Origin of the sequence: Pseudomonas sp. MWU12-2037, assembly GCF_023242345.1 — a bacterium.
Taxonomy (GTDB): domain Bacteria; phylum Pseudomonadota; class Gammaproteobacteria; order Pseudomonadales; family Pseudomonadaceae; genus Aquipseudomonas; species Aquipseudomonas gingeri_D.
In genome coordinates, this window is sequence record NZ_JALLIZ010000022.1 from 1 (window position 1) to 113,489 (window position 113,489).

General features: G+C 63.2%; 110 protein-coding genes (1 of these 110 running past the window's edge). 69 read left to right on the plus strand and 41 right to left on the minus strand.

Going from position 1 to position 113,489, the window contains the following annotated elements:
- Nucleotides 1-316: 316 nt before the first annotated feature.
- Together M5B42_RS27595 and M5B42_RS27600 are read right to left on the minus strand one after the other, a co-directional pair.
- Entirely contained in the window at nt 317-1,810 is a 1,494-nt protein-coding gene (locus M5B42_RS27595) for a CoA-acylating methylmalonate-semialdehyde dehydrogenase (RefSeq protein ID WP_248747585.1), read from the minus strand.
- 95 nt (nt 1,811-1,905) lie between these two features.
- Entirely contained in the window at nt 1,906-3,255 is a 1,350-nt protein-coding gene (locus M5B42_RS27600; protein ID WP_100944339.1) for an aspartate aminotransferase family protein, read from the minus strand.
- 137 nt (nt 3,256-3,392) lie between these two features.
- Here M5B42_RS27600 and M5B42_RS27605 point away from each other — a divergent pair, with 137 nt between their 5' ends.
- The 3 genes from M5B42_RS27605 (at nt 3,393) to M5B42_RS27615 (ending at nt 5,802) form a co-directional block, all read left to right on the plus strand.
- Nucleotides 3,393-4,313, plus strand: a complete 921-nt coding sequence (locus tag M5B42_RS27605; protein WP_248747586.1) for a LysR family transcriptional regulator — start codon at nt 3,393-3,395, stop codon at nt 4,311-4,313.
- 223 nt (nt 4,314-4,536) lie between these two features.
- Entirely contained in the window at nt 4,537-5,187 is a 651-nt protein-coding gene (locus tag M5B42_RS27610; protein WP_103499822.1) for a TetR/AcrR family transcriptional regulator, read from the plus strand.
- 27 nt (nt 5,188-5,214) lie between these two features.
- Nucleotides 5,215-5,802, plus strand: coding sequence for a YigZ family protein (locus tag M5B42_RS27615; RefSeq protein WP_103499823.1), 588 nt, complete (start codon nt 5,215-5,217; stop codon nt 5,800-5,802).
- A gap of 326 nt (nt 5,803-6,128) precedes the next feature.
- On the opposite strand, the gene M5B42_RS27620 is transcribed toward M5B42_RS27615, so the two are convergent.
- Nucleotides 6,129-6,557 (minus strand): hypothetical protein, encoded by a 429-nt coding sequence (locus M5B42_RS27620; protein WP_248747587.1) that lies wholly within the window; start codon nt 6,555-6,557, stop codon nt 6,129-6,131.
- 86 nt (nt 6,558-6,643) lie between these two features.
- Between M5B42_RS27620 and M5B42_RS27625 the strand changes: the two genes are divergently transcribed.
- The 3 genes from M5B42_RS27625 (at nt 6,644) to M5B42_RS27635 (ending at nt 8,768) form a co-directional block, all read left to right on the plus strand.
- Complete coding sequence (locus tag M5B42_RS27625; protein ID WP_152741623.1) at nt 6,644-7,030, plus strand: MerR family transcriptional regulator; 387 nt, start codon at nt 6,644-6,646, stop codon at nt 7,028-7,030.
- Entirely contained in the window at nt 7,020-7,703 is a 684-nt protein-coding gene (locus M5B42_RS27630; RefSeq protein WP_248747588.1) for an SDR family oxidoreductase, read from the plus strand. Before M5B42_RS27625 ends, M5B42_RS27630 begins: the two co-directional genes overlap by 11 nt.
- A 111-nt stretch (nt 7,704-7,814) precedes the next feature.
- A complete protein-coding gene (locus M5B42_RS27635) occupies nt 7,815-8,768 on the plus strand; it encodes an adenosine deaminase (protein ID WP_103499827.1) in 954 nt (317 codons plus the stop codon).
- Between the two features lie 156 nt (nt 8,769-8,924).
- Here M5B42_RS27635 and M5B42_RS27640 read toward each other — a convergent pair whose 3' ends face one another.
- The 3 genes from M5B42_RS27640 to M5B42_RS27650 all read right to left on the minus strand — a co-directional run bounded on the left by M5B42_RS27640 (nt 8,925) and on the right by M5B42_RS27650 (nt 12,324).
- Complete coding sequence (locus M5B42_RS27640; protein WP_248747589.1) at nt 8,925-10,304, minus strand: MFS transporter; 1,380 nt, start codon at nt 10,302-10,304, stop codon at nt 8,925-8,927.
- Between the two features lie 125 nt (nt 10,305-10,429).
- The gene (locus M5B42_RS27645; protein WP_248747590.1) at nt 10,430-11,143 is read right to left on the minus strand and encodes a helix-turn-helix transcriptional regulator; all 714 of its coding nucleotides are present in this window, start codon (nt 11,141-11,143) and stop codon (nt 10,430-10,432) included.
- 260 nt (nt 11,144-11,403) lie between these two features.
- A complete protein-coding gene (locus M5B42_RS27650) occupies nt 11,404-12,324 on the minus strand; it encodes a LysR family transcriptional regulator (protein WP_248747591.1) in 921 nt (306 codons plus the stop codon).
- Between the two features lie 118 nt (nt 12,325-12,442).
- On the opposite strand from M5B42_RS27650, the gene M5B42_RS27655 reads away from it, so the two are divergent.
- Both M5B42_RS27655 and M5B42_RS27660 read left to right on the plus strand, forming a co-directional pair.
- Nucleotides 12,443-13,456, plus strand: a complete 1,014-nt coding sequence (locus M5B42_RS27655; protein WP_248747592.1) for a zinc-binding alcohol dehydrogenase family protein — start codon at nt 12,443-12,445, stop codon at nt 13,454-13,456.
- A gap of 144 nt (nt 13,457-13,600) precedes the next feature.
- Nucleotides 13,601-13,780 (plus strand): hypothetical protein, encoded by a 180-nt coding sequence (locus M5B42_RS27660; protein WP_248747593.1) that lies wholly within the window; start codon nt 13,601-13,603, stop codon nt 13,778-13,780.
- Between the two features lie 15 nt (nt 13,781-13,795).
- Here the strand turns inward: M5B42_RS27660 and M5B42_RS27665 are convergent, their stop codons facing one another.
- A complete protein-coding gene (locus tag M5B42_RS27665; protein ID WP_152741617.1) occupies nt 13,796-14,983 on the minus strand; it encodes a multidrug effflux MFS transporter in 1,188 nt (395 codons plus the stop codon).
- 101 nt (nt 14,984-15,084) lie between these two features.
- Nucleotides 15,085-15,285, minus strand: coding sequence for a cation transporter (locus tag M5B42_RS27670; RefSeq protein WP_103496996.1), 201 nt, complete (start codon nt 15,283-15,285; stop codon nt 15,085-15,087).
- Nucleotides 15,286-15,433: 148 nt separating this feature from the next.
- Between M5B42_RS27670 and M5B42_RS27675 the strand changes: the two genes are divergently transcribed.
- The 3 genes from M5B42_RS27675 (at nt 15,434) to cueR (ending at nt 18,683) form a co-directional block, all read left to right on the plus strand.
- On the plus strand, nt 15,434-15,820 hold the full coding sequence (locus tag M5B42_RS27675; protein ID WP_152741616.1) for a hypothetical protein: 387 nt from the start codon (nt 15,434-15,436) through the stop codon (nt 15,818-15,820).
- 63 nt (nt 15,821-15,883) lie between these two features.
- Complete coding sequence (locus M5B42_RS27680) at nt 15,884-18,271, plus strand: heavy metal translocating P-type ATPase (protein WP_248747594.1); 2,388 nt, start codon at nt 15,884-15,886, stop codon at nt 18,269-18,271.
- Between the two features lie 10 nt (nt 18,272-18,281).
- Complete coding sequence (gene cueR / locus M5B42_RS27685) at nt 18,282-18,683, plus strand: Cu(I)-responsive transcriptional regulator (RefSeq protein WP_177101360.1); 402 nt, start codon at nt 18,282-18,284, stop codon at nt 18,681-18,683.
- 36 nt (nt 18,684-18,719) lie between these two features.
- On the opposite strand, the gene M5B42_RS27690 is transcribed toward cueR, so the two are convergent.
- Nucleotides 18,720-19,616, minus strand: coding sequence for a PA4780 family RIO1-like protein kinase (locus M5B42_RS27690; RefSeq protein ID WP_248747595.1), 897 nt, complete (start codon nt 19,614-19,616; stop codon nt 18,720-18,722).
- 443 nt (nt 19,617-20,059) lie between these two features.
- Here M5B42_RS27690 and M5B42_RS27695 point away from each other — a divergent pair, with 443 nt between their 5' ends.
- Nucleotides 20,060-22,006: a methyl-accepting chemotaxis protein gene (locus M5B42_RS27695; protein WP_248747596.1), complete on the plus strand. Its 1,947-nt coding sequence runs from the start codon at nt 20,060-20,062 to the stop codon at nt 22,004-22,006.
- Between the two features lie 132 nt (nt 22,007-22,138).
- Here M5B42_RS27695 and M5B42_RS27700 read toward each other — a convergent pair whose 3' ends face one another.
- The gene (locus tag M5B42_RS27700) at nt 22,139-22,930 is read right to left on the minus strand and encodes a helix-turn-helix transcriptional regulator (RefSeq protein WP_248747597.1); all 792 of its coding nucleotides are present in this window, start codon (nt 22,928-22,930) and stop codon (nt 22,139-22,141) included.
- A gap of 202 nt (nt 22,931-23,132) precedes the next feature.
- Between M5B42_RS27700 and M5B42_RS27705 the strand changes: the two genes are divergently transcribed.
- The 6 genes from M5B42_RS27705 to M5B42_RS27730 all read left to right on the plus strand — a co-directional run bounded on the left by M5B42_RS27705 (nt 23,133) and on the right by M5B42_RS27730 (nt 28,299).
- Nucleotides 23,133-23,987 carry a MaoC/PaaZ C-terminal domain-containing protein gene (locus M5B42_RS27705; RefSeq protein ID WP_248747598.1) on the plus strand — a complete coding sequence of 285 codons (855 nt, stop codon included), beginning with the start codon at nt 23,133-23,135 and terminating at the stop codon, nt 23,985-23,987.
- A gap of 119 nt (nt 23,988-24,106) precedes the next feature.
- The gene (locus M5B42_RS27710) at nt 24,107-24,412 is read left to right on the plus strand and encodes a MazG-like family protein (protein WP_100944316.1); all 306 of its coding nucleotides are present in this window, start codon (nt 24,107-24,109) and stop codon (nt 24,410-24,412) included.
- Nucleotides 24,409-25,158 (plus strand): methyltransferase, encoded by a 750-nt coding sequence (locus tag M5B42_RS27715; RefSeq protein ID WP_248747599.1) that lies wholly within the window; start codon nt 24,409-24,411, stop codon nt 25,156-25,158. The genes M5B42_RS27710 and M5B42_RS27715 overlap by 4 nt, the downstream gene beginning before the upstream one ends.
- A gap of 14 nt (nt 25,159-25,172) precedes the next feature.
- Nucleotides 25,173-25,769, plus strand: coding sequence for a DUF4136 domain-containing protein (locus M5B42_RS27720; protein WP_248747600.1), 597 nt, complete (start codon nt 25,173-25,175; stop codon nt 25,767-25,769).
- A 20-nt stretch (nt 25,770-25,789) separates the two neighbouring features.
- Nucleotides 25,790-26,350, plus strand: coding sequence for a DUF4136 domain-containing protein (locus M5B42_RS27725; RefSeq protein ID WP_248747601.1), 561 nt, complete (start codon nt 25,790-25,792; stop codon nt 26,348-26,350).
- A gap of 143 nt (nt 26,351-26,493) precedes the next feature.
- Nucleotides 26,494-28,299, plus strand: coding sequence for a pilus assembly protein TadG-related protein (locus M5B42_RS27730; protein WP_248747602.1), 1,806 nt, complete (start codon nt 26,494-26,496; stop codon nt 28,297-28,299).
- Here M5B42_RS27730 and M5B42_RS27735 read toward each other — a convergent pair.
- Nucleotides 28,207-31,035: a PAS domain-containing sensor histidine kinase gene (locus tag M5B42_RS27735; RefSeq protein WP_248747603.1), complete on the minus strand. Its 2,829-nt coding sequence runs from the start codon at nt 31,033-31,035 to the stop codon at nt 28,207-28,209. The genes M5B42_RS27730 and M5B42_RS27735 overlap by 93 nt on opposite strands.
- Complete coding sequence (locus tag M5B42_RS27740; protein WP_248747604.1) at nt 31,032-31,478, minus strand: TadE/TadG family type IV pilus assembly protein; 447 nt, start codon at nt 31,476-31,478, stop codon at nt 31,032-31,034. Before M5B42_RS27740 ends, M5B42_RS27735 begins: the two co-directional genes overlap by 4 nt.
- 75 nt (nt 31,479-31,553) lie before the next feature.
- On the opposite strand from M5B42_RS27740, the gene M5B42_RS27745 reads away from it, so the two are divergent.
- Both M5B42_RS27745 and M5B42_RS27750 read left to right on the plus strand, forming a co-directional pair.
- On the plus strand, nt 31,554-32,024 hold the full coding sequence (locus tag M5B42_RS27745; RefSeq protein ID WP_248747605.1) for a prepilin peptidase: 471 nt from the start codon (nt 31,554-31,556) through the stop codon (nt 32,022-32,024).
- A 117-nt stretch (nt 32,025-32,141) separates the two neighbouring features.
- Nucleotides 32,142-32,915: a response regulator transcription factor gene (locus M5B42_RS27750; protein WP_248747606.1), complete on the plus strand. Its 774-nt coding sequence runs from the start codon at nt 32,142-32,144 to the stop codon at nt 32,913-32,915.
- Between the two features lie 84 nt (nt 32,916-32,999).
- On the opposite strand, the gene M5B42_RS27755 is transcribed toward M5B42_RS27750, so the two are convergent.
- Genes M5B42_RS27755 through cpaB form a run of 8 tightly spaced genes read right to left on the minus strand, consistent with a single transcriptional unit; the run spans nt 33,000 to nt 40,477 of the window.
- Nucleotides 33,000-33,266 (minus strand): DUF3613 domain-containing protein, encoded by a 267-nt coding sequence (locus M5B42_RS27755; protein WP_248747607.1) that lies wholly within the window; start codon nt 33,264-33,266, stop codon nt 33,000-33,002.
- Between the two features lie 21 nt (nt 33,267-33,287).
- The gene (locus tag M5B42_RS27760; protein ID WP_248747608.1) at nt 33,288-34,022 is read right to left on the minus strand and encodes a tetratricopeptide repeat protein; all 735 of its coding nucleotides are present in this window, start codon (nt 34,020-34,022) and stop codon (nt 33,288-33,290) included.
- An 11-nt stretch (nt 34,023-34,033) separates the two neighbouring features.
- On the minus strand, nt 34,034-34,921 hold the full coding sequence (locus tag M5B42_RS27765; protein ID WP_248747609.1) for a type II secretion system F family protein: 888 nt from the start codon (nt 34,919-34,921) through the stop codon (nt 34,034-34,036).
- Between the two features lies 1 nt (nt 34,922).
- Nucleotides 34,923-35,810, minus strand: a complete 888-nt coding sequence (locus M5B42_RS27770; protein WP_177101336.1) for a type II secretion system F family protein — start codon at nt 35,808-35,810, stop codon at nt 34,923-34,925.
- A 12-nt stretch (nt 35,811-35,822) separates the two neighbouring features.
- Complete coding sequence (locus M5B42_RS27775) at nt 35,823-37,094, minus strand: CpaF family protein (RefSeq protein WP_177101334.1); 1,272 nt, start codon at nt 37,092-37,094, stop codon at nt 35,823-35,825.
- A complete protein-coding gene (locus M5B42_RS27780) occupies nt 37,094-38,281 on the minus strand; it encodes a pilus assembly protein (RefSeq protein WP_248747610.1) in 1,188 nt (395 codons plus the stop codon). The genes M5B42_RS27775 and M5B42_RS27780 overlap by 1 nt, the downstream gene beginning before the upstream one ends.
- Nucleotides 38,278-39,474 carry a type II and III secretion system protein family protein gene (locus M5B42_RS27785; RefSeq protein ID WP_248747648.1) on the minus strand — a complete coding sequence of 399 codons (1,197 nt, stop codon included), beginning with the start codon at nt 39,472-39,474 and terminating at the stop codon, nt 38,278-38,280. The genes M5B42_RS27780 and M5B42_RS27785 overlap by 4 nt, the downstream gene beginning before the upstream one ends.
- A gap of 52 nt (nt 39,475-39,526) precedes the next feature.
- Complete coding sequence (gene cpaB, locus M5B42_RS27790) at nt 39,527-40,477, minus strand: Flp pilus assembly protein CpaB (RefSeq protein WP_248747611.1); 951 nt, start codon at nt 40,475-40,477, stop codon at nt 39,527-39,529.
- A 305-nt stretch (nt 40,478-40,782) separates the two neighbouring features.
- Here cpaB and M5B42_RS27795 point away from each other — a divergent pair, with 305 nt between their 5' ends.
- The 4 genes from M5B42_RS27795 (at nt 40,783) to M5B42_RS27810 (ending at nt 43,228) form a co-directional block, all read left to right on the plus strand.
- A complete protein-coding gene (locus tag M5B42_RS27795) occupies nt 40,783-40,974 on the plus strand; it encodes a Flp family type IVb pilin (protein WP_103497771.1) in 192 nt (63 codons plus the stop codon).
- Nucleotides 40,975-41,045: 71 nt separating this feature from the next.
- Nucleotides 41,046-41,462, plus strand: coding sequence for a response regulator (locus tag M5B42_RS27800; protein WP_100944299.1), 417 nt, complete (start codon nt 41,046-41,048; stop codon nt 41,460-41,462).
- An 89-nt stretch (nt 41,463-41,551) separates the two neighbouring features.
- Nucleotides 41,552-41,845 carry a hypothetical protein gene (locus M5B42_RS27805; protein WP_248747612.1) on the plus strand — a complete coding sequence of 98 codons (294 nt, stop codon included), beginning with the start codon at nt 41,552-41,554 and terminating at the stop codon, nt 41,843-41,845.
- Between the two features lie 33 nt (nt 41,846-41,878).
- Nucleotides 41,879-43,228: an MATE family efflux transporter gene (locus M5B42_RS27810; RefSeq protein ID WP_152741604.1), complete on the plus strand. Its 1,350-nt coding sequence runs from the start codon at nt 41,879-41,881 to the stop codon at nt 43,226-43,228.
- A 14-nt stretch (nt 43,229-43,242) separates the two neighbouring features.
- On the opposite strand, the gene M5B42_RS27815 is transcribed toward M5B42_RS27810, so the two are convergent.
- The 6 genes from M5B42_RS27815 to M5B42_RS27840 all read right to left on the minus strand — a co-directional run bounded on the left by M5B42_RS27815 (nt 43,243) and on the right by M5B42_RS27840 (nt 49,934).
- Nucleotides 43,243-44,031 carry a DUF4123 domain-containing protein gene (locus M5B42_RS27815; protein WP_248747613.1) on the minus strand — a complete coding sequence of 263 codons (789 nt, stop codon included), beginning with the start codon at nt 44,029-44,031 and terminating at the stop codon, nt 43,243-43,245.
- Nucleotides 44,028-45,371 (minus strand): contractile injection system protein, VgrG/Pvc8 family, encoded by a 1,344-nt coding sequence (locus M5B42_RS27820; RefSeq protein WP_248747614.1) that lies wholly within the window; start codon nt 45,369-45,371, stop codon nt 44,028-44,030. The genes M5B42_RS27815 and M5B42_RS27820 overlap by 4 nt, the downstream gene beginning before the upstream one ends.
- 246 nt (nt 45,372-45,617) lie before the next feature.
- Nucleotides 45,618-47,531: an arginine decarboxylase gene (gene speA, locus M5B42_RS27825; protein ID WP_248747615.1), complete on the minus strand. Its 1,914-nt coding sequence runs from the start codon at nt 47,529-47,531 to the stop codon at nt 45,618-45,620.
- 227 nt (nt 47,532-47,758) lie between these two features.
- A complete protein-coding gene (locus tag M5B42_RS27830) occupies nt 47,759-48,130 on the minus strand; it encodes a translation initiation factor Sui1 (RefSeq protein ID WP_248747616.1) in 372 nt (123 codons plus the stop codon).
- A gap of 205 nt (nt 48,131-48,335) precedes the next feature.
- Nucleotides 48,336-48,863, minus strand: coding sequence for an NUDIX hydrolase (locus M5B42_RS27835; RefSeq protein ID WP_103497778.1), 528 nt, complete (start codon nt 48,861-48,863; stop codon nt 48,336-48,338).
- A gap of 3 nt (nt 48,864-48,866) precedes the next feature.
- Nucleotides 48,867-49,934 (minus strand): DUF2333 family protein, encoded by a 1,068-nt coding sequence (locus M5B42_RS27840; protein ID WP_103497779.1) that lies wholly within the window; start codon nt 49,932-49,934, stop codon nt 48,867-48,869.
- Between the two features lie 306 nt (nt 49,935-50,240).
- Here M5B42_RS27840 and M5B42_RS27845 point away from each other — a divergent pair, with 306 nt between their 5' ends.
- The 13 genes from M5B42_RS27845 (at nt 50,241) to M5B42_RS27905 (ending at nt 67,113) form a co-directional block, all read left to right on the plus strand.
- Complete coding sequence (locus M5B42_RS27845; RefSeq protein ID WP_248747617.1) at nt 50,241-51,902, plus strand: PleD family two-component system response regulator; 1,662 nt, start codon at nt 50,241-50,243, stop codon at nt 51,900-51,902.
- Nucleotides 51,903-51,957: 55 nt separating this feature from the next.
- Complete coding sequence (locus M5B42_RS27850) at nt 51,958-53,919, plus strand: methyl-accepting chemotaxis protein (RefSeq protein ID WP_248747618.1); 1,962 nt, start codon at nt 51,958-51,960, stop codon at nt 53,917-53,919.
- Between the two features lie 267 nt (nt 53,920-54,186).
- Nucleotides 54,187-54,642, plus strand: coding sequence for a type II 3-dehydroquinate dehydratase (aroQ, locus tag M5B42_RS27855; protein ID WP_103497785.1), 456 nt, complete (start codon nt 54,187-54,189; stop codon nt 54,640-54,642).
- Nucleotides 54,643-54,666: 24 nt separating this feature from the next.
- Nucleotides 54,667-55,125 (plus strand): acetyl-CoA carboxylase biotin carboxyl carrier protein, encoded by a 459-nt coding sequence (gene accB, locus M5B42_RS27860; RefSeq protein WP_100944285.1) that lies wholly within the window; start codon nt 54,667-54,669, stop codon nt 55,123-55,125.
- A 17-nt stretch (nt 55,126-55,142) separates the two neighbouring features.
- On the plus strand, nt 55,143-56,501 hold the full coding sequence (accC, locus tag M5B42_RS27865) for an acetyl-CoA carboxylase biotin carboxylase subunit (protein WP_177101318.1): 1,359 nt from the start codon (nt 55,143-55,145) through the stop codon (nt 56,499-56,501).
- A gap of 140 nt (nt 56,502-56,641) precedes the next feature.
- Nucleotides 56,642-57,520: a 50S ribosomal protein L11 methyltransferase gene (gene prmA, locus M5B42_RS27870; RefSeq protein ID WP_152741593.1), complete on the plus strand. Its 879-nt coding sequence runs from the start codon at nt 56,642-56,644 to the stop codon at nt 57,518-57,520.
- 30 nt (nt 57,521-57,550) lie between these two features.
- Nucleotides 57,551-58,864 carry a DUF3426 domain-containing protein gene (locus M5B42_RS27875; protein WP_248747619.1) on the plus strand — a complete coding sequence of 438 codons (1,314 nt, stop codon included), beginning with the start codon at nt 57,551-57,553 and terminating at the stop codon, nt 58,862-58,864.
- A 176-nt stretch (nt 58,865-59,040) separates the two neighbouring features.
- Nucleotides 59,041-60,054 (plus strand): tRNA dihydrouridine synthase DusB, encoded by a 1,014-nt coding sequence (gene dusB / locus M5B42_RS27880; protein WP_103497791.1) that lies wholly within the window; start codon nt 59,041-59,043, stop codon nt 60,052-60,054.
- A complete protein-coding gene (fis, locus tag M5B42_RS27885) occupies nt 60,051-60,371 on the plus strand; it encodes a DNA-binding transcriptional regulator Fis (RefSeq protein WP_003186237.1) in 321 nt (106 codons plus the stop codon). Before dusB ends, fis begins: the two co-directional genes overlap by 4 nt.
- A gap of 81 nt (nt 60,372-60,452) precedes the next feature.
- Nucleotides 60,453-62,060 (plus strand): bifunctional phosphoribosylaminoimidazolecarboxamide formyltransferase/IMP cyclohydrolase, encoded by a 1,608-nt coding sequence (gene purH / locus M5B42_RS27890; RefSeq protein WP_248747620.1) that lies wholly within the window; start codon nt 60,453-60,455, stop codon nt 62,058-62,060.
- A 149-nt stretch (nt 62,061-62,209) separates the two neighbouring features.
- A complete protein-coding gene (gene purD / locus M5B42_RS27895) occupies nt 62,210-63,505 on the plus strand; it encodes a phosphoribosylamine--glycine ligase (RefSeq protein WP_103497794.1) in 1,296 nt (431 codons plus the stop codon).
- 99 nt (nt 63,506-63,604) lie between these two features.
- Nucleotides 63,605-66,397: a hybrid sensor histidine kinase/response regulator gene (locus M5B42_RS27900; RefSeq protein WP_248747621.1), complete on the plus strand. Its 2,793-nt coding sequence runs from the start codon at nt 63,605-63,607 to the stop codon at nt 66,395-66,397.
- A gap of 116 nt (nt 66,398-66,513) precedes the next feature.
- A complete protein-coding gene (locus tag M5B42_RS27905) occupies nt 66,514-67,113 on the plus strand; it encodes a MarC family protein (protein ID WP_103497796.1) in 600 nt (199 codons plus the stop codon).
- A 59-nt stretch (nt 67,114-67,172) separates the two neighbouring features.
- Here M5B42_RS27905 and cobJ read toward each other — a convergent pair whose 3' ends face one another.
- From cobJ to cobG, 4 genes are read right to left on the minus strand one after another with little or no spacing between them, the layout of a single operon-like run.
- Nucleotides 67,173-68,879 (minus strand): precorrin-3B C(17)-methyltransferase, encoded by a 1,707-nt coding sequence (cobJ, locus tag M5B42_RS27910; RefSeq protein ID WP_248747622.1) that lies wholly within the window; start codon nt 68,877-68,879, stop codon nt 67,173-67,175.
- Entirely contained in the window at nt 68,876-69,607 is a 732-nt protein-coding gene (locus tag M5B42_RS27915) for a precorrin-2 C(20)-methyltransferase (RefSeq protein ID WP_177101377.1), read from the minus strand. The genes cobJ and M5B42_RS27915 overlap by 4 nt, the downstream gene beginning before the upstream one ends.
- Nucleotides 69,607-70,233: a precorrin-8X methylmutase gene (locus M5B42_RS27920; protein WP_100944274.1), complete on the minus strand. Its 627-nt coding sequence runs from the start codon at nt 70,231-70,233 to the stop codon at nt 69,607-69,609. The genes M5B42_RS27915 and M5B42_RS27920 overlap by 1 nt, the downstream gene beginning before the upstream one ends.
- A complete protein-coding gene (gene cobG / locus M5B42_RS27925; RefSeq protein ID WP_248747623.1) occupies nt 70,226-71,551 on the minus strand; it encodes a precorrin-3B synthase in 1,326 nt (441 codons plus the stop codon). The genes M5B42_RS27920 and cobG overlap by 8 nt, the downstream gene beginning before the upstream one ends.
- A gap of 137 nt (nt 71,552-71,688) precedes the next feature.
- Between cobG and cbiE the strand changes: the two genes are divergently transcribed.
- From cbiE to ureC, 25 genes are all read left to right on the plus strand, one after another.
- Nucleotides 71,689-72,891: a precorrin-6y C5,15-methyltransferase (decarboxylating) subunit CbiE gene (cbiE, locus tag M5B42_RS27930; protein WP_248747624.1), complete on the plus strand. Its 1,203-nt coding sequence runs from the start codon at nt 71,689-71,691 to the stop codon at nt 72,889-72,891.
- 126 nt (nt 72,892-73,017) lie between these two features.
- On the plus strand, nt 73,018-74,115 hold the full coding sequence (locus M5B42_RS27935) for a cobalt-precorrin-5B (C(1))-methyltransferase (protein ID WP_103495213.1): 1,098 nt from the start codon (nt 73,018-73,020) through the stop codon (nt 74,113-74,115).
- Nucleotides 74,112-74,837, plus strand: coding sequence for a cobalt-precorrin-6A reductase (locus M5B42_RS27940; protein WP_248747625.1), 726 nt, complete (start codon nt 74,112-74,114; stop codon nt 74,835-74,837). Before M5B42_RS27935 ends, M5B42_RS27940 begins: the two co-directional genes overlap by 4 nt.
- 54 nt (nt 74,838-74,891) lie before the next feature.
- Complete coding sequence (locus M5B42_RS27945; protein ID WP_177101298.1) at nt 74,892-75,227, plus strand: type II toxin-antitoxin system RelE/ParE family toxin; 336 nt, start codon at nt 74,892-74,894, stop codon at nt 75,225-75,227.
- Between the two features lie 6 nt (nt 75,228-75,233).
- Complete coding sequence (locus tag M5B42_RS27950; RefSeq protein WP_100944269.1) at nt 75,234-75,557, plus strand: transcriptional regulator; 324 nt, start codon at nt 75,234-75,236, stop codon at nt 75,555-75,557.
- 146 nt (nt 75,558-75,703) lie between these two features.
- Nucleotides 75,704-76,105 carry a DUF2946 domain-containing protein gene (locus tag M5B42_RS27955; protein WP_248747626.1) on the plus strand — a complete coding sequence of 134 codons (402 nt, stop codon included), beginning with the start codon at nt 75,704-75,706 and terminating at the stop codon, nt 76,103-76,105.
- 48 nt (nt 76,106-76,153) lie between these two features.
- Nucleotides 76,154-76,648 carry a copper chaperone PCu(A)C gene (locus M5B42_RS27960; protein ID WP_177101294.1) on the plus strand — a complete coding sequence of 165 codons (495 nt, stop codon included), beginning with the start codon at nt 76,154-76,156 and terminating at the stop codon, nt 76,646-76,648.
- A 21-nt stretch (nt 76,649-76,669) separates the two neighbouring features.
- Nucleotides 76,670-77,095, plus strand: a complete 426-nt coding sequence (locus tag M5B42_RS27965) for a DUF2946 domain-containing protein (protein ID WP_248747627.1) — start codon at nt 76,670-76,672, stop codon at nt 77,093-77,095.
- Between the two features lie 97 nt (nt 77,096-77,192).
- On the plus strand, nt 77,193-79,313 hold the full coding sequence (locus M5B42_RS27970) for a TonB-dependent copper receptor (protein WP_248747628.1): 2,121 nt from the start codon (nt 77,193-77,195) through the stop codon (nt 79,311-79,313).
- A gap of 89 nt (nt 79,314-79,402) precedes the next feature.
- Complete coding sequence (locus M5B42_RS27975; protein ID WP_248747629.1) at nt 79,403-80,785, plus strand: PepSY domain-containing protein; 1,383 nt, start codon at nt 79,403-79,405, stop codon at nt 80,783-80,785.
- Between the two features lie 153 nt (nt 80,786-80,938).
- Nucleotides 80,939-83,059: a TonB-dependent receptor gene (locus M5B42_RS27980; RefSeq protein ID WP_103495220.1), complete on the plus strand. Its 2,121-nt coding sequence runs from the start codon at nt 80,939-80,941 to the stop codon at nt 83,057-83,059.
- Between the two features lie 34 nt (nt 83,060-83,093).
- On the plus strand, nt 83,094-83,882 hold the full coding sequence (locus M5B42_RS27985) for an ABC transporter ATP-binding protein (protein ID WP_248747630.1): 789 nt from the start codon (nt 83,094-83,096) through the stop codon (nt 83,880-83,882).
- On the plus strand, nt 83,879-84,829 hold the full coding sequence (locus tag M5B42_RS27990) for an ABC transporter substrate-binding protein (RefSeq protein WP_177101282.1): 951 nt from the start codon (nt 83,879-83,881) through the stop codon (nt 84,827-84,829). The genes M5B42_RS27985 and M5B42_RS27990 overlap by 4 nt, the downstream gene beginning before the upstream one ends.
- On the plus strand, nt 84,826-85,836 hold the full coding sequence (locus tag M5B42_RS27995; RefSeq protein ID WP_248747631.1) for an iron ABC transporter permease: 1,011 nt from the start codon (nt 84,826-84,828) through the stop codon (nt 85,834-85,836). Before M5B42_RS27990 ends, M5B42_RS27995 begins: the two co-directional genes overlap by 4 nt.
- A gap of 312 nt (nt 85,837-86,148) precedes the next feature.
- Nucleotides 86,149-87,414, plus strand: coding sequence for an urea ABC transporter substrate-binding protein (gene urtA, locus M5B42_RS28000; protein ID WP_152741566.1), 1,266 nt, complete (start codon nt 86,149-86,151; stop codon nt 87,412-87,414).
- Nucleotides 87,415-87,573: 159 nt separating this feature from the next.
- Nucleotides 87,574-89,076 (plus strand): urea ABC transporter permease subunit UrtB, encoded by a 1,503-nt coding sequence (urtB, locus tag M5B42_RS28005; RefSeq protein WP_248747632.1) that lies wholly within the window; start codon nt 87,574-87,576, stop codon nt 89,074-89,076.
- Nucleotides 89,076-90,155 (plus strand): urea ABC transporter permease subunit UrtC, encoded by a 1,080-nt coding sequence (gene urtC / locus M5B42_RS28010; protein ID WP_103495226.1) that lies wholly within the window; start codon nt 89,076-89,078, stop codon nt 90,153-90,155. The genes urtB and urtC overlap by 1 nt, the downstream gene beginning before the upstream one ends.
- Nucleotides 90,152-91,012: an urea ABC transporter ATP-binding protein UrtD gene (gene urtD / locus M5B42_RS28015; RefSeq protein ID WP_218227684.1), complete on the plus strand. Its 861-nt coding sequence runs from the start codon at nt 90,152-90,154 to the stop codon at nt 91,010-91,012. The genes urtC and urtD overlap by 4 nt, the downstream gene beginning before the upstream one ends.
- Nucleotides 91,013-91,107: 95 nt before the next feature.
- On the plus strand, nt 91,108-91,806 hold the full coding sequence (urtE, locus tag M5B42_RS28020) for an urea ABC transporter ATP-binding subunit UrtE (RefSeq protein WP_248747633.1): 699 nt from the start codon (nt 91,108-91,110) through the stop codon (nt 91,804-91,806).
- A gap of 30 nt (nt 91,807-91,836) precedes the next feature.
- Nucleotides 91,837-92,676, plus strand: coding sequence for an urease accessory protein UreD (locus M5B42_RS28025; protein WP_248747634.1), 840 nt, complete (start codon nt 91,837-91,839; stop codon nt 92,674-92,676).
- A gap of 43 nt (nt 92,677-92,719) precedes the next feature.
- Entirely contained in the window at nt 92,720-93,022 is a 303-nt protein-coding gene (gene ureA / locus M5B42_RS28030) for an urease subunit gamma (RefSeq protein ID WP_103495230.1), read from the plus strand.
- An 8-nt stretch (nt 93,023-93,030) separates the two neighbouring features.
- On the plus strand, nt 93,031-93,564 hold the full coding sequence (locus M5B42_RS28035) for a GNAT family N-acetyltransferase (protein ID WP_248747635.1): 534 nt from the start codon (nt 93,031-93,033) through the stop codon (nt 93,562-93,564).
- 5 nt (nt 93,565-93,569) lie between these two features.
- Nucleotides 93,570-94,103: a GNAT family N-acetyltransferase gene (locus M5B42_RS28040; RefSeq protein ID WP_248747636.1), complete on the plus strand. Its 534-nt coding sequence runs from the start codon at nt 93,570-93,572 to the stop codon at nt 94,101-94,103.
- Complete coding sequence (locus tag M5B42_RS28045; protein WP_100944249.1) at nt 94,100-94,408, plus strand: urease subunit beta; 309 nt, start codon at nt 94,100-94,102, stop codon at nt 94,406-94,408. Before M5B42_RS28040 ends, M5B42_RS28045 begins: the two co-directional genes overlap by 4 nt.
- 181 nt (nt 94,409-94,589) lie before the next feature.
- Nucleotides 94,590-96,290 carry an urease subunit alpha gene (gene ureC / locus M5B42_RS28050; protein WP_248747637.1) on the plus strand — a complete coding sequence of 567 codons (1,701 nt, stop codon included), beginning with the start codon at nt 94,590-94,592 and terminating at the stop codon, nt 96,288-96,290.
- Nucleotides 96,291-96,319: 29 nt separating this feature from the next.
- Here ureC and M5B42_RS28055 read toward each other — a convergent pair whose 3' ends face one another.
- A complete protein-coding gene (locus tag M5B42_RS28055) occupies nt 96,320-96,574 on the minus strand; it encodes a hypothetical protein (protein ID WP_103495234.1) in 255 nt (84 codons plus the stop codon).
- A 198-nt stretch (nt 96,575-96,772) separates the two neighbouring features.
- On the opposite strand from M5B42_RS28055, the gene M5B42_RS28060 reads away from it, so the two are divergent.
- A complete protein-coding gene (locus tag M5B42_RS28060) occupies nt 96,773-97,912 on the plus strand; it encodes a HAMP domain-containing sensor histidine kinase (RefSeq protein WP_103495235.1) in 1,140 nt (379 codons plus the stop codon).
- Nucleotides 97,913-97,927: 15 nt separating this feature from the next.
- Here M5B42_RS28060 and M5B42_RS28065 read toward each other — a convergent pair whose 3' ends face one another.
- Nucleotides 97,928-98,233 carry a chaperone modulator CbpM gene (locus M5B42_RS28065; RefSeq protein ID WP_103495236.1) on the minus strand — a complete coding sequence of 102 codons (306 nt, stop codon included), beginning with the start codon at nt 98,231-98,233 and terminating at the stop codon, nt 97,928-97,930.
- 2 nt (nt 98,234-98,235) lie between these two features.
- Nucleotides 98,236-99,186, minus strand: a complete 951-nt coding sequence (locus M5B42_RS28070; RefSeq protein ID WP_103495237.1) for a DnaJ C-terminal domain-containing protein — start codon at nt 99,184-99,186, stop codon at nt 98,236-98,238.
- A 309-nt stretch (nt 99,187-99,495) separates the two neighbouring features.
- Here M5B42_RS28070 and M5B42_RS28075 point away from each other — a divergent pair, with 309 nt between their 5' ends.
- Complete coding sequence (locus tag M5B42_RS28075) at nt 99,496-100,761, plus strand: Hsp70 family protein (protein ID WP_248747638.1); 1,266 nt, start codon at nt 99,496-99,498, stop codon at nt 100,759-100,761.
- 88 nt (nt 100,762-100,849) lie between these two features.
- Here M5B42_RS28075 and M5B42_RS28080 read toward each other — a convergent pair whose 3' ends face one another.
- From M5B42_RS28080 to M5B42_RS28090, 3 genes are all read right to left on the minus strand, one after another.
- Entirely contained in the window at nt 100,850-101,860 is a 1,011-nt protein-coding gene (locus M5B42_RS28080; RefSeq protein ID WP_177101270.1) for a hypothetical protein, read from the minus strand.
- 201 nt (nt 101,861-102,061) lie between these two features.
- A complete protein-coding gene (locus tag M5B42_RS28085) occupies nt 102,062-102,427 on the minus strand; it encodes a PsiF family protein (RefSeq protein WP_248747639.1) in 366 nt (121 codons plus the stop codon).
- An 84-nt stretch (nt 102,428-102,511) separates the two neighbouring features.
- A complete protein-coding gene (locus M5B42_RS28090) occupies nt 102,512-103,297 on the minus strand; it encodes a helix-turn-helix transcriptional regulator (protein ID WP_248747640.1) in 786 nt (261 codons plus the stop codon).
- 100 nt (nt 103,298-103,397) lie between these two features.
- Between M5B42_RS28090 and M5B42_RS28095 the strand changes: the two genes are divergently transcribed.
- On the plus strand, nt 103,398-104,273 hold the full coding sequence (locus M5B42_RS28095; RefSeq protein ID WP_177101264.1) for a DMT family transporter: 876 nt from the start codon (nt 103,398-103,400) through the stop codon (nt 104,271-104,273).
- Nucleotides 104,274-104,296: 23 nt separating this feature from the next.
- On the opposite strand, the gene M5B42_RS28100 is transcribed toward M5B42_RS28095, so the two are convergent.
- The 4 genes from M5B42_RS28100 to M5B42_RS28115 form a co-directional block, all read right to left on the minus strand.
- A complete protein-coding gene (locus M5B42_RS28100; RefSeq protein ID WP_177101262.1) occupies nt 104,297-105,418 on the minus strand; it encodes a GNAT family N-acetyltransferase in 1,122 nt (373 codons plus the stop codon).
- Between the two features lie 162 nt (nt 105,419-105,580).
- Entirely contained in the window at nt 105,581-106,084 is a 504-nt protein-coding gene (locus M5B42_RS28105) for an OmpA family protein (protein WP_177101260.1), read from the minus strand.
- A gap of 4 nt (nt 106,085-106,088) precedes the next feature.
- Nucleotides 106,089-107,357, minus strand: a complete 1,269-nt coding sequence (locus M5B42_RS28110; protein ID WP_349292794.1) for a diguanylate cyclase — start codon at nt 107,355-107,357, stop codon at nt 106,089-106,091.
- A complete protein-coding gene (locus tag M5B42_RS28115; protein ID WP_177101258.1) occupies nt 107,357-107,932 on the minus strand; it encodes a YfiR family protein in 576 nt (191 codons plus the stop codon). Before M5B42_RS28115 ends, M5B42_RS28110 begins: the two co-directional genes overlap by 1 nt.
- Before the next feature lie 333 nt (nt 107,933-108,265).
- Between M5B42_RS28115 and M5B42_RS28120 the strand changes: the two genes are divergently transcribed.
- The 4 genes from M5B42_RS28120 to M5B42_RS28135 all read left to right on the plus strand — a co-directional run bounded on the left by M5B42_RS28120 (nt 108,266) and on the right by M5B42_RS28135 (nt 112,740).
- Nucleotides 108,266-109,117 (plus strand): sugar phosphate isomerase/epimerase, encoded by an 852-nt coding sequence (locus M5B42_RS28120; protein WP_248747642.1) that lies wholly within the window; start codon nt 108,266-108,268, stop codon nt 109,115-109,117.
- Nucleotides 109,118-109,129: 12 nt separating this feature from the next.
- The gene (locus M5B42_RS28125; RefSeq protein WP_248747643.1) at nt 109,130-110,188 is read left to right on the plus strand and encodes a 2-oxoglutarate and iron-dependent oxygenase domain-containing protein; all 1,059 of its coding nucleotides are present in this window, start codon (nt 109,130-109,132) and stop codon (nt 110,186-110,188) included.
- A 42-nt stretch (nt 110,189-110,230) separates the two neighbouring features.
- Nucleotides 110,231-111,019, plus strand: a complete 789-nt coding sequence (locus tag M5B42_RS28130) for an ABC transporter substrate-binding protein (protein ID WP_152741548.1) — start codon at nt 110,231-110,233, stop codon at nt 111,017-111,019.
- Between the two features lie 179 nt (nt 111,020-111,198).
- Complete coding sequence (locus M5B42_RS28135; RefSeq protein ID WP_248747644.1) at nt 111,199-112,740, plus strand: amino acid ABC transporter permease/ATP-binding protein; 1,542 nt, start codon at nt 111,199-111,201, stop codon at nt 112,738-112,740.
- A gap of 114 nt (nt 112,741-112,854) precedes the next feature.
- Here the strand turns inward: M5B42_RS28135 and recD are convergent, their stop codons facing one another.
- Nucleotides 112,855-113,489 carry the 3' portion of an exodeoxyribonuclease V subunit alpha gene (recD, locus tag M5B42_RS28140; RefSeq protein ID WP_248747645.1) on the minus strand. Its footprint extends 1,468 nt past the window's final position, so 635 of the gene's 2,103 nt are visible here — the last part of the coding sequence; its start codon lies beyond the right edge, outside the window; its stop codon occupies nt 112,855-112,857.

Below are 113,489 nucleotides of genomic sequence, written 5' to 3' on the forward strand. Positions count from 1 at the left end.
AAAAACTCTCAAAACCTTTGTAACTCGTTGAATCTCAAAGGCTTTTCCGTTTCGACTGCGCCGGAAGTGGGGCGAATTATAGAGCTGTGGAATTTCCCGTCAACGCTTATTTTCATTTTTCTGTCATAAGAGCCGGAAACGGTGCAAACAATGAGGGTTGCAGCGTTAGTACTGACGTCTTCGCGGGCAAGCCCTGCTCCTACAGGTTTGCGTCGTACACAAAATTGGGGAACGACAGAGGACTGTAGGAGCAGGGCTTGCCCGCGAAGAGGCCCGCATAGGCAACACCTATACGGACCTGGTAACCCACCGACGCTTAAAGGCTCGGGAACGCGAACTGCGACGCCTCATGGCTGGCACGTTGCGGCCAGCGCTGGGTGATCGCCTTGCGCCGGGTGTAGAAACGCACGCCATCCGGACCATAGGCATGCAGGTCGCCGAACAACGAACGCTTCCAACCACCAAAGCTGTGATAAGCCACCGGCACCGGTAACGGCACATTGACCCCGACCATGCCCACTTCGATCTCGTCGCAGAACAAACGCGCCGCTTCACCGTCACGGGTAAAGATGCAGGTGCCGTTACCGTATTCGTGATCGTTGATCAGTTGCATGGCCGCTTCCAGGCTGTTGACCCGGACGATGCACAGCACCGGCCCGAAGATCTCCTCCTTATAGATGCGCATCTCAGGCGTCACGCGATCGAACAGACAACCACCGAGGAAGAAGCCCTCCTCATGATCCTTGACGCTCAAGCCACGACCGTCGACCACCAACTGCGCGCCCGACGCCACGCCATCGGCAATATAGCCACTGACCTTGTCGCGGTGCTGACCGGTGACCAATGGCCCCATATCCAGACCACACGAAGTACCCGCACCGATCTTCAGCGCCTTGATCTGTGGCACCAGCTTGGCCACCAGCGCGTCCGCCACCTGGTCGCCCACGCAAACAGCCACGGAGATCGCCATGCAACGCTCACCGCAGGAACCATAGGCCGCGCCCATCAAGGCACTGACCGCGTTGTCCAGATCGGCATCCGGCATCAATACCGCATGATTCTTCGCTCCGCCCAGGGCCTGGACACGTTTGCCGCGCTTGGTGCCTTCGGCATAGATGTACTCGGCAATCGGAGTCGAGCCGACAAAGCTCAGGGCCTTGACCTCAGGCGCCTCGATCAACGCGTCCACCGCGGTCTTGTCACCATGCACCACGTTCAGCACACCCTTGGGCAAACCGGCTTCCTGCAACAGCTGGGCGATCAGCAAGGTCGAGCTCGGATCACGCTCGGACGGTTTGAGGATAAAGCAGTTACCGCAAACGATCGCCAACGGATACATCCACAGGGGCACCATCGCCGGGAAGTTGAATGGCGTGATCCCCGCCACCACGCCCAGCGGCTGGAAATCGGACCAGGCGTCGATATTCGGACCGACGTTACGGCTGTATTCACCCTTCAGTACTTCCGGCGCGGCGCAGGCGTACTCGACGTTCTCGATACCACGCTTCAATTCACCGGCGGCGTCTTCCAGGGTCTTGCCGTGTTCTTCGCTGATCAGTTGGGCGATACGCGCCTCATTCTGTTCCAGCAGTTGCTTGAAGCGGAACATCACCTGGGCACGCTTGGCCGGTGGTGTATTGCGCCAGGCCGGAAAAGCCGCCTTGGCCGAGTCGATGGCCTGCTGAATGGTCTCGCGATCCGCCAACGGCACCTGATGGATAACCTGGCCGATGGACGGGTTGTATACGGCGGCCGTGCGACCGGAATCGCTGACCAGTTGGCCGTCGATCAAATGTTGAATTGCACTCATTGCGGGGCTCCAGAACATGGACGTACAGAAGCGAGTCGCCTCGCTCCTGTCAGGAAATAGTGTTGGTCTTCTATTTGGTCTTCTATATAGAAGGATCAGTCCAGCTTGTTCAGCACTTCGCCGACCGCATCGAACAGACGATCCAGGTCCTGCGGCTTGCTGTTGAACGTTGGGCCGAACTGCAGGGTGTCGCCACCGAAGCGCACGTAGAAACCGGCCTTCCACAAGGCCATGCCGGCTTCGAACGGACGCACGATGGCGTCGCCGTCACGGCCAGCGATCTGGATCGCCCCGGCCAGACCGTAGTTACGAATGTCGATCACGTTCTTGCTGCCTTTCAAACCGTGCAAGGCATTTTCAAAGTGCGGCGCGACTTCGGCCACGCTCTGTACCAGGTTCTCCTTTTGCAGCAGGTCGAGTGCCGCCAGGCCTGCGGCGCACGCCACCGGGTGTGCCGAGTAGGTGTAGCCGTGGGGGAATTCCACGGCGTACTCGGGGGTCGGCTGATTCATGAAGGTCTGGTAGATCTCGCTGCTGGCAATCACCGCCCCCATAGGAATGGCGCCGTTGGTGACTTGCTTGGCGATGCACATCAGGTCCGGGGTGACGCCAAAGCTGTCGGCGCCAAACATCGCGCCGGTACGCCCGAAGCCGGTGATCACTTCATCGAACACCAGCAGGATATTGTGCTGGTCGCAGATTTCCCGCAGGCGCTTGAGGTAGCCTTGTGGCGGTACCAGCACACCGGCGGAACCGGCCATGGGCTCGACGAACACCGCCGCGATATTGGACGCATCATGCAGTTCGATCAGCTTGAGCAGCTCATCGGCCAGGGCGATACCGCCCTGCTCCGGCATGCCACGGGAGAAGGCATTGCTCGCCAGCAGGGTGTGGGGCAGATGGTCGACATCCATCATCGCCTGGCCAAACAGTTTACGGTTGCCGTTGACACCGCCCAGGCTGGTACCGGCGATGTTCACCCCGTGGTAACCACGGGCCCGACCGATCATCTTGGTCTTGGTCGCCTGGCCTTTCAGACGCCAGTAGGCCCGCACCATCTTCACCGCGGTATCGGCGCACTCGGAGCCGGAGTCGGTGAAGAACACATGGTTCAGGTTGCCCGGCGTCAGCGCGGTGATTTTCTCCGCCAGCTGGAACGACAGCGGGTGACCGTATTGAAAGCCCGGCGAGTAGTCGAGGGTCCCCAGTTGCTTGGCCACCGCTTCCTGGATTTCCTTGCGGGTGTGCCCGGCGCCGCAGGTCCACAGGCCGGACAGCGAGTCGTAGACCCGGCGCCCCTTGTCATCGATCAGCCAGCTGCCTTCGGCGGCAACGATCAGGCGCGGATCACGCTGGAAGTTGCGATTGGCCGTGTAGGGCATCCAGTGGGCATCGAGTTTGAGCTGGCTGGCCAGGGAGCCGGGGGCGTGTTCAGGCATGTTCATGGGCGAAACCTCACAGGGCAATAAGCGGCGCAGGAGTTGAAAGCGTTCTTGCAGCTAAATTGCCATGGCGATAAAGTCGGTGAAATGCAACTTTTCTAATGTTCAGTCAGCAGGCCACTAAACAATATGACCCAACCATGAGCAGCCGCCGCCCCGATCCCCTGGCGCAAGTCAGCGACTTTGATATCCGCTTGCTGCGTATCTTTCGCAGCGTGGTGGAGTGCGGCGGTTTTTCCGCCGCGGAAAGCGTGCTCGGTATCGGCCGCTCGGCCATCAGCCAGCAGATGAGCGATCTGGAGCAACGTCTCGGGCTACGCCTGTGCCAACGTGGACGGGCCGGTTTCTCACTGACCGAGGAAGGTCGCGAGGTCTATCACTCGGCGTTGCAGCTATTGGGCGCACTGGAAAGTTTTCGCACCGAGGTCAACGGCCTGCACCAGCACCTGCGTGGAGAGCTGACCATCGGCCTGACCGACAACCTGGTCACCCTGCCCCATATGCGCATCACCCATGCACTGGCCCAATTGAAGGAACGCGGGCCGGATGTGCAGATCCAGATTCGCATGATCGCCCCCAACGAAGTGGAACAAGGCGTGCTCGACGGCCGCCTGCATGTCGGGGTGGTGCCCCAAGCCAGCGCCTTGTCGGGGCTGGAGTATCAACCGCTGTACAGCGAACGTTCGCTGCTCTACTGCGCGGTGGGGCATCCGCTGTTCTATGTGGACGACAAGCAACTGGACGATGAACGGCTCGATGCCCAGGACGCCATCGCCCCAACCTTCCGCCTGCCGGCCGAGATCCAGGCGCATTACCAGGCGCTCAATTGCACCGCGAGCGCTTCGGACCGCGAAGGCATGGCGTTCCTGATCCTCACCGGGCGCTATATCGGCTACCTGCCTGATCACTATGCCAATCTCTGGGTCCAGCAGGGTCGGTTGCGCGCCCTCAAGGCCGGCAGCCGTTTCTATGACCTGAGCCTGGCTTCAGTGACACGTAAAGGGCGGCGCCCACACCTGGTGCTGGAAAGTTTCCTGGAAAGCCTGGCGGCAACCCGCTGAAGATATCCACAGGCTTGCGCAATCTTGAACTGGCTTGCGGGCCTCTTCGCCAACAAGCCGGCGCCAGCAAAATATCGTGCCCAAGCCACTGCCGCGAATAGTTGCCCCGAAAGCGACAGAATCGGCCCGGATCCAGGCTTTATATGATGACAGGACTTGTCTCAACCCCCTGGGTACGCTATCTGTGCACGGGTTGCACCCACAGACCCGTTCGGAACTGCCTATGACCGTTGAAGCCCCTGCCCACGCCGGAAAGCCCGCCAGCCGAATTCGCCAGAAAAACCAGGAAGCGATAATCAAGGCCGCCGAAGACGAGTTCGCCCGCCATGGCTTCAAAGGCACCAGCATGAACACCATCGCCCAGAACGCCGGACTGCCCAAGGCCAACCTGCATTATTACTTCACCCACAAGCTGGGCCTGTATATCGCGGTATTGAGCAATATCCTCGAACAGTGGGACGACACCTTCAACCACCTCAGTGTCGATGACGATCCGGCGCAGGCGCTGGCCCGCTACATCCGCGCCAAGATGGAGTTTTCCCGGCGCCAGCCACAGGCCTCGCGGATCTTCGCCATGGAGATCATCAGCGGCGGCGAATGCCTGACCGAGCACTTCAACCAGGACTACCGCGCCTGGTTCCAGGGCCGGGCGAATGTGTTCCAGGCCTGGATCGATGCGGGCAAGATGGACCCGGTCGATCCGGTGCACCTGATCTTCCTGCTCTGGGGCAGCACCCAGCATTACGCCGACTTCGCCACCCAGATCTGTCGCGTCACCGGCCGCCCGCGGCTGACCAAGCAGGATATGGAAGACGCCGGCAACAATCTGATCCGTATTATCCTCAAGGGCTGCGGCCTGACGCCGCCGCTCTGACTCTTTTGAACTGAAGCCGAATCCCGTATGCCCTTTACCCTTGCCGGCCTTTGCGAATACCGCGAGGAAATTCGCAAAAGCCGCTTTATCACCCTCGCCGCCCCGATCACCAGCGTCGCCGAAGCCCAGGCCTTTATCGAGCAACACAGCGACCTGGACGCCACCCACAACTGCTGGGCCTGGAAACTCGCCGACCAGTACCGCAGCAGTGACGACGGCGAACCCGGCGGGACCGCGGGCCGGCCAATCCTGGCGGCCATCGAGGCCCAGGACTGCGACCAGGTCGCGGTACTGGTCATTCGCTGGTACGGCGGCATCCAACTGGGCACCGGCGGCCTGGCCCGTGCCTATGGCGGCGGCGCCAACAAGTGCCTGCAAAATGCCGAACGACTGCCGCTGATCAGCCGGGTCGCGCTGAGCTGCGCCTGCGGCTTCAGCGAACTGGCGCTGGTCAAGCTACGGGTGGCCGAGCTGGGTGGCCTGATCCTGGAAGAGCAGTTCACCGCCAATGGCGTGGAGCTGCAACTGGCAGTGGGCGCAGCGCAGATCGATACGCTGCAACGGCAATTGGCCGATCTCAGCCGCGGACGCATCCTCCTGCAGCGAGAGGCGTAACCGGCCTCTGTTCACCGCCCCGCCGGTTGCCCACAGTCGCTGTGCACCCGACTGTGGATAACCTGAGCACATCCGGCTGTAACCCTTCTGCAACGTGGCTTTACGGCCGCTGATCAGTTTTTGTCCAATCACCCGCCAACGGCGCAAAATCGTCCAGTAAACAGCGAGTTACCCGGGTTTATCGCGTTTTGAAAATAGCCCAATGGCCTTTATACCCATGCTGCAAGCTTGCGCACAGATACTGTGGAGCAACCTGTGGATAAGCCGTGCAAGGGTGGCCGGGTAGCCGATCCAGCCACGCCTGCGCGAAATTGATCATTTTTTGATCAGATCGCATTGACCAATATGGCTTCATCGGACGCTCCGCGCACTGGCAACAACTGCGCGATCCCCCAGGCCAGTTCAAAGAACAGGAACACGGCAATGATCATGCTCGCCCCCTGGCTCAGGGCGTAGGCTTGCCAGGTCGCGAACAGCATCCGGCCCGCCGCGTCATAGCGGCCGAATGTCTGTTGCGGATCGCGGATACGCAATACCGCCCAGACGCAGACGATCGAGCCCAACAAGTTCGCCATCAGCAGGTGCACAGGCGCAAACGGCGGAAAGCTTCCCGGCAGGTTCAGCGCGGCGGCCAGCGCCAGCAGGGCAGCATGCAAGGCAAGAAAACTCCAGGGGGTGACAAAGGCCGCCGTCACGATCAAGTCATACCAACCGCTGGCCCGGACCAGTCGACGGTACTGCGCTGTGCTCCACATAAGGCATCTCCATAGCGATTCAAGGAACACAGAGGCTAAAGCCTGGAGTATGCTCCAAGGTCAAGCCTTTCCAGAGAACAGACAGCATGCGTATCGGTGAACTGGCCCGGGCCTGTACCGTCAGTTGCGACACCCTGCGTTTCTACGAGCAGCGCGGCTTGATCGTGGCCCAACGTAGCGCCAACGGTTATCGCGACTATCCTCCCGAGATGGTGCAACTGGTGCAGTACATCAAGACCGCCCAGCGCCTGGGTTTCAGCCTGGGGGAAATCGGCAGCAGCGTCGCCGGCGTGTGGCATGCACCGGATGCCGACAGCGCCGTCACGCAACTGCTGCAAGACAAGCTCACGTTGATCGAAGCACGCATCGCCGACCTGGGTGAGTTGCGTTTGGAATTGCAGCATCGCCTGCAGCAAAGTTGTCCTCTGAGAACCGGACTTTCATCTGACAAGGAGTTTGCTCATGAGCAGTAAGAATGCATTGATCATCGGTGCTTCCCGAGGCCTTGGACTCGGGCTGGCCAGACAACTGCTGGCCGACGGCTGGGACGTGACCGCCACCGTGCGCGACGTCCACAAGGCCGATGCCCTGAAGGCCGTCGGACCGGTCCGTATCGAAGCCTTGGACATGGACGATCACGCGGCGGTGGCCGCGCTGGCGCAACGCCTGGAAGGCCAGGTCTTTGACCTGCTGTTCGTCAATGCCGGCGTCAAGGGGCCTGACGACCAGCGCCCGGGCAATGCCTCGCTGAGCGAGATCGGCCAGTTGTTCATGACCAATGCCGTCGCCCCCGTGGCCCTGGCCCAGCGCTTCGTCGGGCAGATCCGCCCGGGCAATGGCGTGGTCGCCTTCATGAGTTCGGGCCTGGGCAGCGTGACCACCCCCGACGCACCGAACCTGGCCTTCTACAAGGCGAGCAAGGCCGCGCTGAATTCCATGGCCAGCACTTTCCTCAGCGAAATCGAAGCGCCGACCTTTACCGTCCTGTCGATGCACCCGGGCTGGGTGAAAACCGACATGGGCGGCGAAGACGCGGATATCGACGTGGCCACCAGCGTTCGCGGCCTGATCGATCAGGTCAATGCCTATTCCGGCCGGGGCGGGCATCACTTCATCAACTACAAGGGCGAGACCATTCCCTGGTAAGCAACAACCCCTGCAGGAGCGCCGACGGGCTGCTCCCGCAGCGGATTTAGCCAGTGTTTCGACAGACATCTGTAGAATGTCCACCCACTGCACCTGATGAGAAAAAAGACCATGTACGACTGGCTCAATGCCCTGCCCAAGGCGGAACTGCACCTGCACCTGGAAGGCTCGCTGGAGCCGGAGCTGCTGTTTGCCCTGGCCGAACGCAACAAGATCGCCCTGCCGTGGAACGATGTGGACACCTTGCGCAAGGCCTATGCCTTCAACAACCTGCAGGAGTTCCTCGACCTCTACTACCAGGGCGCCGATGTGCTGCGCACCTCCCAGGATTTCTACGACCTGACCTGGGCCTACCTGCTGCGCTGCAAGGCGCAGAACGTGATCCACACCGAACCCTTCTTCGATCCACAGACCCACACCGACCGGGGAATCCCCTTCGAAGTGGTGCTCAACGGGATTGCCGCGGCCCTCAAGGACGGCGAACAGCAACTGGGCATCAGCAGCGGCCTGATCCTCAGCTTCCTGCGTCACCTCAGCGAAGACGAAGCGCAGAAGACCCTGGACCAGGCGCTGCCATTTCGCGATGCGTTTGTCGCGGTCGGCCTCGACAGTTCGGAAATGGGCCACCCGCCGAGCAAGTTCCAGCGGGTCTTCGATCGCGCCCGTGGCGAAGGTTTCCTGACCGTCGCCCACGCCGGCGAAGAAGGTCCGCCGGAGTACATCTGGGAAGCCCTCGACCTGCTCAAGATCCAGCGTATCGACCATGGTGTGCGGGCCATCGAAGACGAGCGGCTGATGCAGCGGATCATCGATGAGCAGATCCCGCTGACCGTCTGCCCGTTGTCGAACACCAAGCTCTGCGTGTTCGACCACATGTCGCAGCACAACATCCTCGATATGCTCGAACGCGGCGTGAAGGTCACGGTGAACTCCGATGACCCGGCCTACTTCGGCGGTTATGTGACCGAGAACTTCCACGCCCTGTACACCGACCTGGGCATGACCAAGGAACAGGCTCAACGCCTGGCGCAAAACAGCCTGGATGCGCGGTTGGTCAAGCCTTGATAAACCCGGCCTGAGCAACAGCATCAAACTGTAGGAGCCGGCTTGCTGGCGATGGCGGCCGACTAATCGATGCAAGTCTTGCGGGCCTCATCGCCAGCAAGCCGGTTCCTACAGGGGTTGTGTTGAGCGCAATTGCGAGTCAACGCGAGACGGTGTCTATACCTGCGCCGCCTCGCTCAACTCCTCCAGCGCCTTGCCCTTGGTTTCCATGCCGAAGCGCCAGACCAGCGCCGCCGCAATCACGAAGCACAGCGCCCCCAGGGCAAACACCCCACCCTGCCCCGTCACCGGGAACACCAACCCGGTCACCAGCGGCCCGAGCAATGAGCCAATCCGCCCCACCGCCGAAGCAAAACCGGAACCCGTGGCCCGCGCCGACGTCGGGTACAACTCCGGCGTGTAGGTGTACAACACCGCCCACATGCCGAACAGGAAGAACTGCATCAACAACCCCGAGCCCACCAGCAAGCCGACATTGCCGCCGAACACCGCGCTCTGCCCGTAGAAAAACGCCATGACCCCGCCACCGAGCAAGGTCACGATACACACCGGCTTGCGCCCCCAGCGCTCCACCAGCCAGGCCGCCATCAGAAACCCCGGAATCCCGCCCAGGGAAATCAGCACCGTGTAATACACCGACTGCGTCACCGCGAAACCCGACTGCTGCAGCAAGGCGCTGAGCCAGGAGGTCAGGCCGTAGAAACCGAGCAAGGCGAAGAACCAGACGCTCCAGATCATCATCGTGCGCTGGCGGTACAGCGGCGACCACAATTGTTGAAAGGCCGAAAAGAAACTCGGTGCGCGGTCCACGCCACGGGGCAGACGCACAGGAATCGGCAGCGAGGTGCGCTTGAGCGAGGCCCGCACCCGCGCCTCGATATCCCCCAGCACCTTGTCCGCCGCCCCATGATGCCCGGCCTGTTCCAGCCAACGTGGCGACTCGGGGATAAAAAAGCGGATCGCCAGGACAAACACCGCCGGTATCGCCAACACCAGAAAGATGTCCCGCCAGCCCACCAGCGGCAGGAGGAAATACGACAACACCCCCGCCGCGACAAAACCGAGGGGCCAGAAGCCGTCCATCAGCGCGATATAACGCCCGCGGCGCTTGGCCGGAATCAGTTCCGAAAGCATCGACTGGGCAATCGGAAACTCCATGCCCATGCCGAACCCCAGCAGGATGCGAAACAGCGTCAGGGTCTCGACGGTCTGCGCGGTGGAGCACAGGTAACTGGCCACGCCCCAGAGCACGATGCTCCACTGGAAGACCGGTTTGCGCCCGAAACGATCGGCGAGCATCCCCGACAACGAAGCCCCGACCACCATGCCGAAGAAACTCGAACTGGCCAGCAGACCGGCCTGGGCGCTACTGAGGGCGAATTCGGCTTTGATCGAGCCGAGCAGGAAAGTCATCATCGCCAGGTCCATGGAGTCGAAGAAAAACGCCAGGGCGATGATGATGAAAATCAGCCGGTGATAACCGCTGATGGGCAAGCGTTCCAGTCGTTCCGCCGCGCTGTAGCCTTGAGCTTCCATGGGATATCCCTCGATTCGAATCTTCGATCGAGTGTGCGGTATCGTCAGGAGGGCTTGTTTCTGGATACGACCTGTTTGCAGTCTTGAGCGACGCCCGCCGCATCCGTGCGGCAGGCTACCGGGGCTCAGCCGGCCAATTCGAGCTCGATTTCACCGGCCAGCTTGTCGATCTGCCGCTGCCCGAGCGCGGACACCTGCAAGGCCCGGGAGTCTTCCCGCAAGGCCAGCCAACCGGATTGCAGGAACAGTTGCAGCAGCCCGGCGCCCAGCGCGCCACCCAGATGCGGGCGACGTTGCAGGTCGTGGCAGACACAGGCGATCTCGCGCTGCCCATGGGCCAACGCCTGGATGTACAGGCCGCGCTCGGCCAGGCGCGCCGCGCCCTTGCTGGTGACCCGCAGCCGCAGTTCCTGCTGTTCGACCCAGCCCGCCCCCAGCAGGCGCTGGTAAAGCTCGCAGGCCAGTTCACCGCCCAGGTGATCGTGGCACACCCGGGCATGCAGCAAGGCGTCGGCATCGGGGGCCAGCGCCTTGACCGCATGGGCCATCGCCAGCGGTGCACTGGCCAATGAAGCACTGGCCAAGGCTTGCACCGCCGTGCCGACTTCCGGGGCGGCGAGGCGGAAGAAGCGCTTGCGCCCGCGCTCCTCGATACGGACCAGGCCGCCTGAACTCAGGCGCGCCAGATGAGCGCTGGCCGAGGACAGCGACAGGCCCGTGCACAGGGCCAACTCATCGGCAGCCCGGGCGCTGCCATCCAACAACGCCCACATCATTGCACTGCGCTTGGGGTCTGCAAGCAACGTGGCAATCTGACTGACGCAAGGTGCATATTCCATGTCTTCACTCCCTGTTGAAACATTGATCGAACGCACACGGGGCATACTGAGGAGTAATCCCGCCCAAGCCAAGACGCGAAAATGCCAAAAAAGGGGCGATTTTTTCGTCGTTCGGCAATCAACGGTGGCGAATGAAACAAAATTCTTCATTCGCCGAAAGGATATTGGATCCAATGTCTTCAGCCTAAACCACAATGTGCGCGGAGCCGACCTTTATTCCTGAACGGGTTGTAACAGAACCTCTTCGGGATCCGCGTGTCTCATGACCGGGAAACCGGCGCCAGTCGCCCCAGCTGCGCGCACCGCCGGCTCAACATCTCGCGCAGCAGATTCACCGGCTTACTCAATTGAGCGCGATGGGCGCACAACAAATTCAGCGGAGCACGCTCACAGCGCAACTCCGGCAACAGCACCTGCAAGCGTCCCGCGAGGACATCGGCCGACACATCCAGCCAGGATTTGTAGGCGATACCGACCCCGGCCACGGCCCAGCGCCGCACCACATCGGCATCGTCGCTGAAGCGATCGCCACTGACGGTCAGGCCGACGTCGCGCTTGCCGTCGTGAAAACTCCAATGGTCATGCACCCGACTGCTCAACATGTAGAGCAGGCAGTTGTGCTGCGCCAGTTGCGCCAAGGTGCGGGGTTCACCGTGCCGCGCCAGATAGCCGGGTGCCGCGCACAGCACCCGGCGGTTGTCCGGCGCCACGGGCAGCGCCACCAGGCTGGAGTCCTCCGGCTCGCCATAACGCAAGGCAATGTCCACCGGCTGGCGGAACAGATCGGCGATACGGTCGCCCAGCAGCAGGCGCACGGTCAATTGCGGGTGCTCGCGCTGGAACTCGTCCAGCCAGGGCAGCAGCAGGTTGCGCCCGAAGTCCGAGGGCGCCGACAACTGCAAGACGCCGCTGACCTGGTCCTGGCCGCGAGCCAGCAGACGGCGGCCTTCATCGAGTTGGCTCAACGCCCCCCGGGCATATTCAAGGAAGCCCTCGCCTTCGGCGGTCAGCCTCAGGCTGCGGGTCGAGCGCGCCAGCAGGCGCGCGCCCAGTTGCTGCTCGATCCGCTTCAAGGCCGCGCTGGCCACCGCCGCCGACATGTCCATGACCCGCGCCGCCGCCGACAGGCTGCCCAGGTCGGCAGCACGGACAAACAACTGCAAGTCATCGAAACGCAACATGGTGGCCTCGGCATTATCAAAAAAATATTGAAAGAGCCTGCTGTTTTAGCCGGTTTTATCTTCAAGTGAAATAGCCAATCATGACCCCATCGAAATCACTGCCCTCTGGAGTTTTCCCATGAAAGCCATTGCCTTCTACGCGTCCCTGCCCGTCAACGACCCGTTGTCCTTGCAAGACATCGAACTGCCCGCCCCGGTCGCCGGTCCCCGTGACCTGCTGGTGGAGGTCAGGGCGATCTCCGTCAATCCGGTGGACACCAAGGTCCGTCAGTTCATGCCACCGGAAAACGGCGAGGCCAAGGTGCTCGGTTGGGATGTGGCCGGCGTGGTCAAGGCGGTGGGCAACGACGTCAGCCTGTTCAAGGTCGGCGACCCGGTCTTCTATGCCGGCTCCCTGACCCGTCCCGGCGGCAACAGCGAGCTGCACGTAGTGGACGAGCGCATTGTCGGGCACAAGCCGAAAAGCCTGGGTTTTGCCGAAGCCGCCGCCTTGCCGCTGACCGCCATCACCGCCTGGGAGCTGCTGTTCGAGCGTCTGCAAATCGCCGAGAACAAAACCGATCAGGGCCAGAGCCTGCTGATCGTCGGCGCGGCCGGGGGTGTCGGTTCGATCCTGACCCAGCTCGCCAGCCAGTTGACCGGCCTGAAAGTCATCGGCACCGCTTCACGAGCCGAAACCAAGGATTGGGTCACGGCGTTGGGTGCCGACCTGGTAATCGATCACAGCCGGCCGCTGAGCGAAGAACTCAAGGCCCATGGCCAGGCGCACGTGACCCACGTCGCCAGCCTGACCCAGACCGACAGCCACCTCGACCAGCTGGTCGAAGCCCTCAAGCCCCAGGGCAAGCTGGCGCTGATCGACGACCCGAAAAGCCTCGATATCAGCAAGCTCAAGCGCAAGAGCCTGTCGTTGCACTGGGAGTTCATGTACACCCGTTCGATGTTCGAGACCGACGACATGATCGAACAGCACAACCTGCTCAACCGCGTCGCCGAACTGATCGATGCCGGTGTGTTGAAAACCACGGTGGGCGAGCACTTCGGCCAGATCAATGCCGCCAACCTGCGCCGTGCCCATGGGTTTCTGGAAAGCGGCAAGGCCAAGGGCAAGATCGTGCTGGAAGGATTCTGAGCAACCACCAGTCAGATGATTGAGCCTGGTCATCTAAAAGCAGGAAATCAGCGCTACACTCGTACCCTCACTGCTGTTTTGGTTTTATCGCAGTCATTTTCAAGCAACAGAGAATGAGCCGTTACCAACAGGAGGAAGTGCGCAATGAATATACTGCTTAAAGAACTGACCAGGTCCCACGGCAATCAATGGCAGGTCCGCCTGGACCAGCACGTGGTGACCTTCCGTAGCGAAGCTGAAGCCCGTGCCTTTGTCGCCACTCTGCAAAGCAGGCTGCTGGCCCCCCACGCTTTCCCCGAACACAGGCAACGCGCCGTCGGTTAATCCCGCGTCGGGAACCTAGCCCTGGATGACTCGTGCGTTGTGTACGCGGCGAGTCGACATGGCCAGCGTGACCACCAGCACACCGCACAAGCTGATGACCAGGGCCATCGGCACGGCGCTGCCATCGTGCAACACGCCGACCAATGAGGCCGCCGCCGCCGCCACGCCGAACTGCAGGCAACCCAGGGTTGCCGATGCGCTGCCGGCGCGCGCGCCCTGGCCGTTCATGGCACAGGCCGAAGCATTGGGCAAAATACAGCCCAGGCTGGAAATACAGATGAACAGCGGCACCAGCAACGGCCACAGCTGTTGCGGGTGCAGGCTGCTGATCGCCAGCAGTGTCAGGCCGGCCACCAGGTAGACCCACACCGCGCGGACCAGCAGAAAGGCCGGACCACGCTTGGCCAGCAGGCGCGCATTGACCTGCGCGGTCAGGATGAAGCCCGCGGCGTTGGTGCCGAACAACCAGCCGTAGTGCTCGGCCGGTACGCCATAAAGCTTGATGAACACGAACGGCGAACCGGCGATATAGGCAAACATCCCGGCAATCGCGATGCCGCCGGTCAGGGCGTGGCCGAGGAACAGGCGGTCGCCCAGCAAGCGGCCGTATTGGCGCAGCGCCCCCGACAACGGCGGACGTGGCTGATTGGCCGGCAGGCTCTCGGGCAGGCCGAGAATCACAGCGATGGCCGCCAGGGCACTGAAGATCGTCAGGGCGACAAAAATCGAATGCCAGCCATAGAGGTTGACCAGCACGCCGCCGAGCATCGGCGCCAGGATCGGTGCCAGTCCCACCACCAGCATCAGCTGTGAGAAGACCTTGGCCGACCCCACCGCGTCGCATTTGTCGCTGACCACCGCCCGGGAAATCACCATCCCGGCGCAGCCGCCCAGGGCCTGGACGAAACGCGCGGCAATCAACCAGTCCAGGCTCGGGGCAAAGGAACAGGCCAGGGACGCGACGGTGAACAGCGCCACCCCCACCAGCAATGGCACCCGCCGACCGAAACGATCGGCTACTGGCCCGTAGGCCAACTGGCCGATGGAAAGGCCGAGGAAATACACCGCCAGGGTCAGCTGGATATGTTTTTCATCGGTCCCGAAGGCAGTAGCCATGGCCGGAAAGCCCGGCAGGTAGAAGTCGATGGCCAGGGGCGCGAAGGCGCTCAGGGCGCCAAGAATCAGGATGGTTCGCAGGTTCATCAGGTGTCCAGAGAGGATCGACGCGGGCGCCTAGTCTAGCGGCGCGAGGAGGCCTTGAACAATCTGATAGGTCGCTAACTATTAAAAAAACCGAATCCGCGTCAACCGGCCAGCTTCGCCTCATAACCTTCTTCGCTGATGGCGCTGAGCACTTCCTCCGCCGACAGCCGGCTGCTGACACCGACTTCCTTCGTCGCCAGGTCGACCCGCACCTCGGCCGCCGGATCGCGGGCCTGGACCGCCTGGGTAATGGCCCGTACACAGTGACCGCAGGACATACCCTGGACATTGAAGACTTGCATGACACAGCTCCTTTCATGGGGGAATATGGGCAGTCTCAAGCTTGCCACCGTGGCAAGGTCAAGTTCCTGATGACACTGCCGGGCTGGCATTTAACGCAAGCCTGCGCCAAGCTTCGGCATCGACGATCAAACCGTAGGAGATTCAGCCATGCGCTGGTCAGCATTCAGCCTGTTCGGCCTTCTCAGCATTTTCGGTGCGAGCCCTTTCGCCACTGCGGCCGGAGAGAACTATGCCGTCCTGATCATTTCGCGCGAGCGCCTGGAAGTCTCCACTTCCTGCGAGATCGGCATCTATCTGCAGGATCAACTGTCCGGCCGTCTCTTCCAGGAACAGTCCAGTTCCTTCAACCTGCCACCGGGCAATGTCTCGATCCGCTTGAAATTCCTGCCCGGACAGACCCCAGGCTGCGAAGCCGGCATGCTGACCACCCCCGAGCAGGTGATCAAGCTCAACGGCGGCGATGTGCGCAAGTTCTCCATCGTCGGCGGCCCGGAAGGCCTGCGCCTGAAACAGGCACCGCTGGGTTATCAATAAGGGCTTGACCTTGCCAAGGGGGCAAGGTTGATCCTTGGGGCAACTTCTCCAGGAGTATTGCCCATGCTCGCCTCCACCTTCTTCGACCTGCCGATCGCCGGCATGACCTGCGCCAGTTGCGCCGGCCGTGTCGAACGCGCCCTGAGCAAGGTCGCCGGCGCCAGTGCCGTCAGCGTCAACCTCGCCACCGAACAGGCCCGCGTCCAGGCCCCCGCCGATAGCCTGCCGGCGCTGCTGCGCGCCGTCGAGCAGGCCGGTTACAGCGTGCCCACCCGCAGCCTGGAACTGGAGATCGGCGGCATGACCTGCGCTTCCTGCGCCGGCCGGGTCGAGCGGGCCTTGAGCAAGGTGCCCGGCGTGCAGAACGTGAGTGTCAACCTGGCCAGCGAACGGGCTCATCTGGATCTGCTGGGCCAAGTCGACTCCAGCGTGCTGATCGCCGCGGTCACCGGCGCCGGCTACCGCGCCAGCCTGCGGCAAAGCGAGGCCACCGTCGCCCAGGAGCAGCAACGGCGCCTGCACCGCGAACGCCTGTCCCTGTTGCTGGCGATCGCCCTGGCCCTGCCGCTGGTGGTGCCGATGCTGGCCCAGCCGCTGGGTTACCACTGGATGCTCCCGGCCTGGCTGCAATGGGCCCTGGCCACGCCGGTACAGTTCATCTTCGGCGCGCGCTTTTATGTCGCCGCCTGGAAAGCCGTCAAGGCCGGGGCCGGCAATATGGACCTGCTGGTCGCCCTCGGCACCAGCGCCGGTTATGGCCTGAGCCTGTATCAGTGGGCCAACGCCGCGCCCGGCAGCATGCCCCATCTGTACTTCGAAGCCTCGGCGGTGGTGATCGCCCTGGTGCTGCTCGGCAAATACCTGGAAAGCCGCGCCAAGCGCCAGACCGCCAGCGCCATCCGCGCCCTGGAAGCCTTGCGTCCGGAGCGGGCGATCCAGGTGATCGACGGCCGCGAGCAGGACGTGGCCATCAGTGCCCTGCGTCTCGATGACCTGGTACTGGTCAAACCCGGCGAACGCTTTCCGGTGGACGGCGAAGTGGTCGAGGGCCGCAGCCATGCCGATGAAGCCCTGATCAGCGGCGAAAGCCTGCCGGTGCCCAAGCAGCCCGGCGACCCGGTCACTGGCGGGGCCATCAACGGCGAAGGGCGGTTGCTGGTGAAAACCCGGGCGCTGGGTGCCGAGACCGTACTGGCGCGGATCATCCGCCTGGTGGAAGACGCCCAGGCCGGCAAGGCGCCGATCCAGAAACTGGTGGACAAGGTCAGCCAGGTGTTTGTCCCGACCGTTCTGTTGCTGGCCCTGGCGACGCTGATCGGCTGGTGGCTGCACGGCGCGCCGCTGGAGACCGCGCTGATCAATGCGGTGGCGGTGCTGGTGATTGCCTGCCCCTGCGCCCTGGGCCTGGCGACTCCGACGGCGATCATGGCCGGCACCGGCGTGGCCGCGCGCCATGGCATTCTGATCAAGGACGCCGAGGCCCTGGAGCGCGCCCATGAAGTCAGCGCCGTGGTCTTCGACAAGACCGGCACCCTGACTTCCGGCGCACCGCGCATCGCCCACCTGATCACCACGGCCGGTGACGACGACAACGCGTTGCAACTGGCCGGCGCCCTCCAGCGCGGCAGCGAACATCCCCTGGCCAAGGCGGTGCTGGACGCTTGCGCGGAACGCGGCCTGCTCCTGGCGGATGTCAGTGACAGCCGGGCGCTGAGTGGACGCGGTATCGCCGGGCGCCTCGGCGAACGCGCCCTGGCCCTGGGCAATCAGCGCCTGCTCGACGAAAGTGGCCTGAGCGCAGGCGCATTGGCCGAGTCCGCGAGCGCCTGGGAAGCCGAAGGTCGGACCTTGTCCTGGTTGATCGAACAAAGCCCGCAACCACGGGTACTTGGCCTGTTCGCCTTCGGTGACACCCTCAAGCACGGCGCCCTGCAAGCCATCGCACAGCTCAAGGCCCGGCAGATCAGCTGCCACCTGCTGACCGGCGACAACCGTGGCAGCGCCAGGGTGGTCGCCGAGGCCCTGGGTATCGACGATGTTCACGCCCAGGTGCTGCCGGCGGACAAAGCCGCCATCGTCGCCGAGTTGAAACGCAACGGTGTGGTGGCGATGGTCGGCGACGGCATCAACGACGCCCCGGCACTGGCCGCCGCCGATATCGGCATTGCCATGGGTGGCGGCACCGATGTCGCCATGCACGCGGCGGGCATCACCCTGATGCGCGGCGATCCGCGGCTGGTGCCGGCGGCTCTGGAAATCAGCCGCAAGACCTATGGGAAGATCCGCCAGAATCTGTTCTGGGCCTTCGTCTATAACCTGATCGGCATTCCCCTGGCCGCCTTCGGCCTGCTCAATCCGGTACTGGCCGGTGCGGCCATGGCCTTGTCCAGTGTCAGCGTGGTAAGCAATGCCTTGCTGCTCAAGACCTGGAAACCCAAAGACCTCGACTGAAGGAGTTGTCATGAATATCGGCCAAGCAGCCCGCCAGAGCGGCCTGAGCGCGAAGATGATCCGTTATTACGAGTCCATCGGCCTGCTCAAGGCCGCCAGCCGCACGGACAGCGGCTACCGTGTGTACAGTGCGCAGGACTTGCACACCCTGGCCTTTATCAAACGTTCCCGGGACCTGGGTTTCTCCCTGGAGGAGGTCGGCAAGCTGCTGACCCTCTGGCAGGACCGCCAGCGCGCCAGTGCCGACGTCAAGGCCCTGGCCCGCCAGCATATCGAGGAATTGAGCCGCAAGATCGAAGAACTGGCCAGTCTGCGTGACACCTTGCAGGACCTGGTGGAGCACTGCCACGGCGACCAGCGGCCCGATTGCCCGATCCTCAAGGACCTGGCATCGGGCGGTTGCTGCCATTAAAAAATCCGGCCGAGGCCGGATTCTTCATTCAAGCGATCACTGCTGCATCCACGGCGGAGGCGGCTCTTCAGCCTTGCTCGGCGGTTTGTCATCCGCCGCGCGGATCGCCTGTCGGCGCTCCTCCTCGAAACGTGCCGCTTCGATCTCGCGCATCACGCTGCCGACATCCGCCAGTTCTTCCGGATCGTCGAACTCACCCGTCAGAATGCTGCCCGGATGCAAGGTACCGGCTTCGAACAACGCCCACATTTCCTTGGCATAACGGGTCTGCCGCAGCTCCGGAGCGAAACGCCCGAAGTACGAGGCCATGTTGCCGACGTCCCGCTCCAGCATGCTGAAGGCGTGGTTGTTGCCCGCCGCATCCACCGCCTGGGGCAGGTCGATAATCACCGGGCCCTGTGGCGTCAACAGCACGTTGAACTCCGACAGGTCACCGTGCACCAGACCGGTACACAACATCAGCACGATCTGGGAAATCAGGAACGCGTGATACTCGCGCGCCTGATCCGGCTCCAGCACCACATCGTTGAGGCGCGGTGCGGCATCGCCGTACTCGTCCGCCACCAACTCCATCAGCAGCACGCCTTCCAGGAAGTCGAACGGCTTGGGCACCCGTACGCCAGCGCTGGCCAGACGGAACAACGCCGCCACTTCCGCGTTCTGCCAAGCGTCCTCGGTCTCCTTGCGACCGAACTTGGAGCCCTTGGCCATGGCGCGGGCCTGCCGGCTGTTACGCACCTTGCGGCCTTCCTGATACTCGGCCGCCTGACGAAAACTTCGTTTATTCGCCTCCTTGTAGACTTTGGCGCAACGTAGCTCGTTGCCACAGCGCACCACATAAACCGCTGCCTCTTTACCACTCATGAGTGGGCGCAGCACCTCGTCGACCAGACCGTCCTCGATCAGGGGTTCAATGCGTTTTGGAGTCTTCATCAGCTTTTATTGTGGGTCCTTTATTGCCAAACACGCGAATGTCACTCGTTATACGGCAATCCTCTCACAGCGGGGAGAGGATGCCGACCTCGAATACTCTCCAATGCACTCAATGTGCCAGATTATTCCGACGAACCGGCCAGATGAAAGCCGCGACTCCAAAGAATAGCTGACGATTATCAAGCTATTGTTCACGCAGCACCTTGCCTTTTCTGACCGAGGCCGACAGCCTGATGCTCAGAAAAAATCAGAATATTCGCCCTGTACCTCAACTTTTTTCCGCGCCAGCCGAAGCGCTCTAGGACAAAGGCGTTTTTGTCGGACAATCAGGTACGCCATCAGCGAAACGGATTTTCAGTACAGACACCATTTTCACAGCTGCCCTATTACAGATCGCAGGCGATCAATCCGCCTGGGGTCTACAAGAAAAATCTGGAGCGCGGATGAACATCAAGCAAAAATTGACCTGGGCGTTTGCAATCGTCGCCTGTTTGCCGGTGGTGCTGGTTGCCACCCTGGTGGTACTGAACCTGCGCAGTGAAGCCCGCAGCAACTTTGTCGATGGCAGTGGCCGGGAGATCCGCCAGGTCAGCAATGCCATGCAGCTGTTTTTTGACGGTATCAGCCAGAACGTCGAATACCTGGCCAGCCAGCAGTTGATCAAGAATACCGATGGCAGCCTCAAGACCTACATGAGCGCCGATGCGGCCAAAGTGCCCCAGGGTGACATGGACAAACAGGTCTTCGGCTTCCTCGAAAGCTTGGGCACCAGCCATCCGGCCTATGCCTACGCGATCATCGGCACCGAGGCCGGCGGCTACGTGTCCTGGCCCGATGACCCGAAACTGAGCAACTACGACCCGCGCCAGCGCCCCTGGTACAAGACGGCCATGGCCAACCCGGGCAAGCCGATCCGTACCGCGGCCTATTACTGGGCTCAGGACGACGCCACCTACGTCAGTACCGTGCGCACCGTCACCAACAAACTCGGGACCCCGGGCGGCGTGGTCAGTATCGACGTGACCCTCAAGCAGCTCACCGAGATCGTCAAGCAGATCAAGCTCGGTGAAAGCGGCTACCTGATGCTGATGGAGAACAGTGGCAACCTGCTGGTGGACCCCAAGCAGCCTGAGCACAACTTCAAGGCCCTGGGCAGTCTCGGCAGCGGTTATGCGGACCTGGCCAAGGCCGGCAAGGGCCTGGTGGAAGTCGATATCAACGGCGAACACTACATGGCCAATGTCTGGCCATCGGAGCAGTTGGGCTGGACCTTTATCGGCCTGATCAAGCAGAGCGAAGTGATGGCCTCGGCCAACCAGTTGACCTGGCTGGTGGCGATCATCGCCGCCGTGCTCGCGGTGATCTTCGCCATTGTCGGCGCCAGCTTCGCCAGCCTTATCGTGCGGCCGATCCGCAGCGTGGCCAGCGGCCTGGAAGGCATCGCCCAGGGCGAAGGCGACCTGACCCAGAATCTGCAGATCCGTGGCAGCGACGAAACCGCGCAACTGGCGAACTGGTTCAACCAGTTCCTTGGCGCGATCCGCAGCCTGATCCAGCACATCGGTCAGTCGGCGAACAAGATTCTCGATTCGTCGCGTAATTCCACCCGGGTCTCCGGGGACATGGCCGACGCCGCCGGGCGCCAGCGCGAAGCGGTGGACATGGTGTCGACCGCCTTCCACGAAATGGTCGCCACCGCCAACGAAGTCGCCCGCTCCTGCAGCCAGGCCGCCGAATCGGCCGACAGCGGCCAGCGCCAGGCCCGCGAAGGCCAGCAACAGATCGATGCGGCAGTGAGCAGCGTCGACCAGTTGAGCCATGAAATTTCCCAGTCGGCCCAGTCGATGCAGCAATTGGAGACCGACAGCAACAATATCCAGTCGATTCTCGGCACCATCCGCTCGATCGCCGAGCAGACCAACCTGCTGGCACTCAACGCCGCCATCGAAGCGGCCCGGGCCGGTGAGCAAGGCCGTGGTTTTGCGGTGGTCGCCGACGAAGTGCGGGCCCTGGCCAAGCGCACCGCCGACTCCACGGCGGAGATCGACGGCCTGCTGGGCAATCTGGCCAAGCGCACCAGTCAGGTCGCCCAACAGATGCACGCCAGCCTTGAGGTATCGCAGGAATCGGTGAACCGTATCGGCCTGGCACGCACCAGTTTCGGGCAGATCCGCGAGTCGGTGGACGTGATCCGCGACATGAACACCCAGATCGCCACGGCGGCGGAAGAACAGCACCACGTGGCCGAAGACATCAACCGGCATATCAGCCAGATCCATGGCGATGCGCAGTTGGTGGCGGAACTGGCGAACTCGGCGCGGCTCGATTCCCAGGGTCTGGCGGGGCTGTCCAGTGAGCTGGATGCGTTGGTCAAGCGCTTCCGGACCTGATCAGATCTTGAGCACGCCGCATAACCTGTAGGAGCCTGGCTTGCCAGCGAAGAGGCCCTTGAGGCCGCCAAAAGCTTCGCGGGCAAGCCCTGCTCCTACAGGTGGGTGGTGTTCTTGAGTCTGTTGCGGTACTCAGTGGCGGAACAGTTCTCCCGGCGTATAACCGAACAAGCCCTTGAACGCGGCGATAAACGCCGACGTCGAGTCATAACCACAGGACAGCGCGGCCCGGGTCACGCTGTCCCCCGCCTCCAACGTCCCCAGCGACGAGAGCAATCGCGCACGCTGGCGCCAGCCCCGAAAACTCAAGCCGGTCTCACGCTGAAACAACCGCATCAAGGTTTTTTCCGACATGCCCAGGCGCTCGGCCCACTGCCCCAGGGTCACCCCCAGCTCCGGGTTTTCAATCAACTCGTTGCACAAGTCGAGCAAGCGCGAATGGCGCGGCAGCGGTAGCGAGAACCCCACCTCCGGCAGCCCCGCCAACTGATCCAGCAACACCTGCACCAAACGCCCCTCGCTGCCGCCCTCCTCGGGATAATCGGCCGGCAACAGGCAAAAACTCTTGATCAACTCCCGGGCCAGCGGCGTCACCTCCAGCACCCGGCAACGCGACGGTGCCCACTGGCAATCCTCGCGACGCACATACAGGCTGCGCATTTCCGCGCGCATCGAGGTCACCACCTCATGCTCCAGCCCCGCCGGAATCCAGACACCCCATTGCGGCGGCGCAAAGAAGCTGCCCTCGGCGGTATGCACCCCCAGCACCCCGCTGATGGCATAGGAAAACTGCACCCAGTCATGCCGGTGACGCGGCGTCCACGACCCGGCACTCAGACTCTCGGCCCGGGCATACAACGGGCGCGGCAGGGACGCCAGTTGCGGAATCTGTCGTTGGGGACCACGTTGTCCGTTAGTCGGCATGAATAGACCTTGTATCGCAAGACAGCTTTCAGGCTGCGACCTTAGGCCAAGCCATCGTTTCTGACAATGCCGCGGGCCATCAGCGCCCGACAGTGGTTCGCTTCTAGCAGCAAAGCAACACGGCGCAACGAATAAACCCTATCCTGTGCGAGATACAGCCTATAAACATGAAAGTTTTTTCCCACAAACAAAGCGACTGCTCATGCCCGTGAACTGGCAATACCTGACCGCCGCGCCGAGCTTGCCCGCGCTGTACCTGCGCGCTGCGACACGACGCATCATCGCGGGCCAACACTTGCCTGACCAGGGGCTACGCAGTTGGGTGACCGTCGATGAACGGCGCCTGGCCGCTTATCGCCGGGTCTGCGGCTTTGCCGAGGGCAGCCCGATGCCGGCGACCTATCCCCATGTGCTGGCCTTGCCCCTGCAACTGCAGTTGCTGACGGCCAAGGAGTTTCCCTTTCCGCTGCCGGGCCTGGTTCACCTGAACAACCGTATCCGCCTGCTGCGGCCCCTGGGCGGCATGGGCAATCTGCGGATCGGTGTGCAGGTGCGTAACCTGCAGCCTCATGTCCAGGGCGCGACCTTCGATCTGCTCACCGAGATCGACGATGCCCTCGGGCCGCTTTGGGAGGCTGAAAGCCGGCTGCTCTGCCGGGGCGTCACCCTGGACGCCAAGCCACCACGGAAAACCAAGGCCCCGGTCCCGCCCTTGAGCGAGCTGACGCACTGGCAGGTTCCGGTGGATATCGGTCGGCGCTACGCCAGGGTTTCCGGCGACTACAACCCAATCCACCTGACGGCCCTGAGCGCCCGCCTGTTCGGTTTCCCCCGGCCCATCGCCCATGGCCTGTGGAACAAGGCCCGGATCCTCGCGGCCCTGCACGAGCACCTGCCGAGCGCGAATATCGAGATCGAGGTGGCGTTCAGAAGACCGGTGCGCCTGCCCGGCGAAGTCGGCCTGTGGGTCAGTGCACCGGGCTCGAACGGCGCGTTCAAATTGTCCGGGGCCAAGGGACTGGAACATCTGAGCGGCCGTTGGCGCCCCATTGCCTGACACCACACCTACCCGCCCTGACGAATATTTCATCGGCTCCAGGTGTTATCCCTACAGCAAGGCCCTTGCTTCCCGTTCTCATCCACCGGAAGCTAGACGCCTTGAAGGAGAACACCCGCATGAACCTCGACGAACTGACCCAACGCCTGCACGGCATCCGCGATCGCAACGACTGGAAAACTTTCCACAGCCCGAAAAACCTGGCCATGGCCGCCAGCGTGGAGATGGCCGAACTGGTGGAGATTTTCCAATGGCTCAGCGAGGATCAATCGCGCCAGTTGCCACCGGAAAAGCTCGCCCATGCCGGACAGGAAGTCGGCGATATCGTCCTCTACCTGCTCCTGCTGTGCAGCGAACTGGGGTTGGACATGAACGAAGTGGTCCGCGCCAAGCTGGCCGACAGCGAACGGCGCTTCGCCCAATGAGCGACCGTCATTTCGACCAGTTGGCGACCCGTTTCGCCGAAAAAATCTACGGCGGGGCCAAGGGCGCGATCCGCCTCGCCGTGCTCCAGGCCGACCTGACCGAGAGCCTGCCGCAGCGCCCGTTGCGGGTGCTGGATATCGGCGCGGGCCTGGGCCATATGTCATTGTGGCTGGCCGAACGCGGTCATCAGGTGACCCTCGCCGAACCCGCCGAACCGATGCTCGAGGGCGCACGCCAGCGCTTTGCCGAGGCCGGACAAAATGCGACCTTTATCCAGGCACCGTGGCAGGAACTGCTCGGCCAGCTCACCGAACCCTATGACCTGGTGCTCTGCCACGCCGTGCTTGAATGGCTGGCCGAACCCCATGCGATCCTGCCGGTGCTGCACCAGCTGTGCAAGCCCGATGGCTGGCTGTCCCTGGCCTTCTACAACCGCGATGCACTGATCTATCGCAACTTGCTCAAGGGCCATTTCCGCAAGATGCGCAAGAACGAGATGGCCGGCGAAAAGCAGAGCCTGACCCCGCAACAACCCCTTGATCCACGGGAATTGGCGGCGCAACTTGAAGGTCTGTGGCGGGTCGAAACCCAGAGTGGCGTGCGGGTTTTCCACGACTACATGCCGGTTGAATTCCAGGCCCGCGCCACCCTGGCGGACCTGCTGGAAATGGAACTGGCCCACCGTCGCCATCCCGGTTTTGCCGGACTGGGACGTTACCTGCACTGGATCTGCCGTCCGGTCTGAATACGGAGGATGCAATGAGTCGCCGTTTTTGTCTGCTAGCGCTGTGCCTGGGGATGGCTGCCTGCCAAAGCAACAATCCCTACACCAGCAGTTCCATGCCCTTGCCGCCGGCCCCGGCGCAGGTCGCCCATGGCCCGGACCTGAGCGCCTACCCGGCGCCGCCACGGGACTATGGGCGCTACCGCACCTGGGCCTGGAGCAATGACCGGCTGCCCGCCGGCACCACCTGGGCCGATCCGGCGCAGTTGGCCGAAGTGGTCGGCAATGCCCTCGAACAGCAGGGCTTGCGGCCACGCCGCGATACGGTACCGCCGGACCTGCGGGTCAGCGCCGACCTCCATGTGGAGAAACGCCTGCGCCAGGTCCAGGAAGACTACGGTTATGCCGGCGGCCCTTATGGCTACCGCTATGGCATGTACCCCAGCGCCCCGATCGTGCGCACCTACGAGGTGCAAGTGCTCGTGGTGCGTATCAGCCTGTTCGACGCCGGCACCGGCCAACCGGTCTGGAGCGCCAGCGCCGAAACCGGCACCCAGGGCAATCAGCTCGAACGCGCGGATGCCTTGCGCGAGGCCGTGGGCAAAGCCCTGGCCAGCTATCCACCCAGCTAGACCCCCTCCGGAGAAAAATCATGTTCCGCCGTCTCGCTTTAGTGGTTTTTGCCGTGCTGCTCAGCGCCTGCGAAACCACCCAGGTCAACCATGACTTCGACGCCAGTCGCGACTTCGCCGGCTACCGCAGCTGGAGCTGGAAAGAACCCGCGTTGCAGTACCGACCCGACGATCCGCGGATCAAGAGCGATATCACCGAACAGCGGATTCGCCAGGCGGTCGGCGAGCAGTTGGACCAGCGCGGCTTGCGCCCGGTCATGGCCGGCGGCAAGGCCGATGTGAAGGTCCAGGCGTACCTGATCGTCGACAACCGCCAGCAGCAGGTGAGCACCAGCTACGGCGGCGGTTGGGGTGGCCCTTGGCAAGGCGGTTTCTGGGGCGGCCCGGGCTACACCGAAACCCGTAGCGTCGACTATCAGGTCGCGACGATCCAGATCGACCTGCTCGATGGCAAGGACGGCAAGCTGGTCTGGCGTGGAAGCGCCGAACAGATGGTCAACAACGGTTCGACACCCGCCGAGCGCAGCGCGGCGATCAACCAGGCGGTGGCCAAGTTGATGAGCGCGTATCCGCCGAAATAGTCGTTCGCCGCAACATTCCCGCCCCTGTAGCGCGTCGACCGACGGCGCCTGCAGGGGCCCTATCGAATCGCCCAACCTTGGCTACACTGGCAGACAACACTGGAAAGTATGCGCTCGGCCAGCGGCCGGCAAGGGAGTGCTCGATGTCTTTCCCCGGTCGTGTCGTCGGTTTTCGTGGCCCGTCCGGGCAACGCGGGGCGATTGGCCTGATGGCGGCCCTTACCCTCGGCCTGGCCCTGCTCCTGATGGTGGTGGTGGTCGATACCGGCCGGCTCTACCTCGAACAACGCAAATTGCAACGGATCGCCGACGGTTCGGCGCTGGAAGCGGTGAGCCGCGCGGGGACCTGCCTGCCCGGCCTGAGCGCCGCCAGCTACGCGACCCAAAGTGCCAGCCGCAACGCCTTCACGGTCGGCACCGGCAACACCTTGACCACGACCTGCGGCACCCTGGTGACCGGGGCCAATAACCTGCGCACCTTTGCCGTGGATGCCACGCAATCCTCGGCCATCAAGGTAGTCGCCACCCATGCCGTGCCCACCAGCATCGCTGCCGGGATCTACTCCCTGGTGTCACCCGGCACCTTCAATCCGAATACCCAATTGACCGCAACGGCAGTGGCCGCGACGCCCTTGCCGCCCACCGCGCAATTGAGCATCCGCAGCACCCTTGTCGTGGCGAACCTCAACTCGGTCCTGGGCCCCTTACTCGGCAGTTCGCTGAACATCACGGCGGCCGGCTGGAACGGCCTGCTCAGTGCCAATATCAACCTGCTCAGCTACCTGCAACAACTGGCCATCGACCTGAACGTGACGGCCGGCAACTACACCCAACTGCTGGCGACCAACGCCACCGTCTCGCAATTGATCAGCACCGCCATCACGGTCTCCCAGGCCAATGGCGCGAGCGCCGATGTACTAACCGCACTGGGCAGCCTGAAAGTCGCCGCACAAACAGCCGGCAGCATCCAACTGGGGAGCCTGATCAACCTTTCGACCACCACGCCAACCTCGGTGCCGAATGCCAACCTGCAACTGTTCCAACTGGTCCAGGCACTTATCGAAGTTGCCAATAACCAGAACGGTCTGGCGGTGAACCTTCCCGTCAGCCTGCTGGGCTTGGGAGTGGGGGCGACAGTCCAGGCCAAGGTCATCGAAGCACCGCAGTTCTCCGTGATCGGCAATCCGGCACTGGCCGCGCTCAACCCGACAGGCCCCAATGGCATCTATGTACGCACTGCACAGATTCGAACGCTGGTGACATTGAACATGGCCGGCAGTCTCACGGGGCTTGCGACAGGAGCGCTTTCAACCGCGGCAGGATTGCTGGGGCTGAGTGTGAAAGTGCTTCCCTCGTCGACGTTGGATATCAGCCTGGACGCCGGAGGCGGCAGCAGTTATGTCACAGGCTATACCTGCGTCAGCGATACAAATAAAAGTCTTTCCATCAAAGCCTCCTCCGACGCACTCCATCTGCAAGTGGGCAATGTCAGCGGAAACTGGGCAAGCAGCGCGGCACCACTGACGCTAACCCCCTTCACAGTGATAGCTATCGGCACGAGCGCCGCACCTTCTTCCGGTGGAGGTATTTCATTGATGATCGACCTCCCAATACTGTCAACAACCGGTAACAATACTTTTGTTAATCCACCCAATGTCGGCCAGACATCGACTCCAGCCTACCCATCCTACACATTGCCACAGACGTCCAACCCCATCACCAGCGTGACTCAGTCACTCAGTACCATGCTGACAGTCAGCGGCCCCCTTTCGACACTCCTCACGACCCTGGTCAGCGGTCTGCTCACAACCCTGAGCAACCTGCTCGGCCCCCTATTGGACAACCTGATCAACACACTACTGACGGGACTGGGCATCACGGTCGGCCAGATTTCCGTCGACGGGTATCTCACCTGCGGCCAGACCGGCAAGGCCTACCTGGTGATCTGAAGCGATCGGCAGTTCCACACAGAACCGCGCCCCGGCCTCGCCATTGCGTACGCTGAGGCGCCCGCCCATGTTCTCGACAATCCCGTAGCTCACCGACAAGCCCAACCCGGTGCCGACGCCTATCGGCTTGGTGGTGAAGAAGGGTTCGAAGATCCGCTCCAGCAACCGCGGATCGATGCCGCCGCCGTTATCCTCGACAAACAAACGCACCGCCCGCTCATCACGTTCGGCGGTCAGCGCAATCCAGGGCTCGAAATCGCGGTTCTTCTCACGCTTGCTCAACAAGGCATCCCGGGCATTGACCATCAGGTTGATCAGCACCTGCTCCAACTGGTCGACAAAACCCCGCACCTGCACCTCGAACCCGATGGGCGCTACCCTCAGTTCCACGCCCTTGCCCTTCATTCCCTCGCTGAGCAACGACAGGGTGCCCTCCACCGCCTGCGCCGGATTGAACGGCGCCTGCTCGATTTCCGAACGGCGGCCGAACACCCGCATATGATCGACCACCCGCGCCGCCCTCTGGACCTGGGCGTCGATGCGATTGAGCTTGTCCTGCAAATAGTCGACCTGCACATCGCCATTGCCCAGGCGCTTGAGCACATTGACGATGGCCATGCGCATGACGTTCAGCGGCTGGTTGATCTCATGGGCCAGGCCGGTAGCCATTTCCCCCAGGGTGGCCATCTTCGCGCTCTGGGTCAGTTGCTGCTGGGAACGCCGCACCTCGGTGTTATCACGTCCCACCGCCTGCACCTCGACCAGTCGGCCTTGCGCGTCAAACACCCCGCGATCCGACCAGACCCACCAGGCATGCTCGCGTCCGGGCAATTGCAGGCTGATTTCCGCCGTACTCACCGGGAGCTCCGGGGTCAGCAGGGACAGACGCTGGACAAACGCCGCGCGCTGCTCGGGCGACAGCCAGTTGCCCAGGTTGGCCCCCGGCAATTGCTCGGGCGAACACTCCAGATAGACCGCGAGCGGCTTGTTGCCGAAGGTCAGGGTCAGGTCCGGGCGGTAACGACAGATCATCGCCGGCGAATCTTCCACCAGGATGCGATAGCGCTCCTCGCTCTTCTCGATCTGCTCGGCGGCCAGGGTCGCTTCCGTGATGTCCAGCCACAGCCCCACCGCTTCCACCGGCAAGCCGAGGTCATCACGCAACAGCCGGGCCTCATCCAGCATCCAGTGATAGGCACCGCCCTTGTCCCGGAGCCGATAACGGCAACTGACGTTGCCTTCACGCAGCAACTGGCGGGTACGCTCGAAATAACGGTCGCGATCCTCGGGATGAATCCACTGCGCCAGGCGGCCATCGGCACAGTCGGCCAGGGTCCAGCCCAGCAGCGGCAACAGGCTGTCGCTGAAGAACACCGGCTGCAAGGCACCCTCGACATAACGCTGTACATAGATCACCGCCGGCGAGCTGGCAATCAGGTTGTCCAGCCGGGCATGGGCGGCGGCGGCGGCCTGCTCCTGGTTCTTGACGTCACTGATGTCGAGCATGAAACCAATGATCCGCAAGCTGTCACCAACACCCAGCACCTGACCCTGCAGGCGATACCACTGAGGGGCCTGCTGCGGGTCCTCGGCATGCCGGCGGACACAGAGCAGCAGCGCCTTGCCCTGCTGCAAGTCGTACATGCGGCTGGACAGTTCCTGGCGGTCGGCGGCGTGGAACAACCCCAGCCAACCTTCCAGCGACACCACCCCGTGCAACGCTTCAAGCCCCAACCCTTGCACCAGTTGCGGGGCCAGTTGCAGTTCGTCGAGGGCCGGCGTCCACTCCCACCAGCCGGTGCCCAACAAACCTTGCAGCACCTCCAGGCGCTCCAGTTGATGGTGGTGAACCTGCTGCCGCAGGCGCGCCAGCAGCGGCGCCGCCAGGGCCGCCGCCAGTTGCAGCCAGTCACGGTCGTCCAACTGCGTTGCGCGCTGATGGGCCGGGTAAAAACCGGCGAGCAACCACGCCGCCACCCCATGGTCATCACAAAAAGGAATGAGCAAGCCATCGGCGTTGCCCATCACCCCTTGCAGGCGCAGATGCTCACTGAGGCCTTGTTGCGCGTTGAAGTACAGCGGCACCATGCCATTGAGGCTGTCCAGGCCACTGCCCAGGGCCTGGCCGGTCTGCCACAGGGCCGGAGCGTCATGGGCCCGATACTGACTGTGCACCGTCCACTGCTGTTGATGTTCGTCAAGCAGCGCCAGGGCAACACAGGGAATCCGCCAGCGCTGGGACAGGCCCTGCAACTGCTCGTTCAGCACCTGGGGCAGACGTGCCAGGCTGCACAGGCGCAATTGTTCGCTCATCTGCCCGGCGACCTGCTGCAGCTGCTCACGCAACGATGAGCGCAGGTTGTGCTCAAGCAGGTCGCCGATGTCCAGGGCCTGCAACCACCAGCCGGGATTGCCGGGCTGGACCCAGGCGCGGGTATGCAGGACTTGCCCGGCCGGTCCACTGAAGTCCAGGTCGAGGCTCTGGCCGAGCCAATCCGCCGGCACGCCTTCGACAGACAAGCGACTGGAGAGCAGCAACAGGTTACGCAACTCACAACCTGCCGCCTGCGGCGCCAGGTCATGACGCAAGGGACCGTCGACGCTCAAGACCCGGCCCTCGTCATCGAGCCGCAGCAGCAAGCCGAAGGCCGGGGCGGGCAAGTGGCGCATGGGCTCGGGCGGCGACTCACTGCCGCGCCCCAGCAAGCGCCCGAACAGCTTGTCCCCTGCGCTCAAAATTGCAGACTCGAGATGACCGTCAGGTTCGCGGGAAGGCTGGGCACCGTGCCGATGCCAGGTAACACCAGAAACGGCAGGACATTACGCAGTTGGGATGTCGGGTACGTGATGGTGACCGTCAGGATACCGCCCGAGTAGAGCGCCGTAATATTGTTGGCGGCGGTGAAGTTGAAGCTGCTGGGAATCCAGGTCAACCGGTTGGCGGCCGCCTGGACGGCGGTGGTCTGGACCAGAGCGGTATAGCCACTTCCGGCCGCCACCGGGTCGACCGCCACGCTACTGCGCAAGGCCTCGGCCGTCGCTTCATGGAACGACTGCACCATCAGCAGCGGCAGGCAGTAGCTGACCATGCCATAGAACACCGCGAAAAAAATCAGGAACACGAGGGCGAACTCGATGGTGGCGGCGCCTTTTTGCTTTCGGGGGAGGCTGGGGCTCATGGCAAGGTCTACCCTGACAACTGCACGTTGCTATCAGCATAGAATCATTCGCCGGGAAGAGACGTTTTTTAGCCCATGCACAGCCTTGTTCTAGCGGCCTGGTTCGCACTCTGTGCCACCCAGGACCTGCGCCACCGGCAAATCGCCAATAGCCTGACCCTCGGCAGCGCGGTGCTGGCCCTGATCTATCTGCTCTGGACCGGCAGCACCTGGCTGGGGGCGCCTGCCGCCCAGGGCGGCATCGCCTTGCTCCTGGCCCTGCTGCTGACCTTGCCCGGCTACGCCACCCGACGCATGGGTGCCGCAGACGTCAAGCTGTTGTCGGCGCTGGCACTGGCCAGCGAGCCGTCGACCCTGCTCGGCACCTTTATCGGCGCCGGCGCCGCGATGCTGCTCTGGCACTGGCTGGCCCCCCGAGTGTGGCCATTACTGGGGCAAGGAACGCAGGCAAGCCTGCACCACCTGGCCCCGGAAACCTTGGGCAAACGCCCTTTCGCGCCATTCCTGCTGATTGGCCTGCTTGGCATGTCGATCAACTCCCTTTAGTAGTAGCACTATGTACAGAGTGGCAAAGTGCGTCTACTTTTGAGGAACAAGCCCTGCGAAACTGCGCGCGTGGGCAAGGAGCTCGTAGTCATTGGCTGGTAGAGCATGGAGTCGCGCGTGAACAAGCTTGTCTCACAAGTAAAAGTACTGGTGGTGGATGACCAACCACCGATCGTCGAAGAAATCTGCGAGTTTCTCGAAAGCAACGGCTACCGTTGCGTCCCTTGCCTGTCCAGTCGGCAGGCGCTTGAAGGTTTCAGCGAAGACAGCGAGATCGGCCTGGTGCTCTGCGACCTGCAGATGCCGGAGCTGGACGGCATCGAACTGGTGCGCCAGCTGCAACAGATCGCCGGGAAACATCGGGCTTTCGAGGCCATCATGCTCACCGGGCGGGCCGACAAGCAGGACGTGATCAAGGCGTTGCGCGCCGGTATCGCCGACTACTACCAGAAGCCCGTGGATCTGCACGAACTGCTCGAGGGCATCCATCGCCAGGACAAGGCACTCGCCGAGCGCAAACGCACCGACAGCCTCGGGCATCTGAACCAGAAGCTGCAGTTCCTCGCCGAATCCATCGACGACCTGTACCAGGACCTGAACAGGATCCGGAGCGGTTCGCCTGCCGACAGCAGCGAGGAAGCCGATCCCGACTCGGTACAGATCCTGCCCGAAATCGTCAGCCAGCTATCGCCGCGCCAACTGGACGTCGCGCGGCTGGTGGGCAAGGGCCAGACCAACTACCAGATCGCCTGCGAGCTGGGCATTACCGAAAACACGGTGAAACTCTATGTGTCCCAGGTGCTGCGCCTGACCCATATGCACAACCGCACCCAACTGGCACTGGCCTTGTCACCCACCAGTGTCCGCCACAGGGGCATCACCGAACACTGATCCCAGCAGACACTCGCTTGCCGGCAATGGCGATGGAAAATTAACCGCCACTGTCGTCAGCTGGCCCGCGCCTGCAGGTTTTGCTTAATTGCTCTTCAGCGTCCCACCAGTATCCTGCTTGAAAAATTCCGGAATCGGATGTTTGTAGCTGTCCAGCCAGCGTTGCAGGCTTTGCTCGCGTTCGCTCGGCGTGGCGACCTGGGGCGTCGAGCTCTGCTGCTTTCCCGCCACCTGTAGCTGCAACCAGTTTTCCGTCTCCTTCTGATAGGGCGAAGACGGTCTCTGCTCTACCGCCTGGACCGCCAACGACAGTAGCAGGCACGCCACGCCACAGAGTTTGTATGGTTTCATCCCGACCTCCTTGATGTCGATTCAACGCACGCTTGCCGCAGCGGCAGGCGCCTCCTCCCTTGTCGCCACCCGGTCACTGGCGGGCCGGCTACCCGCTCCGACGCCGCTCTTGAGCTGCTGCGCCCGGGCCTGGGCCTCGCTGAACTGCCCGGGGCTCAGGTTCATCCGGGTGACCAGCTCAGCGGCCTGGCTCCAGTTGTCCTGATAAAGCAACAAGCTCACCAGGTTCACCGACGCCAAGGGATCGGACTGCTTGAGTTCGATGGCGGTAAGAAACTCGAAACGGGCATCCTCCAGTCGCAGTTGGTTGAGATAGACCACCCCCAGGTCGTTGCGGATCTTCTCGTCGGTCGGCGCCAGGCGCGCCGCCCGCTGCAAATGCGCCATGGCCTGGCCGTTGTCGTTGCGCGCCGCCGCCAGTTGCCCGAGACCATGCTCACCTTCGGCCGCGAGGCAAGTCCCGAGCAGGCTGCGATACAGCGGCTCGGCCTCGCTACGGCCCAACTGCCGATAGACCCGGGCCTTGCGCAAGCGCACGGCGTCGAGGCTTTCCGGCAGGTTCTGCAGGTTGGCCAGGCTGGCGTGCAGCTTGCCCTCATTGGCCATGTCATCGGCCAGGTTCAGGGACAACTCCTGGTCGGCGTCCGGTTTGGCGCAACTGCCCCCGGTCCCCATCAGTGCGGTCCAGGGCGCACGACCATCCCCGGCACAACCGGCCAGCGTCAGAAACGCCACCGCGGCAATCAATACCTTCATCCAACCACTCCCTAGGATGCGCCAAACGCCTTGGCCAGGGCGGTAAAACCCGGCCCCGCCAGGACAATCAACAATGCTGGAAACAGAAACACCATCATCACCACGGACATCTTTGCCGACAGTTTGGAGATGTACTCCTGCTGACGGGTCAAGCGCCGGTCATCGAGCAATTGCTTGAGGGCCAGCAACGACTTCATCGCCCCACCGCCCTGGTGGATCAACTGATGGAGGATCACGCAGATATCGTCGAACTCGTCCACCTCCAACAGGCCGGCCACCTTGTTCAACTCCTCTCCCAACTCCAGCCCCGAATCGACCCGCGCCAGTACCAGGCGCAGCTCCCCGGTCACCACCGGCAGCAGCTCCCGGCCCTCCTGGGAGAGCACCCGCAAGGCCTGTTCCACCGCCATGCCCGACTCGAACAGGATGCGCAGCAACGGAATGAAGGTCGATATCTCCTGGACCACCTGCTTCTGCCGACGCCGAGCCAGCACCACCAACAGTCGCTTGGGAAACAGATAGCCACCGGCCAGGGCCAGGAAAGGCGCGATCCAGGGCGAGGTGGTGTCAGGGAAGAGCACCCCTTCCAGCAGTGACACTATTCCCAGCGCCAGCACCGGAGTGGCGATCTGGCTGGCGGCAAACAACGAACGCTGGCGGGCCTTGCGCCAACCCACACGATTGAGCAGCACCAGGGTTTCGTTATCCATGCTGATCAAGTGCTGGCCGAAACGGGATTCGCCCAAACGACGCAGCAGGTTGCCGAAACGGTTGTCGCGACTCATATGACCTTGCAGACGCCGGGTCACGGCACGCTTGCACCGACGTCGCTGCATCCATTGGCCAGCCGCCAGGGTCAAGGCGGCGAAGAGCAGCAGGGCACTGGCCAGGATCGTCATCTCACACGCTCCGCAACATGCGCCAAAGCGCCAGGCAACCGAACACCTGTAACCCGAAGGCCATCAGCAGCATATGCTGGCCACTGTTGTCCTCCCACATGTGCATCAGGTAGCCCGGGTTGGAGACCAGGAAGAAGCCCGCCATGCCCACTGGCAGCAACGCCAGCACCACGGCGGTCATGCGGGTTTCCCCGGTCATCGCCCGCAGTTGCCGGTCACCCTGCTCGCGTTCGCGAATCAGCTTGATCAGGTTTTCCAGCAACTCGCTGGCGTTGCCGCCATACCGGTGGTTGACCTTCAAGCCCAGGGCCAGGAAACGGAACTCGTCGCGCTCATAGAATTGGGCAAAGTCGTGCACGGCATCCGACAGGCTGACCCCCAGCTCGACATTGCGTCGTACCCGCCCCATGGCCTCGCGCAGCGGATCGGTTGAGGCCTCGACACCGCCCATAAGCGCATCGGCCAGGGTTCGCCCCGACTTGAGACTGCGCACGGCGTGATCAAGCGCCGAAGGCAGTTGCTCGACCATCCGCCGCAAACGACGCCGATAGCGCCAGGCCAGATACAGACGCAAGGCCAGGGGCGGCAGTACCAGCATCAGCAACAGCCCCATGCCAGCGGCCTGCACAGCGCCGAGCACCACCAGCAGCGCCCAGATCCCCAGCCACAAGCCTTGCCGCTCGCCGGGGCGATTCAGGCCGGCGCGCACAAACAGCCGATCCAGGTGGTTCTTCGTGGTGTGGGTCGTCGGCGCCAGGACCGGCTGCCCTTGGCCCAGGCGGCTCAGTACCCGTTCATGACCGGTCTTGCGCAGGCTGATGTAGAACAAACGCATCGACAGCCCCAGCAATACCAGGCTGATCAACCAGAGCAACAGGGGAATTAACATCGGCGCCCCTCCTCAACCGAAGGACAAGGGCGAGTCACGGCGCAGCTTCTCACCGCCCGGGTTCACCGCCTCGCGCAGGAAACCAAAGCCGTTGCGCCGATCCAGGCGAAACAGGGTATTGGTGACATAGATGTCCTCGCGCACATCCAGCACCTCCACCACTTCGCTGACACAACGACGGCCGTCGGGCAGGCGGGTCAACTGGATCACTACATCGAGTGCCGCGCAGATCATCTGGCGCAGGGTCTTTTCGCCGATCTGCCGTCCCGTCAGACCCACCAGGGTTTCCAGGCGCAGCAAGGCATCCTGGGCGTTGTTCGCATGCACGGTGCTCATTGAGCCGTCGTGGCCGGTGTTCATCGCCGTCAGCACGTCAAGCACCTCCACACCACGAATCTCACCGAGGATGATCCGGTCGGGACGCATCCGCAGGGCGTTGCGGATCAGGTCGCTGGACTTCACTTCGCCATGCCCCTCGGCATTCGGCGGTCGGGTTTCCAGGCGCACGACATGGGGGTGATTGAGTTGCAGCTCGGCCACATCCTCGATGGTGACCAGTCGCTCATGGGGGTTGATCAACTGGCTGAGGATATTCAGCAGGGTGGTCTTGCCGGTGCCGGTACCACCGCTGATCAGGATATTGCAGCGCTTGCCCACGGCCAGCTGGAGAAACTCGAAAATCGACTGGTCGATGGTCTGCATCGCCATCAGGTCGCTGCTCTTGAGCATGTCCTTGCGAAATTTCCGTACCGACAGGCACGGACCGTCGAGGGCGATCGGCGGAATAATGGCATTGACCCGGCTGCCATCGGGCATCCGCGCATCGACCATCGGCGAGGACTCGTCCAGGCGCCGGCCCAGGGGCGCGAGAATCCGCTGGATAACCCGCTCCACGTGATGATCGTCGATAAACCGCAGGTCGCTCTGGTACAGGACACCGTCGCGTTCGATAAACACCCGGTGCGGGCCGTTGACCAGGATCTCGGTCACCGAACTGTCGCGCAGCAGGACCTCCAGCGGCCCGAAACCGGTAAGCTCGTCGACGATCTCCTCCGCCAGCCGTTCCATCTCATACCGCGACACTGCCAGGTGCAGCCGCGAGACATACTCGCCGACCTTGTCGATGACAAACTGTGCCAGGGCCTGGCGCGAGCCTTCCAGCAGGTTTTTCCCCGACTCCTCGATGGCATCGATGATGTAGCGGTGCAGCACCAGTTTCAGGCCGTCATGATCGCTATTGCCAGTCCCGCCGCGGGACTGCCCGCCGAACAGTTTCTCCGCCATTACTTATGCCCCCAGAGGCGATTGAACCAGCCTTCGGAGGTCTTGGTCAGGCCCTGGGAACGTTTCGCCAGGCGTTCGCCGAGGGTTTTCAGGCTCTGGGTCAGGGCTTCCCGGGGCGACAGCTCGAACAGCGTCTGGCCCTGGTTCTTCGCATTCAGGCGAACGTCCGGGTTGTAGGGCAGCACGGCAATCACTTCCAGGCCGAACGTCTTGCTCAGGGTTTCCGAGTCGGGCGAAACACCGCGCAGGTAGCGGTCGACCAGCAATCGGGCGTGATCGAGCTTCATGCCTTTTTCCCGCCAGAGATTGAGCACCGCGAGGCTGCGCCGGCAATCGAGCACATTCTGATCGGTGTACCAGAGCAACTTGTCGCAGTGGCTGACAAAGGTCCGCAAGGCCTCACTGTCGGGCTGCCCCACCAGGTTGACGACGATATGCTGGAAATGTTGGCGCAGGGCACTGAGCAGCATGTACAACTCCGCCGCACTGGTGCGTTTGAGGGGTTCGTCGGTGCTGGAGTAGGCGAGGATGCGCAGGCCCCCTTCAGCACTGGTAAAGGCGCTGTCCATCAGGGTCGCGTCGAGGCGGCGCAGATGGCGCAGGGCATCGCCGAAATGGAACGAACTTTCCAGGCCCAGTAGCGCCAGGCTGTCGCCCCGGGGCAGGCCCAGGTCCAGCAACAGGGTCTGCTGGCCGCTCTTCTGCACCACCAGCGCCAGATGGCTGGCGAGCAAGGCGCCCTCGGCATTGCCCTGGGCGCCATACAACACGGTGAAACCACCCAGTTCCGCACTTGGGGTCACCGCCGGCAGGCGTTTACTCAGACGCCGCACCAGGCCGGCCACTTCGCTGGAGCGCGAACCGTAGGCAACAAAATCCCGCGCACCGGCGCGCATCGCATTGAGTACCAACTGGTTGTCCATGCCGTCGCCGAGGGCGACGATCGCCAGCATCGGCTTGGCTTCCAGTACCCCTTCGATCAAGGCGCTCTGGGCCACCAGGTTTTCCCGGTCCAGGCCGACAAAGATCAGGCTGGCAAAGGTGACATCCACCAGCGAGAGCAACTCGTCGAGGCTGCCGCCGGCGCTGACCACCTGCCCCAGGGGCGCCAGCGCGCCCTGCAGCCACTCCAGATCAGTGCTGTTGCGGGTGATTGCCAGAAAGGTCTGGCTCAGGCTCTGGCTCATTTTGATAACCCGCTGCGGCGATCGTAGTTGCCGTTATCGAGGAAGAACAGGCGGAACCAGTTCGGATCGTATTCGCGCAATTTTTCCCCCGGCAGGCTGGGCAACCGGGCATCCGCCGCCAGGGGCTGGACCAGGTGCGGCGTGACGATCATCAACAGCTCCTGCTCCTCGCGCTTCATGCTCGAGTTGCGAAAAAACGCCCCCAGCACTGGAATGTCGCCCAGGCCCGGCAGCTTGTTGATCTGCGAACTGTTGCTGGTGCTGATCAGGCCGCTGATGACAAAACTCTCGCCATCGGCCAGGGAAATGCTGGTGTCGGTGCGGCGGATCGTCAATGCGGGTACCGGCGTACCGGAAATGGTCACGGCGTTGCTGTAGTCCAGCGCACTGACCTCGGGCGCCACTTTCAGGGCGATACGGTTGCGAGCGATCACCGTCGGGGTCAGGGTCAGGCGAATACCGAACTCCTTGTACTCGATCGAGACAGTGTTGCTGCCAGAACTCGGCACCGGAATCGGGATCTCGCCGCCGGCGAGGAAACTCGCGCTCTGCCCGCTCAAGGCCACCAGGCTCGGACGCGCCAGGGTGTAGGCGAAGCCGCTGCCTTCCAAGGCATTGATCAAGGCCTTGACTCGCCCGCCGCCGAAACCGATGTTGAAGCTGGTGTTGTCCGGTGACAGTCCACCGGAGACCGCGCCGGTGCTGGCATTGGTCAGTACCGTGCCCGGGGAGCCGAACAGGTAGTTGCCACCCTGACCAAAAATCGCTGTCCCCGCCTCCTTGAGCTTGGTCCGATTGACTTCGACAAAACGAATATCGGTCTGCACCTGGATCGGCAGGGACGGGTCCATCGAGGGCGACAAGGATGTCGCGGTCAAGCTCGCCGTGGCCTTGCCCTGGACGAACACCATGCTCTGGCGCGGCTCGCTGGCGCAGGCGGTCCAGACCATCAGGCTGGTGGCGCCGGGGGCCATGCCGGTGAGCAGGAAGGCATTGCTGCCGTTGGGGTGCACATCGGCGATTTTCGCATCGCCCACCGCCAGGCGGGTGATCGCGACTGGCGAGCGCAGTTCCTGTTGCAGGCCTTCACTGACTTCCAGCACCGCGGGCAACGGGCCCAGGCCGGCACAACCGCTCGACGCCGCCAGGGCGACATTCCAGCCCAAGCTCCCCCCTAGCAGGGCCCCGATCATGGGTTTGAATCTCGGCACACATCGGCTCATCCGCGACTTCCTTGCTGACAGATCAGGGCGTTTGTTGGCTGACTTGATTACCGCGGATCACTTCGACGCCCCGGCTTTTCGCCGCACCGGGAAACGCCCCGGGAGCCGCCGTTGCCTGGCCCCTGGGCACGCCAGCCAGGGCCAACTGGTTGAACTGGAACAGGCTGTGATTGGTGCTTTCGACGCTGGCGGCGGCGCTCTCTCCGGCCCAGTAGCGCGGCAGCAGATGCTCGTCGGCGCTACGCACCGCCAGGCGCAACGTACCGACCTGGGTGGCAAGCATCAGGCGGCTGAGCAGCACTTGCGGCACGGCCAGCACTACCGTACGGGCGTTGCCGGGGCTCGGGGAGTGGTGCAGGCGTTCGTCGGCAGCGGACGACGGCGTGGCCGGCAAACCATCGTTGGTCAGCCCGAGTTGGTCGCCGACACTGAGCAGGCGCATCGCCGGCACCACCACCTGGGCCGACTGCTGCGGGTTACTGGCGTCCTGACGCAGGAACAACAAGACATCGACGTAGTCTCCCGGCGTCAACTGGCCACCGGCGCCGACAACCTCATCCACCGCCACCGCCAGGGCGCGCTCATCGGGACGGATCATCCGCGCCAGGGGGCCGCCGGCCTCGAAACTCTCGTCGCTGAGCCAGGTGCCGGCCTTCAAGGGCCGCCAGGGTATGCGGTCCATGGCTTGTTGCAGCGAGCTCAGACTGCCGGCCGGTGCGGTACGCAGCCGCTCGACGGTGAGATCGGCCGCCGTCAGGGGCACAAAAGGGGGAACATCGTGGGCCAACACCACCACCGGCTGGCGCAGCGCGTCCTCGGCCCCCCCCGCGTTTTTTTCCACAGGCGCGACTACCGCTGCATCGGCAGGCGCCACGGGGACCGGCTGACGACTCAGCCTCAACCCCCAGTAACCGACCACAATGGCTGCGACCAAAAACAGGGCGGCCAACCCTATGGTAACGCGACTGTTCACGACGGCTCTCCCTTTCCTGCCAGACCCGAGGCCATGACCCATTCGCAATCAGGCAGCGATGAACATCAACTATTTCGCTATTGGACGGTAGCGCAGCTAGGACAAAACGCCATTACCGAGCGCCAAATATCCCCTCGTTCGGATGGATAAATTCTGAGTGTTCAACGCCAGGCCAAAAACTAATTCTTTGTGATTAATCCGTTCTTACAGTTGTAGAGGGCGGTTTTGTTGACAATGCTTTAAAGGTAGGCAAATCACGCCGCACGACCGCTGCACAGCGCTTTTCAGGCGCAAGGAGAAGCCAGATGTTGCTGAATATCGTCCTCAGGCTGTTCATAAAAGCCCAGCTGTTTGCCGAAGACAAAGAAGCCGCCTCGGGTATCGAATACGCGATTGTCGCGGCCATGGTGGCGGCGGTGATCGGGATTTTCATGGACCCTATCAGCACCAAGGTGAAGTCGATCTTCACCGCAATTCAAACCGGTATAGGGACTTGACGAACTTCCCCCTCCAGAGTCTCTAATAGGGAGCTAGAGTTTCAAGACGACTCAACGACAGGTATGGTCCCATGAACGCCTCTTCCCCCCCACGGCAACAGCTCCTTCTAGTGGACGACGAAGAGGACGCCCTGCTCGAACTGGCCGAATTGCTGGAGGGCGAAGGCTTTTGCTGCTTCACCGCCACCTCCGTCAAGCTGGCGCTCTCGCACCTGACCCATCATCCGGATATCGCCCTGGTGATCACCGACCTGCGCATGCCGGAAGAAAGCGGCATGTCGCTGATCAAACGTCTGCGTGAACACACCTCGCGCCAGCACCTGCCCGTCATCGTCACGTCCGGCCACGCCGACATGGACGATGTCAGCGATATGCTCAGGCTCCAGGTGCTGGACCTGTTCCGTAAACCCATCTATCACGTGCGCTTGCTGGAAACCCTCAACAACCTGTTTCCACAGCCCAGGATGCATCTGGTCAACCCCTCTTGATGCACCGTCTGGACAACCTCAGGCGGGGCCTGTAAAACCTGCTCCCTGCGAGTGCGGCGCATCAGTCGGCATATTCATCAGGGGTACCTATGCAGGTAGAAAGTTTTTTCGAATGGCAGGGCCAGGCGCTAGGCTCGGTAATTCGTTTTATCATTGATGGCCTCAGCGGCTTCTTCCACGCGTTGACCCATGCCGGCGGCAACTTTATCGATGGCTTCGCCCGCTCCCTGGGCATGAGCCCCTCGTTCTTCAGCATCCTGATCCTGATCTTGGGCCTGATGCTGCTCTACTCGGCGGTCCGCGCCTTTATGCGGGCCTCGATCATCCTCGGCATCATCTGGCTGGTGCTCGGGCTCTGGCTGTTGAGCTGGGTGGTCCACTAATCGCTACAATGCCCGCTCTTTCAAGGAGCCCGCATGTCCCCCCTGATCGCTGACTGGCGAGACCGCCCGACTCACCGCCGGGTCTGGGCACTCGCCGCACCCATGATCCTGTCGAATATTTCCGTGCCCCTGGTGGCGCTGGTCGACAGCAGCGTGATCGGCCACCTGCCCCACGCCCACCAGCTCGGTGCGGTGGCGGTCGGCGCCAGCCTGTATATCTTTCTCGCCTGGGCCATGGGCTTCCTGCGTATGGGCTCCACCGGTTTTGCCGCCCAGGCCGCCGGACGAGGAGACGGCGCGGCCTTGCGCCAGGTGCTCGTCCAAGGTTTGCTGCTGAGCCTGGTGCTGGCGCTGTTCCTGGGGGCGATCGCCGTGCCGTTCAGCCAACTGGCGCTGACCTTCATGCAACCCTCGCCCGAATTGCACGAATTGACCCTGGACTTCTTCCACATCCGGCTCTTCGGACTGCCGGCGGCGCTGGCCAGCTATGCCCTGGTCGGCTGGTTCCTCGGCACCCAGAACGCCCGCGCACCGCTGGCCATTTTGCTGACCACCAACCTGGTGAATATTGCCCTGAACCTGTGGTTCGTCCTCGGGCTGGACTGGGGCGTGGTCGGTTCGGCCCGGGCTTCGGTGATCGCCGAATGGACCGGCGCCCTGCTCGGCCTGAGCCTGACCGGCAAGGCCCTGCGCGCCTACCCCGGGCAGATCGCCTGGGCGGCACTGCGGCGCTGGCAGAGCTGGCGCCCGTTGCTGACGGTGAACCGCGATATCTTCATTCGCAGCATGGCGCTGCAATCGGTGTTTTTCCTGATCACCGTCCAGGGCGCACGCCTGGGCGATGCCACCGTCGCGGCCAACGCACTGCTGCTCAACGGCTTGCTGCTCACCGCCCACGCCCTGGACGGCCTCGCCCACGCCGTGGAGGCGCTCTGTGGTCATGCCATCGGTGCCCGTGATCGCGATACCCTGCGGCGTTCCCTGGTGGTCGCGGCCGGTTGGTCGCTGCTGGCGAGCCTGGGCTTCGCACTGCTGTTCCTGCTCGGCGGGCACCTGTTCGTCAGCCTGCAGACCGATATCCCCAGCGTGCGCGAGATTGCCTTCGGCTACCTGCCTTACCTGGCGCTGTTGCCACTGATCGCGGTGTGGAGCTACCTGCTCGACGGCTTGTTCATCGGCGCCACCCGCGCCCGGGAAATGCGCGACAGCATGCTGCTCAGCGTGCTCCTCAGTCTGCCCTGTGCCTGGTTCCTGAGCCGCTTTGGCAATCACGGCCTGTGGATAAGTTTCCTGCTGTTCATGGCCCTGCGCAGCATGACCCTGGGGCTCTACGCCGTGAAACTGCGGCGCAACGACGGCTGGTTCGGCCAGGCCGCGCACTGAGCGACACCCTAGGCTCAATCAGGGCTATTGCTCCAGGCCTGGCGCAGGTTTTCCAGGCGCTCGCCGGGAGAGTCTCCCGCCAGGCAGGCCGGAATGGACGCCGCCGGATACTCCGCACGCAGATGCAGCCAGCCATCGAGCAGGCCGTACTCGCGAAAGCCCTGGGCGATGCCCTCCTGCACATGGCACCAGGTCCGGTCGTATTCATGTCCGCTACAGCGGCTCCACTGGTAAGCGTGGCGCTCCAGCAGGCAGGTCTGCAGGCGGCGCTGCTGGTGGCTGCTCAGGACCGGTGGCGCACCGAGACCGGCCACCTCGAGCCCGGGGTTGAACAGTTGCTGCCAGCCGACGCCGCCAATGGCCCGGTCCGCCCAAGTCCCACCATACCAGTACAGACAGCGGATGGGGCCGAGCCAGCCGCTCAGTTCGCGCGGGTCCGATGAGTCGAAGAAATAGCTGGCGGTCTGCGGGTTGTAGTAGCTGAGCAAGCCCCGATGCTGTTCGTCGAAACCCACCACCAGTATCTGTCGCAGGTGGGTCAGCAACGCCTGCACCGGCGCCCGGGTGTGCAGGAACAAACCGGGCCAGAGACTCGGGTTGGCCTGGCTGAGGCGGCTCAACGGGCAACCTTCGGCCAGTTGCAGCAGGCGCGGAGCGACTTCGCCCAGGCCCTGAAACGGCGAGTCCTCAAACAGGTTGTAAGCCAGATAGTACGCGTAACCTTCCTTCAGCGCCTCGAGCACCCCAGGGGCACCGGGCACATCCAGCAGCAACCACTGGCTGCAATCGTCCGTCGCCTTCATGGCAGGCCCCTTCGCGGGAGTGCGCCCCGACAGACGCAATCCCGCACCGCGCAGTGACGCTCGCCGCCGCCCATGGGTTGCCCACACAACAGCACCAGCGGATAACCGGCGTGCAGAGATTCGAGAATCGGGTCCCGGTGCAGACGTTGCGCGCCAGCGGGCAGCGGCCTCGGCAACTGGACATCGCCACGCATGACAATTCGCGGCGCTTGCGCATCGCCGTCCTGAAAACGCACCCACACCGCCGTCCCCACGGTCAGCTCTTCGCACTCATATTGCAGAGAGCGAGCCAACGGCAGCCAGCAAGGCACCGCTGGCGCAGCGCAGCCCTGGGAAAAGGCGTCGATGCGCACCGCCACCCGTCCTGCTTGGTCGCGAAAGGTCCCCTGATCGTCGGCGTCGACCACCTGAGCCCGGAACAGCCCCGATAACACCGGGCTGGGCCAGCGCCGCAGGGAACGAAACGCCACCTCCCAGGAAGTCGCCGCAAAGGCATTGCCATAACGCAGCCGAGGCCCGCCGTCCGCGGCCCCACCGGGCAGGCTGTCGCCACGATGGCGAAGCCGGGTGACCAGCCACAACCGGTTCCATGCCGCGCAAGGGTGACCGGAAACAGGCAGATACGCGCCACTGGCCAGACCGGGCAGATCGCTTTCGCCCTCCGCCACCTGGGGCCCACGGCCGCCACGTCGACGACTGCCATCGGCCAGCGTGACGAAAAAATCCAGCACGCCCGGACCCGTCTCATGGGCGAAGCGCGCCCGCGGGGTACGCCGAAACGCCCCCTGGTGATCGGCAAAGACCAGCAAGTGCAGGTCCCGGCTGTGCTGGAAATGATAGTGGATGCCCTCTTCCGCGCAGAGCCGCTGCACAAATGCCAGGTTCGACTCTTCGTACTGCACGCAATAGGCACGCCGGGCATAGTGGCCCTTGAGCGCGAAACGTACGGCATCGTCGCCCAGGCCATGTTCCTCGAGCACCCGGGCAATGATCGCCGGAACCGAGCAGTGCTGGAACAGACGCCGGCTCACACGCTGCGCCAGGCAACCCAGGCGCGGCCCCAGGGACAGGCGACAATGGCCCCGCGGCAACCCCCGGAGCGTCAGGTTGACGCCCTGTATCTGCCCGTGAAACCCGGCGTTTTCGGTTCCCAGCGCCAGGTAGCAACTGCGGTACATCAACCCGGCCAGGTCCAGTTCGCCTTCCTCGTCGAGAACATCCAGCTCGAAGGCAAACAGTTCGTCGATCGCCTCCACGCCGCTAAAGGCCGTGACAATCAGGGGATGGGACAAGCCCGCTACATCCAGCCGAAAAAACGGCTCGCTGACTGGATCGAACATTGGCTTTCCTCATACGTGGCACCGACCTTGGATTCTCGCCGAGAGACAAGGCCGAGTAGAGGGCTGAAGTAGTGTTAGAGAAAAGACCTACGCAAAACACGGAACAGAGGAAGCCATCATCTTGACTTCAGCGCATAAAAAACCCACCGCGAAGGGTGGGTTTTTCATAAAAGGACATTACCTACAAGATCACAGGAAAAAACCAATCTCAAACAAGGCAATTTCCTGGGAACTATTGGCGTCGCCTTATGAGGACAGGTACGAAGAGCGGGTCAACCCCAGACGCAGGGCATCCAGGTACTGGGTACGCTCCTTGACACTGATGTTCGCGCTGGCGACTTTGTCGCGGTAGTGCGTCATCAGTTCTTCCGGCGACAAGTGCACATAACGCAGCATGTCCTCGATGGTGTCATGGGTTTCGATACCGGCGTGGTAAACGCTGCCATCCGGGTTCTGGTAGATGTTCACCGAGTCGGTGTCACCGAACAGGTTGTGCATGTCACCAAGAATTTCCTGATAGGCACCCACCAGGAAGATCCCCAGCAGGTAGTCCTCGCCCTCGTTCAGGGCATGTACCGGCAGGCTGGTTTCGATGCTCTGCTCGTCGACGTATTGCTTGATCTTGCCGTCGGAGTCGCAGGTCAGGTCTTGCAGCACGGCGCGGCGCATCGGTTCTTCGTCGAGACGGTGCAGCGGCAGGATCGGCAGGACCTGGCCGATGGCCCAGGTGTCCGGCAGGCTCTGGAACACCGAGAAGTTGCAGATGTACTTGTCGGCCAGCTTGTCGTTGAGTTCGTCGAGCACTTGGCGGTGCGAACGCTGGCGGGCCTTCAACGAGTTGTGCAGGCGCCGGCACACAGCGAAATAGCATTGCTCGGCCAGGGCCTTCTCGGCCAGGGTCAGCTTGCCGTCGGCGTACTGGGTGGCCACGTCGCTCATATAGTGGGTGGCGCGCCAGTAGGTTTCGGTGACCATCTCGATATCGGTCGGCCCCAGCAGTTCCACCAGCCACTGCACGGTTTCCGGCAGGTTCTCGGGGTTGTCGATGTGTGGCACGTCGTCGTTGTGTTTCTCGACGTCGGTCACCTGCACCACCAGCATGGCGTGGTGGGCGGTCAGCGAACGGCCGCTTTCGGAGAAGATGTTCGGATGCGGCAGGTTCTGCGCATCGCAGAATTCCTTGAGCATGCCGACCACGACACCGGCGTAGTCATCCATGTCGTAGTTGATCGAGCTGGCGTTGCGCGAGTGGGTACCGTCGTAGTCCACCCCCAGGCCGCCGCCGACGTCGATATGGTCCACCGGCAGGCCGAGGTTGCGCAGCTCGCCGTAGTAGCGGATCGCTTCCTTGAAACCATACTGGTAGTCCGCCAGGTTGGCGATCTGCGAACCCATGTGGAAGTGCAGCAGGCGAATGCCCTGGTCCAGGCCCGCGTCGCGGAAGCGCTCGACCACCGACAGCAACTGCGCCGCCGAAAGACCGAACTTGGACTTCTCGCCGCCGGTATCGGCCCACTTGCTCGAAGCCAGGGACGACAGGCGCACCCGCAGGCCGATCCGAGGCTTGACCTTGAGGGCCGCGGCCTCTTCGATCACCAGTTCAACCTCGGACTCCTTCTCGATCACGATAAAGACCGTGTGACCGAGCTTCTGGCCCATCAGCGCCAGGCGGATGAACTCACGGTCCTTGTAGCCGTTGCAGACGATGGTCCCGCCTTTCGGCGCCAGGGCCAGCACCGCCAGCAGCTCCGGCTTGGAGCCGGCTTCCAGGCCGATGGAAACGTTCTGGGTGGCGATGATGTTCTCGATCACCGCTTCCTGCTGGTTGACCTTGATCGGGTACAGTGCGGTGTACTTGCTCTGGTATTCCAGACGCTCGATGTTGGCGTCAAAGGCCCCGGTCAGTTGACGGACGCGGTCCTGCAGGATATCCGGGAAGCGCACCAGCAACGGCAAGGACAAACCGCTCTTGCGCAGTTCGTCGACCTGCTCGAAGAGGTCGATGGGCGAACTGCTCGGGCCGTTCGGACGAACCTCGACGCGACCGGCGTCATTGATCGCGAAATACCCGGCCCCCCAATGGCGAATCCCATAAACACTGCGGCTGTCCGCAACTGTCCATTGGCTGCCATCGTCTTTGCGTGTGCGTCGTACGGACATCGAAGTCCCCTATAAAGAAGTCAAATAGCGCCACCTGGGTCCAGGCTGCGCGCAGTCTAAAGAATGAAAATGACGATTCGCCTGCATACAAGGGGGTAAGACCCTGGATCCAGCACCGAGTTTAGAAACTGTTCGGGAACAGGCTCTGTGAAAACCATGGGGACGACAGCCCGGCTTCGTTTATACGGGCCGGCGGGTCAACTTCACGGTGGTTTTCACAGAGGCTGCTAACCGCCGGACTTCTTCGCCTTGAAACCGTGTTTTTCCAGCTCGGCCAGCAGCAACTCGACGTGATCGCCCTGGATCTCGATCACCCCGTCCTTCAAGGCGCCACCGGTTCCACAGCGTTTCTTCAACGTGGTCGCCAGGTCCTTGAGGGCGTCTTCGGCCAAGGGCACGCCGGTGACGGTGGTCACCGTCTTGCCGCCACGGCCCTTGCTTTCGCGACGCACGCGGGCAATACCGTCACCGGCTGGGAGCACATTTTGTTTGCAGATACAGGACGCCACCGGCTGGCTACAGTCCGGGCAATGTCGACCTGCGTCGGTGGAAAACACCAGGCCACCGAGGGCGGCGAAGGATGCGGCTTTTTTGGCCACCGGCAATCCTCTTGGGAGGACTAAAGACTGGTCACACCCCCGGGAGGGGCCTGCGACCGCGAAGCCCCACTCAGGCAGGGGCAGCGCAACTGCGGCGGGCAACGCCGCCGCAGCTTTGAAAGTCGCGCAGTGTAACGGCAAAAAGCCCCCGGCCCAATAGCCAAACAGCGCCAATTGATGAAGCTTTTGCGACGTCGCTACGGTGTTATTGCAGATAACGCTTCAAGGCTGCCAGGGAGTCCGGGCAATAGGGCTTTTCAAGGGTTTCGCGCAGGGCCTGGTCCACCGGGACAAAACGCGCCTCGAGGACCTCTTCCGGCTGCAGCCGCAGCGGCCCGTCCCAGACAGCGCTGAACACCGCGCACCAGAGCCGGTTACCCGGCTGGTCGAAGAAAAAGTGCTCGTGTTCGGTCAGCGGCACGCCACTGACCCCCAGCTCCTCTTCCAGCTCACGGGCGGCGGACTCGGCGTAACTTTCGTCGGCCTGGACCATGCCGCCGGCGGCCACATCCCAGTAACCCGGGTAGATGGCCTTGCTCAAGGTACGCCGGTGCACACACAGCTCACCGGCGGAGTTGAACAGCAGGATATAGGTGCCGCGCCCGATCAGGCCGCGCTCGCGCAACTCGATTCGGGCCAGGGCGCCGAGCAATTGGTCATCGGCGTCGACCCAGGCGATCTGCTCGGCATCGGAGGCGGCGCGATGCAGGGCCTCCTTCGAAGCGTTATCCATGGTTCAACCCTGGTTCAGCAGTTGACGCAAATCGATCACCGCCGCGTTGGCCCGGGAAATATAGTTGGCCATCACCAGCGAGTGGTTCGCCAGAATGCCAAAGCCGCTGCCATTGAGGATCATCGGGCTCCAGACCGGCTGCTGGGAGGCCTCCAGTTCACGAATGATCTGACGCACGCTGACCGTGGCGTTCTTCTTCGCCAACACATCGGCGAAGTCGACTTCGATGGCCCGCAGCAGGTGCGACAGCGCCCAGGCCTGGCCACGGGCCTCATAGAACACGTCGTCGATCTGCAACCACGGGGTTTCGACGATTTCCTCGTCGACCTGCGGCACCTGCCCCGGGACCACGCTTTCGGTTTTCAGCGCGGTGTTGAGCTTGACCCGTCCGACACTGGCCGACAGGCGCTGGGACAACGAACCGAGGCGGGTAGCCACATCACCGAGCCAGTTGTTCAGGTTGTCGGCGCGGGCATAGAACAGCGCGTTGCTCTGGTTCGGATCGGACAAACGGGCCTGATAGCGGCTCAGGGAGTTGATCCCTTCCTGATATTCCGATTCGCTGGACGGCAGCATCCAGCTCTTGTTGTCGAAGTTGAAACGCGGCTCGGCCTTCGCCAGGTCGGCATCTTCAGCCGATTGCGACTGGGAGCGGGCGAAGTCCTTGCGCAGGGCGCGGGTCAGGTCGCGAACCTGGACCAGCACGCCGTATTCCCAGTGGGGAATATTGTCCAGCCAGATACCCGGCGGAAAGCGGTCGTTGGACAGGTAGCCACCGGGCTTGTGGAGCAAGGTACCGGCCACGGTCTTGAGGGTTTCCACCGTGGTGTAGCCCACCACCATCTTGCGGCCTTCCTTCTCGGCGGCCATCTGTGCGTTCTGCTGCACCGGAAACAGCGCCGGCTCCTGGCTCCAGTACCAGCCGATCAGGATCGTGGTCAGCAGGTACAAGCCCAGCAGGGTCGCCAGTGCTCGACTGAACAGCATCCCGCGAAAATAACCGCGGGTCGCCGACTTGGGTTCGGCGGCGCGCTCCGGCGCGCTGTCTTGGCGTTTTTTCCAGTCCAGCATGGCTCTATCCTTTTCCTGAATTCATCGGTTCGACCACAACCCTGCTCCATCGTGCCTTTCCTGTCATTGCGCAAGGTCAAGGGCACGGCAGCGTTGCCATCCGTGCGAGCACTATAAATCAAGCCCCGGCAGGACGCCTCCTCGATACGACCTCTCCGGTCTTGTTGTGGGATCCGAAACAGCGAAACCCATGGGTCACCAAATGAATCAGCTTAATTGACAGATGACACCGCTATTGACGAAAAGAGCTGCTAGCATAGAGCCATCAGTCGACCCCAGCCGTTCCCCTCACTAAGTAGTCAGGACATGACCGAGCCAGAAGACCCCAGCCGCGAGCGCCTCAAGCAGCACTTTGCCCAGCGGGTCATCCACCAGGCCCGGCAAATCCTTGAGATCTGGCAACGCCTGCAACGCAGCGAATGGTCGAGCATCGACATGTCCGAACTGAGCGAAGCCAACCTGCGCCTGCTGCGCTTCGCCGAACGCTTCGAACAACCCGAACATACCCAGTTGGCCCGCCATATCAGCGAATCCCTGGTCGCCGTCGAGGCCAACCGCGGACGTCTGAGCAGCGGCCTGATCAGCGAACTCAATCGCCTGATGCAGCGCCTGTCGCGCACCGGCCTGCGCCATGGCGACCAGCTCGAACAGATCTTCCTGCCGCCACTGCGCAAACCGGTCTACGTGATGCTGCAGGACCACGACCGCGGCGAGCGCCTGGCCAAGCAGCTGGAATTCTTCGGTCTCAGCGCCCAGTCGCTGGACAGTGTCGCGGCGTTCCGTTCGTCGATGGCCGAGCGCCTGCCTTCGGCCATTGTCATGGACGTCGACTTCAGCGGCGCCGGCATGGGTCTGCACCTGGCCGCCGAAGCGCAGCTGGGTCTGGAGCAGAAACTGCCGTTGCTGTTCTTCAGCCTCCACGAAACCGACACCCCGACCCGCCTGGCCGCCGTGCGCGCCGGCGGCCAGGAGTTCCTCACCGGAACCCTGGAAGCCTCCAGCCTGCTGGAGAAAATCGAGGTCCTCACCTGCGTCGCCCAATACGATCCGTACAAGGTGTTGATCATCGACGACTCGCGGGCCCAGGCGCTGCACACCGAACGCCTGCTCAACAGCGCCGGTATCGTCACCCGCACGCTGATCGATCCGATCCAGGCCATGGCCGAACTGGCGGATTTCCAGCCCGACCTGATCATCCTCGACATGTACATGCCGGCCTGCACCGGCACGGAACTGGCCAAGGTGATCCGCCACAACGACCGTTATGTCAGCGTGCCGATCATCTACCTGTCGGCCGAGGACGACCTGGACAAGCAACTCGACGCCATGAGCGAGGGCGGCGACGACTTCCTGACCAAGCCGATCAAGCCGCGCCATCTGATCACCACCGTGCGCAACCGCGCCGCCCGCGCCCGCAACCTCAAGGCGCGGATGGTCCGTGACAGCCTGACCGGCCTGTACAACCACACCCATATCCTGCAACTGCTCGAAGACTGCAGCTTCCGCGCCCGCCGCGAATGCAAGCCGCTGAGCTTCGCAATGCTCGATATCGACCACTTCAAACGGGTCAATGACAGCCACGGCCACCCCATGGGCGACCGGGTGATCAAGAGCCTGGCGCTGTTTCTCAAACAACGCCTGCGCAAGACCGACTTTATCGGCCGTTATGGCGGCGAAGAGTTCGCCATCGTCATGCCCGACACCGATATCGAGTCGGCCTATAAAGTGCTGGATGAAATTCGCCAGCGCTTCGCCGAAATCCACTACCCGGCGCAACCGCAGGATCTGTGGTGCACCTTCAGCGCCGGGGTGGTGGAACTGCAGGCCGACTCCGACAGCCTGATGATGGCCGGCCAGGCCGACGAAGCGCTCTACCGCGCCAAACATGCCGGCCGCAATCGCGTGCAAGCGGCAAGGCAAAGTGCCAGCTTTTCATCGGACGCCACCGACTCAGTCATGACCCTGTAACAAAACAGCAATAACTTCAGGTACTTACCACTTTTTGTCGTGGATAGAATCCTGAATGCGCCTGAAACTGCTGACCAACCTCAACACCCTGCTGCTCGTCGCCGTCTGCCTGGCGCTCGGAGCCACGCTCTGGTGGTCGCAACAGGCGCTGGAACGTCCCTACCAACTGATGGAGCGTTACCTCAGCCTGTCGCAACAGTTCCAGAACCAGGCGGCGCGCAATATCGAAGATTACCTGGGCAGCGGCGACGCCTTGCGCCTGAGCAGCGCGGGCCAGGCCATCGAGCAGATGGGAAAGCAGCTCGATGCCCTGCCACCGGACCTGACCGCGACCCTGCGCCCGAGCCTGGCCGCCCTGAACGACTTCAGCAAGACCGACCTGCTCGCCGCCGGCAAGCTGGCCGGCGACCCCCAGGCCCTGCTGCTCCAGGCCGAACGCGAGCTGGGCGGCAACCTCGATCAACTGAGCCAATACGCCACCCAGGCCAAGACGCCGGAAGCGGCCGCCTACCTGCCCCTGTTGCTGACCGCTTCATCGCACCTGGCCAAATTGAGCCTGGCGCGGGACAAGCTGGTCAGCAGCGGACGCAGCGAACTGGCCGCCGATGTCGAACGCGAACTGGCGAGCATCCGCGGCCAGGCCGAGCAGCTCGAAGCCCTGCCCTTGCTCGGCGTGACCGCCAGCAGTGAGTCCAGCACCGACGATTTCAGCGCCATGATGGGCCTGGAAAACACCGAAAAGGCCGTGGTCCAGGACACCGGCGTCGACCTCAAGCGCGAACTGCACAGCCTGCTGACCCGTTACCCGGCGGAATTGAACCGCACCCGCGAGCAGATCCAGAAACGCTCGGACCTGGCGGCGGCGACCCACCTCAAGATCAGCGCCGTACAGCAGGCGATTGCCGGGCTGGAGCCGGAAGTCCGCGCCCAGCATGGCAAGATCCAGGGCGACGTGCGGATGATGCAGGGCCTGATGATCGGTCTGATCCTGCTGATCGCCCTGTTGATCGACACCCTGCAACGCAAGCTGTCGCGGGTATTGACCAACCTCGCGCCGGCGCTCTCGACTTGGGCCGAAGGCGATTTCAGCCGGGATATCCAGTTGGGCAAGACCAACCGCGAACTGCACGATATCGAAGCCTCGTTGAACCGCCTGCGTGCCTACCTGGTGGATCTGGTGGGCACTATCCGGCAGAACGCCGAGGAAGTCGCCGGCAGCAGTCGCGCCCTCGCCGACCTCAGCGGCGGCCTGCACAGCGGCGCCGAACGCCAGGCCGGCGATACCGCGCAGATCCGCGATGCCCTGGGCGAACTGGAAGCCACCATCCAGCAAGTCGCCGGCGACGCCAGCCAGGCCGCCGATGCCAGCCGCAGCGCCGGCAGTGCGGTCGAACATGGGCAAAAAGTCATCGGCCTGAGCCTCACCGGTTTGCACGCACTGGTGGGGGAAGTCCAGGGCAATGCGCAGATGATCGAGAAACTCGCCGAGGAGTCGGCGACCATCGGCGGCGTGCTCACGGTGATTCGCTCGATTGCCGACCAGACCAACCTGCTGGCCCTCAACGCCGCCATCGAAGCCGCTCGTGCCGGGGAAATGGGCCGTGGTTTCGCCGTGGTCGCCGAAGAGGTGCGCAGCCTGGCGCAACGCACGGCCGGGGCCACGGGCGAGATCCAGACCCTGATCGCCGGCCTGCAGAACGCCGCGCGGCAATCGGTGGAAGGCATGCGTGCCCAGGTCGAACATGCCGAGGCCACGGCCGGCCAGGCCCAGGCGGCGGACGGCGCACTGGACAAGATCGTCGGCGCGATCCAGACCATCGCCGAGACCGCGGTGCGCATCGCCGATGTCACCGCCCAGCAAAGCGGCGCCGTCAGCGAAATCCGCGATCACAGCGAACGTATTCACCAGTTGGGCGGCGACAACCTGCTGCGCATCGGCGAAGGCCGCAGCCAGGGCGAACACCTGCTGGTGCTGGGCGGACAGCTGCGTACCGCCGTGCAGGCCTTCCGCGTCTGACCGGGCGCCACACACCGCGCCTCCTCCCTGTGCCCTCACCCGCGACAGCGGCAAAATCGCCACTGCGGGGGGCATCGGCGAAACCGCTGCGGCGAACTTCGTCGAACCTGTTGCCGCGACGAATGACCAGATCCGACAAATCAGTCATAAACTTCGCGCGAACATCGGACATCGTGCTGGCTATTGCAGGTAACTGGACAGTCGCCAAAGCTTTCCGGCATAGTCGGCCCGCACCGACAACTGCACGTGAATAACAAGGAACAACCGATGGCGACCCTACTGGTTCTGCACGGACCCAACCTGAACCTGCTCGGCACCCGCGAGCCGGGTGTCTACGGCGCGGTAACACTGGCCGAGATCAACCAGGACCTGGAACGCCGGGCCCGCGAGGCCGGGCACCATCTGCTGTACCTGCAAAGCAACGCCGAGTACGAGCTGATCGACCGGATCCACGCGGCCCGTGGCGAAGGCGTGGACTTCATACTGATCAATCCAGCGGCTTTTACACACACAAGTGTCGCATTACGTGACGCGTTGCTGGCGGTGAGCATCCCATTCATCGAAGTGCATTTGTCGAACGTGCACAAACGCGAACCTTTCCGCCATCACTCCTACTTTTCAGATGTTGCTGTGGGAGTGATCTGCGGCCTTGGCGCCAGCGGTTACCGACTGGCCCTGGAGGCCGCCCTGGAACAGCTTGAATCACAGGCTAAACACCCCTGACCGACCCTTGGGAGTTGACGATTAATGGATATCCGTAAAGTTAAGAAACTGATCGAATTGCTGGAAGAATCCGGTATCGACGAGCTCGAGATCAAGGAAGGCGAAGAGTCCGTACGCATCAGCCGCCACAGCAAGACCCCGGCGCAGCAGTACTACGCTCCGGCACCGATGCCCGCACCGGTCGCCGCCGCTCCGGCTGCCGCCCCAGTGGCAGCGGCCCCGGTCGCTGCAGCCGCCCCGGCGCTGAACGGCACCGTAGCCCGTTCGCCGATGGTCGGTACCTTCTATCGCAAATCCTCGCCGGCCGCCCCGTCGTTTGTCGAAGTCGGCCAGAGCGTGAAGAAAGGCGACACCCTGTGCATCGTCGAAGCCATGAAGATGATGAACCACATCGAAGCTGAAACCAGCGGTGTGATCGAGTCCATCCTCGTCGAAGACGGCCAGCCGGTTGAGTACGACCAACCGCTGTTCACCATCGTTTGAAGCGCGGAGAGCCAACGATGTCGAATCCTGCGAAGTTGGAAAAAGTCCTGATCGCCAACCGCGGTGAAATTGCACTGCGGATCCTGCGCGCGTGCAAGGAGCTGGGGATCAAGACCGTCGCCGTCTACTCCAAGGCCGACAAGGAGCTGATGCACCTGGGCCTGGCGGACGAATCCGTGTGCATCGGCCCGGCGCCTGCCGCCCAGTCCTACCTGCACATCCCGGCCATCATCGCGGCCGCGGAAGTCACCGGTGCCACGGCGATCCACCCGGGCTACGGCTTCCTCGCGGAAAACGCCGACTTCGCCGAACAGGTCGAGAAATCCGGTTTCGCCTTCATCGGCCCGCAAGCCGACACCATTCGCCTGATGGGTGACAAGGTTTCGGCCAAGCACGCCATGATCAAGGCCGGCGTCCCCACCGTTCCCGGTTCCGACGGCCCGCTGCCGGAAGACGAGGAAGAAGCCCTGCGCATCGGCCGTGAAGTCGGCTACCCGGTGATCATCAAGGCCGCCGGTGGCGGTGGTGGTCGCGGCATGCGCGTGGTGCACAAGGAAGAAGACCTGATCTCCTCGGCCAAACTGACCCGCACCGAAGCCGGTGCAGCGTTCGGCAACCCGATGGTGTACCTGGAAAAATTCCTCACCAACCCGCGTCACGTGGAAGTCCAGGTACTGTCCGACGGCCAGGGCCACGCCATTCACCTGGGTGACCGCGACTGCTCGCTGCAGCGCCGCCACCAGAAGGTACTGGAAGAAGCACCGGCCCCGGGCATCGATGAGAAATCCCGCCAGGAAGTCTTCGCCCGCTGCGTCAAGGCGTGCATCGACATCAACTACCGTGGCGCCGGCACCTTCGAGTTCCTCTACGAGAACGGCAGCTTCTACTTCATCGAGATGAACACTCGCGTGCAGGTGGAACACCCGGTATCGGAAATGGTCACGGGCATCGACATCGTCAAGGAGATGCTCAGCATCGCCGCCGGCAACCCGCTGTCCTATACCCAGGACGACGTGGTGATCCGCGGTCACGCCCTGGAGTGCCGGATCAACGCCGAGGACCCGAAGAAGTTCATTCCGAGCCCAGGCACCGTCAAGCACTTCCACGCACCGGGCGGCAACGGCGTTCGCGTCGACTCGCACCTGTACAGTGGTTATGCGGTACCGCCGAACTATGACTCGTTGATCGGCAAGCTGATCACCTACGGCAAGGACCGTGACGAAGCCCTGGCGCGCATGCGCAACGCCCTGGACGAAATCGTGGTGGACGGGATCAAGACCAATATCCCGCTGCACCGCGACCTGGTTCGCGACGAAGGCTTCTGCAAGGGTGGTGTGAACATCCACTACCTGGAACACAAGCTCGCCAACCAGTGAGTGCGTGATCCCATAGACAAGGCCGCTTAATTGCGGCCTTGTTGTTTTTGAATACCGCCCAAGGCGCTGCTCAAGTAGACTTGCGCGTTTCTCGCAGCCCCCAGCGGTTGCACACTCCATTTTTGCAAAGGTGCCCCGCCATGCCTTGGCTGCAAGTACGCCTGGCCATCAGCCCGGAACAAGCCGAAACCTACGAAGACGCCTTCCTCGAAGTCGGCGCCGTTTCGGTCACCTTCATGGATGCCGAAGACCAACCGATCTTCGAACCGGAACTCAACACCACCCCGCTGTGGTCACACACCCACCTGCTGGCGCTGTTCGAAGGCGGCACCGAGGCGGCCAGCGTGCTCGCGCACCTGGAACTGCTGACCGGCGCACCACTGCCCGAGCACCACAGCGAAGTGATCGAGGACCAGGACTGGGAACGCAGCTGGATGGACAACTTCGAGCCGATGCGCTTCGGCCGCCGCCTGTGGATCGTCCCGAGCTGGCACGCCGCGCCGGAACCGGAAGCGGTCAACCTGCTGCTCGACCCGGGCCTGGCCTTCGGCACCGGCACCCACCCGACCACCGCACTGTGCCTGGAATGGCTCGACGGCCAGGACCTCAAGGACTGCAACGTCCTGGACTTCGGCTGCGGCTCGGGGATCCTGGCGATTGCCGCCCTGCTGCTGGGCGCCAGGGAAGCGGTCGGTACCGATATCGACGTCCAGGCCCTGGAAGCCTCCCGCGATAACGCCGGGCGCAACCATATCGACGAGGCGCTGTTCCCGCTGTACCTGCCGCAAGACCTGCCCCAGGTCCCGGCCGACGTGCTGGTGGCCAATATCCTCGCCGGCCCGCTGGTGTCCCTGGCACCGCAACTGTCCACCCTGGTCAAGCCCGGCGGTCGCCTGGCGCTCTCGGGGATCCTCGCCGAACAGGGCGCGCAAGTCGCTGCTGCTTATGCCCAGGACTTCGATCTCGACCCGATTGCCGATCGCGATGGCTGGGTGCGCATCAGTGGTCGTCGGCGCTAGAATGGGCGCCTGCATGAACCGGATCGCCGCATGACCGACAGCTTCGTCACCCAGTGCCCGCATTGCCAGACCAGTTTCCGCGTCAGCCACGCTCAATTGAGCGTGGCCCGTGGTGTGGTTCGTTGCGGCTCCTGCCTGCAGGTGTTCAACGCTGCGCGACAACTGCTTGAACAACGCGCAGCCCGGGAAGCAGCGAGCGCCGCCGGTGTTGCCGCGCCAGCGCCGAAGCCGGTGCCGGCGCCAGTACCACCCGCACCGCCGCCACCGCCTCCAGAACCGCCGCAACAGCCACGGGCCATCAGCCAGCGACAATGGTCGGCCGAAGAGCTGGACCTGGACAACCTCGACCTGGACGAGGAACTGGCGCGCCTGGAACAGCGGGAAATCCAGCCGACCAAGGCGTTCGGCCAGGACCGCGGTGGCAAGGGCGAGTCCCTCAGCGCCCGCCGAGACAGCCCGGACACGGAAGAAGAGCAATGGCCCGACAGCCTGTTCAGCGAACCGCCGGGCAAGCCTGTCGACGTCACCCTGGCCGACGAGGGCGAAACAGCCCCGGCCAAGGCACCGGAAAAGAAGCCAGAACAACCCAAGTCGGCACGCACCGAGCCTTCGTTGTCCTTCGATCTCGCCGATCTGGACGACGAACCACCAGTCCCGCGCCTGCAGCTTGAGCACGATGAGCTGGAAGACGACACCTTCCATGCCCCACCGGCCCCTGAACCGGCCGACGATGCGCCCGCCGAAGAAGAACACAGGAAACCCAAGGCCAAGCGCGAGCGCAACGAGCCCGGCCTGCACGACGACGTGCTGCTGGACCTGGTCGACGACCCGATCCAGCTCGACTGGCAACGCCGCCGCTCGCCCTGGGGCCGGCGCCTGCTCTGGCTGCTGCTGGTGCTGCTGGCCGCCGGCGCCCTGGTCGGCCAATACGTCGGTTATCACTTCGACGAACTGGCGCGCCAGGACCAGTACCGCCCCTGGTTCCAGCAACTGTGCCCGGAAATCGGCTGCAAGGTGCCGTCAAAAGTCGATATCGCCCGAATCAAGAGCAGCAACCTGGTGGTCCGTAGCCACCCGGACTTCGCCGGCGCCCTGGTGGTGGATGCGATCATCTACAACCGCGCGCCGTTCTCCCAGCCCTTTCCGCTGCTGGAGCTGCGCTTCGCCGATCTCAACGGCCATCTGATCGCCAGCCGCCGCTTCAAACCCGCCGAGTACCTGAGCGGCGACCTGGCCGGCCAGGGTGAAATGCCACCACAGACACCGATCCATATCGCCCTGGACATCCTCGACCCGGGTGCCAAGGCCGTGAACTACAGCTTGAGCTTCCACTCGCCCGAGTAACCCGGCGCTCATTGCCCGGCGGGGCGGCAGTTTTCTGGCGGCAACCAAACCGCCAGCGATAAGCGAATAACTGTTCAGATTTTATCCAATTTTGCCTTTATCCAGTCATCGAGAGCGGGTATCATGCCAACCCTTTTTCGAACTCTCATGATCCGGCCCCACACCAGGGAAGTCCTATGTCGGCGGTACGCATCGGCCCATATACATTGCAGAACGGCTTGATTCTCGCCCCCATGGCGGGCGTCACCGACCAGCCCTTTCGTCAGTTGTGCCGACGCCTGGGCGCGGGTCTTGTAGTCTCGGAAATGGTCACCAGCGACATGAGCTTGTGGAACAGCCGCAAATCGCGTCTGCGCATGATCCACGAAGGCGATCCCGAGCCCCGCTCGGTACAGATCGCCGGTGGCGACGCACAGATGCTGGCGGAGGCGGCCCGGGCCAATGTCGAGCTGGGGGCACAGATTATCGATATCAACATGGGCTGCCCGGCCAAGAAGGTCTGCAACAAGGCCGCCGGCTCCGCGTTACTGAAAGACGAAGCACTGGTGAGCGAGATCCTCCACGCCGTGGTCGCGGCGGTGGACGTCCCGGTCACCCTGAAGATCCGCACCGGTTGGGACCGGGCGAACAAGAACGGCCTGACGGTGGCAAAAATTGCCGAACAGGCGGGAATCACGGCACTGGCGGTGCACGGGCGAACCCGTGCCGACCTGTATACCGGTGAAGCCGAGTACGACACCATTGCCGCGATCAAGCAGGCGGTGTCGATCCCGGTCTTCGCCAACGGCGACATCGATTCGGCCGAGAAAGCCCGGCACGTGCTGCACGCGACCGGTGCCGATGGCCTGTTGATCGGCCGGGCCGCCCAGGGGCGGCCATGGATTTTTCGTGAAATCGAGCATTTTCTGCGTACCGGCGAAACCCTCCCGGCACCGGAGCTGTTCGAGGTGGAACGTATTCTGCTAGAGCATCTGGCCGCGTTGCATGCCTTCTATGGGGAGGTGATGGGTGTACGTATCGCCCGCAAGCACGTCGGCTGGTATCTCGCAACCTTGCCGGGCGCCAAGGAGTTTCGCGCCCACTTCAATCGTGTGGAAGAAACGGAAGCACAGTGCGCCAACGTTCGTCAGTTTTTCGCCGAGCGTTACAAGAGCCTGGTAACAGGGGAAGGGAGAGGGGTGGCCGCATGACGATGATGACCGAGACTTTAGTGAGTGGAACAACGCCCGTGAGCGACAACGTCAATTTGAAACAGCACCTCAACACGCCGAGCGAAGAAGGCCAGACCCTTCGCGGGAGTGTCGAGAAGGCGCTGCACAATTATTTCGCCCACCTTGAGGGCGCGGCCGTCACGGACGTGTACAACCTGGTGCTCTCGGAAGTCGAAGCGCCCTTGCTCGAAAGCGTGATGAACTACGTCAAGGGCAACCAGACCAAGGCCAGCGAGCTGCTCGGGCTGAACCGCGGCACCCTGCGCAAGAAACTCAAACAGTACGATTTGCTGTAAGCATTCAATCAAACCAGAAAGGCGCCCGCGTAGAACCGGTCGCCTTTTTTGCTGACTCCTTTGCTTTTGATGGAAATTGAGATGACCGACCAGACCACCCGCCTGCCGATCCGCCGTGCCTTGATCAGTGTTTCCGACAAGACCGGGATCCTCGAATTCGCCAAGGAACTGGAAGCCCTGGGCGTGGAGATCCTCTCCACCGGCGGGACCTTCAAGCTGCTGCGGGACAACGGCGTAGCCGCAGTGGAAGTCGCGGATTACACCGGCTTCGCGGAAATGATGGACGGCCGGGTGAAAACCCTGCACCCGAAAATCCACGGCGGTATCCTCGGTCGTCGCGGCATCGACGACGCCATCATGAACGAGCACGGCATCAAGCCGATCGACCTGGTGGCCGTCAACCTCTACCCGTTCGAAGCCACCATCAACAAACCTGGCTGTGATCTGCCGACCGCCATCGAAAACATCGATATCGGCGGCCCGACCATGGTCCGCTCGGCGGCCAAGAACCACAAGGACGTGGCCATCGTGGTCAACGCCAGCGACTACTCCCAGGTCCTGGAAAGCCTCAAGGCCGGTGGCCTGACCTACGCCCAGCGTTTCGACCTGATGCTCAAGGCGTTCGAACACACCGCTGCCTACGACGGCATGATCGCCAACTACATGGGCACCGTGAACCAGGCCGCCGAGACCCTGAGCACAGAAGGCCGCTGCGAATTCCCGCGGACCTTCAACAGCCAGTTCATCAAGGCCCAGGAAATGCGCTACGGCGAGAACCCGCACCAGAGCGCGGCGTTCTACGTGGAAGCCAAGCCCGCCGAAGTCGGCATCGCCACCGCCACCCAGCTGCAAGGCAAGGAACTCTCCTACAACAACGTGGCCGATACCGACGCCGCGCTGGAGTGCGTGAAGAGCTTCGTCAAGCCGGCCTGCGTTATCGTCAAGCACGCCAACCCGTGCGGCGTGGCGGTCAGCCCGGACGCCGAAGGCGGTATTCGCCAGGCCTACGAACTGGCCTACGCCACCGACACTGAATCGGCCTTCGGCGGCATCATCGCCTTCAACCGCGAACTGGATGCCGAAACCGCCAAGGCCATCGTCGAGCGTCAGTTCGTCGAAGTGATCATCGCCCCCTCCGTGAGCGAAGAAGCCCGCGCCATTGTGGCCGCCAAGGTCAATGTGCGCCTGCTGGTCTGCGGCCAGTGGGACGCCAACCGCGCCCCGGCCTGGGACTACAAGCGCGTCAACGGTGGCCTGCTGGTGCAGAGCCGCGATATCGGCATGATCGGCAGCGACGATCTGAAAGTCGTGACCCAGCGCGCACCAACCGAGCAAGAGATCCACGACCTGATCTTCGCCTGGAAAGTCGCCAAGTACGTCAAGTCCAACGCTATCGTCTACGCCAAGAACCGCCAGACCATCGGTGTCGGCGCCGGCCAGATGAGCCGCGTCAACTCCGCTCGTATTGCTGCAATCAAGGCCGAGCATGCTGGCCTGCAGGTACAGGGCTCGGTCATGGCTTCGGACGCGTTCTTCCCGTTCCGCGACGGTCTCGACAATGCGGCCAAGGCCGGTGTCACCGCGGTGATCCAGCCGGGCGGCTCGATGCGTGACAATGAAGTGATTGCTGCCGCTGATGAAGCCGGTATCGCGATGGTGTTCACCGGCATGCGCCACTTCCGTCACTAAAGACAAGTGTGTAAACGCCGCTCACCTGTAGCAGGGCTTGCCCGCGAAGCCTTTGGCGACCTCAAGGTCCCCTTCGCGAGCAAGCTCTGCTCCTACAGAACGGCGGCGTCGCAGTTCTCCCAGAATTCAGCGTCATCGAGGTTTTTGAAATGAATGTTTTGATCATCGGCAGCGGTGGCCGTGAACACGCCCTGGCCTGGAAAGTGGCGCAGGACCCGCGTGTCGAGAAAGTCTTCGTTGCCCCGGGCAACGCCGGCACCGCCATCGAGGCCAAGTGCGAGAACGTCGCCATCGACGTCCTGGCCCTTGAGCAGTTGGCGGACTTTGCCGAGAAAAACGTTTCCCTGACCATCGTCGGTCCGGAAGTGCCGCTGGTGGCCGGCGTGGTCGACCTGTTCCGTGCCCGTGGCCTGGACTGCTTCGGTCCGACCGCCGGTGCCGCCCAGCTCGAAGGTTCCAAGGCTTTCACCAAGGACTTCCTGGCGCGCCACAAGATCCCTACCGCCGACTACCAGAACTTCACCGAGATCGAGCCGGCCCTGGCCTATCTGCGTGAAAAAGGCGCACCGATCGTGATCAAGGCCGACGGCCTGGCCGCCGGCAAAGGCGTGATCGTCGCCATGACCCTGGGTGAAGCCGAAGATGCCGTACGCGACATGCTCGCCGGCAATGCTTTCGGTGAAGCCGGTTCGCGGGTGGTCATCGAGGAGTTCCTCGACGGCGAAGAAGCCAGCTTCATTGTCATGGTCGACGGCAAGAACGTCCTGCCCATGGCCACCAGCCAGGACCACAAGCGCGTCGGCGACGGCGACAGCGGCCCGAACACCGGCGGCATGGGCGCTTACTCGCCGGCGCCAGTGGTCACCGCCGAAGTGCACCAGCGGGTCATGGACCAGGTGATCTGGCCCACCGTGCGCGGCATGGCGGCCGAAGGCAACGTCTACACTGGCTTCCTGTATGCAGGGCTGATGATCGACCAGGCCGGCAACCCGAAAGTCATCGAGTTCAACTGCCGCTTCGGCGACCCGGAAACCCAACCGGTGATGCTGCGCCTGCAATCGAGCCTGATCCTGCTGATCGAAGCCGCACTGGCCCAGGCCCTGGACAAGATCGAAGCACAATGGGACCCGCGTCCGAGCCTGGGCATCGTCCTCGCGGCCGGCGGTTACCCTGGCGATTACGCCAAGGGCGCAGTGATCAACGGCCTGGATGCGGCCGCGGGCCTGGAAGGCAAAGTCTTTCACGCCGGTACCGCACTGAAGGACGGCCAGGTAGTAACCTCCGGCGGTCGGGTGCTCTGCGCCACCGCCCTGGGCAACAGCGTTGACGCCGCACAGCAGCAAGCTTACAAGCTCGCAGCTAAGATTGATTGGGACGGCTGCTTCTACCGTAGCGACATCGGCTATCGTGCAATAGCACGCGAACGCGCAGACTCAAAGGAATAAACTATCCGAAGGGATAGGCAAGGGCTGTCAGCCCTTGCCGAACTATTCCAGCCCTGCGCATAGTTATCACCGGGCATCAACCTACGAAGGGATTTCGCCGTGCGCTGGCTCAGGATCGCCATAGGTTTCACTGTCAGCTTGCTGACCCTGCTCTGCCTTGCTCCGGCCCAGGCCTCGCAAGGCATTGGCTGGGCGTCATTGCTTGACGACCAGGCCGACCTGCAATTGAGCGATATCCGCTCTTCACGCTTCACCAACCAATTCAGTCCGGTCGAGCTCGAACGCTTGACCGCCGCCCAGCCCGAGGGTGCCTTGTGGCTGCGCTTTCGCCTGCAACCGGGCAGTCATGAACAAGTCCTGCGGGTCTTCGCCCCCGACCTGGCGCGCCTCGACCTCTATACCCTCGACGGCGACAACCTGATCGCCCAGGTGCGCACCGGCAACGACCTGCCCCAGGCCGAACGCCCGCTACCCAGCAGTGACTTCATGCTGCCACTGGTGCAAAGCACCCGACCGCTGGATATCTATCTCCGGCTGGTCTCCAAGCACGAGCTTCGCCCGCACATCACCCTGGAGCCGGCTATCGCGGTCGCCGCCGACCAGAACCAGTCACTGCTCTATGGCCTGCTGTTCGGCTGCCTGACGATGCTGATCCTGCACAACCTGATCCGCTTCGCCTATACCCGTTCGCGCAGCAGCCTGTGGCTGGCGGCCTGCGAAGGCTTCCTGCTGCTCAGCGCGCTGTTCCTGCTGAACCTGATCGGTCCCTGGATGCCTGACTGGCATGGCGCGCAGACCCCCGCCTCCTATGTGGCGCTGCTGCTGACCGCGCCCTGCGGGCTGATGTTCACCTACTCGTTCTTTTCCCAGCTGGGCCCGCACCCACTGAACAAGCTGCTGCTGGGCGATATCCTGATCATCAGCCTCGGCGGCCTGCTGCTGTTGTTCGTCGACACCCTGCCCCTGAACATCATGACCTACGGCCTGGTGGGCCTGGCGAGCCTGAGCATCCTGCTGGTGTCCGCCTATCACTGGCAGAAGGGCTACCGTCCGGCGCGGCTGTTCGTGGTGGCCATGGTGATCTTCAACATCGGCACGCTGGTGATCCTGCCCGCGCTGCTGGGGCTGACCCTGGTGGCGCCACAAGGCCTGATCATCGCGCTGCTGGTGTTTATCTGCATCAGCGGCCTGCTGATGAGCGTGGCCCTGGGCGAACGCCGTCGCAGCATCACCGAAAACCAGTTCAGCCTCAGCCGCGACCTGGCCGCGAGCAACGCGGAAATCGCCGCCAAGGCCGAGTTCCTGGCGAAGATCAGCCACGAGATCCGTACGCCGATGAACGGCGTGCTGGGCATGACCGAACTGCTCCTCGGCACGCCGTTGTCTGTCAAGCAGCGCGACTATGTGCAGACCATCCACAGCGCCGGCAACGAGCTGCTGACCCTGATCAACGAGATCCTCGACATCTCCAAGCTGGAGTCCGGGCAGATCGAACTGGATGATGTCCAGTTCGACCTCAATGCCCTGATCGATGACTGCCTGAGTATTTTCCGGGCCCGGGCCGAGCAGCAGAATGTCGAGCTGATCAGCTTTATCCAACCGCAAGTGCCGCGGGTGATCAGCGGTGACCCGACGCGCCTGCGCCAGACCCTGCTCAGCCTGCTGGAACACGCCCTGAAGAAAACCGACGAGGGCGAGATCCTGATTGTCGTCGCCCTCGACGAACGCAGCGGCCAGCCGCGCCTGCGCATCGCGGTCCAGGACAGCGGCGTACCGATGGGCGACGAAGAACGCGACGCCCTGCTCCACGCCGAACTGCAGAGCAAGAACTTCCTCGCCGCCACCCGCCTGGGGGGCAACCTCGGATTGGTGATCGCCCGCCAGCTGGTGCAACTGATGCAAGGCGAGTTCGGCATCAAGAGCGGCACCCACCAGGGCAGCACCCTGTGGCTGACCCTGCCGCTGGACCCGCTGCACCTGGAGAACCCGACCTCCGACCTCGACGGTCCGCTGCGCGGTGCGCGGGTCCTGGTGGTCGACGACAACGACACCTGCCGCAAGGTGCTGGTGCAGCAATGCAGCGCCTGGGGCCTGAATGTCAGTGCCGTGCCGTCGGGCAAGGAAGCCCTGGCGCTGCTGCGGACCAAGGCCCACCTGCGCGACTACTTCGACGCGGTGCTGCTGGACCAGAACATGCCCGGCATGACCGGCATGCAGCTGGCGGCGAAGATCAAGGAAGACCCGAGCCTGAACCACGACATCCTGCTGATCATGCTCACCGGCATCAGCAACGCGCCGAGCAAGATCATCGCGCGCAATGCCGGGGTCAAGCGCATCCTCGCCAAACCGGTGGCCGGCTACACCCTCAAGACCACCCTGGCCGACGAACTGGCCCAACGCGACAAAGGGCCAGGACACGGGCACGGGCCGGCACCGACGCCAACAGCAAGTCCCGAGCCTGTGGAACCGATCACCGTACCGAGCGACTTCCGTATCCTGGTGGCCGAGGACAACAGCATTTCCACCAAAGTGATCCGCGGCATGCTCGGCAAGCTCAATCTCAAGCCCGACACCGCGAGCAACGGCGAAGAGGCCCTGCGGGCGATGAAAGCCCAGCGCTACGACCTGGTGCTGATGGACTGCGAGATGCCGATCCTCGACGGTTTTTCCGCCACCCAGCAGCTACGTGCCTGGGAAGTCGGCAACCAGCGGGTACGCACCCCGGTGGTGGCACTGACCGCGCACATTCTCACCGAGCACAAGGAACGCGCGCGCCAGGCCGGGATGGACGGGCACATGGCCAAGCCGGTGGAACTGTCGCAGTTGCGTGAGCTGGTGGAGCACTGGGTGGCCGAACGCGCGCAGCAGCAGGCCCAGGTTCCGACGCCCTGACATCGGGACAGAAAACCGCCCCGTGAGAATCCGCCCGGCCCGTTCCCGGACAAAGCCGACAGCGTACGCAACCCCTGATAGACTGCCGTCGCCCTCCTCCGTTGCGAGCCCACACCATGCTCCACGTGTTATTCAGCGTTTACCTGAAGATGCTGGTGCTCTACAGCCCGTTCTTCGTCCTGTCCTGCTTTATCAGCCTGACCCGTGGTTACTCCAGCAGGGAGCGGCGACGCCTGGCCTGGAAGGTCGCGTTGGCGACGCTGGTGTCCAGCGTGCTGTTGTATCTGTTCGGAAGGGTGATCTTCAGCGTGTTCGGCATCACCGTGGATGCCTTCCGCATCGGCGCGGGCAGCGTGCTGTTTATTTCGGCGCTGGGCATGGCCCAGGGTAAATCGGCGGTGCAGACCGATAACCTGCAGCAGGACGTGACCATAGTCCCGCTGACCATTCCCCTGACCGTCGGCCCCGGCACCATCGGTGCCCTGCTGGTCATGGGGGTCAGCCAGCCGCACTGGGACGACAAGCTCTCGGCCATCGTCAGCATTGCGCTGGCGAGCCTGACCGTCGGCGTGGTGCTGTACCTGTCCCACCGGATCGAACGCATCCTCGGCGACCAGGGCCTGCAGATCGTCAGCCGCCTGATGGGCCTGTTCGTCTGCGCCCTGGCGGCGCAGATCATCTTTACCGGGGTGCGTGGGTATCTGGTGCCTTTATAGTCTTTTATAGACGATTATAGAGAATTATAGACGCCGTCCTTGTTGAGCCCGAAGCCCCCTCAAGACCGTGGCTTTTCACCGTACCAGCGCGGGGTGTAGACCCATTCGCCACCCTCGGCACGGGGGAAGGTGCAGGTGGTGGACGAACCGATGATGACCATGGTGCGCATGTCCACCTGGTCCGGCGTCAACTCACCCAGGGTGGTCACCCGCAAGGTCTGTCCCGGCCGGCCGATATCCCGTCCCAGCACCACCGGCGTCTGTGCCGTGCGGTGCCCGGCGACGATCTCCAGGGCCCGGCCCAACTGCCAGGGCCGCGAGCGCGAGATCGGGTTGTAGAAGGCCAGGGCCAGATCGGCCCGGGCCGCCAGGTCGAGGCGCGTCTCGATGATGCTCCAGGGCTTGAGGTTGTCCGAGAGCGACATTACACAGAAATCATGCCCCAGCGGCGCACCGGCCTGGGCCGCCGTCGCCAGCGAGGCGGAAACCCCCGGCAGGATTTCCAGATCGACGCTGTGCCAGCGCGGATCAGCCGACTCGTGCAAGGCTTCGAGCACCGCCGCCGCCATGGCGAATACACCCGGGTCACCGGACGACACCACCACCACCGAACGCCCCTCGGCCGCCAACTCAAAGGCATGTCGGGCGCGCTGCATCTCTTCGCGGTTATCGGTGCAATGCAGCACCTGATCGGCCCGGAACGGGCCGGCCATGCGCACGTAGGTTTCATAACCCAGCACGTCGTTGGCCTTCGCCAATTCGGCCTTCACCGCCGGTACCATCAGTTCGGCGGCGCCTGGACCAAGGCCGATCACCGCCAGGCGACCGCGCGGACGACCGATGTGCTCCGGCTCCAGTGGCTGGCTGGCGACCGCGATCGCCAGGCCCTCGCCAACGGAGATCGGCGGCAGCAACTGCGGTATCGCCTGTTGCGCCATTTCAGCGACCGAGCCGGTCGAGGCGACAAAACGCAACGGCACGCCCAGCTCGGCTGCCGCTTCACGTAGCACGGGATTGGCCATCTCGCTGTCCGCCGCCAACAGGCAGGCCAGCGACTGGCGGGCGATATTTGCGCCGTGCAAGGCGTCGCGCACCGCACTGGCCAGTTCCGGCACACGGGCCGTCACCGCCACCAGCACGCTGCGCGGATAAATCAGCAATTCATTGACGGCCGGCGCACGCTCGGCACTGCCGACATGAATCGACAGGCGCGCCTGTCGATCTTCCGGCAAATGCGCCTGCGCAAGCCACGGCGCCGCGCCTTCGATACGCACGCTTTCACCGGCCAGCAGGTCCGAGACAAAACGCTTGCCCAGTTCCAGGTCGCCCAGGGCATAACCGCTCGGCGGGTTCAGCAGGCAGGTGCCGAAACGCAGCTCGCCGCTGGTGGTGATGGCCGCGGCCACACCGAGGCCGGCGGCCATTTCCCGGGCCATGACATTCACCCCGCCCAGTCCGCCCAGCAGCGGCACCACGGCGCTGCCGTCCTCGGCCACGGCCAGCACCGGCGGTTCGGCACCTTTCTCCAAGAGCACCGGGGCCAGCGTGCGGATCACGATACCGGCCGCGCACAGGGCAATGATCGGGGTGTCCTGCTGATAGAGCTGGCGCAGGGTCGCGCCAAACTCCTGATACAGCCGATCCGCACCGTCGACCCGCTCCGCCAGTCCGTAGACCAGCGCATCCGGATAGATCTGTTGCAGCCGTCGGGCCGTCGCCAGGCTGCCATTGCCGAGGATGACAATGGCCGGTTGCGCGCGGCTCATCCCTGCCACCGTTCGCCGGGCACGATAATCAGCGAGAAGTACGGCGAGGACATCGGCTCGACCTTATCGAGCGGGACGATTTTCTGGTTGGCCATGGTCGCGCGCTCCACATAGAGCGCCCGGTCGGCCAGGCCCAACTCTTCCAGCACCTGGCGAACCTTGGGGAAGTTGCGCCCCAGTTTCATGATCACCGCCGCATCGGCGTCGGCCAGGCGGCGCTTGAGTTCGTCATGGGGCAGCACACCGGACAATACCGACAGGCTCTGGTTGCGGTACACCAGCGGCACGCCGAGCACCGAGGCGCCGCCGAGCATCGAGCACACGCCGGGAATCACTTCGGTCTCATAACGCTCGGCCAGGCGGTCGTGCAGGTACATGTAGGAGCCGTAGAAGAACGGATCGCCTTCGCAGATCACCGCCACATCGCGGCCGGCCTCAAGGTGCGCGGCCACTTCCAGGCTGGCTTCGTCGTAGAAGTCGCTGATCACCTGCTCATAGGACAGGGGCGCGGGCAGTGCCTCGGTGGTCACCGGGTAGACCAGCGGCAGCAGGCCCTGGGCCTCCTGCAAGTGCGCCTCGATAATACCGAACGCGTTGCCTTTCTTGCCCTTGGCGACGAAGTACGCCACCACCGGCGACTCGCGCAGCAGGCGCAGGGCCTTGACCGTAATCAGTTCCGGGTCACCGGGGCCCACGCCGAGGCCGATCAGACGTCCAGGCTGCTGCATCATTCAATCTCCGTAGCGAGGGCATTCACGGCGGCGGCGGCCATGGCGCTGCCACCGAGCCGACCCTGCATGATCACGAACGGCACGCCGCGGCTGTCGGCCGCGAGCATCGCCTTGGATTCGGCGGCACCGACAAAACCCACCGGGAAACCGAGGATCAACGCAGGTTTCGGCGCGCCGGCATCGAGCATTTCCAACAGGTAGAACAGCGCCGTCGGTGCATTGCCGATCACCACCACGCTGCCTTCCAGATGGGGCCGCCACAACTCCAGTGCCGCCGCCGAACGGGTATTGCCCAGCTCCTGGGCCAACTCGGGCACGCGCTCGTCACGCAGGGTGCAGATCACCGGGTTGTTGGCCGGCAGGCGCGCACGGGTCACGCCCTCGCTGACCATCCGCGCATCGCAGAGAATCGCCGCGCCGGCCGCCAGGGCCTCGCGCCCGGCCTTGCCGGCACCGGGGGAAAACTGCAGGCCGTCGATGGCATCGACCATGCCGCAGGCGTGGATCACCCGCACGGCGAGCTTTTCCAGATCCGCGGGAATCCGTGCCAGGTTGGCTTCCGCGCGAATGATCGCGAAGGAGTTGCGATAGATCTCCTGACCGTCGCGGATGTAATCAATCATCGGTGTTGCTCCGTGAGCGGGCTGCCAGCAGGGCGCCCGCCGCATCAATAGTAAGGTGGCGGGCGTGCAGCCGGCCGAAGCCCGGGTGCGCGACATCGCGGAAATAGAGGTCGTAATGACCGGGCGCAACCGCCAGCAAGGTGGCGGGCGCGACATGGGCCGCCGCGCAGGATCGCGTGCAGCCGGAAAGGTGCACGCCCTGGGGCTGGTCTTGCAGGTGCAGCGCCAGGCGGCGAGCGTCAGACTTGGTGTCGGCCAGGCCCTTGCCGCAACCGGCCGAGCCGGTGCAGGCGATCAGTTGCGCCAGGGCGTCGGCGGCGTCGCATAACAGGCCGAGGTGTTGCAGCCGGGTGGTAACGGTGAGCGCATCTTCGGCACGGATATTGGGTAGCAACAGGCTCTGCCAGGGTGTCAGGCGCAGGCTGGCATCGCCGAACTCACTGGCCAGTCGGGCCACGCCGTCGAGCATCGCAGCGTCGAGTCGGCCCAGGGGCGTCGCAGCCCCCACGTACACACGCCCCGGCTGGCGCTGTGGATAAGTGCCGATATGCAGCAGACCGGGAGAGGCTGGTCGGTGCCAGGACGGGACTGCCGCCGGTTCGAAGCCAAGGCGCAGGGTCAACCGAGCAAGAAACTCAGCGGGCACGACTTCAGCCAGCAGATGGCGCATGCGTGTGTGTTCGGGACGGGCCAGATCGAGGAACAGCTCCAGCACCGCCACCACCAGCGAATGCCCTTCGGCCAGGGGCACGGCGGCCAGGGGCAGGTCATCGGCCGGACAGCCGGCCAGGCCGAATGCCAGGTATGGCTGATCGTCCAGCAGCAACGCCGACAGCCACAGGTCATGGGAATGCTCCTGCATCGCCAGGGCTTCGCCGCCATCCAGTTGCAGCGCGAACTTGGCCGACAGCTCATGAAAGCGTGGATGAGTCTGCAAGCTCTCCAGGATCTGCTCGGCCAGGGGCCGGGTATCGATCAATAACTGACGATCGATACCCGCGCCCGGACTGAGCATCAGGTTGCGTACATCATCACCCGCGGGCGTAGTCGGTCCGAGGCCTGCGGCCAACAATTCGTCGATCAACGCTGCCTGTTGCTCGCCGATACCGCGAATCTGCAGGTTGGCCCGGTTGGTCGCCTCGATCACGCCACCGGCATAACGTGCGGCCGCCCGGGCCACGGCCTGGGCCTGGGCGCTGCCGATCACCCCGCCGGCCAGCTTGATCCGGCAGATACCGCCGTCCAGCGCCGGGACGATGCGCAGCAACCCCGGACAGGCCGAGGGGCGAATAGCAGTGGCGGGCGGGCGTTGGTTCAAGGGGCAACCGGCAGTAAAGGAAAGGTATAGGCTGTTATCGAAGAGCATTTCGCCCTCGAAGGCACGGTATTATGCCTGCTTTGTCCGATGGCATGAAAAGCCTGCCCGTCGGAACCGCTGTGTTTTGAGGATTTTAGATGGTGCCTTGGCTGACAATCGTGGGAATCGGTGAAGACGGCTTCAGTGGCCTGGGTCAGCAGGCCCAGGCAGCTCTGTCGGCAGCTTCGCGGGTATTCGGCGGCCAACGGCAGCTTGACCTGCTGCCGGACTCCGTCCGCGCCGAGCGTCTGGACTGGCCGAGCCCGTTTTCCCTGGAGCCCGTGCTGGCCCTGCGCGGTGAGCCGACCTGCGTGCTGGCCAGTGGCGACCCGATGCTGTTCGGCGTCGGTGCCAGTCTGGCGCGGCGAGTGGCCGCCGAGGAAATGCAGGTGTTGTCCGCGCCGTCCTCCTGTTCACTGGCTGCTGCCCGACTGGGTTGGGCCTTGCAGGATGTGGTGACGCTCTCGGTGGTCGCCCGTCCGCTGGCGGCTCTCAATGCCCATCTGCACAGCGGTGTGCGTCTGCTGGTGCTGAGCAATGACGGCCTGAGTCCCGCCGCGATTGCCGCGCTGTTGCGCGAACGGGGTTTCGGTCCGAGCCGGATCAGCGTGCTGGAACACCTCGGTGGCCCGGCGGAACGGCGGATCGACGGACTGGCCGATGACTGGAGCGACCCGCCGGTGGCTGACCTGAACCTGGTGGCCATCGAATGCCTGGCCGCTCCAGGCACGCCACGTCTGTCGCGTATCGGCGGGCTGCCGGATAGCGCCTTCGAGCATGATGGACAACTGACCAAACGCGATGTCCGTGCCATCACCCTGGCCCGCCTTGCCCCGGTGCCCGGTGAACTGTTGTGGGATGTCGGCGCGGGCAGCGGCTCCATCGGTATCGAATGGATGCGCGCCCACCCCAGTTGCCGGGCCATCGCCATCGAGGCCGATACCGGGCGCCAACACTTGATCGAGCGCAACCGGGACAGCCTCGGCGTACCGGGCCTGCAATTGATTCGCGGCAGTGCGCCCGAGGCCCTGGAAGGACTGGAGCCGCCGGATGCGATTTTTATCGGTGGCGGCGTTACCCGTCCCGGTGTGCTGGACAGTTGCTGGGCGCAGCTCAAGCCGGGAGGCCGACTGGTAGCGAATGCCGTGACCCTGCAAAGTGAAATGCTGCTGATGAACTGGCGCCAGGTCCATGGCGGCGAACTGACCCGCATTCACATTGCCCAGGCCCAACCGCTGGGGGATTTCGACACCTGGCGCCAGGCCTTGCCGATCACCTTGCTCGACGTGGTCAAGCCTTGAACCCCTCAGACACTGTAGGAGCGAGCTTGCTCGCGACGGGCGTCAACGATAACGCGGGGAGCCTGATACCCAGCGGTGCCTGGACTACCATCGCGAGCAAGCTCGCTCCTACAAAGAGCAATCGTCATGCGCGATGAAACCGCCGAACAGCCCGCCCCTCTGCGCAGCGGCCTGACCACCGGCAGCTGCGCCACCGCCACCGCCCTGGCGGCGGCACGCCTGCTGCTCAGCGGCATCAGCTGCGATGCGGTGCAAATCACCCTGCCCAAGGGCAAGCGTGTGGATATGCGCCTGGAGTTCTGTCGCCGCCATGACGACGGCGCCGAGGCCGGCACTATCAAGGATGCCGGCGACGACCCGGATGTCACCCATGGCGCCCTGCTCTACTCGCAAGTGCGGCTGATCGCCGAACCCGGCGTACGTTTTCATGCCGGAAAAGGCGTCGGCACCGTCACCCGCCCCGGCCTGGTCCTGGCCGTCGGCGAACCGGCGATCAATCCGGTGCCGCGCCGAATGATCACTGACCACCTGCTACAACTGGCCGCTGAACTGGACTACACCGGCGGCTTCTCGGTCACCGTCAATGTCCGCGACGGCGAGGCCCTGGCGCTGAAAACCATGAACCCGCGCCTGGGGATTCTCGGCGGGCTGTCGATCCTCGGCACCAGCGGTATCGTCCGGCCGTTTTCCTGCGCGGCCTATATCGCCTCGATCCACCAGGGCATCGATGTCGCCAAGACCAACGGTTACCTGCATATCGCCGCCTGCACCGGCAACGCCAGCGAAGACACCATGCGCCGCGTCTACAACCTGCCGGAAATCGCCCTGATCGAAATGGGCGACTTCGTCGGCGCCGTGCTCAAGCATCTGCGCAAGGTCCCGGTGGACAAACTGAGCCTGTGCGGTGGCTTCGGCAAGATCAGCAAGCTGGCGGCCGGGCATATGGACCTGCACAGCCGGCACTCAAGCATCGACCTGCCGCAACTGGCCGAATGGGCGGCCGAGGTCGGCGCCGACCAGGCCTTGCAGGACGCGATTGTCCAGGCCAATACCAGCCAGCAGGCACTGGCCATGGCCAGCGCGGCGGGCATCGCCCTGGGTGACGCGGTCTGCCGGCGCGCCCGCGACTTCGCCCGCAGCGTGGTCCCCAGGCAAGTGCAAGTGGAAGTCTTCGCCATCGACCGCCAGGGCGGTGTCGTTGGTCATGCCGGAGTGCAGTTATGAAACGCCTGTTGCTGCTTGGCGGCGTCACCGAGGCTCTGGCGATTGCCCGGACCTTGGGCCCCGAGCATATCTACAGCCTGGCGGGAGTCGGGCGGGTACCGACGGACTTGCAGTGCCAGGTCCGGGTCGGCGGTTATGGCGGTGCCGAGGGCCTGGCGCAATTTATTCAGGAAGAAGGCATCGACCTGCTACTGGATGCCACCCATCCCTACGCCGCGCAAATCAGCAGCAACGCCGCCACGGCCGCGCGCTTGAGCGGTATTCCCTGCTGGGCGCTACGGCGTCCGGCCTGGGTTGCGGAACCTGGCGACGACTGGCGCGAAGTGGCCGACTGGGCCGCACTGGTCGAATCCCTCAAGCCCTTCCAGCGCCCACTGTTCACCCTCGGCCGCGAGCCGCTGCAACATCTGGAAGAAATTCCCGCCGGGCAATTCTGGACCTTGCGTGCCCTCGACGAGTACCCCGGCAATGCCCGCTGCGAAGTGATCGGCGCACGCGGCCCGTTCCTGCTGGAAGACGAGCGCGCCCTGTTCGAACGCCGCGCCATCGACGTGCTGATCAGCAAGAACAGCGGCAGCAGCGCAACCGAACCCAAGTTGCAGGTGGCCCGGGAACTCGGAATTCCGGTGCTGATTCTCCAGCGACCGGCATTGCCGCCGGTGGAGCGGGAGTTCCAGACGCTTGGTGAAACACTCGCGGCGTTGGCAAGCACTGCTCAATAGATCACGATCATCAGCTTGCAAATATAGTAACCTTTAGGTTACCTTGAGAGCACAATGATCGAGGTCGAAGAATATATTCGGGACAACCAGGCCAACCCATTCGAAAAGTGGTTCGCGTCATTGGATGTGCAGGCCGCCACGAAGGTATCCACTGCAATCCTTCGTATGCAGATGGGCAATACCTCCAATATCAAGTGGTTCGACGGCCTGGGTGAATACCGTATCGATTGGGGCCCGGGCTACCGGATCTATCTGCTACAGGAAGGCAAAAAGCTGATCATCCTGTTTGGCGGTGGTCACAAATCCAGCCAGACAAACGACATCAAGCAAGCCAAGGCGCTCATTGCCGAATACCAGCACCGTAAAAAAGCCGCATCGAAAACGAGGTAACACTGAATGGCCCTTACTCGTAGCTTCAAACAGACCATCGCCGAGCGGGCGCAGCGCGACCCGGCGTTCGCCCAGGCACTGCTGGATGAAGCCGCCACCCTGTTTCTCAATGGCGAACCCGAGATTGCACGGGTGATCCTGCGTGATCTGGTCAACGCTACCGTCGGCTTCGAGGGCCTGGCCAAGGAAACCGACAAGCCGAGCAAAAGCCTGCACCGCATGCTTTCGGCCAAGGGGAATCCGAGCATGGACAACCTGGCCGCTATCTTCAGTGTGATTCGCGCCACCCTGGGCGTGAAGATTGAGGTCCATGCCGTTCCGACCCTGTGACGGCATCCTGCTACGCTTGTGCACAAGGATCACCGACAAAGCCTACACAAGCTTGCGACCTTTCACCGCAGCTCGCGCTTTTACTTATGAAGGACGTTCAGGCTAAATAACCCATCTGTTTGAAAACACTCACGGAAATCCTTTCCATGCCCCGACAACGGCTAGCCATTGCCTGGATCGCCTGCTTTGCAGTGCTGTTCAATCTGCTCGCCATGCCGATGTCCGGAGCCATGGCGCAAGCCTCGCAAGACTCGATCGCGGAGCAACTGTTGTGGGGCAGTTTCTGCTCGGCCAGTGGCACCCGCCTGGTGGCCATCGACCTCGGCAAGCTGGAACAGCAAACCCCGCAAAACGATGAGCATTCCAATATGCAGCACTGCTGGTGCTGTGCGGGCTTCGCCTCGTTGCTGGCGTTGCCCGGCCATGTTACACAGTTGCCGGTGGCCCAGGACGAAACCCAGCCGGCACGCCCCGCCACCCAGATCGACCTCCCCACCCCACGCCAGCAATGGCCCTCGCTCAATCCCAGGGCTTCTCCGCTAGCCTGATTCACACCCACAGTCTGTGTGCGTCATGAATCGTTATGGAGAACCACCATGTTCAAGAATGCCCTGTTGCTGGCCGCCCTGCTGCTGCCCGCCTGTTTTGCCCATGCCCATGAATTCAAGGTCGGTGACCTGAGCATCACCCATCCCTGGTCCCAGGAACTGCCGCCCAACGCCCCGACGGTGGCGGCCTATTTCGTGATCCACAACCCGGGCACCACGGCCGACCGCCTGACCGGCGTCGACAGTCCCATCGCCGGCAAGGCCGAACTGCATGAACATGTGATGCAGCTCGACCTGATGAAAATGCAGCAAGTCGCCAGTGTCGAAGTACCCGCCGGCGGTGAAGTGAAGTTCGCCCCCATGGCCTTTCATGTGATGTTGCTGGACCTCAAGGACCGCAGCCTCTTGCAGGATGGCAAGCACTTTGCGCTGACGTTGCACTTTGAAAAAGCCGGCGACGTGACCGTCGAGGTATCGGTACAGAAACAGCCGCCTGCCGGGACCAATGAGATGAGCCACATGGATCACGCGCCCGTTCAATAATCGACGACGCCCGTGAACGCCATGCACGCCGCACGCCTCAGGTCACCCCGCTCCCGCGCCCAAGTGCGCGGCAGTTGGCTGAGCCTGTTCGCCATGCTGATGATCTTTATCGGACCGCTGATTTCCCAGGCGATGCCGATGGATCACCGCATGCCCATGTCGATGGGCATGGACATGTCGATGGAGATGCCCGGGCAGGCAGGCGAGGCCATGGCGCCCAGCGCCGACAAGCACCACGCCCCCAGCGCCGAGCACCATGCGCTATGGGAAAAATGCGGCTATTGCACCCTGCTGTTCAGTTGCCCGGCCCTGCCGCAGAACCTGAGTTTCGCCGCCCTTGACGGCCCCAGGCCGACGGCCGCCGTCGCTACCCAGACCCGCCTGGGCCATGCCCAGCAAACCACCTTTCCCGGTGCTCGCACCCGCGCCCCGCCCGCGTTCCATTAAGCAGCGACCCACTACCCTCTCACGCGGCCCGCCTGGACTGTGACACACAGTTCCAAAGCGGCTGCCGTGTTGTATTCGCTTGAATGATGGAACGCTTATGTCCACTGCAAACACTCGCCTGCGCGCTGCCCGGGCGTCTTCCCCGTTCGCCCTGAACGAGGCCCGCGCCCGCCTGCGCCAGGGCACCACGCTGATGTGCGGCGTCCTGCTCGCCCCTGCCATCTTCGCCGCCGACTCGCCGGACGCCCCACCCCGGGAAATCGCCCCGACAGTCATTACCGCCATCGCCCCCAGCTCGCCGCTGACGGTGATCACCGACCCCAAGGACCCGCGCCAGCCGGTCCCCGCCAGTGACGGCGGCGACTACCTCAAGACCATCCCCGGCTTTGCCCTGGTGCGCAACGGCGGCACCAACGGCGACCCGGTGCTGCGCGGCATGTTCGGCTCGCGACTGAATATCCTCACCAATGGCGGCCAGATGCTCGGCGCCTGCCCGGGGCGGATGGACGCACCGACCTCCTACATTTCCCCGGAAACCTACGACAAGCTGACGGTGATCAAGGGACCGCAAACCGTGCTCTGGGGCCCCGGCGCCTCGGCCGGGACCATCCTCTTCGACCGTGAGCCGGAGCACTTCGGCGAACTCGGCACGCGGGTCAACGCCAGTGTGCTGGCCGGCTCCAACGGGCGTTTCGACAAAGTGGTCGATGCCGCCGCTGGCGGTCCGTCGGGCTATGTCCGGGCGATCGGCAACCAAGCCCGTGCGGGCGACTACAAGGACGGCAATGGCGACCGCGTGCCCTCGCGCTACGACAAGTGGAACGGCGACGTCGCCCTGGGCTGGACGCCGGATGCCGACACCCTGCTGGAACTGACCGCCGGCAAGGGCGACGGTGAAGCCCGCTACGCCGGGCGCGGCATGGACGGTTCGCAGTTCAAGCGCGAAAGCCTCGGCCTGCGTTTTGAAAGGTCGAACCTCGGCGATGTGCTCGACAAGCTCGAGGCCCAGGTCTACTACAACTACGCCGACCATGTGATGGACAACTACAGCCTGCGCCAACCCTCCGGCACCGGGATGATGGCCGGCCCCATGGCCTCCAATGTCGACCGCCGCACCCTCGGCGCGCGACTCAAGGCCACCTGGCGCTGGGCCGACTGGCAACTGATCGGCGGCCTTGATGGGCAAACCGACGAACACCGCCAGCGCAGCAGCATGGGCATCGACACTTACGAGAGCCTGCCACGCAACCGGGATGCCGAGTTCCACAACTACGGCGTCTTCGGCGAACTGACCTGGTACGCCGCCGAGCGTGACCGCCTGATCAGCGGCGCGCGGCTGGACCGCGCCTCGGCCAAGGACTTTCGCCAGCGCATCGGTTCCGGGATGAGCGCCCAGCCCAATCCGACCGCCGGCCAGACCCGTGCAGACAGTCTGCCCAGTGGCTTCATGCGCTACGAGCATGACCTGGCCGACAGCCCGACCACGCTGTACGCCGGCCTCGGTCACGCCGAACGTTTCCCGGACTACTGGGAACTGTTCTCCCCCGACCAGGGCCCGAGTGGTTCGCTCAACGCCTTCGATGCCATCAAGCCGGAGAAGACCACCCAGCTGGATGTCGGCCTGCAGTACAAGACCGAGGACCTGGAGGCCTGGGCCTCGGGCTATGTCGGCCAGGTGCGCGACTTTATCCTGTTCAACTACCAGCCGGGAATGATGGGCACGACCTCCCAGGCGCGCAATATCGACGCGCGGATAATGGGCGGCGAGCTCGGCGCGGCCTATCGGCTGACGGCCAACTGGAAAGCCGATGCCAGCCTGGCCTATGCCTGGGGCAAGAACACCAGCGACGGCAAGGCACTGCCGCAGATGCCACCCCTGGACACCCGCCTGGGCCTCACCTACAGCCGCGACAACTGGAGTGCCGCAGGTCTGTGGCGAGTGGTTGCGCGACAGAACCGCATCGATCTGAACGAGGGCAATGTGGTCGGCAAGGACTTTTCCAAAAGTGCCGGCTTCGGCGTGTTCTCCCTCAACGGCGCCTATCGGATCAACAGCCACGTGAAGCTCAGCAGCGGCGTCGACAACCTGTTCAACAAGGCATACGCCGAGCACCTGAACCTGGCGGGCAACGCCGGGTTCGGCTACCCGGCCAATGACCCGCAAGCCATCAACGAACCGGGGCGCACGTTCTGGACCAAGGTGGATATGAGTTTCTAACCGTAACTGTGGCGAGCGGCGTCCCGACAAGCCCGCTCGCCGCACTGTCACCGTATATCCAATGACTGATACCTTGCGGAGCGCTCCTGATGAGCCAACCTAAAATCTCCTTCTACAACCTGGCCTGGCGCTGGCATTTCTATGCCGGGCTGTTCGTTGCGCCGTTCATGGTCCTGCTGGCCCTGACCGGGATCATCTACCTGTTCAAACCGCAACTCGACCCGCTGTTGTACAGCGACCTGATAACGGTCCAGGCCGGTCATCACCGCCTCAACGCCGACGATCAGATGCGCCGCATCGAGATGGCTTATCCACAGGTGCGGATCAAACAGTACCTGCCGCCGATCAACGCCGAACGCAGCGCTCAGTTCGTGCTGATTCGCGACGGTCGCGAGCTCAACGTGTTCCTCGACCCCTATCGCGGCAACATACTCGGCGAGCAGGATGCCAAGCTCAATCTGCAAGCCGTCGCCCGCGCCCTGCACGGCGAACTGATGATCGGCACCCTCGGCGATCGCCTGGTGGAACTGGCCGCCGGCTGGGGCGTGATGCTGGTGGTGTCCGGCCTCTATCTCTGGTGGCCACGGGGCCGTTCCAGTGCCGGCGTGCTCTGGCCACGCCTGAGCCAGCGCGGACGCATCGTCTGGCGCGACCTGCACGCCGTCACTGGGTTCTGGGGCGCCGGGCTGCTGCTGTTCATGCTGCTCAGCGGCATGACCTGGACCGGGGTCTGGGGCAAGCAGTACGCCGAGGTCTGGAACAAGTTTCCCGATGCCATGTGGAACAACATGCCCAAGTCCGACCTCGAGGCCCGCGGCCTCAACGACGCGACCCGCCAGACCGTGCCCTGGGCCCTGGAAAACACGCCGATGCCGATGTCCGGCGACCATGCCGAACACATGAACCACGGCGCCACCTCAAGCGGCCCGGCAGCACCGGGCATCAGCCTGCAACAGGTAGTGGACATCGCCGCCACGCGCCAGGTCGAACCCGGCTACAGCATCACCCTGCCGACCACCGCCGAAGGCGTGTTCACCATCGCCGTGTTCGCCGACGACCCGCGCAACGACGCCACCCTGCATGTCGACCAGTACAACGGCAGGGTCCTGGCCGATGTGCGCTGGCAGCACTACGGCAATGTCGCCCGGGCCACGGAAATGGGCGTGATGCTCCATGAAGGCAAGCTGTTCGGGACGATCAACCAGCTGGTCATGTTGCTGGTGTGCCTGATGATCCTGCTCAGTGCCGTCAGCGGCGTGGTGATGTGGTGGAAGCGTCGTCCGCAAGGTGGCCTCGGTGTACCGCCGCTGCGCCACGACCTGCCACGCTGGAAAACCGCCCTGGTGATCATGTTCGCCCTGGCGATCCTGTTTCCCCTGGTCGGGGTCTCGCTGATCGTCGTCTGGCTGCTGGATTGGGCGCTGCTGTCGCGTCTCAAGGGCCAACCTGAATCGGCCTCATCTTCAACCTGAACAGGTTGAGAGGCGCATTCCAGAGGAGTCTGTAGACTTTTGACGAGAATATGTTGCAATTGCATATTGTTATAATATAACAATATGCAACATCCCTACTCGCAGTCCCTGGCTGCGGGTATCGCCTCTGAAGATAAGCGACTCCCTGTCCCGATGAACAAGTACCTCTTGCCCGGCCTCTGCCTGCTGGCGTTGAACCACGCCCAGGCCGACGGCACCCTGACCCTGCCCACCGGCACCATTACCGCACCCGCCGTCGACGACGAGCGCATCGACCTGAAGACCCCGACCACCGCCGGCTCACGTCTGGGCCTGACGGCACTGGAAACCCCCGCAAGCACCGACAGCCTGAGCGGTGAACAGATTCGCCAGCGCGGCGATATGAGTGTGCAGGATGCCGCATCGCGCAGCGCCGGGATCAGCCGTACCGGCAACCCGGGGGATGGCGGCACTTCGTTGCAGGCGCGGGGCTTTACCGGGCAGAACTCGGTGATGCAGTTGTATGACGGCACCCGGATGTACGCTGGTGCCGGCACCGTGACCTTCCCGGTGGACACCTGGTCGGTGGAGCGCGTCGATGTGCTGCGTGGGCCGGCATCGGTACTGTATGGCGAAGGGGCCACCGGCGCGGTGATCAACACCCTTCCGAAAAAACCGTTCGAAGGCGAGATCGAAAACCATGTGCGCCTGGGCTATGGCTCCTACGGCAGTCAGCAAGAAGCCCTGGACAGCGGCGGTTCGCTGACGGACACCCTCAGCTATCGCCTCAATCTCAATCGCCTGAGCAGCAACGGCTGGGTCGACCGTGGCGATTCGAGCAGCAACTTCTTCAGCGGCGCCTTGCGCTGGCAGGCCAACGATGACCTGGTGTTCACCCTGTCCAGCGACTACGGCGACCAGGAGCCCACCGATTATTTCGGCGTGCCGCTGATCAACGGCCACTACCAGGAAAACCTGCGCTTCAAGAACTACAACGTCGGTGACGACAAGCTGCACTACAACGACCAGTGGACGCGCCTGCGCACCGACTGGCAGATCTCCGATACCGTCAGTTCCAGCAACGAGCTGTATTACCTCAAGGCCCAGCGTCGCTGGCAGAACGCCGAAAACTACAATTTCGACCCCGCCAGCCAGCAGTTGCTGCGGCAGAGTTTCCTGAGCATCGGGCACAACGAGGAACAGGTAGGCGACCGCCAGACCTTCACCTTCAAGCACAGTCTGTTCGGCCTCGACAGCCAGACCCTGACGGGCGTGGACGTCAACCGCATCCGTTTCAAGGACACCAGCAACTCGCCGTACAACGATGTGTTGCCCGATGGCCAGCCCATCGACATCAGCAATCCGCCCCCCGGGGTCTTTGAAAGCGCCGACCCATACCGTGACCAGTACAAGAGCACGACACGCCAGTTCTCGATTTTCGCGGAAAACCGCACCCAGCTGAATGAGCAGTGGTCGTTGGTAACCGGGGTGCGTCGCGATTATGTGCATCTGGAGCGTGACAACCTGGTCAATGGCAGCCAAACCGAAAAATCCCTGACCGGTAACAACTGGAAGGTCGGTCTGGTCTATGCCCTGACGCCAGACACCTCCTTGTACGGTCAGTACTCCACCAGCACTGATGGCCTCAATGGCCTGATCTCACTGAGCCCGGGCAACCAGCAATTCGGCCTGTCCACAGCCAAGCAGAGCGAACTGGGTCTCAAGCAGATATTCTGGGACCAGCGCGGCGAATGGACCCTGGCGGCCTATCACATCGTTAAAAAGAAGCTGCTCACCGTCGACCCGACCAACTCGCAGAACCAACTGCAAGTGGGGCAACAATCGTCCGACGGACTGGAAGCCAGTCTCGACCTGAAGTTGGCCCACGACTGGCAGTTGCAGGCCAATGCGTCGATTGTCCGGGCTCAATACGATGATTTCGACCAGAACGTCGGTAACGCCGTCGTCTCCTACGCGGGCAACCGCCCTACGGATGTCCCGCGTCGCACCGCCAACCTCTGGCTGAGCAAGGCGATCACCGATGACGTGCGCGCCGGGGCGGGCGTACGTTATGTGGATGCGCGTTACGCCGACCTGGCCAATACCGTCGAGCTGCCGAGCTATACCGTGGTGGACGCCAATGTCTCGTGGAAAGCCTTGCGTAATACAACGCTGGGTCTGCAATTGAACAACTTGTTCGATCGCCAATACGCCCTGAGCCAATACAATGACGGCCAGCAATGGATCATGGGGCAGCCGCGGTCGGTCTTTGTGACGGCGGACTACACCTTTTAAAGACAGAACCGAGTGCAACAACAATGAGTAACGAATGACCTCGCTGACCCTCACCGATCTCGCCTGGACGCCTCCCGGCCATGACCGCTGCCAACACCAGTTTCAACTGCGTGATGCCAACCTGCGGGTGGCGGCCGGTGAGTTCGTCGGCCTGATCGGTCCCAACGGCAGCGGCAAGACCAGCCTGCTGCGTTGCGCCTACCGCTTCAGCCAACCGGGACACGGCGAGGTCCTGCTCGCACACCAGAACGTCTGGAAACAATCGCCACGCTGGTGCGCCCAGCGCATCGCCGTGGTGCTCCAGGAATTCCCCGATGCCTTTGGCCTGACCGTTGACGAAGTGGTCGCCATGGGCCGCACCCCACACAAGAAACTCTTCGACGGCGACACCGAGGCCGACCGCCGACTGATTCGTCAATCCATTGAATCAGTAGGTATGCAGGGCTTCGAAGAGCACGCCTTCGCCACCCTCTCCGGTGGTGAAAAACAACGCGTGATCCTCGCCCGCGCCCTGGCCCAGCAACCGCAACTGCTGATCCTCGACGAACCGACCAACCACCTCGACCCGCGCTTCCAGTTGGAACTGTTGCGCCTGGTCAGGCAACTGAAGATCGGCACCCTGGCGAGCATCCACGACCTCAACCTCGCCGCGGCCTTCTGCGACCGGCTGTATGTGCTCCAGCACGGGCGCATCGTCGCCAGCGGCACACCCGCCGAGGTCCTGACCGTCGAGCTGCTGCGGGAAGTCTTCGGCGTCGAAGCGCTGATCGATACCCACCCACTCTCCGGCTACCCGCGAATCACCTGGATAACCCAACCATGAAGCTACGGCACCTGGCGCTCTGCCTCGGTTCACTGTTCACGTCCATGGCCGCCCTGGCCGAATCGACGCACTACCCGCTGACGGTCCAGAGCTGCAACCGCGAGGTGACCTTCAAGGAGGCGCCGAAACACGCGGTCAGCCATGACATCAACATGACCCAGATGATGCTCGCCCTCGGCCTCAAGCCACGCATGGTCGGCTATAGCGGGATCAGCGGCTGGAAATCAGTCACCCCGGAAATGGCGAAAACCCTCGACGGCCTGCCCGAACTGGCGGCCAAGTACCCGTCGGTGGAAACCCTGCTCAATGCCAACGTCGATTTCTTCTTCGCCGGCTGGGACTACGGCATGACGGTCGGCGGCGCCCTCACCCCGGCGACACTGACGCCCCTGGGCATCAACGTCTACGAGCTGACCGAGTCCTGTGCCTTCGTGATGAAACGCGCGGGTGCCAGCCTCGACGACACCTACAACGACCTGCGCAACCTGGGCAAGATCTTCGACGTGCAGGACCGCGCCAATGCCCTGATCGGCGAGATGCGGGCGCGGGTGGCCACGGTGCAGAAAACCCTGCCGGCCGACCGTCCACGAGTGTTCCTCTATGACAGCGGCGAAGACCGCGCCATGACCTCCGGCCGCCTGGCCATGCCCCAGGCGCTGATCGAAGCCGCTGGCGGGCGCAACGTCCTCGACGACGTCGATGCCAGCTGGACCCGGGTCAACTGGGAAAGCGTGGTGGAGAAAAATCCCCAGGTGATCGTGATCGTCGACTACAGCGAAGTCACCGCCGAGCAGAAGCAGCACTTCCTGGAAACCAACCCGGCGCTGCAGTCGGTGGACGCTATCCGCAACAAGCGCTTCGTGGTCATCCCTTATGTCGAGGCGACGCCGGGCATCGATAACGTCAAGGCCATCGAAACCCTCGCCAAGGCCTTCCACCCGCAATGATGAATCGCCGCTATGGCTCGTTGCTGGCCGCCCTCGGCGCCTTGTTGCTGCTGTCCTGCGTCCTCTCCCTGGGCTTCGGCCCGGCGCGGGTGCCGGTGGATGTCGTGTGGCGGATTCTCTCGTACAAGGCGCTGGGCCTGGGCGAGGTGAACTGGAGCGCCGGGCAGGAGCATATCGTCTGGCTGATCCGCGTACCGCGCATGCTCCTCGGCGTGCTGGTGGGCGCCGGGCTGGCGTTGATCGGCGCGGTCTTGCAGGCGGTCACGCGCAATCCCCTGGCCGACCCGCACCTGCTCGGGGTGACCTCCGGGGCGACTCTCGGCGCGGTGATCGTGGTCCTGCATGTGGGCGAGATCGTCGGCCTGCTGACCTTGCCCATCGCCGCCTTTATCGGTGCCCTGGCCAGTATGCTGGCGGTGCTCGCCATCGCCAGTCGCAACGGTCGGCTGGACAGTGACCGGCTGCTGCTGTGCGGGGTCGCGGTGTCCTTCGTGATGATGGCGCTGGCCAACCTGCTGCTGTTTCTCGGCGATCATAGGGCCAGCTCCGCGGTGCTGTTCTGGATGCTCGGCGGTCTCGGCCTGGCGCGTTGGGAGCTGCTGCCGATACCGGCGGCGAGCGTGCTGCTGGGGCTGGTGCTGCTGGTGAGCATGGCCCGGCCCTTGAACGCACTGATGGCCGGCGAGCAGACTGCCGTGACCCTCGGCCTGAGTGCGCGCAATGTGCGTCTGAAGGTATTCCTGATCGCCTCGCTGATGACCGGCGTGCTGGTTTCCATCAGCGGCTCCATCGGTTTTGTCGGCCTGATGGTGCCGCATATCGCCCGCTATCTGGTGGGCGCGGAACACCGGCGCCTGCTGCCGGTGTCGGCGCTGCTGGGAAGCCTGTTCCTGGTCTGGGTCGATGTCGCGGCGCGGACCCTGATCGCGCCCGAAGACTTGCCAATCGGGGTGGCCACGGCGGCCATTGGCGGGTTGTTTTTTATCGGGTTGATGCGGCGCCGGTGAGGGCCTCTTCGCGAGCAAGCTCTGCTCCTACAGGTTCCGCGTCGTTCACAAAATAGTTGATCGACACGAACTCTGCAGGCGCAGAGCTTGCCGGATCGCCGCACCGTCGCGAAGACGGTATCAGCACCAATCTGGCACTCCCCGCGCACCGCAACGCCCATGTCGCCCCCGCTTGGTGCGACTGTTCAGACCAGTACCGCTCAAACACGACGGTTTCCTGCCTTTCCCCGACTGGGCACAGCCTTTGCAAAAGCCCCTTCAGTGTCTGCATCTGCCAACCAAAAAAACTTTGAACATCTGGAGATCGCACCAATGAAGCGTCGTAGCTTGATCAAGGCTTTCACACTGACGGCATCCATTGCCGCCATGGGCATGACCTGGACCGTCCAGGCCGCCGAGACCATCAAGGTCGGCATCCTGCATTCGCTGTCCGGCACCATGGCAATCTCCGAAACCTCGCTTAAAGACATGGCGCTGATGACCATCGACGAGATCAACGCCAAGGGCGGGGTCAACGGCAAGATGCTCGAACCGGTGGTGGTCGACCCGGCGTCCAACTGGCCGCTGTTCGCCGAAAAAAGCCGGCAGTTGCTGACCCAGGACAAGGTCGCAGTGGTGTTCGGTTGCTGGACCTCGGTGTCACGTAAATCGGTGCTGCCGGTGTTCGAGGAGCTCAACGGCCTGCTGTTCTACCCGGTGCAGTATGAAGGCGAGGAAATGTCGCCGAACGTCTTCTACACCGGCGCCGCGCCGAACCAGCAGGCGATCCCGGCGGTGGAATACCTGATGAGCGAAGACGGCGGCGCGGCCAAGCGCTTCTTCCTGCTCGGCACCGACTATGTCTACCCGCGCACCACCAACAAAATCCTGCGCTCGTTCCTGCACTCCAAGGGGGTCGCGGACAAGGATATCGAAGAGGTCTACACCCCGTTCGGCCATGCCGACTACCAGACCATCGTCGCCAACATCAAGAAGTTCTCCGCCGGCGGCAAGACTGCGGTCATCTCCACCGTCAACGGCGACTCCAATGTGCCGTTCTACAAGGAACTGGCCAACCAGGGCCTGAAAGCCACCGACGTACCGGTGGTGGCCTTCTCCGTGGGCGAGGAAGAACTGCGCGGTATCGACACCAAGCCACTGGTGGGCAACCTGGCGGCGTGGAACTACTTCGAGTCGGTGGATAACCCGGTGAACAAGAAATTCGTCGCCGACTGGAAAGCCTACGCCAAGAAGAAAAACCTCCCGGGCGCCGACAAGGCCGTGACCAACGACCCGATGGAAGCCACCTATGTCGGCATCCACATGTGGGCCCAGGCGGCGGAAAAAGCCAAGTCCACGGATGTCGACAAGGTCCGTGCAGCCCTGGCCGGCCAGACCTTCGCCGCGCCATCGGGCTACACCCTGACCATGGACCCGACCAACCATCACCTGCACAAGCCGGTGATGATCGGCGAGATCCAGGCCGACGGTCAGTTCAACGTGGTCTGGCAGACCAAGGGCCCGATCCGTGCCCAGCCGTGGAGCCCGTTTATCCCGGGCAACGACAAGAAGCCGGATTATGCGGTGAAGAGCAACTGAGTAACCGCTGACGGTCGGCCCGGCAGGTATTCGCGGGCCGACCCAATCCCCTTGTAGGAGCCGGCTTGCCGGCGATGGCGGCCGGACGGTCGATACAAGACTTGCGGGCCTCATCGCCGGCAAGCCGGCTCCTACAAGGTCTTATGCAAGGCCATTGCTATGCCCACTGCCCTATACCGCTTTCTCCTCGCCCTGGCACTGCTGTTGCCGATGGCCGCCCACGCCGGGGACGCCGAAGACTTCGTCGCCGCCGACTCCAGCCAACAGGCCGCCCTGCTGGAAACCTGGGCCGCGCACCCGGAACCGGCACGCATCGAGCTGATCGACGCCCTGCAAAGCGGCCAGTTGACCCTCAATGGCGAAACCAAGACCCTGCGCCTGAACAACCGCCTGCGCGGCCTGATCGACACCGCCGTCGCCGCCCAGCAACTGCTCGCCGCCGATGCCAAGGTGCGCCTGGCCGCCGCCCAGCAACTGCAAAAAAGCGCCAAGCCGGCGCAGCTGAAATTCCTCGACCAGCAACTGGCCGGCGAAACCAACACCGATGTCCGCGCCGCCCTGAGCCTGGCCCTGGCCAATCTGCAATTGGTCGACAACGACCCGGCCGTCCGCCTGGCCGCCGTGCGCCTGCTCGGCGAGAGCGGCGACCCGCTGGCCCGCACCCGCCTCGAAGGCCTGCTGCAACCCGGGGTCGAAGCCGACGCCGGCGTGCACACCGCCGCCGAAACCAGCCTGGCGCAAGTCAAACGCAAGCTGATGATCGGCGAATGGCTCGGCCAGGCCTTCAGCGGCCTGTCCCTCGGTTCGATCCTGTTGCTGGCGGCCCTCGGCCTGGCGATCACCTTCGGCCTGCTCGGGGTGATCAATATGGCCCACGGCGAAATGCTGATGCTCGGCGCCTACGCCACCTACGTTGTGCAGTTGCTGTTCCAGCGCTTCCTGCCCCAGGCCATCGAGTTCTACCCGCTGGTGGCCCTGCCGGTGGCGTTCTTCGTCACCGCCGGGATCGGCATGGCCCTGGAACGCACGATCATCCGCCATCTCTACGGGCGTCCACTGGAAACCCTGCTCGCCACCTGGGGTATCAGCCTGATGCTGATCCAGTTGGTCCGCCTGGTATTCGGTGCGCAGAACGTCGAGGTGGCCAACCCGGCCTGGCTTTCCGGCGGCATCCAGGTGCTGCCCAATCTGGTCCTGCCCTACAACCGCCTGGTGATCATCGCCTTCGCGCTGTTCGTGGTGGTCCTCACCTGGCTGCTCCTGAACAGAACCCGCCTGGGCCTGAACGTCCGCGCCGTCACCCAGAACCGAAATATGGCCGCCTGCTGCGGCGTGCCCACCGGACGGGTGGACATGCTCGCCTTCGGCCTCGGCTCCGGGATCGCCGGTTTGGGCGGCGTCGCCCTGAGCCAGATCGGCAACGTCGGCCCGGACCTGGGCCAGAGCTACATCATCGACTCCTTCCTGGTGGTGGTGCTTGGCGGGGTCGGCCAGTTGGCCGGCAGCGTCATGGCCGCCTTCGGCCTGGGCATAGCCAACAAGATCCTCGAACCGCAGATCGGTGCGGTGCTGGGCAAGATCCTGATCCTCGCGCTGATCATTCTGTTTATCCAGAAACGCCCGCAAGGACTCTTCGCACTGAAAGGACGGGTGATCGACTGATGAACCAGCCCCTGATGCTCACCGCGAGCCAAAAAGCCGGGCCCGGCCTGACCATTGCCGTCGGCGCGATCGTGCTGGCGCTGCTCCTGGCCTTGCCACTGCTGTCGCTGCTGCCGCCGGAGAACCTGTTCCACGTCTCGGCCTACACCCTGACCCTGGTGGGCAAGATTCTCTGCTACGCCATCGTCGCCCTGGCCCTGGACCTGGTCTGGGGTTATGCCGGCCTGCTGTCCCTCGGCCACGGCCTGTTCTTCGCCCTCGGCGGCTACGCCATGGGCATGTACCTGATGCGCCAGGCGTCCGGCGACGAGCTGCCGGCGTTCATGACCTTCCTGTCCTGGACCGAACTGCCCTGGTACTGGACCGGCACCAGCCACTTTCTCTGGGCCCTGTGCCTGGTGGTGCTGGCGCCGGGGCTGCTGGCGCTGGTGTTCGGCTTCTTCGCCTTCCGCTCGCGGATCAAGGGCGTGTATTTCTCGATCATGACCCAGGCCCTGACCTTCGCCGGCATGCTGCTGTTCTTCCGCAACGAAACCGGCTTCGGCGGCAACAACGGCTTTACCAACTTCCGCAGCATCCTCGGTTTCGGCATCACCGAACCGGGCACCCGCGCGGTGCTGTTCTTCGCCACCGTGGTCTTGCTGGTGACCAGCCTCTACAGCGGCTGGCGCCTGGCCAGGAGCAAGTTCGGGCGGGTGCTGACGGCATTGCGCGATGCGGAAAACCGCCTGATGTTCTGTGGCTACGATCCCCGTGGCTTCAAGCTCTTCGTCTGGGTCTTGAGCGCCGTGTTGTGCGGACTGGCCGGGGCGCTGTATGTGCCGCAGGTGGGGATCATCAACCCCAGCGAAATGTCGCCGACCAACTCCATCGAGGCCGCCGTGTGGGTGGCCCTGGGCGGGCGCGGCAGCCTGATCGGCCCGCTGCTCGGCGCGGGCATGGTCAACGGCATGAAGAGCTGGTTCACCGTGGCCTTCCCTGAGTACTGGCTGTTCTTCCTCGGCGCACTGTTTATCGTCGTGACCCTGTACCTGCCCAAGGGCGTGATCGGGCTGCTGAAGAAAAGGGGCGAACAATGAGAGTCACCGCGACCGCCGAATTCATGCTCGAACCGATCCTCGAACCCAACAAGGATGCCGGCAGCAGCCGTGACGCCCTCGGTCTCGGCCAGGCCAAGGGCGACGGCCTGGACACCCGCCACGGCACCATCCTGACCCTGGAAGACATCAGCGTCAGCTTCGATGGTTTCAAGGCCCTGAACAACCTGAACCTGTACATCGGCGTCGGCGAACTGCGCTGCATCATCGGCCCCAATGGCGCGGGCAAGACCACCCTGATGGACGTGATCACCGGCAAGACCCGCCCCAGCCATGGCAAGGCCTGGTTCGGCGAAACCCTGGACCTGTCGTCGATGAGCGAAGTGCAGATCGCCCAGGCCGGGATCGGCCGCAAGTTCCAGAAGCCGACGGTGTTCGAGGCGCTGACGGTGTTCGAGAACCTGGAGCTTGCGCAGAAGACCGACAAATCGGTATGGGCCAGCCTGCGGGCGCGTTTGAGCGGTGAGCAGAAGGACGGGATTGCCCAGGTCCTGGAAACCATTCGCCTGACCGGCTCGGTCAATCGCCCGGCCGGTTTGTTGTCCCATGGCCAGAAGCAGTTCCTGGAGATCGGCATGCTGCTGGTGCAAGACCCGCAACTGTTGTTGCTCGACGAACCGGTGGCAGGCATGACCGATGCCGAGACCGAGTTCACCGCCGAGCTGTTCAAGAGCCTGGCCGGCAAGCATTCGCTGATGGTGGTGGAGCACGACATGGGTTTTGTCGGCGCGATTGCCGACCATGTCACCGTGCTGCACCAGGGCAGCGTGCTGGCCGAGGGATCGCTGGAGCAGGTGCAGGAAAACGAGCGGGTGATCGAGGTCTACCTCGGCCGATAGCTGTACCCATTTCCTCCTGTAGGAACGGTGCTTGTGTGGGACAGCCCATGCGTCCACCCCAATCAGAATTTGCGACAGTTGATGAGAGCCTGACCATGCTGCAAGTCGACAAACTGCACCAATACTACGGCGGCAGCCACATCCTGCGGGGCCTGTCCTTTGACGTGAAAGTCGGCGAAGTCACCTGCCTGCTGGGCCGCAACGGGGTGGGCAAGACTACCCTGCTCAAATGCCTGATGGGCCTGCTGCCGGCCAAGGAAGGAGCGGTGCAGTGGGAAGGCAAACCCATCACCAACCTCAAACCGCACCAACGGGTCCACGCCGGTATCGCCTACGTACCCCAGGGCCGGGAAATCTTCGGCCGCCTGAGCGTGGAAGAAAACCTGCTGATGGGCCTCTCGCGCTTCCCTGGCGTCGAAGCCAAGGAAGTGCCGGCGTTCATCTACGAACTGTTCCCGGTCCTGCTGCAAATGAAACAACGCCGTGGCGGCGACCTTTCCGGCGGCCAGCAACAACAGCTGGCCATCGGTCGGGCACTGGCCAGCCGCCCACGCCTGCTGATCCTCGACGAACCCACCGAAGGCATCCAGCCCTCGGTGATCAAGGAGATCGGCGCGGTGATCAAGAAACTCGCCGCCCGCGGCGATATGGCGATCCTGCTGGTGGAGCAGTTCTACGATTTCGCCGCCGAGTTGGCCGATCAGTACCTGGTGATGTCCCGGGGCGAGATTGTCCAGCAAGGTCGCGGAGAAAATATGGAAGCCGAAGGTGTGCGCGGACTGGTTACGATCTAACCTGTAGCGTCACGACGATAATTAGAAACCATGAATTCAACTGTCACTCACGCCCTGTTCACTCCCAGCTGGCACGCCGAGCTCGAACTCGGCTACGCCCGCTTCGGCGATTGCACGCGCCCGGTCACCCGGCGCCATCTGGGCCCGTTGCGGGTGCAGAAACACCTGTATGCCGAAGGTCCGCAAGTCTGCCAGCACATTATCGTCCACCCGCCCGGGGGGATTGCCGGCGGTGACCGGCTGGCCATCAGCGCCCGCGTCGAAACCGATGCCTGGGCGCAACTGACCAGCCCCGGTGCCGCGAAGTGGTATCGCGCCAACGGGCCGGCCTACCAGACCCTGGACCTGAAGGTCGCCGCCGGCGCGACCCTGGAATGGCTGCCCCAGGAAACCATCGTCTTCAGCGCGGCCCAGGCCGAGTTGAACACCCGCATTGACCTTGAAGGCGACGCCCGCTTGCTCTACTGGGATATGGTCGCCCTCGGGCGCCCCGCCAGCGGTGAACGCTTTGATCGCGGGCATTTCCAGTCACAGCTGGATATCCGTCGCGACGGCCAACTGCTCTGGCACGAACGCCAACGCATCCAGGGCGACGACGGCCTGCTCGACTCGCCCATCGGCCTCGACGGCCAACCGGTCTTCGCCACCCTGCTGGTGACCGGTGAGATCGACAGCGAGCTGCTCGAACGCTGCCGTTCAGCGCCGACCCGGGTGCGCGGCGACCTGACCCAACTGCCCGGCCTGCTGGTGGCCCGCTGCCTGGCCGGCGAGGCCCTGCATGCCCGTGCCTGGCTGATCGAGCTGTGGCGGCTGTTGCGCCCGGCCCTGCTGGGGCGCGAGGCCGTGCCGCCGAGGATCTGGAACACATGAATATGCCAACCTTCTTTTACTGCCTGCCAACGGACTCCGAACCATGGACCTGACTCCCCGCGAAAAAGACAAACTGCTGATTTTTACCGCTGGTCTGGTGGCCGAACGGCGCCTGGCCCGTGGGGTGAAACTCAACTATCCGGAAGCCATGGCCTATATCTCGGCGGCTCTGCTGGAAGGTGCCCGCGATGGCCGGACCGTGGCCGAGCTGATGCACTTCGGCACCACCCTGCTCAACCGCGAACAAGTGATGGAAGGCATCCCGGAAATGATCCCGGAGATCCAGGTCGAGGCCACCTTCCCCGATGGCACCAAGCTGGTCACCGTCCACCAACCCATCGCCTGAGGCCGAGCATGTCCTACGTAATCCGCGATGCCGTCCACGCCGACCTGCCGGCGATCCGCGACATCTACAACGACGCGGTGCTCAACACCACGGCGATCTGGAACGAACAACCGGTGGACCTGGGCAATCGCCAGGCCTGGTTCAGCGCCCGGCAAGGCCAGGCTTACCCGATCCTGGTGATCGTCGACAGCCACAACAGCGTCCTCGGCTATGCCTCCTTCGGCGACTGGCGGCCCTTCGAGGGCTTCCGCCACACCGTCGAACACTCGGTCTATGTGCGCAGCGACCAGCGCGGCAATGGCCTCGGCCCGCAACTGATGGCGGTGCTGATCGAGCGCGCCCGTGACTGCGGCAAACATGTGATGGTCGCCGCCATCGAAAGTGGTAACGCCGCTTCCATTCGCCTGCATGAACACCAGGGTTTCACCATCACCGGGCAGATGCCCCAGGTGGGGGTGAAGTTCGGCCGCTGGCTGGACCTGACCTTTATGCAACTGACTCTGAATCCGGGTGCCCTGCCGCCCGCCGTCAACCAGGAGTAACCGCCATGAACGCCGCCCAACTGCGTCGTGTGAATAACGAAAGCTTTGCGCACTACCGCCAGGGTTTGATCGATTTGCTGCTTGACGCCGTTCGGCACGGCGCCAGTGTAGGTTTCATGGCCGATCTCGATGCCGGCCAGGCCCGCGACTACTTCGATACGGTGCAAACCGCGCTGCAGGACGGCAGCCTGCTGCTCTGGGTGGTGGTGCGTGACGAACAGGTGCTGGCCAGCGTGCAACTGAGCCTGTGCCAGAAGGCCAACGGCCTGAACCGCGCCGAAATCCAGAAGCTGCTGGTGTACAGCGAGGCCCGCCATCGCGGTCTCGGCCAGCAACTGATCCAGGCCCTGGAGCAGACGGCAAAACAGCACAAGCGTGGCCTGCTGCATCTCGACACCGAGGCCGGCTCCGAAGCCGAAGCCTTCTACAGCGCCCTGGGCTACACCCGGGTCGGCGAACTGCCGAACTACTGCACGACACCGGATGGTCGCTACAAGGCCACCGCCATTTATTTCAAGACCCTGGGACAACCCGAATGATTCCTGGTGAATATCAGATCCAGCCCGGCGACATCGAACTCAATGTCGGTCGCCGCACCCTCAGCCTGAATGTGGCGAACAGCGGTGACCGACCGATCCAGGTCGGTTCGCACTATCACTTTTTCGAGACCAACGACGCCTTGAGCTTCGATCGCGCCGCCAGCCGTGGCATGCGCCTGAATATCCCCGCCGGCACCGCCGTGCGCTTCGAACCGGGGCAGAGCCGGGACGTTGAATTGGTGGAGTTGGCCGGGTTGCGGCGGGTGTTCGGGTTTGCCGGGCGGGTGATGGGCGACCTTGACTGAGGTGTTGCCTGTACCGACGCCTTCGCGGGCAAGCCCTGCTCCTACAGTTCTGCGTCGAATACAAATTCTGCGTACGACATAAATCTGTAGGAGCAGGGCTTGCCCGCGAAGACGGACTCAAGTTCGCCATCACCGATTCGCCTGACACCGGATGAATGCTCGCCCTTTTTAAGGACCCACAATGAAGATTTCCAGACAAGCCTACGCCGACATGTTCGGCCCCACCGTCGGCGACAAGGTGCGCCTGGCCGACACCGACCTGTGGATCGAAGTGGAAAAGGACTTCACCACCTACGGTGAAGAAGTGAAATTCGGCGGCGGCAAGGTGATCCGCGACGGCATGGGCCAGGGCCAGCTGCTGGCCGCCGAGGTCGTCGACACCCTGATCACCAATGCCCTGATCATCGACCACTGGGGCATCGTCAAGGCCGACGTCGGCCTCAAGGACGGGCGCATCGCCGCCATCGGCAAGGCCGGCAATCCGGACATCCAGCCCGACGTGACCATCGCCATCGGCGCCAGCACCGAAGTCATCGCTGGCGAAGGCATGATCCTCACCGCCGGCGGCATCGACACCCATATCCACTTCATCTGCCCGCAGCAGATCGAAGAAGCGCTGATGAGCGGCGTCACCACCATGATCGGCGGCGGCACGGGACCGGCCACCGGCACCAACGCCACCACCTGCACCTCCGGGCCCTGGCACCTGGCGCGCATGCTCCAGGCCGCCGATGCCTTCCCGATGAACATCGGCTTCACCGGCAAGGGCAACGCCAGCCTGCCACAGCCGCTGATCGAGCAGGTCGAGGCCGGCGCCATTGGCCTCAAGCTCCACGAAGACTGGGGCACCACGCCGGCGGCCATCGACAACTGCCTGAGCGTGGCCGACCAGTACGACGTGCAGGTGGCGATCCACACCGACACCCTCAACGAATCCGGTTTTGTCGAAACCACCCTCGGCGCGTTCAAGGGCCGTACCATCCACACCTATCACACCGAAGGCGCGGGCGGCGGCCATGCGCCGGACATCATCAAGGCCTGCGGTTTCCCCAATGTGCTGCCCAGCTCGACCAATCCGACCCGGCCGTTCACTCGCAACACCATCGACGAACATCTGGACATGCTGATGGTCTGCCATCACCTCGACCCGAGCATCGCCGAGGACGTGGCCTTTGCCGAAAGCCGTATCCGCCGGGAAACCATCGCCGCCGAGGACATCCTCCACGACCTCGGCGCGTTCTCGATGATCAGCTCCGACAGCCAGGCCATGGGCCGCGTCGGTGAAGTCATCACCCGCACCTGGCAGACCGCCGACAAGATGAAGAAACAACGCGGCCCGCTGCCGGGCGACGGGGACGGCAACAGCAACTTCCGGGTCAAGCGCTACATCGCCAAATACACCATCAACCCGGCGATCACCCATGGCATCAGCCATGAAGTGGGCTCGATCGAAGTGGGCAAATGGGCCGACCTGGTGCTCTGGCGCCCGGCGTTCTTCGGTGTGAAACCGACGCTGATCCTCAAGGGTGGGGCGATTGCCGCCAGCCTGATGGGCGACGCCAATGCCTCGATCCCGACGCCGCAGCCGGTGCACTACCGGCCGATGTTCGCCAGCTACGGCGGCTCATTGCACGCCACCAGCCTGACCTTTATCAGCCAGGCGGCGCAGGCCGCGGGGATTCCCCAGAGCCTGGGCTTGAAGAAAAAAATTGCGGTGGTCAAAGGCTGCCGCGATGTGCAGAAAACCGACCTGATCCACAACGACTACCTGCCGCAGATCGACGTCGACCCGCAGACCTATCAGGTCAAGGCCGATGGCGTACTGCTATGGTGCGAACCGGCGGACGTGCTGCCGATGGCGCAGCGCTACTTCCTCTTCTGAGCCCAGGCCAGCCATGGATGGCTTGGCCGTCAGGGTTGGATGGCGGCAAAGAAGGTTTTCGACGTCTCGACCAGCCCCAACTGCTGCAGGCAGTCATTGATCCCATCCATCATCCCGAGGTCACCCGGATGGGGCTTGCCGTCCAGCACACGATGCAAGGCACACAGGAACAATAATTTGCCGACGGCATTGTCGTTGGCCATATCCTTTTTCCCGTCGGCAATGCTCAGTGCCGCCTGGTTGATCTGGCTTTCGGTGTTGCTCAACAGATCTGCTTTGTTCATGACAGTCGCTCCTTTGAAGAGGTACTGCTTTGAGTGAATACAGCACGAATTCACACTAAGCCTGCCGGGAGGTAGCGTCTACTGTCAGAAATGACAGGTATAGATGAGTCAGGCCACCTGAAACCCACCCCTCAAAAGGGACTGAAAAGCGCTAAGCTAGCCCTCATAAAGAGCGATCCTCCCTTCGAGGCAACAAGCATGCACCTATCAACCTTTATCGTGCAGCAGGTCGACAGCATCGTCGATGAGTGGGAACAGTTCGCCAAGACCCTGACCCCGGCGGCGGACACCATGGGCCGGGTCGCCTTGCGTGACCACGCCAAATCGATCCTGCTGGCCGCCGCCCGGGATATGGAAACCAGCCAGAGCACCAGCCAACAGACCGCCAAGTCCAAGGGCGACAGCCTGGACAGCAGCCCCGGCCTGGACATCGCGGCGGCCAGCCACGGCGAACTGCGCCACACCGCTGGTTTCGACCTGATGCAGATGACCTCGGAGTTCCGTCACCTGCGCGCCTGCGTGATTCGCCGCTGGGTCAATAGCCTGGTGTCGCCGGAGCTGACACATTTCCAGGAGATGATTCGCTTCAACGAAGCCATCGACGAAGCCCTGACCGAATCCACCGCCGCCTACGCCGAGCAGGTCAACCGTTCACGGGATATTTTCCTCGCCATCCTCGGCCATGACCTGCGAGCGCCCTTGCAGGCCGTGACCATGTCCACCGAAATGCTGGTGCGCAAGACCCGCCTCGATGCCGACGGCCTGGTCTATGTCGCCAATATCAAAAGTGGCACCCGTCATATGAGCAGCATGATCAGCGACTTGCTGGAGTTTGTCCGCAGCCGCCTGGGCAGCAGCCTGCCCATCGACCCGGCACCGATGGACCTGAGCAGTGCGGCGAAAGCCGCCATCAATGAAGCCTGGGCCGGGCAGCCGGATTGCCTGCCGTTGCTGAAGGTGGAAGGTGATGTCCATGGGGTCTGGGATCGCGGGCGCATCGAGCAACTGCTGCAAAACCTGATCGGCAATGCCTTGCAGCACGGTGCCAACCATCGGCCACTGACCCTGAGCCTGGACGGCGGCACGGACAGGGTTCGCCTGACCATGCACAACTTCGGCACGCCGATCCCCCAGGAAGCCCTGGCGACGATCTTCGATCCGTTGGTGCGCGGCGCTGATGAAGAGATCGGCCAGCCGGGTACCGCCACCAGCCTGGGGTTGGGGCTGTATATCGCCAAGGAAGTGGTGACGGCCCATCAGGGTACGATAGAGGTCAGCTCCAGCGCCGAAGACGGCACACGTTTTACCGTGGTCCTGCCCAGAATCTCTCGGGCCTAGGGCCCAGGCCTGTATTCACTCGTGCACAAAGCGCCCCAGGCGCTGGCGCAGCATCTGGTTCTCCGCCCGCAGCAGTTGCACTTCCGCCAGCAGGTCCAGCGCCAGGGCGACGCCTTCCCACTCCAGCTCAAGATCCCGATGCAGCTTCACCGCGCGGCGGGCAATACCCGGCGCTTCATCGCCAAAACGCCAGGCCTCGGGCGAGCGCCCCTGAGGTTCAAGAATGCCGTGTTCGACGATTTCGATCACGTAGGCAACCGGCAATTGGGTCACCTCACAAAAAGCCTGCATATCCAGTTGAACGTTCAAGGGGCTGCTCATGATTAGCTACTCCATTGCTCTCTCGGGTCGAAGGCGGCCTTTTTCGCCAGTTCCTGCCACAACGCCTTGACGGCATCGTCGTTCTGCCGTGGCATCACCGCCTTGAGCTGCACGAACAGATAACCGCGCTGCCCGGCCTTGTTCAACAGGCCGTGGCCCTTGGCCCGCATACGCTGGCCGTTCTGGCTGCCCGCCGGGACCTTGAGGTTGATCTTGCCGGTCAGGGTCGGCACCGCGATCTCCGCGCCCAACGCCAATTCCCAGGGCGCCAGCGGCAGGGTGATGATCAGGTTCTCTCCTTCGACATCGAATTTGGGGTGAGGTGCGAAACGAATCGTCAGGTACAGGTCGCCATTCGCCCCACCGCCGACACCCGGCGCGCCCTGGCCCTTGAGGCGGATACGCTCGCCGTCGGTGACACCGGCCGGAATCTTCACGTTCAGGCTCTTGCTGGTGTTGCTGACATGCTGCCCGGCGGCATTGTGCTGCGGAATCTGGAAGCTGACCTTCTTCGACTCGTTCGAGAGGCTTTCCTCCAGGAAGATCGGTAGTTCCAGTTCCACGTCCTGCCCTCGCCGGCCGGCGCTGCGGCCTGGTTGTCCACCGCCAAAACCATTGCCGCGCGAGCCGAAGATCGAACTGAAGAAGTCCGAGAAGTCGCCTGTGTCCGCGCCGCCACCACCGAAACCGCCACGGCCCTGCCAACCCGGCGGGCCCTGAAACGGCTGGCCGTGCTGGCCGTATTTGCGCAAGTCGTCGTATTCGGCGCGCTTGTCGGCGCTTTTCAGCGCTTCATAGGCTTCCGACGCGTCCTTGAACTTCGCTTCGGCGTCCTTTTCCTTGCTGACATCCGGGTGATACTTGCGCGCCAGCTTGCGGTACGCGGCCTTGATGGTCTTGTCGTCCGCCGTCGGCTCCACACCCAGGATCTTGTAATAGTCTTTGAAGTCCATCTAAGGATCACCATCCGTTATCGATATCGCGCCGCTCGGCAAGACACAGCATGCGCGCATCGGCGCGACAAAGATTGACCGATCTCAAGGCTGTGACTCAGGGGCGCTGCAGAAGTTTATCGGCCGTTGCCGGAATTTCTTGTCATCGATGGCAACAGGCAGAACCAATGAGTGCAAGTTTGGGGACGATTGCCCACCTTTCAAGTCCAATCCGTTACAAGAAGCGCTATTTAACGGATCGCCGGCCTTCGAATCCGTGCGCGACTGGCATACACTGCGCGGCCGTTTTGCAACCGGAACCCGAACACCATGAACAACGCCTCTCCAGCCCGTGCCTGCGGTATCGACTTCGGCACCTCCAACTCCACCGTCGGCTGGATACGTCCCGGCATGGAAACGCTGATCGCGCTGGAAGACGACAAGATCACCCTGCCGTCGGTGCTCTTCTTCAATTTCGAGGAGCGCCGTCCGGTCTATGGCCGGCTGGCCCTGCATGAGTACCTGGAAGGCTACGAAGGCCGGCTGATGCGCTCGCTCAAGAGCCTGCTGGGCTCCAAGCTGATCAAGCACGACACCAGCGTGCTCGGCACGGCGATGCCGTTCAAGGACCTGCTGGGGCTGTTTATCGGCCAGTTGAAGCAACGCGCCGAAACCACTGCCGGACGTGAGTTCGAGCAGGTGGTGCTGGGCCGCCCGGTGTTCTTCGTCGACGAAGACCCGGCCGCCGACCAGGAAGCCGAAGACACCCTGGCGGAAGTAGCGAAGAAGCTCGGTTTCAAGGAAGTGTCCTTCCAGTACGAACCGATCGCCGCCGCCTTCGACTACGAGTCGACCCTGGACCGTGAGGAGCTGGTGCTGATCGTCGACATCGGCGGCGGTACCTCGGACTTCTCCCTGGTGCGCCTGTCGCCGGAGCGCCGGGGCCTGGACAACCGTCACGACGATATCCTCGCCACCGGCGGCGTGCACATCGGCGGGACCGACTTCGACAAGCAGCTGAGTTTGCAAGGCGTGATGCCGCTGTTCGGCTACGGTAGCCGGATGAAAAGCGGCGCCTATATGCCCACCAGCCATCACATGAACCTGGCGACCTGGCACACCATCAACTCGGTGTACTCGCAGAAAACCCAGCTGGCCCTGGGCAGCATGCGCTACGACATCGAGGACACCGGCGGCATCGATCGCCTGTTCAAGCTGATCGAACAGCGTGCCGGCCACTGGCTGGCGATGGAGATCGAGGAAACCAAGATCGAACTGACCCATGCCGAACAGCGCCATGTGCCGCTGGATCGCATCGAGCCGGGCTTGAGCGTGGAGTTGAGCCGGGCCCTGTTCGAGTCGGCCATCGACAACCTGCTGGAGCGCATCCGCACCAGCGTCACCCAGTTGCTCGGCGATGCCGGGGTGGGTGTCGCGCAGGTCGACACGGTGTTCTTCACCGGCGGCTCCAGCGCCATTCCGGCACTGCGCCAGAGCGTCTCGGCGATGCTGCCCAATGCCCGCCATGTGGAAGGCAATATCTTCGGCAGCATTGGTAGCGGTCTGGCGATCGAAGCGAAGAAGCGCTACGGCTGAAACAGCGAGGACTGTGGTGCAACGCGGTCCTTCGGCGCCCGTCCACGGCGCCATCGCCGGCAAGCCTGACGGGATGACGCCAGTCGCGTCAGACCAGCTCCGCCAGCTTCAGCTCGCTCTTGATGTACGCATAATAGATCGGCCCCGCCACCACGCCCGGCAGGCCGAAGGCGGCCTCGAACACCAGCATCGCCATAAGCAACTCCCAGGACTTGGCACTGATCTGCCCACCGACGATCCGCGCGTTGAGGAAGTACTCCAGCTTGTGGATAAACATCAGGTAGCCCAACGCCGCCGCCGCGACCCAGATCGACAGCGACAGGCCGACGATGGTGATCAGGGTGTTGGACATCAGGTTGCCGATCACCGGCAACAGCCCGAGCAGGAAGGTCAGCACGATCAGGGTCTTGGTCAGCGGCAGCTTGATCCCGCACAGCGGCAGGATCACCGCCAGGAAGATCGCGGTGAACGCGGTGTTGAGCGCCGAGATCTTGATCTGCGCGAAGACGATATTGCGGAACGCCTGTACCAGCAGCCGCAGGCGGTCGAATAGCGCCGCCGCCAGGGGCTTGCGCAGGGTGATGTCGGAGGCATGCTGCAAGGCCACGATCGCCCCCAGCACCATGCCGATCAGCAGGGTCACGAACATATGCGCCGCGTCCTTGCCCACCAGTTGCAACTCGCTCAGGTGCTTGGTCAGCCACTCGCCGATAGCGACCTGGAACTCCGCCGCACTGGCCGGCAGGTAGGCGTCGATAAACGGCGGCAACTGCCCGCGCGCCTTGTCCACCACCACCATGAATTTGCCGAGGGATGCGCCGGGGTTTTCCGCTTCATGCAGCAGAAAACTGATGGCCCCGGCAAAGATCAGGCTCAGCACACTGACGATCAAGGTGCCCAGCAACGCCACCGCCAGCCAGCGCGCACGCCGTCCGGCAATCAGGTGCTCAAGCTTGGGCGTGAGCATATTGACCAGCTCGAAGACCAACAAACCGGCCAGCAGACTGGGCAGCAGCCGCAACGGCAATGCCAGCAACAACCCACCGAAAACAAGGATCAAACTGGCCAGGACTACATAACGCTGGGAAAACGCTGACATACAGCCTCAAAAAGAACGGCGCTAAAAGACAGGCAGTCTGCCAGCCTTCTCTTGGGAGGACCAGCGGCAGGCGCCAGAAGGACGGTGGCCTGGCATCTTAATGAAGAGTTGTGACAGGCAGGCGACGCAGCATCATGAAATTTCGCGGCAGCAGGGCTTGCCCGGATCACGAGCAAACCCTGCTCCGGTAGAGCGTCAAAACTACTTCTTCTTCAGGCAATTGCTGATGTAGGTCTTGTACGCATCGCCCTTGAGCCCCTGGGGCCGGTTGGCGTTGCAGTCCTTCATTTTCTGCTGCTGCGGGGTCAGCACCTTGGCCGGTGCCGCCATGGTCGCCGCCTTGCTCGCGGGCATGGCCGGTGTGGCGGCAGGGGTGACCGCGGGAGTGGCGGCAGGCGCGGCTTTCAGGCAATTGCTCATAAAGGCCTTGCGTGCATCACCCGCAAGATTCTGGGTCTTGGCGTCCGCGTTGCAAGTGCTCATCTTGCTTTGCTGAGCCGTCGCCGCAAACCCCTGTGAGCAAAGTAACAAGCCGATCAACAACAATGGGATACGAAGCATCTTCATGGAGTGTTCTCCTTGTTACCGTACCGAAGGGCACGGCATGCCTTCAGTGTAGACAAACGCTGTTACACATCCAGCGAGGCCAGGCTAGGCCATGCGCGCCTGGCGCCGGTATTGCTCCGGTGAACAACCGGCCTGGCGCTGAAACATGGCGATAAACGCCGAGGCCGTGCTGTAACCCAGGTCGAAGGCGATCTCCTGCACGCCGCGACTGGTTTCCAAGGCCTGCAGCGCGCCGATAAAGCGCAGGCGCTGGCGCCATTCACCAAAGCCGATCCCCAACTCGCGGACGAACAGGCGGGCCAGGGTTCGCTCACTGACGTGCAACTGCTCGGCCCACTGCACAAGCGGGCGGTTGTCCGCCGGGGCCTGCTGCAAGCCCTCCAGCACCCTGAGCAAGGCCGGGTCGTCGGAATACGGCAGGTAACAGTGCTCCACCCTGGCCTGGTGCAACTGGTCCACCAACACCTGCGCCAGGCGCACATCCGCCGGGGAGTCGGGGATTTTCACATCGCGCCGGGCGAAGTCGTTGAGGATCGACTTGAGAATATCGCTGATGGCCAGGGTGCTCGCCTCGGCGGGCAGATCGCGGCAATGCTCCTCGGCCAGGTAGACCGAGCGGTAGACAATCGCCTGGGCGTTATGGGAACTGTGCACGGTGTTCGGCGGTATCCACAACGCATAGCGCGACGGCGACATGAAGCGCCGGCCGGCCACTTCGTAGTGGATGACGCCGTGGGACACATAGTCGAGCGAACCCCAGGGATGACAATGGGCTGCCGCATGGCGATCGGGGCCGAATTCGGCATAGCGGAAGTACACCGAGGCCGGCAAAGAGGGAAAATCGGGGATGTCGATGTAGTGCTTGCCCATGCTGTCCGGATTCCAACGCAAATTGACCGGATCGAAGTATAGGCTTTCATCCAGACACGAGGATAATCCCTCCTCATTGACGATTCTGGTTGTAACCCTTATGCAATACGCGTTTCCCCTGCTGGCAATCTTTATCTGGGCCGGCAACACCGTGGTCAACAAGATGGCGGTCGGCGCAATCTTCCCGGCGGAGATCGGCTTCTACCGCTGGTTGCTGGCGGGCCTGCTGTTCACTCCGTTCATGTTTCGCCAGGTGCAGGCCCACTGGAGCCAGATCCGCCCGAACCTGGGCCGGATCTTCGTGCTAGGAGTACTCGGCATGGCGGTCTACCAGAGCCTGGCGTACTTCGCCGCGACCCTGACCTCGGCCACCAACATGGGCATCATCCTGTCGTTGATGCCCTTGATGTCCTTGACCCTGGCGATCCTCAGCCTCGGCCAGCGCCTGACCGCCGGAGCCTTGGCCGGAGCGGTGCTGTCGTTTGCCGGGGTGCTGGTGGTGGTGTCGACCGGCAGCCTGACGGCGCTGCTAAGCCACGGTGTGAATCTGGGTGACGCAATGATGCTGATCGCCACCCTGGCCTATGCGGTCTACAGCACCCTGCTGAAAAAATGGCAACTGCGCCTGCCACCTCTGGTGTTGCTGTACCTGCAGGTGCTGGTGGCGGTGGTGGTGCTGTTCCCGCTGTTCTGGCTGTCGCCGAAGGTCGGGCCGAACCTGCACAACGCCGGGCTGGTGCTGTATGCCTGCCTGCTGGCGTCGATGCTGGCGCCGCTGGCGTGGATGCGCTCGGTGGCCACCCTCGGGCCGAGCCGGACCACGCTGTTCTTCAACCTGCTGCCACTGATCACCGCGCTGATTGCCGCCGCGGTGCTGCACGAAAAATTGGCGTGGTATCACCTGCTGGGCGGGGCACTGACCCTCGGCGGGGTGATCCTCTCGGAACGCTGGACCACCGCGTTGCGTCGCGCCTGAACGGGCTGCGGCACTCGCCGTGCCTACTGTTCCTCGGCCGTTATCTGTAGATCCGGATCCAGGCTTTGCAAGGTAATGCCCTTGGCCACCGCGCCGAAGACCCGGTGCAGCAACGGGTTGCGATGCCGGCAATAGCAGTCCAGCGCGACCAGTTGATGACCGAGTTCGCGCTTGACTCGGTAGCCGGTCTGGCCGCTGTCCAGGCGCGTGGCCCCGACACTGTAGGACCACTTCACCGCCTGCTCCCAGAGCTGGAAATACAAGTGCGCCTGTTTGCCCACCTGGTAGTCGATGCCGATGAACTTGTTGATGGCCTTGTCACCGAGCAGAAAGCAGAGCATGAACGCCACCATCTTGCCGGTCTTTTCATCGCTCAACAGGATGAAATGCGACTCTGGCTTGAGGGCGATCTGGCGAAAGAACTCGAAGGTGAGCTTTTCGAATTTGGTCTTGCCCTTCTCGTAGGTTTGCAGAAAGAGGCTGTACAGCTCTTGCAGCGTTGCTTCATCCGGTTGCTGCACGACCTGGACCGTCAGGGCTCCTGGCACCAGACCGTGTTTGAGCTTCTTTTTCAGCAGATAACGGTGACGGCTCTTGAGGGTCTTGAGATAGCCCTCGAAACCACCCGGGGCCAGTTCGACCGCCGTGCCCGGAAAACTCACCATGGGAAACAGCCCGCGGGTTGCGCACAGCCCTTCAAACGCCGCTTTCTGGGCTTCGCCAAAATCCTTCCAGACAGTCATCGCCGCGTTCTTGGCTTTCGCCCGCAGGCTCAGCGCGTCTTGCAGCGGCCCGAGGATATCCGCCAGCGAATACCCCGGCAGCAAACCGATAGTGCCCTCGTCGGAACAGGGTGAACCGACGAACAGGGTGCGCTGGTAACGCAGTGCCGGGATCACCCGGAGCATCTTGGCAATCACCGGCGGAACGACCAATTCCATGGGCACGTTCATGATGAACGTGGGCGCCAAGCCGATCGGCTGCCCATCTTTCTCCAGAATGGCATAGGCAAATTCGAACTGGTCTTCAAGCCCGCCCTCTTCCAGGGCTTCATACCACCAACGACCTTCGACGCCGCTAAAACAGCTTTCCCACAGTGTGGCGGGAACAGACGCAGCGTGGCTGGCCCATTGAACTTGAAGCATTAAAACATCCTCTCAGTCGACTCCCTCCTGAGAGGGCCCATCCTTATACCCCCATGCAGGTGCATCGAGAAAGGATGGAAGCCAATTATTTCAACCGCTATAGCGCGGTTCGCCACGTTGCCAAAGGCCGTGCCCGGGCAACGCTCACGCGACTTGCGGCACTCAGTCGGCAATCACCACAATCGACACCCGGCGGTTCTCGGTACGTCCCTCTGCCGTGTCATTGCTGGCCACCGGCACGCGACTGCCGAGACCGCGCACCTGAATGTTCTGGTGTTGCATACCGGTCTGCTCCAGCACCGTCGCCACACTGTTGGCCCGACGCACAGAGAGCTGTTCGTTATAGGCGTCCTTGCCCGACGCATCGGTATGCCCGTCCACCCGCACCCGCTGGATACCCACGCCCAACAGGGCCTTGGCGATGCGCTCGACAATGTCGTGGCTTTCCTTGTTCAGCACTTCCAGGTCACTGCCGAACAGCACCTTACCCGACAGGCCGAAAGCCCAGCCCTCGTCCGTCAGTTCGAAACCCTGTTGCTTGAGCACGGCGATCTGCGCCGCGCTCAGGCCTTTGGGCGGCGCGGTCTGGCAGCCGGCCAGCGCCAGCAGCGCGGTAAACAGGGCCAGGGTGAAAAAACGCAGGGTCCGACGGGTCAATGTGTACAAGGGTTCAACTCCTGGTCTGAACAATGGCGGCGGAGTGCTCCGACCCCGCCGTGTGCTGCCCGCCTCGGGCGAGGCGCTTGGCATGGTACATGGCCGCATCGGCGGCGTTGAGCAAGGTGCCCGGGGTGGCGCCATGATCGGGATAAACCGCGATGCCGATGCTCAGCGAGGTCAGCACCTGGGCTTCGCCGGGCACCGGGATGGGGGCATCCATGCTGGCAATGATCTTGTCGGCAATGCGCTGGGCGTCTTCGATCTTGTGCACCGGCGTGAGCAGCACGGCGAACTCATCGCCGCCCAGGCGCGCCACCAGATCCTCTTCGCGCAACTGCGCCCGCACCCGCGTGGCCACGGCGACCAGCACCGCATCGCCCGCCGCATGACCGAAGTTGTCGTTGATCTGCTTGAAGCGATCACTGTCGAGAAACAGCACGCCGACCCGCTCGCCCTGCTTGGCGGCATTGCGCAGCGCGCGCATCAACCGGCCTTCGAAGAAGGCCCGATTCGGCAGGCCGGTCAGGCTGTCGTGGCTGGCCTGGTGGGCCAGGGATTCGTTTTCACTTCGCAGGTGGGTCTGCCAGGACTCCAATTCGTCGAGCAGGGCATTGAAGTCGGTGCCCAGGTTGTCCAGCTCGGCAATCTGCGCCGGCGGCACACGTCGGTCGAAGGCACGCTCGACGCGCGCGGCGTGGGCCACGTCGGCGAGGCTGCGCAACGGACCGATAATACCGCGCAACAAGCGCCGGGCCAGGTACAGCCCGAGCCACGCCGCCAGGGCACTGCACACGACGATACCGAGCAGACCGCTGATCAGGAAACGCAACAGGCTACCGCCATGGCCAGTCAGGCGAATGCTGCCGACCTCGCGATCCTGATGGACAATCGGCAGGCGGATCGGTTGTTCCAGCAGGGCCCGCGCCAATTGCATTTCCACTTCAGAGAGCAGGCCGGTTTCCGGCCGCTGCCAGCGCGCCAGCAATTGACCGCGGGCATCGAAGACTTCGGCATCGGCCACCTCCTCCGTCTCGGCGATCAGGGCCAGGGCCTCGGTAGCCGCACTGCTGTCGTTGAACACCACCGCCGCTTCCACGGTGTAGCTGATGGAACGGGCGATCAGCTGCAGATTGTGGTCGGCGTAGACCCGCAGGGCCAGCACACCGAGAAAGGTCAACGAAACACTCACCAGGCCAACGGCGGCCATGGCCGCCAGCAGATGCCCACGCCCGAGCACCGAACGCAGGCTGGGGCGCGTGCCGGACCTGAGCCAGCCGATCATGGCTGGGGACTCCGGCGCCGCGAGAGTTGCAACACGCTGGGGTGAATACGCACGCCACTGCGGGCGACCGAGTCGAGGTTGACCTCGAACGACACCTGGCTATCGGCGACCCGCAGGCAGAACAGGCTGCCCACGGTGCACTGATCGCCGCCTTCGCTGATGCTCAGCACCGCGTGGCCGTTCAGGGCACTGAAGAGTTGGCTGCGTTCTTCGCTGCTCAGCTTGCCGATATACACGGCATCACAGGCACTGCCGAGGGTCGGGCTGCTCGCCAGCAGGCGCTGGACCAATACCGGTCGCCCGGACGCCTGGGTGGTGCCCTTGACCAGATCGTCGGTGTACTCGGTGGGGCCGACAATACACAGGCGCAGTTGCGCAGGCTCCACCGGCCAGCGCGCATAACTGAGAATCCCCAGCACCACCTGGGTGACCGCCTGGGCACGCTGATCGGCCGCGGCGCTGGGCACGGCGTCCTGGGCAAAGCTGATGTGCGTCGACAAACAGAGAAGGGCAGACAGGCAGAACTGTCTCCAACCCCAAAACCGCCCTGTCGTCGAGACAGCCACGCCCATGAAGGAATTCTCTTAAAGCAACGTAGGAATAGTGCCGCAACGATAGCACACCCCTTGGATCGTCAGAATGGGTCTGCAGCACTAGATAGCCAACTATTGGTTTATAAATCTCTGAAGTATGGATTTGAGCTTTCCTATTCTTCTGCGTGCCATGGGCTGCCTAAGATCGACACCACGCTCCTGCAGGGGAGAAGGCTCTCCCCTGATCTGATGTCAGACCGGCTCCGCAGAGAACTGGCTAGACGAACGCCCTCTGTTACTGCCGTAACCGCTCGTCCCGGCCCCACACCGTGACGCGCATCGAACCGTTCAAGGCTTCGTTGAGGCGCACCGATGAAACTGGAGATTTTCCGTACCCTTTGGGGTTATACCGCGAGCAAGGCCCAGGCCCTTGAAGAACTGCTGGCCGCCGGCTTCGACGGCCTGGAGGCGCGGCTGCCGCTGGACGCCGCTGAACGCCGCGAGTTCGCCGCCTTTCTGCGGGCCAACCACCTGGGCTATATCAGCACCGTTTTCACCGCCTACGACGTGCTCCCCCAACAGGCCGCCGCGCCCGCCGAACACCTGCAGGACCTGGACCGCAAACTGGCCTGGGCCGCCGAGCTGCAACCGCGTTTCGTCAATGTGCTGGCCGGCAACGACCGCTGGGCCCTGGCGCAACAGGTGGAGTTTTTCGGCCAGGCCATGGCCCTGGCGAAACGTCACGGTCAGTTCTGCACCTTTGAAACCCATCGCTCGCGCTCGCTGTTCAATCCCTGGGTCACCCTGGAACTGATCCGGCAACTGCCCGACCTGCGCTTCACCAGCGACATCAGCCACTGGATCGTCACCTGCGAACGCCTGCTGGACGATCCCGCCGATGACCTCAGCGCCTTTGTCGAACGCGTCCACCATATCCAGGCGCGGGTCGGCTACGACCAGGGTCCGCAGGTGCCGCACCCCGGCGCCCCGGAATACGCCCGCGAGCTGGCCTTCCACCAGGCCCACTGGGAAAGCATCTGGCGCGCCCAGCAAGCACGCGGCTACACGGCCACCACCTTGACCCCCGAGTTCGGCGCCGACGGCTACCTGCATCACCTGCCCTTCACCAATGTGCCGGTCGCCGACCTGTGGTCGCTGAATGTCTGGATGGCCCGGACCGAACGCGAACATTTCCAGCGTTTCAGCCAATCAACCCAACCCTGAGGTGCTTGCGTCATGCCTGAGAACACACCCAACAGCCCGGCCCAGGCCAACTTCAAGAGCATTCCGCAGGTGAACATCGCCGGGCTGTTCAGCGTCGAGCTCGAACACCGGCTGGCGGTGGCCGAGCAACTGGGGGCCGCCGCCAGCGAGGTGGGCTTCCTCTACATCACCGGGCACGGGATCGATCCGCAGTTGATCGACAACCTGCGCCAGGCGGCCAAGGACTATTTCGCCCAGCCGTTCGAAACCAAGATGCGGCATTACATCGGTACCTCGGAATCCCACAAGGGCTTTGTCCCGGAAGGCGAAGAGGTGTACGCCAAGGGCAAGCCGGACCACAAGGAAGCCTTCGACATCGGCTTCGAAGTACCGGCGGACGATCCGCTGGTACTGGCCGGCACACCGCTGCTGGGACCAAATGACTGGCCGACCCTGCCCGGTTTCAAGGACGCGGTGCAGGCTTATTACGCGGCGGTCTTCGCCCTCGGTCGCAAGCTGTTCCGCGGTTTTGCCCTGGCCCTCGGCCTGGAAGAGAACACCTTCGATGCGCTGGTCACCCGACCGCCGTCGAAGCTGCGGTTGATCCACTACCCCTTCGACGGGGCCGCCCAGGATGCCCCCGGCATCGGCGCCCACACCGACTACGAGTGCTTCACCATTCTGCTGGCGGATAAACCGGGCCTGGAAGTGATGAACGACCAGGGCCAGTGGATCGACGCGCCGCCCCTGCCGGGAGCCTTCGTGGTGAATATCGGCGACATGCTCGAAGTGATGAGCGCCGGGGCCTTTGTCGCCACCGCGCACCGGGTGCGCACGGTGAGCGAGGAGCGTTATTCCTTCCCGCTGTTCTATGCCTGCGACTTCCACACCCTGATCCAGCCGCTGCCGGGTTTCGCCCAGGCCGGCCAGGACTATGAGCAGATCGCCATTGGCGAGCACATGTACGGCCAGGCCTTGCAGACCTACCAGTACCTGCGCAAGCGCGTGGAAAACGGCGAGATTGCCCTGCCGGACAAAGCTCGCAAGCCGTCGAGTTTCGGCCACTTGAAAAACCAGGCGCAGCCGTCCTGACCCAGCCCTCACACCCCAGCCTTCACATCGGAGCCACCCAACATGTATAAGAAAACAACCAGCCTGACCCTGATCGCCGCCGGCCTGCTGTGCAGCAGCGCCGCCTTCGCCTCGACGGCCACCCCCGGCCAATTGAAGGTCGGGATGGAAATCACCTACCCGCCCTTCGAGTCCTATGACGCCGACAAGAACGTGGTCGGTTCCGATCCCGAGTTGTCCCAGGCCCTGGCCAAGCACCTGGACGCCAAGGCGCAGTTCGTCGACACCAAGTTCCCGAGCCTGATCCTCGGCCTCAATGCCGGGCATTACGACGCAATCATTTCCGGCATGTACATCACCCCCGAGCGCCAGACCCAGGCCATGACCATTGCCTATGCCAAGACCGGCGCGGCGATCATGGTGCCCAGCTCCAGCACGCTGAAGCCGGGCACACCGGAGGACCTCTGTGGGCTGAAGATCGGCCTTGAACAGGGCACCACCTGGGTCGCGCAGTTCCAGAAGCTGTCGACCGATTACTGTGTACCCAAGGGCAAGGGCGCGATCACGGTGAACGAGTATCCCTCGGCACCGGAAGTGACCCAGGCGCTGCTGTCCAACAACGTTCAGGCGCAAGTGGAAATTGCCGGTGCGGCCAAGCTGATCGCCGAGAAGACCAAGGGCCGGGTGGTGGTGACCAGCGAACACCTGATCTATGCGCAGACCCTCGGGATCTTTGTGAAGAAGGGCAATGACGCGACGTACCAGGCGCTGCTCAAGGCATTCGAGGAGACGAAGAAGAGCGGCGAATACGCGGCCATACTGAGCAAGTACAGCCTGGAAGCGGCGGAGTAAAAACCACTGTTTCTGGAGTAGACCATTGCTGTCTGCAGGCACACGGACTGTAGGAGCATGGCTTGCCAGCGAAGAGGCCCTCAAGGCCGCCAAAAGCTTCGCGGGCAAGCCCTGCTCCTACAAGGACCGGGGTTGCAACAGAGAGGCCGTAACAGCGTCAACGCAACACCGAGGTATCTATGCAATTCGATTGGCCCTATTTCTTTTCGCTGTTCTCGATGCCAGCCTTCTGGCAAGCCTGCGTCACAGTGGTCGAGCTCAGCGCCCTGGCCTGGTTTATCGGCATGTTGCTGGGTTTCTTCCTGGCCTCGGCCAAGCTGTCGGCCTCGGCCTGGTTACGCCTCCCGGCGGCGGCCTATATCTGGTTCTTTCGCAGCATTCCGCTGCTGGTGCTGGTGGTGTTCGTCTACAACCTGCCACAACTGTTCCCGAGCACCGGCGGCGTACTCTCCGATCCGTTCTATTCCGGGTTGCTCGCGCTGGTGGTCACCGAGGCCGCGTACATGGCCGAGATCCATCGCGGCGGGCTGATCTCGGTCGCCAGGGGCCAGAAGGAAGCCGGCCGCGCCCTGGGCATCGGCGTGCTCGGGTTGCAACGGCTGATTGTGATTCCCCAGGCGTTTCGTATCTCGCTGCCAACCCTGATCAACGAATACATCACGGTGGTGAAACTGACCTCGCTGGTTTCGGTAATCTCCCTCACCGAGCTGCTCACCGTCGGCCAGCGCCTCTATGCGCAGAACTTCCTGGTGATGGAAACCCTTGGCGCGGTGGCGGTGTACTACGTGTTGATCGTGAGCCTGTTCGGTTGGCTCCTGCAACGCCTGGAGCGGCATCTCGACCTGGGTCAGCGCAAGCCGCAGACCCTCGATGAGACCGCCATCGCCGGACTCAGGGCCGCGCAGCCGACGCTGACCCCGCCACCTCGCACGCCGTCGGTCAGCGGTGCTCCGCTGGCGCTGGACCTGCAGAATATCCACAAGTGCTATGGCAGCCACGAAGTGCTCAAGGGCATTGATCTGGCGGTCGGCAGTGGCCAGGTGATTTCCATTATCGGCCCGTCCGGCTCGGGCAAGACCTCGCTGATCCGCACCGTCAATGGCCTGGAAAGTATCGACCAGGGCAAGATCGTGCTCTTCGGCGAGAGCTTTATCAGCGCCGCCAATCCCCCGAACAACCCGCAGATTCGTCGGGGTGTGCGGCGCATCGGCATGGTGTTCCAGAACTTCAACCTGTTTCCCCATCGCTGCATTCTCGACAACATTACCCTGGCGTCACGCTACCACGGCGTGGCCCGCGAACTGAGCGAACAGCGGGCACTCGCCTTGCTCGACAAGGTCGGCCTGCTGGCCCATGCCCGCAAGTACCCGCACCAGTTGTCCGGCGGTCAGCAGCAGCGGGTGGCGATTGCCCGGGCGCTGGCGATGGAACCGCAGATCATGCTGTTCGACGAGCCGACTTCGGCACTGGACCCGGAGCTGGTCGGGGAAGTGCTGAAGGTGATTCGCGAGTTGGCGGATGAAGGGATGACAATGTTGATCGTCACCCATGAGATGGATTTCGCCATGTCGATTTCCGATCGGGTGGTGTTTATGGAGAACGGGGTGGTGCAGTTGGACGCCAGCCCGCAGGCGATTCGCGAGGAGGCGGCGGGTGAGCGGGTGCGGCGGTTCATGGGGATTGAAGCCGCTACCACAGCGAGCGTGGCGCAGGCCAGCTGAAGCGAACGCCGTCCCTGTAGGAGCTGGCTTGCCAGCGATGGCGGCCGGATAGTCGATGCAAGACTTTCGGGCCTCATCGCTGGCAAGCCAGCTCCTACAAGGTTCGTGGCGCTCTCAAAGTCCCGTTTCAGCGCCCAACTCCAGCATCAATCCACTGAGCCGCTTGACCTTGCGCCCCACCGCCTCTTCGAACACCCCGCCACGGGGTTCGATCAAACTGAACCAATCCTTGGCCCGGGTGATACCGGTGTAGATCAGTTCCTTGGTCAACACCGGGTTCAACACCTGCGGCAGGATCAAGGCGGTATGGGCAAACTCCGAGCCCTGGGACTTGTGCACCGTCATGGCGTACACCGTCTCCACATCGTTCAACCGGCTGGGCAGGACAAAACGCACCCCGCCCTGCCCGTCATTACGCGGGAAGGCCACCCTCAACACTGGCTGGCCGGCTTCGGGTCCGTCGCGCTCCGGCAGCTTCAAGGCAATGCCGATATCGCCGTTCATCAAACCCAGGCCGTAATCGTTGCGGGTCATCAGCACCGGACGCCCCTCGTACCAATGCTGGTCGCTGTCGATCAGCCGATGGGCAAACAACGCCGAGGTAATCCGCTGGTTCAACCCTTCGACGCCCCAGGGCCCCTTGCGCACGGCACAGAGCAACTGGAACGCGTCGAAAGCCTGGAGCACCGTGCGCGCCCAATCGGTCCAGCGCGCATCCGCCAGATCGGTGCCGGCATCCGGACGCCGAC

Bases quoted from the DNA above. Each gene is read 5' to 3' on its own strand.
- M5B42_RS27720 (WP_248747600.1), top strand. From the start codon at position 25,173: ATGAGTCGCCGTTTTTGTCTGCTAGCGCTGTGCCTGGGGATGGCTGCC.
- M5B42_RS27800 (WP_100944299.1), top strand. From the start codon at position 41,046: ATGAACGCCTCTTCCCCCCCACGGCAACAGCTCCTTCTAGTGGACGAC.
- M5B42_RS28060 (WP_103495235.1), top strand. From the start codon at position 96,773: ATGCACCTATCAACCTTTATCGTGCAGCAGGTCGACAGCATCGTCGAT.
- M5B42_RS27710 (WP_100944316.1), top strand. From the start codon at position 24,107: ATGAACCTCGACGAACTGACCCAACGCCTGCACGGCATCCGCGATCGC.
- M5B42_RS27610 (WP_103499822.1), top strand. From the start codon at position 4,537: ATGACCGTTGAAGCCCCTGCCCACGCCGGAAAGCCCGCCAGCCGAATT.
- cbiE (WP_248747624.1), top strand. From the start codon at position 71,689: ATGGTGCCTTGGCTGACAATCGTGGGAATCGGTGAAGACGGCTTCAGT.
- M5B42_RS27970 (WP_248747628.1), top strand. From the start codon at position 77,193: ATGTCCACTGCAAACACTCGCCTGCGCGCTGCCCGGGCGTCTTCCCCG.
- M5B42_RS28115 (WP_177101258.1), bottom strand. From the start codon at position 107,932: ATGGGCGTGGCTGTCTCGACGACAGGGCGGTTTTGGGGTTGGAGACAG.
- M5B42_RS27615 (WP_103499823.1), top strand. From the start codon at position 5,215: ATGCCCTTTACCCTTGCCGGCCTTTGCGAATACCGCGAGGAAATTCGC.
- M5B42_RS28025 (WP_248747634.1), top strand. From the start codon at position 91,837: ATGAATTCAACTGTCACTCACGCCCTGTTCACTCCCAGCTGGCACGCC.
- speA (WP_248747615.1), bottom strand. From the start codon at position 47,531: ATGTCCGTACGACGCACACGCAAAGACGATGGCAGCCAATGGACAGTT.
- accB (WP_100944285.1), top strand. From the start codon at position 54,667: ATGGATATCCGTAAAGTTAAGAAACTGATCGAATTGCTGGAAGAATCC.
- M5B42_RS27740 (WP_248747604.1), bottom strand. From the start codon at position 31,478: ATGAGCCCCAGCCTCCCCCGAAAGCAAAAAGGCGCCGCCACCATCGAG.
- M5B42_RS27680 (WP_248747594.1), top strand. From the start codon at position 15,884: ATGCTCGCCTCCACCTTCTTCGACCTGCCGATCGCCGGCATGACCTGC.
- M5B42_RS28085 (WP_248747639.1), bottom strand. From the start codon at position 102,427: ATGAAGATGCTTCGTATCCCATTGTTGTTGATCGGCTTGTTACTTTGC.
- M5B42_RS27935 (WP_103495213.1), top strand. From the start codon at position 73,018: ATGCGCGATGAAACCGCCGAACAGCCCGCCCCTCTGCGCAGCGGCCTG.
- M5B42_RS27745 (WP_248747605.1), top strand. From the start codon at position 31,554: ATGCACAGCCTTGTTCTAGCGGCCTGGTTCGCACTCTGTGCCACCCAG.
- M5B42_RS27705 (WP_248747598.1), top strand. From the start codon at position 23,133: ATGCCCGTGAACTGGCAATACCTGACCGCCGCGCCGAGCTTGCCCGCG.
- M5B42_RS27625 (WP_152741623.1), top strand. From the start codon at position 6,644: ATGCGTATCGGTGAACTGGCCCGGGCCTGTACCGTCAGTTGCGACACC.
- M5B42_RS27725 (WP_248747601.1), top strand. From the start codon at position 25,790: ATGTTCCGCCGTCTCGCTTTAGTGGTTTTTGCCGTGCTGCTCAGCGCC.
- M5B42_RS27600 (WP_100944339.1), bottom strand. From the start codon at position 3,255: ATGAACATGCCTGAACACGCCCCCGGCTCCCTGGCCAGCCAGCTCAAA.
- M5B42_RS27605 (WP_248747586.1), top strand. From the start codon at position 3,393: ATGAGCAGCCGCCGCCCCGATCCCCTGGCGCAAGTCAGCGACTTTGAT.
- M5B42_RS27755 (WP_248747607.1), bottom strand. From the start codon at position 33,266: ATGAAACCATACAAACTCTGTGGCGTGGCGTGCCTGCTACTGTCGTTG.
- M5B42_RS28045 (WP_100944249.1), top strand. From the start codon at position 94,100: ATGATTCCTGGTGAATATCAGATCCAGCCCGGCGACATCGAACTCAAT.
- purD (WP_103497794.1), top strand. From the start codon at position 62,210: ATGAATGTTTTGATCATCGGCAGCGGTGGCCGTGAACACGCCCTGGCC.
- M5B42_RS27875 (WP_248747619.1), top strand. From the start codon at position 57,551: ATGACCGACAGCTTCGTCACCCAGTGCCCGCATTGCCAGACCAGTTTC.
- M5B42_RS27650 (WP_248747591.1), bottom strand. From the start codon at position 12,324: ATGTTGCGTTTCGATGACTTGCAGTTGTTTGTCCGTGCTGCCGACCTG.
- prmA (WP_152741593.1), top strand. From the start codon at position 56,642: ATGCCTTGGCTGCAAGTACGCCTGGCCATCAGCCCGGAACAAGCCGAA.
- M5B42_RS27620 (WP_248747587.1), bottom strand. From the start codon at position 6,557: ATGTGGAGCACAGCGCAGTACCGTCGACTGGTCCGGGCCAGCGGTTGG.
- M5B42_RS27960 (WP_177101294.1), top strand. From the start codon at position 76,154: ATGTTCAAGAATGCCCTGTTGCTGGCCGCCCTGCTGCTGCCCGCCTGT.
- M5B42_RS27975 (WP_248747629.1), top strand. From the start codon at position 79,403: ATGAGCCAACCTAAAATCTCCTTCTACAACCTGGCCTGGCGCTGGCAT.
- M5B42_RS27985 (WP_248747630.1), top strand. From the start codon at position 83,094: ATGACCTCGCTGACCCTCACCGATCTCGCCTGGACGCCTCCCGGCCAT.
- M5B42_RS27980 (WP_103495220.1), top strand. From the start codon at position 80,939: ATGAACAAGTACCTCTTGCCCGGCCTCTGCCTGCTGGCGTTGAACCAC.
- M5B42_RS28075 (WP_248747638.1), top strand. From the start codon at position 99,496: ATGAACAACGCCTCTCCAGCCCGTGCCTGCGGTATCGACTTCGGCACC.
- fis (WP_003186237.1), top strand. From the start codon at position 60,051: ATGACGATGATGACCGAGACTTTAGTGAGTGGAACAACGCCCGTGAGC.
- M5B42_RS27915 (WP_177101377.1), bottom strand. From the start codon at position 69,607: ATGCAGCAGCCTGGACGTCTGATCGGCCTCGGCGTGGGCCCCGGTGAC.
- M5B42_RS28130 (WP_152741548.1), top strand. From the start codon at position 110,231: ATGTATAAGAAAACAACCAGCCTGACCCTGATCGCCGCCGGCCTGCTG.
- M5B42_RS28065 (WP_103495236.1), bottom strand. From the start codon at position 98,233: ATGAGCAGCCCCTTGAACGTTCAACTGGATATGCAGGCTTTTTGTGAG.
- M5B42_RS27785 (WP_248747648.1), bottom strand. From the start codon at position 39,474: ATGATCGGGGCCCTGCTAGGGGGGAGCTTGGGCTGGAATGTCGCCCTG.
- M5B42_RS27770 (WP_177101336.1), bottom strand. From the start codon at position 35,810: ATGTTAATTCCCCTGTTGCTCTGGTTGATCAGCCTGGTATTGCTGGGG.
- urtA (WP_152741566.1), top strand. From the start codon at position 86,149: ATGAAGCGTCGTAGCTTGATCAAGGCTTTCACACTGACGGCATCCATT.
- M5B42_RS27675 (WP_152741616.1), top strand. From the start codon at position 15,434: ATGCGCTGGTCAGCATTCAGCCTGTTCGGCCTTCTCAGCATTTTCGGT.
- M5B42_RS27760 (WP_248747608.1), bottom strand. From the start codon at position 34,022: ATGAAGGTATTGATTGCCGCGGTGGCGTTTCTGACGCTGGCCGGTTGT.
- M5B42_RS27990 (WP_177101282.1), top strand. From the start codon at position 83,879: ATGAAGCTACGGCACCTGGCGCTCTGCCTCGGTTCACTGTTCACGTCC.
- M5B42_RS27805 (WP_248747612.1), top strand. From the start codon at position 41,552: ATGCAGGTAGAAAGTTTTTTCGAATGGCAGGGCCAGGCGCTAGGCTCG.
- M5B42_RS27905 (WP_103497796.1), top strand. From the start codon at position 66,514: ATGCTCCACGTGTTATTCAGCGTTTACCTGAAGATGCTGGTGCTCTAC.
- ureC (WP_248747637.1), top strand. From the start codon at position 94,590: ATGAAGATTTCCAGACAAGCCTACGCCGACATGTTCGGCCCCACCGTC.
- M5B42_RS27655 (WP_248747592.1), top strand. From the start codon at position 12,443: ATGAAAGCCATTGCCTTCTACGCGTCCCTGCCCGTCAACGACCCGTTG.
- M5B42_RS27940 (WP_248747625.1), top strand. From the start codon at position 74,112: ATGAAACGCCTGTTGCTGCTTGGCGGCGTCACCGAGGCTCTGGCGATT.
- aroQ (WP_103497785.1), top strand. From the start codon at position 54,187: ATGGCGACCCTACTGGTTCTGCACGGACCCAACCTGAACCTGCTCGGC.
- cueR (WP_177101360.1), top strand. From the start codon at position 18,282: ATGAATATCGGCCAAGCAGCCCGCCAGAGCGGCCTGAGCGCGAAGATG.
- purH (WP_248747620.1), top strand. From the start codon at position 60,453: ATGACCGACCAGACCACCCGCCTGCCGATCCGCCGTGCCTTGATCAGT.
- M5B42_RS28080 (WP_177101270.1), bottom strand. From the start codon at position 101,860: ATGTCAGCGTTTTCCCAGCGTTATGTAGTCCTGGCCAGTTTGATCCTT.
- M5B42_RS27950 (WP_100944269.1), top strand. From the start codon at position 75,234: ATGGCCCTTACTCGTAGCTTCAAACAGACCATCGCCGAGCGGGCGCAG.
- M5B42_RS27850 (WP_248747618.1), top strand. From the start codon at position 51,958: ATGCGCCTGAAACTGCTGACCAACCTCAACACCCTGCTGCTCGTCGCC.
- M5B42_RS27815 (WP_248747613.1), bottom strand. From the start codon at position 44,031: ATGAAGGCGACGGACGATTGCAGCCAGTGGTTGCTGCTGGATGTGCCC.
- M5B42_RS27840 (WP_103497779.1), bottom strand. From the start codon at position 49,934: ATGCTGGACTGGAAAAAACGCCAAGACAGCGCGCCGGAGCGCGCCGCC.
- M5B42_RS28120 (WP_248747642.1), top strand. From the start codon at position 108,266: ATGAAACTGGAGATTTTCCGTACCCTTTGGGGTTATACCGCGAGCAAG.
- urtD (WP_218227684.1), top strand. From the start codon at position 90,152: ATGAGAGTCACCGCGACCGCCGAATTCATGCTCGAACCGATCCTCGAA.
- M5B42_RS27820 (WP_248747614.1), bottom strand. From the start codon at position 45,371: ATGTTCGATCCAGTCAGCGAGCCGTTTTTTCGGCTGGATGTAGCGGGC.
- M5B42_RS27700 (WP_248747597.1), bottom strand. From the start codon at position 22,930: ATGCCGACTAACGGACAACGTGGTCCCCAACGACAGATTCCGCAACTG.
- M5B42_RS27665 (WP_152741617.1), bottom strand. From the start codon at position 14,983: ATGAACCTGCGAACCATCCTGATTCTTGGCGCCCTGAGCGCCTTCGCG.
- ureA (WP_103495230.1), top strand. From the start codon at position 92,720: ATGGACCTGACTCCCCGCGAAAAAGACAAACTGCTGATTTTTACCGCT.
- M5B42_RS27660 (WP_248747593.1), top strand. From the start codon at position 13,601: ATGAATATACTGCTTAAAGAACTGACCAGGTCCCACGGCAATCAATGG.
- M5B42_RS27690 (WP_248747595.1), bottom strand. From the start codon at position 19,616: ATGAAGACTCCAAAACGCATTGAACCCCTGATCGAGGACGGTCTGGTC.
- M5B42_RS27775 (WP_177101334.1), bottom strand. From the start codon at position 37,094: ATGGCGGAGAAACTGTTCGGCGGGCAGTCCCGCGGCGGGACTGGCAAT.
- M5B42_RS27780 (WP_248747610.1), bottom strand. From the start codon at position 38,281: ATGAGCCAGAGCCTGAGCCAGACCTTTCTGGCAATCACCCGCAACAGC.
- M5B42_RS27640 (WP_248747589.1), bottom strand. From the start codon at position 10,304: ATGGAAGCTCAAGGCTACAGCGCGGCGGAACGACTGGAACGCTTGCCC.
- cobJ (WP_248747622.1), bottom strand. From the start codon at position 68,879: ATGAGCCGCGCGCAACCGGCCATTGTCATCCTCGGCAATGGCAGCCTG.
- urtE (WP_248747633.1), top strand. From the start codon at position 91,108: ATGCTGCAAGTCGACAAACTGCACCAATACTACGGCGGCAGCCACATC.
- M5B42_RS28090 (WP_248747640.1), bottom strand. From the start codon at position 103,297: ATGGGCAAGCACTACATCGACATCCCCGATTTTCCCTCTTTGCCGGCC.
- M5B42_RS28055 (WP_103495234.1), bottom strand. From the start codon at position 96,574: ATGAACAAAGCAGATCTGTTGAGCAACACCGAAAGCCAGATCAACCAG.
- urtC (WP_103495226.1), top strand. From the start codon at position 89,076: ATGAACCAGCCCCTGATGCTCACCGCGAGCCAAAAAGCCGGGCCCGGC.
- M5B42_RS27995 (WP_248747631.1), top strand. From the start codon at position 84,826: ATGATGAATCGCCGCTATGGCTCGTTGCTGGCCGCCCTCGGCGCCTTG.
- M5B42_RS27630 (WP_248747588.1), top strand. From the start codon at position 7,020: ATGAGCAGTAAGAATGCATTGATCATCGGTGCTTCCCGAGGCCTTGGA.
- M5B42_RS27965 (WP_248747627.1), top strand. From the start codon at position 76,670: ATGCACGCCGCACGCCTCAGGTCACCCCGCTCCCGCGCCCAAGTGCGC.
- M5B42_RS28125 (WP_248747643.1), top strand. From the start codon at position 109,130: ATGCCTGAGAACACACCCAACAGCCCGGCCCAGGCCAACTTCAAGAGC.
- M5B42_RS27810 (WP_152741604.1), top strand. From the start codon at position 41,879: ATGTCCCCCCTGATCGCTGACTGGCGAGACCGCCCGACTCACCGCCGG.
- M5B42_RS27955 (WP_248747626.1), top strand. From the start codon at position 75,704: ATGCCCCGACAACGGCTAGCCATTGCCTGGATCGCCTGCTTTGCAGTG.
- M5B42_RS28040 (WP_248747636.1), top strand. From the start codon at position 93,570: ATGAACGCCGCCCAACTGCGTCGTGTGAATAACGAAAGCTTTGCGCAC.
- M5B42_RS27645 (WP_248747590.1), bottom strand. From the start codon at position 11,143: ATGGAATATGCACCTTGCGTCAGTCAGATTGCCACGTTGCTTGCAGAC.
- M5B42_RS27835 (WP_103497778.1), bottom strand. From the start codon at position 48,863: ATGGATAACGCTTCGAAGGAGGCCCTGCATCGCGCCGCCTCCGATGCC.
- M5B42_RS27670 (WP_103496996.1), bottom strand. From the start codon at position 15,285: ATGCAAGTCTTCAATGTCCAGGGTATGTCCTGCGGTCACTGTGTACGG.
- M5B42_RS28135 (WP_248747644.1), top strand. From the start codon at position 111,199: ATGCAATTCGATTGGCCCTATTTCTTTTCGCTGTTCTCGATGCCAGCC.
- M5B42_RS27945 (WP_177101298.1), top strand. From the start codon at position 74,892: ATGATCGAGGTCGAAGAATATATTCGGGACAACCAGGCCAACCCATTC.
- urtB (WP_248747632.1), top strand. From the start codon at position 87,574: ATGCCCACTGCCCTATACCGCTTTCTCCTCGCCCTGGCACTGCTGTTG.
- M5B42_RS27715 (WP_248747599.1), top strand. From the start codon at position 24,409: ATGAGCGACCGTCATTTCGACCAGTTGGCGACCCGTTTCGCCGAAAAA.
- M5B42_RS27730 (WP_248747602.1), top strand. From the start codon at position 26,494: ATGTCTTTCCCCGGTCGTGTCGTCGGTTTTCGTGGCCCGTCCGGGCAA.
- M5B42_RS27795 (WP_103497771.1), top strand. From the start codon at position 40,783: ATGTTGCTGAATATCGTCCTCAGGCTGTTCATAAAAGCCCAGCTGTTT.
- M5B42_RS27635 (WP_103499827.1), top strand. From the start codon at position 7,815: ATGTACGACTGGCTCAATGCCCTGCCCAAGGCGGAACTGCACCTGCAC.
- M5B42_RS28100 (WP_177101262.1), bottom strand. From the start codon at position 105,418: ATGCTTCAAGTTCAATGGGCCAGCCACGCTGCGTCTGTTCCCGCCACA.
- dusB (WP_103497791.1), top strand. From the start codon at position 59,041: ATGTCGGCGGTACGCATCGGCCCATATACATTGCAGAACGGCTTGATT.
- M5B42_RS28070 (WP_103495237.1), bottom strand. From the start codon at position 99,186: ATGGACTTCAAAGACTATTACAAGATCCTGGGTGTGGAGCCGACGGCG.
- accC (WP_177101318.1), top strand. From the start codon at position 55,143: ATGTCGAATCCTGCGAAGTTGGAAAAAGTCCTGATCGCCAACCGCGGT.
- M5B42_RS27595 (WP_248747585.1), bottom strand. From the start codon at position 1,810: ATGAGTGCAATTCAACATTTGATCGACGGCCAACTGGTCAGCGATTCC.
- M5B42_RS27765 (WP_248747609.1), bottom strand. From the start codon at position 34,921: ATGACGATCCTGGCCAGTGCCCTGCTGCTCTTCGCCGCCTTGACCCTG.
- M5B42_RS28095 (WP_177101264.1), top strand. From the start codon at position 103,398: ATGCAATACGCGTTTCCCCTGCTGGCAATCTTTATCTGGGCCGGCAAC.
- M5B42_RS27845 (WP_248747617.1), top strand. From the start codon at position 50,241: ATGACCGAGCCAGAAGACCCCAGCCGCGAGCGCCTCAAGCAGCACTTT.
- M5B42_RS27695 (WP_248747596.1), top strand. From the start codon at position 20,060: ATGAACATCAAGCAAAAATTGACCTGGGCGTTTGCAATCGTCGCCTGT.
- M5B42_RS28035 (WP_248747635.1), top strand. From the start codon at position 93,031: ATGTCCTACGTAATCCGCGATGCCGTCCACGCCGACCTGCCGGCGATC.
- M5B42_RS27920 (WP_100944274.1), bottom strand. From the start codon at position 70,233: ATGATTGATTACATCCGCGACGGTCAGGAGATCTATCGCAACTCCTTC.